105 protein-coding genes (2 of these 105 running past the window's edge) are annotated in these 114,647 nt (G+C 71.6%); 58 read left to right on the forward strand and 47 right to left on the reverse strand.

Annotated features, from left to right (window positions below; all coding sequences use genetic code 11):
- Together EIL87_RS00545 and EIL87_RS00550 are read left to right on the forward strand one after the other, a co-directional pair.
- A protein-coding gene (locus tag EIL87_RS00545) for a VOC family protein (RefSeq protein ID WP_125088125.1) crosses the window boundary here: on the forward strand, positions 1–67 show its final stretch. 311 nt of this gene lie to the left of the window's left edge; the window shows 67 of its 378 coding nt (coding positions 312–378); the start codon falls outside the window, past its left edge; the stop codon is at positions 65–67.
- 632 nt (positions 68–699) lie between these two features.
- Positions 700–1,494 carry an SDR family NAD(P)-dependent oxidoreductase gene (locus EIL87_RS00550; protein ID WP_125088126.1) on the forward strand — a complete coding sequence of 265 codons (795 nt, stop codon included), beginning with the start codon at positions 700–702 and terminating at the stop codon, positions 1,492–1,494.
- Positions 1,495–1,738: 244 nt separating this feature from the next.
- Here the strand turns inward: EIL87_RS00550 and EIL87_RS00555 are convergent, their stop codons facing one another.
- The 3 genes from EIL87_RS00555 to EIL87_RS00565 all read right to left on the reverse strand — a co-directional run bounded on the left by EIL87_RS00555 (position 1,739) and on the right by EIL87_RS00565 (position 4,353).
- Complete coding sequence (locus EIL87_RS00555) at positions 1,739–2,500, reverse strand: IclR family transcriptional regulator (protein WP_125088127.1); 762 nt, start codon at positions 2,498–2,500, stop codon at positions 1,739–1,741.
- Positions 2,500–3,732, reverse strand: coding sequence for a D-arabinono-1,4-lactone oxidase (locus EIL87_RS00560; RefSeq protein ID WP_125088128.1), 1,233 nt, complete (start codon positions 3,730–3,732; stop codon positions 2,500–2,502). Before EIL87_RS00560 ends, EIL87_RS00555 begins: the two co-directional genes overlap by 1 nt.
- 69 nt (positions 3,733–3,801) lie before the next feature.
- On the reverse strand, positions 3,802–4,353 hold the full coding sequence (locus EIL87_RS00565) for an NAD(P)H-dependent oxidoreductase (protein ID WP_125088129.1): 552 nt from the start codon (positions 4,351–4,353) through the stop codon (positions 3,802–3,804).
- 117 nt (positions 4,354–4,470) lie between these two features.
- Here EIL87_RS00565 and EIL87_RS00570 point away from each other — a divergent pair, with 117 nt between their 5' ends.
- From EIL87_RS00570 to EIL87_RS00585, 4 genes are all read left to right on the forward strand, one after another.
- Positions 4,471–5,127, forward strand: coding sequence for a TetR/AcrR family transcriptional regulator (locus tag EIL87_RS00570; protein ID WP_125088130.1), 657 nt, complete (start codon positions 4,471–4,473; stop codon positions 5,125–5,127).
- Positions 5,128–5,266: 139 nt separating this feature from the next.
- Entirely contained in the window at positions 5,267–6,274 is a 1,008-nt protein-coding gene (locus tag EIL87_RS00575; protein ID WP_125088131.1) for a TRAP transporter substrate-binding protein, read from the forward strand.
- Between the two features lie 9 nt (positions 6,275–6,283).
- A complete protein-coding gene (locus EIL87_RS00580; protein WP_125088132.1) occupies positions 6,284–6,817 on the forward strand; it encodes a TRAP transporter small permease in 534 nt (177 codons plus the stop codon).
- Complete coding sequence (locus tag EIL87_RS00585) at positions 6,814–8,124, forward strand: TRAP transporter large permease (protein ID WP_199740124.1); 1,311 nt, start codon at positions 6,814–6,816, stop codon at positions 8,122–8,124. Before EIL87_RS00580 ends, EIL87_RS00585 begins: the two co-directional genes overlap by 4 nt.
- A 520-nt stretch (positions 8,125–8,644) precedes the next feature.
- Here EIL87_RS00585 and EIL87_RS00590 read toward each other — a convergent pair.
- Together EIL87_RS00590 and EIL87_RS00595 are read right to left on the reverse strand one after the other, a co-directional pair.
- Positions 8,645–10,111: a CoA transferase gene (locus tag EIL87_RS00590; protein ID WP_125088133.1), complete on the reverse strand. Its 1,467-nt coding sequence runs from the start codon at positions 10,109–10,111 to the stop codon at positions 8,645–8,647.
- A 30-nt stretch (positions 10,112–10,141) separates the two neighbouring features.
- Entirely contained in the window at positions 10,142–10,762 is a 621-nt protein-coding gene (locus EIL87_RS00595; protein WP_125088134.1) for a TetR/AcrR family transcriptional regulator, read from the reverse strand.
- A 98-nt stretch (positions 10,763–10,860) separates the two neighbouring features.
- On the opposite strand from EIL87_RS00595, the gene EIL87_RS00600 reads away from it, so the two are divergent.
- Positions 10,861–11,685: an oxygenase MpaB family protein gene (locus EIL87_RS00600; protein WP_125088135.1), complete on the forward strand. Its 825-nt coding sequence runs from the start codon at positions 10,861–10,863 to the stop codon at positions 11,683–11,685.
- Positions 11,686–12,377: 692 nt separating this feature from the next.
- Here EIL87_RS00600 and EIL87_RS00605 read toward each other — a convergent pair.
- Positions 12,378–13,163, reverse strand: a complete 786-nt coding sequence (locus tag EIL87_RS00605; RefSeq protein WP_125088136.1) for a DUF1932 domain-containing protein — start codon at positions 13,161–13,163, stop codon at positions 12,378–12,380.
- 280 nt (positions 13,164–13,443) lie between these two features.
- Between EIL87_RS00605 and EIL87_RS00610 the strand changes: the two genes are divergently transcribed.
- The 7 genes from EIL87_RS00610 to EIL87_RS00640 all read left to right on the forward strand — a co-directional run bounded on the left by EIL87_RS00610 (position 13,444) and on the right by EIL87_RS00640 (position 19,702).
- A complete protein-coding gene (locus tag EIL87_RS00610) occupies positions 13,444–14,748 on the forward strand; it encodes an MFS transporter (protein WP_125088137.1) in 1,305 nt (434 codons plus the stop codon).
- A gap of 81 nt (positions 14,749–14,829) precedes the next feature.
- Complete coding sequence (locus EIL87_RS00615; RefSeq protein ID WP_233575901.1) at positions 14,830–16,344, forward strand: histidine kinase; 1,515 nt, start codon at positions 14,830–14,832, stop codon at positions 16,342–16,344.
- Between the two features lie 23 nt (positions 16,345–16,367).
- Positions 16,368–17,036, forward strand: a complete 669-nt coding sequence (locus EIL87_RS00620) for a response regulator (protein WP_125088139.1) — start codon at positions 16,368–16,370, stop codon at positions 17,034–17,036.
- A 147-nt stretch (positions 17,037–17,183) separates the two neighbouring features.
- Entirely contained in the window at positions 17,184–17,894 is a 711-nt protein-coding gene (locus EIL87_RS00625) for an alpha/beta hydrolase (RefSeq protein ID WP_125088140.1), read from the forward strand.
- Between the two features lie 314 nt (positions 17,895–18,208).
- Positions 18,209–18,490 (forward strand): muconolactone Delta-isomerase family protein, encoded by a 282-nt coding sequence (locus EIL87_RS00630; protein WP_125088141.1) that lies wholly within the window; start codon positions 18,209–18,211, stop codon positions 18,488–18,490.
- A complete protein-coding gene (ligA, locus tag EIL87_RS00635) occupies positions 18,487–18,837 on the forward strand; it encodes a protocatechuate 4,5-dioxygenase subunit alpha (RefSeq protein ID WP_125088142.1) in 351 nt (116 codons plus the stop codon). Before EIL87_RS00630 ends, ligA begins: the two co-directional genes overlap by 4 nt.
- A complete protein-coding gene (locus EIL87_RS00640; protein WP_125088143.1) occupies positions 18,830–19,702 on the forward strand; it encodes a class III extradiol dioxygenase subunit beta in 873 nt (290 codons plus the stop codon). Before ligA ends, EIL87_RS00640 begins: the two co-directional genes overlap by 8 nt.
- On the opposite strand, the gene EIL87_RS00645 is transcribed toward EIL87_RS00640, so the two are convergent.
- Complete coding sequence (locus tag EIL87_RS00645; protein ID WP_125088144.1) at positions 19,674–20,927, reverse strand: amidohydrolase; 1,254 nt, start codon at positions 20,925–20,927, stop codon at positions 19,674–19,676. The genes EIL87_RS00640 and EIL87_RS00645 overlap by 29 nt on opposite strands.
- Before the next feature lie 172 nt (positions 20,928–21,099).
- Here EIL87_RS00645 and EIL87_RS00650 point away from each other — a divergent pair, with 172 nt between their 5' ends.
- The gene (locus EIL87_RS00650) at positions 21,100–23,019 is read left to right on the forward strand and encodes a primary-amine oxidase (protein WP_125088145.1); all 1,920 of its coding nucleotides are present in this window, start codon (positions 21,100–21,102) and stop codon (positions 23,017–23,019) included.
- 10 nt (positions 23,020–23,029) lie between these two features.
- Here EIL87_RS00650 and EIL87_RS00655 read toward each other — a convergent pair whose 3' ends face one another.
- Positions 23,030–23,239: a DUF2277 domain-containing protein gene (locus EIL87_RS00655; protein WP_125088146.1), complete on the reverse strand. Its 210-nt coding sequence runs from the start codon at positions 23,237–23,239 to the stop codon at positions 23,030–23,032.
- 74 nt (positions 23,240–23,313) lie between these two features.
- Here EIL87_RS00655 and EIL87_RS00660 point away from each other — a divergent pair, with 74 nt between their 5' ends.
- Positions 23,314–24,105 carry an MBL fold metallo-hydrolase gene (locus tag EIL87_RS00660; protein ID WP_125088147.1) on the forward strand — a complete coding sequence of 264 codons (792 nt, stop codon included), beginning with the start codon at positions 23,314–23,316 and terminating at the stop codon, positions 24,103–24,105.
- A 52-nt stretch (positions 24,106–24,157) separates the two neighbouring features.
- Here EIL87_RS00660 and EIL87_RS00665 read toward each other — a convergent pair whose 3' ends face one another.
- From EIL87_RS00665 to EIL87_RS00710, 10 genes are all read right to left on the reverse strand, one after another.
- Positions 24,158–25,498 (reverse strand): MFS transporter, encoded by a 1,341-nt coding sequence (locus EIL87_RS00665; RefSeq protein ID WP_125088148.1) that lies wholly within the window; start codon positions 25,496–25,498, stop codon positions 24,158–24,160.
- A gap of 29 nt (positions 25,499–25,527) precedes the next feature.
- Positions 25,528–27,000 (reverse strand): mannitol dehydrogenase family protein, encoded by a 1,473-nt coding sequence (locus tag EIL87_RS00670; protein ID WP_125088149.1) that lies wholly within the window; start codon positions 26,998–27,000, stop codon positions 25,528–25,530.
- 22 nt (positions 27,001–27,022) lie between these two features.
- The gene (locus EIL87_RS00675) at positions 27,023–28,003 is read right to left on the reverse strand and encodes a LacI family DNA-binding transcriptional regulator (protein ID WP_125088150.1); all 981 of its coding nucleotides are present in this window, start codon (positions 28,001–28,003) and stop codon (positions 27,023–27,025) included.
- A 343-nt stretch (positions 28,004–28,346) separates the two neighbouring features.
- Entirely contained in the window at positions 28,347–29,642 is a 1,296-nt protein-coding gene (locus tag EIL87_RS00680; RefSeq protein WP_125088151.1) for a helix-turn-helix domain-containing protein, read from the reverse strand.
- A 395-nt stretch (positions 29,643–30,037) separates the two neighbouring features.
- On the reverse strand, positions 30,038–30,523 hold the full coding sequence (locus EIL87_RS00685; RefSeq protein WP_233575910.1) for a winged helix-turn-helix domain-containing protein: 486 nt from the start codon (positions 30,521–30,523) through the stop codon (positions 30,038–30,040).
- Positions 30,524–30,720: 197 nt separating this feature from the next.
- Positions 30,721–31,209: a DnaJ family domain-containing protein gene (locus tag EIL87_RS00690; protein ID WP_125088153.1), complete on the reverse strand. Its 489-nt coding sequence runs from the start codon at positions 31,207–31,209 to the stop codon at positions 30,721–30,723.
- A 39-nt stretch (positions 31,210–31,248) separates the two neighbouring features.
- Complete coding sequence (locus EIL87_RS00695; RefSeq protein WP_125088154.1) at positions 31,249–31,758, reverse strand: mycothiol transferase; 510 nt, start codon at positions 31,756–31,758, stop codon at positions 31,249–31,251.
- A gap of 97 nt (positions 31,759–31,855) precedes the next feature.
- Complete coding sequence (locus EIL87_RS00700) at positions 31,856–32,770, reverse strand: ribonuclease Z (RefSeq protein ID WP_125088155.1); 915 nt, start codon at positions 32,768–32,770, stop codon at positions 31,856–31,858.
- A gap of 43 nt (positions 32,771–32,813) precedes the next feature.
- Positions 32,814–34,457, reverse strand: a complete 1,644-nt coding sequence (qcrB, locus tag EIL87_RS00705) for a cytochrome bc1 complex cytochrome b subunit (RefSeq protein WP_125088156.1) — start codon at positions 34,455–34,457, stop codon at positions 32,814–32,816.
- A gap of 84 nt (positions 34,458–34,541) precedes the next feature.
- Positions 34,542–34,727 (reverse strand): hypothetical protein, encoded by a 186-nt coding sequence (locus tag EIL87_RS00710; protein ID WP_125088157.1) that lies wholly within the window; start codon positions 34,725–34,727, stop codon positions 34,542–34,544.
- Between the two features lie 187 nt (positions 34,728–34,914).
- On the opposite strand from EIL87_RS00710, the gene EIL87_RS00715 reads away from it, so the two are divergent.
- Positions 34,915–36,039: a VIT1/CCC1 transporter family protein gene (locus EIL87_RS00715; protein WP_125088158.1), complete on the forward strand. Its 1,125-nt coding sequence runs from the start codon at positions 34,915–34,917 to the stop codon at positions 36,037–36,039.
- Positions 36,040–36,176: 137 nt separating this feature from the next.
- On the opposite strand, the gene EIL87_RS00720 is transcribed toward EIL87_RS00715, so the two are convergent.
- Entirely contained in the window at positions 36,177–36,722 is a 546-nt protein-coding gene (locus EIL87_RS00720) for a hypothetical protein (RefSeq protein ID WP_125088159.1), read from the reverse strand.
- A 277-nt stretch (positions 36,723–36,999) separates the two neighbouring features.
- On the opposite strand from EIL87_RS00720, the gene EIL87_RS00725 reads away from it, so the two are divergent.
- Positions 37,000–38,289 carry a LuxR C-terminal-related transcriptional regulator gene (locus EIL87_RS00725; protein ID WP_158628555.1) on the forward strand — a complete coding sequence of 430 codons (1,290 nt, stop codon included), beginning with the start codon at positions 37,000–37,002 and terminating at the stop codon, positions 38,287–38,289.
- A 31-nt stretch (positions 38,290–38,320) separates the two neighbouring features.
- On the forward strand, positions 38,321–39,142 hold the full coding sequence (locus EIL87_RS00730) for a methyltransferase domain-containing protein (RefSeq protein WP_125088161.1): 822 nt from the start codon (positions 38,321–38,323) through the stop codon (positions 39,140–39,142).
- Between the two features lie 158 nt (positions 39,143–39,300).
- On the opposite strand, the gene EIL87_RS00735 is transcribed toward EIL87_RS00730, so the two are convergent.
- Both EIL87_RS00735 and EIL87_RS00740 read right to left on the reverse strand, forming a co-directional pair.
- Positions 39,301–40,278 carry an aldo/keto reductase gene (locus tag EIL87_RS00735; RefSeq protein WP_267898782.1) on the reverse strand — a complete coding sequence of 326 codons (978 nt, stop codon included), beginning with the start codon at positions 40,276–40,278 and terminating at the stop codon, positions 39,301–39,303.
- Between the two features lie 96 nt (positions 40,279–40,374).
- Complete coding sequence (locus tag EIL87_RS00740) at positions 40,375–40,686, reverse strand: GNAT family N-acetyltransferase (protein WP_125088162.1); 312 nt, start codon at positions 40,684–40,686, stop codon at positions 40,375–40,377.
- 136 nt (positions 40,687–40,822) lie between these two features.
- Between EIL87_RS00740 and EIL87_RS00745 the strand changes: the two genes are divergently transcribed.
- A complete protein-coding gene (locus EIL87_RS00745) occupies positions 40,823–41,815 on the forward strand; it encodes a pirin family protein (protein WP_125088163.1) in 993 nt (330 codons plus the stop codon).
- Between the two features lie 77 nt (positions 41,816–41,892).
- On the forward strand, positions 41,893–42,897 hold the full coding sequence (locus EIL87_RS00750; RefSeq protein ID WP_125088164.1) for an NADP-dependent oxidoreductase: 1,005 nt from the start codon (positions 41,893–41,895) through the stop codon (positions 42,895–42,897).
- Positions 42,898–42,902: 5 nt separating this feature from the next.
- Here EIL87_RS00750 and EIL87_RS00755 read toward each other — a convergent pair whose 3' ends face one another.
- Together EIL87_RS00755 and EIL87_RS00760 are read right to left on the reverse strand one after the other, a co-directional pair.
- On the reverse strand, positions 42,903–43,703 hold the full coding sequence (locus EIL87_RS00755) for an SDR family oxidoreductase (protein WP_125088165.1): 801 nt from the start codon (positions 43,701–43,703) through the stop codon (positions 42,903–42,905).
- Between the two features lie 57 nt (positions 43,704–43,760).
- Complete coding sequence (locus tag EIL87_RS00760; protein ID WP_125088166.1) at positions 43,761–44,354, reverse strand: hypothetical protein; 594 nt, start codon at positions 44,352–44,354, stop codon at positions 43,761–43,763.
- A gap of 297 nt (positions 44,355–44,651) precedes the next feature.
- Between EIL87_RS00760 and EIL87_RS00765 the strand changes: the two genes are divergently transcribed.
- A complete protein-coding gene (locus EIL87_RS00765; protein ID WP_125088167.1) occupies positions 44,652–45,818 on the forward strand; it encodes a fumarylacetoacetate hydrolase family protein in 1,167 nt (388 codons plus the stop codon).
- Between the two features lie 49 nt (positions 45,819–45,867).
- Here the strand turns inward: EIL87_RS00765 and EIL87_RS26680 are convergent, their stop codons facing one another.
- Positions 45,868–46,020 carry a hypothetical protein gene (locus tag EIL87_RS26680; protein ID WP_158628557.1) on the reverse strand — a complete coding sequence of 51 codons (153 nt, stop codon included), beginning with the start codon at positions 46,018–46,020 and terminating at the stop codon, positions 45,868–45,870.
- A gap of 214 nt (positions 46,021–46,234) precedes the next feature.
- Between EIL87_RS26680 and EIL87_RS00770 the strand changes: the two genes are divergently transcribed.
- The 5 genes from EIL87_RS00770 (at position 46,235) to EIL87_RS00790 (ending at position 51,542) form a co-directional block, all read left to right on the forward strand.
- On the forward strand, positions 46,235–46,639 hold the full coding sequence (locus tag EIL87_RS00770; protein ID WP_125088168.1) for a DUF5313 family protein: 405 nt from the start codon (positions 46,235–46,237) through the stop codon (positions 46,637–46,639).
- Positions 46,640–46,842: 203 nt separating this feature from the next.
- The gene (locus EIL87_RS00775; protein WP_125088169.1) at positions 46,843–47,685 is read left to right on the forward strand and encodes a nitrilase-related carbon-nitrogen hydrolase; all 843 of its coding nucleotides are present in this window, start codon (positions 46,843–46,845) and stop codon (positions 47,683–47,685) included.
- Positions 47,686–47,696: 11 nt separating this feature from the next.
- The gene (gene hydA / locus EIL87_RS00780) at positions 47,697–49,091 is read left to right on the forward strand and encodes a dihydropyrimidinase (RefSeq protein ID WP_125088170.1); all 1,395 of its coding nucleotides are present in this window, start codon (positions 47,697–47,699) and stop codon (positions 49,089–49,091) included.
- A 9-nt stretch (positions 49,092–49,100) separates the two neighbouring features.
- Entirely contained in the window at positions 49,101–50,099 is a 999-nt protein-coding gene (locus EIL87_RS00785) for a TIGR03842 family LLM class F420-dependent oxidoreductase (RefSeq protein ID WP_125088171.1), read from the forward strand.
- Between the two features lie 99 nt (positions 50,100–50,198).
- Complete coding sequence (locus tag EIL87_RS00790) at positions 50,199–51,542, forward strand: uracil-xanthine permease family protein (RefSeq protein ID WP_125088172.1); 1,344 nt, start codon at positions 50,199–50,201, stop codon at positions 51,540–51,542.
- Between the two features lie 183 nt (positions 51,543–51,725).
- On the opposite strand, the gene EIL87_RS00795 is transcribed toward EIL87_RS00790, so the two are convergent.
- Positions 51,726–52,385: a TetR/AcrR family transcriptional regulator gene (locus EIL87_RS00795; RefSeq protein ID WP_125088173.1), complete on the reverse strand. Its 660-nt coding sequence runs from the start codon at positions 52,383–52,385 to the stop codon at positions 51,726–51,728.
- A gap of 338 nt (positions 52,386–52,723) precedes the next feature.
- Between EIL87_RS00795 and EIL87_RS27630 the strand changes: the two genes are divergently transcribed.
- Both EIL87_RS27630 and EIL87_RS00800 read left to right on the forward strand, forming a co-directional pair.
- On the forward strand, positions 52,724–52,858 hold the full coding sequence (locus EIL87_RS27630) for a hypothetical protein (protein ID WP_267898783.1): 135 nt from the start codon (positions 52,724–52,726) through the stop codon (positions 52,856–52,858).
- Positions 52,859–53,222: 364 nt separating this feature from the next.
- Positions 53,223–53,816 (forward strand): class I SAM-dependent methyltransferase, encoded by a 594-nt coding sequence (locus EIL87_RS00800; protein WP_233575912.1) that lies wholly within the window; start codon positions 53,223–53,225, stop codon positions 53,814–53,816.
- Between the two features lie 462 nt (positions 53,817–54,278).
- Here EIL87_RS00800 and acnA read toward each other — a convergent pair whose 3' ends face one another.
- The 10 genes from acnA to EIL87_RS00850 form a co-directional block, all read right to left on the reverse strand.
- Positions 54,279–57,083 carry an aconitate hydratase AcnA gene (acnA, locus tag EIL87_RS00805; RefSeq protein WP_125088174.1) on the reverse strand — a complete coding sequence of 935 codons (2,805 nt, stop codon included), beginning with the start codon at positions 57,081–57,083 and terminating at the stop codon, positions 54,279–54,281.
- A gap of 461 nt (positions 57,084–57,544) precedes the next feature.
- Positions 57,545–61,927: a cation-translocating P-type ATPase gene (locus EIL87_RS00810; protein WP_233575914.1), complete on the reverse strand. Its 4,383-nt coding sequence runs from the start codon at positions 61,925–61,927 to the stop codon at positions 57,545–57,547.
- A 16-nt stretch (positions 61,928–61,943) separates the two neighbouring features.
- Positions 61,944–62,192: a hypothetical protein gene (locus EIL87_RS00815; RefSeq protein ID WP_233575915.1), complete on the reverse strand. Its 249-nt coding sequence runs from the start codon at positions 62,190–62,192 to the stop codon at positions 61,944–61,946.
- Positions 62,193–62,501: 309 nt separating this feature from the next.
- Entirely contained in the window at positions 62,502–63,191 is a 690-nt protein-coding gene (locus tag EIL87_RS00820) for a sirohydrochlorin chelatase (RefSeq protein WP_125088175.1), read from the reverse strand.
- Positions 63,170–64,312, reverse strand: coding sequence for a uroporphyrinogen-III synthase (locus tag EIL87_RS00825; protein ID WP_125088176.1), 1,143 nt, complete (start codon positions 64,310–64,312; stop codon positions 63,170–63,172). The genes EIL87_RS00820 and EIL87_RS00825 overlap by 22 nt, the downstream gene beginning before the upstream one ends.
- Positions 64,309–64,632, reverse strand: coding sequence for a nitrite reductase small subunit NirD (gene nirD / locus EIL87_RS00830; RefSeq protein ID WP_125088177.1), 324 nt, complete (start codon positions 64,630–64,632; stop codon positions 64,309–64,311). Before nirD ends, EIL87_RS00825 begins: the two co-directional genes overlap by 4 nt.
- Entirely contained in the window at positions 64,632–67,148 is a 2,517-nt protein-coding gene (gene nirB, locus EIL87_RS00835) for a nitrite reductase large subunit NirB (RefSeq protein WP_125088178.1), read from the reverse strand. Before nirB ends, nirD begins: the two co-directional genes overlap by 1 nt.
- On the reverse strand, positions 67,145–68,560 hold the full coding sequence (locus EIL87_RS00840; RefSeq protein ID WP_125088179.1) for an FAD-dependent oxidoreductase: 1,416 nt from the start codon (positions 68,558–68,560) through the stop codon (positions 67,145–67,147). The genes nirB and EIL87_RS00840 overlap by 4 nt, the downstream gene beginning before the upstream one ends.
- Complete coding sequence (locus tag EIL87_RS00845; protein ID WP_125088180.1) at positions 68,557–70,632, reverse strand: molybdopterin oxidoreductase family protein; 2,076 nt, start codon at positions 70,630–70,632, stop codon at positions 68,557–68,559. Before EIL87_RS00845 ends, EIL87_RS00840 begins: the two co-directional genes overlap by 4 nt.
- Positions 70,625–72,019: a nitrate/nitrite transporter gene (locus tag EIL87_RS00850; protein ID WP_125088181.1), complete on the reverse strand. Its 1,395-nt coding sequence runs from the start codon at positions 72,017–72,019 to the stop codon at positions 70,625–70,627. The genes EIL87_RS00845 and EIL87_RS00850 overlap by 8 nt, the downstream gene beginning before the upstream one ends.
- A gap of 187 nt (positions 72,020–72,206) precedes the next feature.
- Here EIL87_RS00850 and EIL87_RS00855 point away from each other — a divergent pair, with 187 nt between their 5' ends.
- The 8 genes from EIL87_RS00855 to EIL87_RS00890 all read left to right on the forward strand — a co-directional run bounded on the left by EIL87_RS00855 (position 72,207) and on the right by EIL87_RS00890 (position 79,830).
- Positions 72,207–73,049 (forward strand): SIR2 family NAD-dependent protein deacylase, encoded by an 843-nt coding sequence (locus EIL87_RS00855; protein WP_407690504.1) that lies wholly within the window; start codon positions 72,207–72,209, stop codon positions 73,047–73,049.
- Positions 73,050–73,189: 140 nt separating this feature from the next.
- Entirely contained in the window at positions 73,190–74,500 is a 1,311-nt protein-coding gene (locus EIL87_RS00860; RefSeq protein WP_125088182.1) for an NlpC/P60 family protein, read from the forward strand.
- A gap of 45 nt (positions 74,501–74,545) precedes the next feature.
- On the forward strand, positions 74,546–75,118 hold the full coding sequence (gene mobA / locus EIL87_RS00865; RefSeq protein WP_125088183.1) for a molybdenum cofactor guanylyltransferase: 573 nt from the start codon (positions 74,546–74,548) through the stop codon (positions 75,116–75,118).
- A gap of 261 nt (positions 75,119–75,379) precedes the next feature.
- A complete protein-coding gene (locus tag EIL87_RS00870; RefSeq protein WP_125088184.1) occupies positions 75,380–76,507 on the forward strand; it encodes an AAA family ATPase in 1,128 nt (375 codons plus the stop codon).
- Positions 76,508–76,590: 83 nt separating this feature from the next.
- The gene (locus EIL87_RS00875) at positions 76,591–77,475 is read left to right on the forward strand and encodes a DUF58 domain-containing protein (protein ID WP_125088446.1); all 885 of its coding nucleotides are present in this window, start codon (positions 76,591–76,593) and stop codon (positions 77,473–77,475) included.
- Between the two features lie 2 nt (positions 77,476–77,477).
- On the forward strand, positions 77,478–78,458 hold the full coding sequence (locus EIL87_RS00880; RefSeq protein WP_199740182.1) for a VWA domain-containing protein: 981 nt from the start codon (positions 77,478–77,480) through the stop codon (positions 78,456–78,458).
- 23 nt (positions 78,459–78,481) lie between these two features.
- Positions 78,482–79,072: a class I SAM-dependent methyltransferase gene (locus EIL87_RS00885; RefSeq protein ID WP_125088186.1), complete on the forward strand. Its 591-nt coding sequence runs from the start codon at positions 78,482–78,484 to the stop codon at positions 79,070–79,072.
- Between the two features lie 35 nt (positions 79,073–79,107).
- Positions 79,108–79,830, forward strand: coding sequence for an MgtC/SapB family protein (locus tag EIL87_RS00890; RefSeq protein ID WP_125088187.1), 723 nt, complete (start codon positions 79,108–79,110; stop codon positions 79,828–79,830).
- A 39-nt stretch (positions 79,831–79,869) separates the two neighbouring features.
- On the opposite strand, the gene trxA is transcribed toward EIL87_RS00890, so the two are convergent.
- Complete coding sequence (gene trxA / locus EIL87_RS00895; RefSeq protein ID WP_125088188.1) at positions 79,870–80,229, reverse strand: thioredoxin; 360 nt, start codon at positions 80,227–80,229, stop codon at positions 79,870–79,872.
- A 289-nt stretch (positions 80,230–80,518) separates the two neighbouring features.
- Between trxA and fabG the strand changes: the two genes are divergently transcribed.
- From fabG to EIL87_RS00910, 3 genes are all read left to right on the forward strand, one after another.
- Complete coding sequence (gene fabG / locus EIL87_RS00900) at positions 80,519–81,223, forward strand: beta-ketoacyl-ACP reductase (RefSeq protein WP_125088189.1); 705 nt, start codon at positions 80,519–80,521, stop codon at positions 81,221–81,223.
- A 91-nt stretch (positions 81,224–81,314) separates the two neighbouring features.
- Positions 81,315–82,082, forward strand: a complete 768-nt coding sequence (fabI, locus tag EIL87_RS00905) for an enoyl-ACP reductase FabI (protein ID WP_125088190.1) — start codon at positions 81,315–81,317, stop codon at positions 82,080–82,082.
- Positions 82,083–82,210: 128 nt separating this feature from the next.
- On the forward strand, positions 82,211–83,233 hold the full coding sequence (locus EIL87_RS00910) for a ferrochelatase (RefSeq protein ID WP_199740127.1): 1,023 nt from the start codon (positions 82,211–82,213) through the stop codon (positions 83,231–83,233).
- Between the two features lie 73 nt (positions 83,234–83,306).
- Here EIL87_RS00910 and EIL87_RS00915 read toward each other — a convergent pair whose 3' ends face one another.
- The gene (locus tag EIL87_RS00915) at positions 83,307–84,080 is read right to left on the reverse strand and encodes a hypothetical protein (RefSeq protein ID WP_233575917.1); all 774 of its coding nucleotides are present in this window, start codon (positions 84,078–84,080) and stop codon (positions 83,307–83,309) included.
- Positions 84,081–84,246: 166 nt separating this feature from the next.
- Between EIL87_RS00915 and EIL87_RS00920 the strand changes: the two genes are divergently transcribed.
- From EIL87_RS00920 to EIL87_RS00930, 3 genes are all read left to right on the forward strand, one after another.
- Positions 84,247–85,053 (forward strand): DUF3097 domain-containing protein, encoded by an 807-nt coding sequence (locus EIL87_RS00920; protein ID WP_125088192.1) that lies wholly within the window; start codon positions 84,247–84,249, stop codon positions 85,051–85,053.
- 72 nt (positions 85,054–85,125) lie between these two features.
- On the forward strand, positions 85,126–85,557 hold the full coding sequence (locus tag EIL87_RS00925) for an NfeD family protein (protein WP_125088193.1): 432 nt from the start codon (positions 85,126–85,128) through the stop codon (positions 85,555–85,557).
- A gap of 20 nt (positions 85,558–85,577) precedes the next feature.
- Positions 85,578–86,708 (forward strand): SPFH domain-containing protein, encoded by a 1,131-nt coding sequence (locus tag EIL87_RS00930; protein WP_125088194.1) that lies wholly within the window; start codon positions 85,578–85,580, stop codon positions 86,706–86,708.
- Positions 86,709–87,208: 500 nt separating this feature from the next.
- Here the strand turns inward: EIL87_RS00930 and EIL87_RS00935 are convergent, their stop codons facing one another.
- Both EIL87_RS00935 and EIL87_RS00940 read right to left on the reverse strand, forming a co-directional pair.
- The gene (locus EIL87_RS00935) at positions 87,209–87,622 is read right to left on the reverse strand and encodes a PAS domain-containing protein (RefSeq protein WP_125088195.1); all 414 of its coding nucleotides are present in this window, start codon (positions 87,620–87,622) and stop codon (positions 87,209–87,211) included.
- 142 nt (positions 87,623–87,764) lie between these two features.
- Positions 87,765–88,439, reverse strand: coding sequence for a GntR family transcriptional regulator (locus tag EIL87_RS00940; RefSeq protein ID WP_125088196.1), 675 nt, complete (start codon positions 88,437–88,439; stop codon positions 87,765–87,767).
- A 73-nt stretch (positions 88,440–88,512) separates the two neighbouring features.
- Between EIL87_RS00940 and EIL87_RS00945 the strand changes: the two genes are divergently transcribed.
- Both EIL87_RS00945 and EIL87_RS00950 read left to right on the forward strand, forming a co-directional pair.
- Positions 88,513–89,787 (forward strand): MFS transporter, encoded by a 1,275-nt coding sequence (locus EIL87_RS00945; protein WP_125088197.1) that lies wholly within the window; start codon positions 88,513–88,515, stop codon positions 89,785–89,787.
- A gap of 74 nt (positions 89,788–89,861) precedes the next feature.
- Positions 89,862–91,286, forward strand: a complete 1,425-nt coding sequence (locus tag EIL87_RS00950) for an aldehyde dehydrogenase family protein (RefSeq protein ID WP_125088448.1) — start codon at positions 89,862–89,864, stop codon at positions 91,284–91,286.
- Position 91,287: 1 nt separating this feature from the next.
- Here the strand turns inward: EIL87_RS00950 and EIL87_RS00955 are convergent, their stop codons facing one another.
- Complete coding sequence (locus EIL87_RS00955; RefSeq protein WP_125088198.1) at positions 91,288–92,688, reverse strand: amidase; 1,401 nt, start codon at positions 92,686–92,688, stop codon at positions 91,288–91,290.
- A 29-nt stretch (positions 92,689–92,717) separates the two neighbouring features.
- On the reverse strand, positions 92,718–93,686 hold the full coding sequence (locus tag EIL87_RS00960; protein WP_125088199.1) for a D-2-hydroxyacid dehydrogenase: 969 nt from the start codon (positions 93,684–93,686) through the stop codon (positions 92,718–92,720).
- A 209-nt stretch (positions 93,687–93,895) separates the two neighbouring features.
- On the opposite strand from EIL87_RS00960, the gene EIL87_RS00965 reads away from it, so the two are divergent.
- The 4 genes from EIL87_RS00965 (at position 93,896) to EIL87_RS00980 (ending at position 96,764) form a co-directional block, all read left to right on the forward strand.
- Positions 93,896–94,390 carry a DUF3830 family protein gene (locus EIL87_RS00965; protein WP_125088200.1) on the forward strand — a complete coding sequence of 165 codons (495 nt, stop codon included), beginning with the start codon at positions 93,896–93,898 and terminating at the stop codon, positions 94,388–94,390.
- A 12-nt stretch (positions 94,391–94,402) separates the two neighbouring features.
- Entirely contained in the window at positions 94,403–95,173 is a 771-nt protein-coding gene (locus EIL87_RS00970) for a maleate cis-trans isomerase family protein (protein ID WP_125088201.1), read from the forward strand.
- A 135-nt stretch (positions 95,174–95,308) separates the two neighbouring features.
- The gene (locus EIL87_RS00975) at positions 95,309–96,043 is read left to right on the forward strand and encodes a maleate cis-trans isomerase family protein (RefSeq protein ID WP_125088202.1); all 735 of its coding nucleotides are present in this window, start codon (positions 95,309–95,311) and stop codon (positions 96,041–96,043) included.
- Between the two features lie 28 nt (positions 96,044–96,071).
- Positions 96,072–96,764: a GntR family transcriptional regulator gene (locus tag EIL87_RS00980; RefSeq protein ID WP_233575959.1), complete on the forward strand. Its 693-nt coding sequence runs from the start codon at positions 96,072–96,074 to the stop codon at positions 96,762–96,764.
- A gap of 78 nt (positions 96,765–96,842) precedes the next feature.
- Here the strand turns inward: EIL87_RS00980 and EIL87_RS00985 are convergent, their stop codons facing one another.
- The gene (locus EIL87_RS00985; RefSeq protein WP_125088204.1) at positions 96,843–98,321 is read right to left on the reverse strand and encodes an NAD-dependent succinate-semialdehyde dehydrogenase; all 1,479 of its coding nucleotides are present in this window, start codon (positions 98,319–98,321) and stop codon (positions 96,843–96,845) included.
- 143 nt (positions 98,322–98,464) lie between these two features.
- On the opposite strand from EIL87_RS00985, the gene EIL87_RS00990 reads away from it, so the two are divergent.
- Entirely contained in the window at positions 98,465–99,721 is a 1,257-nt protein-coding gene (locus EIL87_RS00990) for an aspartate aminotransferase family protein (RefSeq protein ID WP_125088205.1), read from the forward strand.
- Positions 99,722–99,898: 177 nt separating this feature from the next.
- A complete protein-coding gene (locus EIL87_RS00995) occupies positions 99,899–101,032 on the forward strand; it encodes an LCP family protein (RefSeq protein WP_125088206.1) in 1,134 nt (377 codons plus the stop codon).
- 66 nt (positions 101,033–101,098) lie between these two features.
- Here the strand turns inward: EIL87_RS00995 and EIL87_RS01000 are convergent, their stop codons facing one another.
- Entirely contained in the window at positions 101,099–101,935 is an 837-nt protein-coding gene (locus EIL87_RS01000) for a lysozyme (protein WP_125088207.1), read from the reverse strand.
- A 270-nt stretch (positions 101,936–102,205) separates the two neighbouring features.
- Here EIL87_RS01000 and EIL87_RS01005 point away from each other — a divergent pair, with 270 nt between their 5' ends.
- The 7 genes from EIL87_RS01005 to EIL87_RS01035 all read left to right on the forward strand — a co-directional run bounded on the left by EIL87_RS01005 (position 102,206) and on the right by EIL87_RS01035 (position 111,476).
- On the forward strand, positions 102,206–103,969 hold the full coding sequence (locus tag EIL87_RS01005) for an ABC-ATPase domain-containing protein (protein WP_125088208.1): 1,764 nt from the start codon (positions 102,206–102,208) through the stop codon (positions 103,967–103,969).
- 77 nt (positions 103,970–104,046) lie between these two features.
- A complete protein-coding gene (locus tag EIL87_RS01010; RefSeq protein ID WP_199740184.1) occupies positions 104,047–104,712 on the forward strand; it encodes a phosphoribosyltransferase in 666 nt (221 codons plus the stop codon).
- A gap of 261 nt (positions 104,713–104,973) precedes the next feature.
- Positions 104,974–105,381, forward strand: a complete 408-nt coding sequence (locus EIL87_RS01015) for a hypothetical protein (protein WP_125088210.1) — start codon at positions 104,974–104,976, stop codon at positions 105,379–105,381.
- Positions 105,382–105,648: 267 nt separating this feature from the next.
- Positions 105,649–108,033, forward strand: a complete 2,385-nt coding sequence (locus tag EIL87_RS01020) for an ATP-dependent Clp protease ATP-binding subunit (RefSeq protein WP_233575919.1) — start codon at positions 105,649–105,651, stop codon at positions 108,031–108,033.
- A 644-nt stretch (positions 108,034–108,677) separates the two neighbouring features.
- On the forward strand, positions 108,678–109,016 hold the full coding sequence (locus EIL87_RS01025; protein ID WP_233575921.1) for an STAS domain-containing protein: 339 nt from the start codon (positions 108,678–108,680) through the stop codon (positions 109,014–109,016).
- A gap of 30 nt (positions 109,017–109,046) precedes the next feature.
- Positions 109,047–109,574: a DUF1697 domain-containing protein gene (locus EIL87_RS01030; RefSeq protein ID WP_125088213.1), complete on the forward strand. Its 528-nt coding sequence runs from the start codon at positions 109,047–109,049 to the stop codon at positions 109,572–109,574.
- A 288-nt stretch (positions 109,575–109,862) separates the two neighbouring features.
- Positions 109,863–111,476 carry an ABC-F family ATP-binding cassette domain-containing protein gene (locus EIL87_RS01035; protein WP_125088214.1) on the forward strand — a complete coding sequence of 538 codons (1,614 nt, stop codon included), beginning with the start codon at positions 109,863–109,865 and terminating at the stop codon, positions 111,474–111,476.
- Positions 111,477–111,657: 181 nt separating this feature from the next.
- On the opposite strand, the gene EIL87_RS01040 is transcribed toward EIL87_RS01035, so the two are convergent.
- The 4 genes in view from EIL87_RS01040 to EIL87_RS01055 are tightly spaced (at most 16 nt apart) and all read right to left on the reverse strand, a layout consistent with a single transcriptional unit that may run on beyond the window.
- Positions 111,658–112,431, reverse strand: a complete 774-nt coding sequence (locus tag EIL87_RS01040; RefSeq protein WP_125088215.1) for an enoyl-CoA hydratase/isomerase family protein — start codon at positions 112,429–112,431, stop codon at positions 111,658–111,660.
- A complete protein-coding gene (locus tag EIL87_RS01045) occupies positions 112,421–113,917 on the reverse strand; it encodes a tripartite tricarboxylate transporter permease (protein ID WP_233575923.1) in 1,497 nt (498 codons plus the stop codon). Before EIL87_RS01045 ends, EIL87_RS01040 begins: the two co-directional genes overlap by 11 nt.
- 16 nt (positions 113,918–113,933) lie before the next feature.
- A complete protein-coding gene (locus EIL87_RS01050) occupies positions 113,934–114,443 on the reverse strand; it encodes a tripartite tricarboxylate transporter TctB family protein (RefSeq protein ID WP_125088216.1) in 510 nt (169 codons plus the stop codon).
- Positions 114,440–114,647: the 3' end of a tripartite tricarboxylate transporter substrate binding protein gene (locus EIL87_RS01055; RefSeq protein ID WP_125088217.1), read on the reverse strand. 761 nt of this gene lie beyond the right edge of the window; 208 of the gene's 969 nt are visible here — the last part of the coding sequence; its start codon lies beyond the right edge, outside the window; the stop codon is at positions 114,440–114,442. The genes EIL87_RS01050 and EIL87_RS01055 overlap by 4 nt, the downstream gene beginning before the upstream one ends.

A 114,647-nucleotide genomic window follows, 5' to 3' on the forward strand; every position in this document is an offset into this window, starting at 1 on the left:
CGAACGGGCCTTCCAGGTCCGCGACCCCAACGGCGTCATCGTCCAACTCGTCGACTGGAAGGGCTGAAGCTCGGCGGCCGGAAGTCGGACCGACGTCGCACCGCGCGACGGCGATCCGGCCTCGGCCGCCCGCAACACCGAACCGAGCCCGTCCGGCCCGAAGTGCTCCCCTGCCCGGGGCACGGCTCAAGGGTCTCCGCCTAGTTCGGCATCTCGGGCCCGGAGTCCCGCTGCTCCGGACGCCCGGCACGCCCGCCCGGCGCTCGGTGCGGGTGCACCGCCAGGTCCTCGCAGGTCGGGCCGGTCCGCTGTGGACCGGGAAACGCTCGAGCACGCCGCGCCGCGGACTGTTCCAGGTCGCCCGCACCGCACGGGGAGCCCTCGGCGTTCTGGCGAAGTTCGAGGCCCGGAGCCCCTCGCTGAAGTTCTCGCGAGATTCGAGGCCTGGAGTCCCTGTCGGCGTTCTGGCGAAGTTCGAGGCTCGAAGCTCCCCGTCGAAGTTCTCGCGAAGTTTGAACGTGGGTGCAGCTCGCGCTGGTCGCACGTCCTTCAGCGGGTTGGGGGCGTACGCCGTGACGGTGCGTCGACGTGCGAGAGGTGGTGCGCGGGTCCAGTCCGCTCAGGTGCTGCTGCACGCTCCGCTGCGCGGAGGGCGAGAGCTGCGCGGCAGGGTGGTGGGTGGCGGCCTATCCTCGCGGCATGCAGCTTGATCTTTCCGGACGCACCGCGCTGATCACCGGGTCCACCCAGGGCATCGGGTACGCCATCGCCCAGGGGCTGGCCCGGGCCGGAGCGCGGGTGGCGATCAACGGCCGCACACCCGAACGGGTCGACGAGGCGGTGCGGCGGATCCAGCACGACGTGCCCGGTGCCGAGGCCGTCGCCGCGGCCGCCGACGTCACCACCGAGGCCGGGGCCGCCGGCCTGCTCGAGGCGTTGCCGCAGGTCGACGTGCTGATCAACAACCTCGGCATCTTCGGGGCCCAGCCCGCCCTGGAGATCACCGACGACGACTGGCGCCGCTACTTCGAGGTCAACGTGCTCGCCGCGGTGCGGCTGACGCGCTCCTACCTGCCGGGCATGGTCGAGCGCGGGTGGGGTCGCATCCAGTACATCGCCAGCGACTCGGCCGTGGTGATCCCCGCCGAGATGATCCACTACGGCGTGTCGAAGACCGCCCTGCTCGCCGCTTCCCGCGGGTTCGCCAAGGAAGCCGCCGGCACGGGCGTGACGGTCAACTCGGTGATCGCGGGCCCGACCCACACCGCCGGGGTCGAGGGGTTCGTCTACGTGCTGGTCGACCCGTCGGTGCCGTGGGACGAGGCGCAGCGGCGGTTCATGCGCGAGCACCGGCCGCAGTCGCTGCTGCAGCGGCTCATCGAGCCGGAGGAGATCGCCAACATGGTCGTGTACCTCAGCTCCCCGCTGGCCTCCGCGACGACCGGTGGTGCGGTGCGCGTCGACGGCGGCTACGTGGACTCCATCCTGCCCTGATCGTCCGAATGCGGGTGGGAGGCGAGCCAGTCCCACATCGGTGACGCCTCGGTGAAGTCGCGCGCGGCGCCGCAGCAGCAGGTGGCCCGCATCCCGCCGGGCGTCCACTCGACGCGGGGCGCGACGGTGTCGCGGGTCGGGCAGGTGGTGTCGATGGTGGGGCTCCCGTCAGCTCCGTCGCGATGACGCCGGTCCCCACACGGTATTGCTGTTGATCTTGACAGTAAAGGTGGTGCGGTGTGGATCAGGCCAGCGCACGCGAAATCGCGCGGGCCGCCGCGCGCACCAGCGGGCTCAGCGAGAGCGCGGTCGCGGTCCCGTGCCGCACCACCAGCGAGACCGCGGCGACGACCTCGTCCCGCTGGTCGAACACCGGCGCCGCCACCGACAGCGCATCGCAGGTGACCTGGCGGTCGCTGACCGCGAAACCGCAGGTGCGCACCTCGGCCAGCATCCGGCGCAGCGCCGCCGGATCGGTGATGGTCATGTCGGTGAAGCGCGGGATCTCCCCGTCGAGCACCTCGTTCTGCACCTCGGCGGGCGCGTGCGCCAGCAGCACCAGGCCGACCCCGGTGGCGGTCAAGGCGAACCGGCCGCCCACGCGCGTGCGCACCGGGACGGCTCCGCTGCCGGCGATGCGTTCCACGAACACGACCTCGGTGCCCTCGCGGACCGCCAGCTGCACGTTCTCCCTGGTCACGGCCGAGAGGTCCTCGAGCGTCGGCATCGCCAGCTCGCGCAGCCCGAGGCCGCGGGGTGCCAGCGAACCCAGTTCCCACAGCCGCAGTCCCACCCGGTAAGCGCCGTCTTCGCCGCGCTCGAGCGCGCCCCAGTCGACCAGGTCGCCGAGCATCCGGTAGGCGGTGGAGGTCGGCAGTCCCGTGTGGCGGGCCAGCTCGCTGAGCGTCATCGCGCTGCGCTCCGGCGAGAACGCGTCGAGCAGTTGCAGCGCGCGGCGCACCACGGGCCCGGTCGGACCGGTCGGCCGTCCACGCCGCTCGGCCATCACAACCCGATCGTGCGGGCCAGGAACTCGTTGGCGAACTTGCCCGCGGGGTCGAAACGCCGCGCCAGCGAGCGGAAGTCGGCGAGCTTGGGGTAGAGCAGGTCGAGGTCGGCCGGTTCGGTGGTGAACAGCTTGCCCCAGTGCGGCCGGCCGCCGAAGGGTTCCAGCGCGGCCTCGATGTCGGGCAGCAGCGCCTCGACCGAGGCTTGGGCGGGCTGCCAGGTGAAGTGGAAGGCCACCGAGTCCGAACCGTGCGCGGGGCTCAGCCACAGGTCGTCGGCCGCGATCGTGCGCACCTCGCTGACCCGCAGCAGCGGGGCCATCTTGTCGGCCAGCGGGCGCAGCGCCGCCAGCGCGGCCGCGCCGTGCTCGGCGGGCACGAAGTACTCGCTCTGCAGCTCGTCGCCGTTGCTGGGGGTGAAGCCGGCCTTGAAGTGCGGCAACCGCTCGTACCACGCCCCGGCGAGGCCCAACTGCTCGGTGAGGTTCTCGATGCCGGTGTCGCGCAGCATGTGCGTGGGGACCTCGGCCGGGCGGGCACCGGTGAACTCGGCGGGCACGTCCTCGCCGACGCGGGACTTCACCCACACCTGCACCAGCTCGTCGAAGTCGGTGAACACGCTGACGCTGTAGGCCGCGGCGGTGATCTTCTCGAACTCGCTGAGCAGGACGTCCCAGCTCGGCCCCAGGTGCACGGTCGTAGCGACGTCGAAGGAGGGCTGCACCCGCAGCCCGATGCGGGTCACGACGCCCAGTGTCCCGAGGTGCACCACGGCTCCGGCGAAGTCCGGGTCGTCCGGCCGCAACCGCACGAACTCGCCGTCTCCGCGCACGATGTCGAGTCCGGCCACCGCGGCGCTCAGCGAGGGGTTGCGCACGCCGGAGCCGTGCGTGCCGGTGGCGGTGGCCCCGACGACGCTGATGTGCGGCAGGGACGCCATGTTGTGCAGCGCGTGCCCGGAGGCCGCGAGCTTGGGCGCCAGTTCGCCGTAGCGCATGCCGCCGGGCACCCAGGCGATGTCACCGTCGATCTCGACGTCGTCGGGCAGGCCGTCGAGGCGGAGGTGGTCGGCGCTGGTGTCGGCGATGTCGTTGAAGCAGTGCCGCGAGCCCAGCACCTTGATCCGCTCCGACCCGGCGACCAGCCGCCGCACCTCGTCGACGCTGCTCGGGCGGTGCGTGCGCTGCGCCCGGTAGGTGAGGTTCCCCGCCCAGTTCGTTCCACCAGCCACGGAGGCAACGTTAACCCTGTGAACACCGGCGGCGGTATGGCCCTCTCCTCCACACCGCCGCCGGACGGATCACGCGGGGAGGTTGGCCTTGAGCTTGTCCAGGGCCGTGGTCAGCTGTTCGACGACCTCCGGGTCGTCGGCCGGGTGGGTCTCGGCGAAGCGGGTCATCGAGCCGGGGATGCTGAGCTTGACCTCGTCGACGATCGCGGCGCCGGCGATGCCGGCGGACTTGCGGGTCTCGTCCTGCGCCCACACCCCGCCGTACTGGCCGAAGGCGGTGCCGACCACCGCGGTGGGCTTGCCGGACAGGGCGCCCGCACCGAACGGGCGGGAGAGCCAGTCGATGGCGTTCTTGAGCACGGCCGGGATGGTGCCGTTGTACTCGGGCGCGAACAGCAGGAACGCGTCCGCGGCTCCGGCGGCCTCGCGCAGCCGGGTGGCGGCGGTGGGCACCTCGGCCTCGGTGTCGACGTCCTCGTTGTAGAAGGGCAGGTCGCCGAGACCGTCGAAGATCTCGATCTCGACGTCGCTGGGGGCGTGCGAGCGGGCCGCCTCGGCGAGCTGGCGGTTGTGCGAACCGGCGCGGAGGCTGCCGACGAGCGCGAGGACCTTGGCGGTCATGGGTATCTCTCCAGGTGAGGAGTAAGGTGGGAAGGCAAGCGGACCGTGGTCCGATTGCTTTCTACCACCGAAGCGGACTGTGGTCCAGTTCCTTGTGCGAGGCGTTACGCTGTGCGCATGAGTGGTGGCATGCCGCGGTTCGGACCGACCGCCGAGACCCTGTCCGGGCCCGTGGAGCTCGACATCACCGCCGCCGCGGAGGGGCGCAGGCCACGCGCCGACGCCGTCCGCAACCGCGCCAAGCTCCTCGACGCCGCCGCGCGCCTGGTGGCCGACTGCGGTGCCGCGAGCCTGACCATGGACGCCGTCGCGGCCGAGGCCGAGGTCGGCAAGGGCACCGTGTTCCGCCGGTTCGGCGACCGCAACGGTCTGCTGCTGGCCCTGCTCGACCACGTGGAGGAGCAGCTGCAGCAGGCCTTCCTCGAAGGTCCGCCGCCGCTCGGGCCCGGTGCGCCCGCCGTCGAGCGGCTGCGCGCCTTCGGGCCTGCGGTGATGCGGCACGAGCGGGACAACGTGGAGCTCTACCTCGCCGCCCAGCCGCCGGCCGAACGCCGGTGCCTGGTGCCCGCGCGCGCACTGCGCCGCAGCCACCTGGCGATCCTGCTGCGCCGGACCGACGCCGCCGCGGACGTCGAGCTCGCCGCCGAGACGCTGCTGGCCTCCATCGACACCGCGCTGGTGCACCACCTCGTCGAGCAGCGCGGCTTCCCGCTCGACCGCCTCGAAGCCGGTTGGCAGGACCTCGTCACGCGCTTCGCGACACCCCCGCGGTGAGCTTCCGCTGAGCGGGAAGATCTTGTTGGTCATCCTCCGTTCGTGGTGCGAACCTCCGGCGGCTCGTGCGTGAGAGGAGTTCGCCGGTGAACGACGCGGTTCCCGAAGTGCTGTCCCCGCGGCCTCCGGGAGGCGCGCGATGAACCCGGTGTCGCGGCGGAGCGTGCTCGCCGCGGCCGGACTGGGCGTCCTCGCCGGCGTCACGGGTTGCGCGCCCGGAGCGCGCCGGCCGGTGGCCGCCACCTACCTGACCACCTCCTACGACGACCTGTACCCGGGCGTCGAGATGTTCCTCGGGGAGGCCCGCGAACTCGGCGGTTTCGACTTCGACGTGTTCCCCTCCGGACAACTGCTCGGTGCCGAGGAGCTGGTGCCCGGCATGCTGCACGGCATCGCCGATGTCGTCGTGCAGACGAGCTCCTACGTCTCCTCCAGCTTCCCGATCCTGGGATCGCTGGAACTGCCGTTCACCACCGAGGACTTCGGCCGCTACCTGCGCGCCTGCGATCCGGGCAGCGATGTCTCACGGCTGATCAACCAGCGCTTGACCGGGCAGAACATGCGGATGCTCGGCGGCATGGCCACCGGTTTCGAGTACCTCTGGACCATCGACAAGCCGATCCGCAGCCCGGAGGACGTGCGCGGGCTGCGCCTGCGCGTGGCGGGTGAGATCGAGGGCGAGACGGTCAAAGCCCTCGGCGGCGCACCGGTCTTCCTCGGTTCCGCCGAGCTCTACCAGGCGCTCGAACGCGGCACGATCGACGGGATGATGAGCTACCTCGGCACGGTCGTCTCCCGCGACCTGCAGGAGATCCTGCGCTACGGCACCGCCGCCCACTTCGGTGCGTACACGGTGGACGCCTACTGCCGCGCCGACTGGTACGACTCGCTGCCGCCGCACCAGCAGCAGGCCCTCGACGAAGCCGGCCGGGTGCTCTTCCGCGACGGCACCGCCAACCTCGTCGACGTCCACGAGCACGACTACCTGCCCGCGGTGCGCGAGGCGGGCGTCGAGCTGGTCGAGCTCGACGAGGCCGGGCTGCGGCCGTTCCGCAACGCGGTCTCCGCCGTGCACGAACGCTGGCGCGCGCTGCTGGGCGACCCCGCCGCCGCGCAACGCGCGCTCGAGCTGATCCGCGACGCCTGAGGAGCGACGATGCTCAACCACCTCCGCCGCATCGTGCTGATCGGCACCAAGTCCCTGGCGCTGCTGGCGATGATCACCACCGGGCTGATGATGCTGTCCATCAGCTACGACGTCATCGCCCGCTACGCCTTCCGCGCGCCCACCGACTGGGCCTACCCGCTCAACACCAGCGCCGTGCTGGCCATGACCGTGCTCGCCGTGCCGCACCTCTACGCCACCGGCCACCACATCTCGATGGACCTCGTGCACCGCTCGCTGCCGCCACGGCTGAGACGGGCTGCCGACGGGATCACCGCCACCGCCGCCGCGCTGCTCGGACTCGTGCTGGCCGTCACCGGTTTCCAAGCCACCGCGCTGTCCTACGGCCACGGGCTCACCGGCTCCGGCACCTTCAGCGTTCCACTGTGGATACCGGACCTGCTCCTCGCCGTGTCCGGGACGTTCCTGCTGCTGGTGGCCGTGCTGTTCCCGCCGCACGCCGAACCCGAACTCGCCGCGACCGCCGCGGGCGCGGACGACGCACAGGACGGAGCCCACGCGTGATCCTCTCCCACGGCCTCATCGTGGTGCTGGCGGTGGTGCTGCTGCTGGTGCTCATCGTGGTGCGCACGCCGATCTTCATCGCCCTGGCGGTCTCGGGCATCAGCGGTCTGCTGTGCCTGTCCGGCTTCGGCGGCCTCAAACTGGTGCCGCTGGCGATGGGCGCGCAGCTGCAGGAGTACGCGCTGGTCGCCGCACCGCTCTACATCCTGCTCGGTGAAGCGCTCGCCGTCACCGGCCTCGGGCGCGACCTGTTCGCCGCCGCGCACCGCTGGTTCACCCGCGTGCCCGGCGGGCTGGGCGCCTCGGCCATCGCCTCCTCGACGCTGTTCGGCGCGATGTCCGGCGTGAGCATCTCCTCGGTGGCGCTGATCGGGCGGATGGCCGTGCCCGAGATGCTCTCGCGCGGCTACAAACCGGGTTTCGCCGCCGGTTCCGTCGCGGCCTCCGGCGCGCTGGCGATGCTCATCCCGCCGAGCCTGATGTTCATCCTCTACGCCTCGGTCACCGGTGAGAGCGTCGCTTCGCTGTTCGCCGGTGGGATCGTGCCCGGCCTGCTGCTCGCCGGGCTGATGATCGGCTACGTCGTGGTGCGCGCGAAGCTCAACCCCGCGAGCGCGCCTCGCGACGGCGAGCGCTTCAGCTGGCGGGAGCGCTGGGCCGCCATCGGCAAGATCACCCCGGCGTTGGTGCTCATCGCGCTGGTGCTCGGCTCGATCTACACCGGGTTCGCCACGCCCACCGAAGCCGCCGCGATCGGTGCGCTGCTGGCCGTGGCGATGACCGGGCTGGTGTACCGGAAGTTGGGGTGGGCCAACCTCAAGCTCATCTTCGCCTCCACCGCGACCGTCTCCGCGGCGATGCTGGCCATCGTCGGCTCGGCGTTCGTGTTCACCCAGATGCTCGTCGTGGCGCGGGTTCCGGAGAACCTCACCGACTTCGTGGTCGGCCTGGACGTGCACCCCTACGTCGTGCTGGTCGGCATCATGCTGGTGCTGGTCCTGCTCGGATGCCTGGTCGACGCGGCCTCGCTGATGCTGGTGGTGACCCCGATCCTGGTACCCGCCATCGAGGAGCTCGGCTTCGACCCGCTGTGGTTCGGGGTGCTGCTGGTGGTCAACCTCGAGATGGCGGTGATCACCCCGCCGGTCGGCCTGAACCTCTACACGATGAAATCGGTCGTCCCCGAACTCGACCTGGGCGCGGTGTTCAAGGGCATCGCGCCCTACCTCGCGATCGAGTTCGCGCTGATCCTGGTCATGATCGCCGTCCCCGAGACGGCCACCTACCTGCCCAGCGTCATCACCTAGGTCGCGGCGCCTCACGGCGTCGGTGGCAAGAACCCCGGAAGGGGAAGGGCAGCAGCTCCGCGGAGTCCCGAGAAAGGAGAGCACGGCGGCTCCGGGGAGACCGAGAAGAACACCGCGGCGCCGCGGACCCCGTGCGCCGCCCGTGATGCGCGCCGAACACGGCCACCTGAGCCACCGATCGGGCGAGGGGTGACATGTCGCGCGACATGTCACCCCTCGCCCGGTCAGGGTGAGGTACCTCGGTGCCCGTTGAGTCCCCGTTCGACCTTCGCGCGAAGTTCCGGGAACTTCGGGCTCGAAGTTCGCCCGGAGTTCGAACGCGATGCGACGCGACGGTACGCGAGGCGGGGGCCTGGAAGAGGGGCTCTGCCGCGCCTGTGAGGGTGCGTGGGGTGGTGGGTGCTCCGGGTCCGACCGCGCGTTGCGTCCGACGTGGGCACCACGGCGCGCCGCTGCACCGGGGCCACCGCGACCTGATGGTGCGATGGAGTACGGCTAGCTGGCTGGGAAGACGCGCGGCTCAGAGCCATTCGAGACGGTCGGCGCCTCTGGGGGACAGGACGTGGCGGTAGCGGCCCGGGGTGGCGGTCATCCGGACCTGGTCGGTGACGCCCAGGTAGTGGCCGAGCGGGGTGTCGGCGGTGAACGTCTCGGGGTCGAGGTAGCCGTGCTGCTCGCCGCGTCCCGCCACCTCGGTGGCGTAGGCCTGGTCGAACACGCCGAGGCTGAGGATCCACAGCGCCGCCCGGGTCAGCGAGACGTGCACCCGCCAGCTGCCGCCCTCGGTGGCCCGGCGGGTCAGTGCGGCGACGATCCCGGCGGTGAGCAACCACGACACGACGTAGTCGTTGACCACCAGGATCGGCGACAGACGCGGCCGGGTGCCGTCGCCCTCGAGGTGCATCATGCCGACGAGACTGCCTGCGGTCTGGTCGAACCCGACCCGGTCGGCCCACGGCCCGTGCTCCCCGTTGAGGGTCGTCGTCGCGTGCACGATGCCGGGGCGCAGCTCGGCAGCCTCGGCGGGGGACAGGCCGATCTCGGCGAGGTGGCCGGGACGCCGGTTGGCGTAGAAGACGTCCGCGCCCGCCAGCAGCCGGGTGACCTGCTGCCGGTGTGCGCGCGGGTCCACCGTCGCCGAGCGCACGCCCACGTTGGCGCTGATGTAGGCGCCCTCGTGCTCGAACTCGCCCGGCCGCCAGAGGTTGAGCACGTCGGCGCCGTGCAACGCCAGCGCGCGTCCGGCTCCGGCGCCGGCGATGACGTGCCCCATGCCCAGCGCCCGCACCCCCGACAGCGGTTGTTCGGCGCCCTCCGGCAGGGGTTGTGGCTCGGCGTCGCCGATGCGCTCGACCTCCACCAGCGGCATCGTCGCGAAGTGGTCGCGGTACTGCGGTTCATCGAGGATCTCCTCGGCCGTGCGCAGCATCGGCATCACCACACCGGCTTCCGCGCCGGCCTCCTCGAGCTCTCGAGCGTCCCACCCGGCGATGGCCGCTGCCACCGCCTCCGAGTCCTCGGGCACGCCGAGCAGCCGCTGCGCCCCGGCCCTGATCTTCGGGTAGGGGTTGAGCGGCATCATCCAGCGCTCGTCGGCGGTGGGGTAGAAGCGGAAGCCCAACGCCTGGTTGGACTGCCCGGCACCGGGATAGCCGTTGAGCAGCTCCCACTTGCGGTCGTAGAAGGGGCACAGCCGGTGCGGTGCCGACCGCAGGTCGGCCTCGATGTCCTGGCCCTCGCCGCCGCGCAACCGCCACAGCCGCGCGATCGCCGCCGACTTCGCCGCCAGGGTGATCGCCGCCGCTCCGCCCAGCCGCAGGGTGCTCGGCGCGACCGGATCAGCGCCCAGGAACCGCACCTGCCCGCCGGTGTCGGACGGACTCATCCCGATCCCGTCCAGCACCTCGGCGAACTCGGCGTGGGCGTCGAACTCGTCGTCGGTGCGCGGCTTGGCGACGGCCCTGGTGATCCGGTCGGTCAACGTCACGGTTCGCTCCCGTCCTGGTGAAGTGCGGCGTTACTGCGGGAACCCGGAGGTGGCGAGGAAGATCTCGCTGCACCACTCGACGACCTCGCTCTCCGAGGCCTGCAGGTCACCGTCGAGCCACGAGGTGAGCGTTTGTGCGAGACCGCCCACCAGGAAGCTCGACAGCAACTCCAGCCGCACCCCGACCTGCACGCGGTAGACCTGCCGGGCCTGGGTGCCGAGCAGTTGGGTGAACAGCCGCGTCGACTCGGTCCGCCGGTGCGCCAGCGGCGTCCCGGCCAGGAACGGGGAGAACAGCAGTCGTCCCCGGCGGGGGTCCTCGGCGATGAGCCGCACGATCGTGGCCAGTCCGGTCCTGACCTTCAGCTCGGGGTCCTCGACCGCGACCACCGCGTCGAGGGCCGTGGTGGCGATCTCGTCGACCACGTGGTCGTAGACGGCCGTGGCCAGCTCGTCGCGGTCGCGGAAGTTCTCGTAGAAGTAGCGGTTGGCCAGCCCGGCCTGGCGGCACACACCGCGCACGGTCAGGTTCGGCTCGCCCTCGGGGGCGCCGAGCAGCTCCAGTCCGGCCTCGATGAACACGGCGCGGCGTCCGGCCTGGCGGTCGGAACCGGTCACGCCGCCGTAGACGCGCAGGGGAGTGGTGGCCACCGGGACATCTTGACATCTCTCGCGGCTGCTCGTCTCATGTATTTGAAAACAACTGTTGTCAGATCAGCGCGTCGGCGCGGAGCCAGGAGGTCGTGCCCATGCAGGGACGTGCGGCAGAGCGCACCCAGGTCGACGACTCGGTGCTCGGCGTCGGCGTGCTGGCCGGGGCGGCCAACGTGATCATGCAGCTCAGCCACCCCGGAGTGGGGTACGGAGTGGTGGAGAGCCGCGTCGACAGCGGCAACCTCTTCAAGCGCCCGGTCAAGCGCACCCGCACCACGATCACCTACCTCGCCGTCGCGATGCTCGGCAACGACGAGGAGCGCAAGGCCTTCCGGCGCGCGGTCAACAAGCAGCACGCGCAGGTCCGCTCCACGGAGCAGAGCCCGGTGCGCTACAACGCTTTCGACCCCGAGCTGCAGCTGTGGGTGGCCGCGTGCCTGTACAAGGGCGTCGAGGACATCTACCGGCTCTTCGGCGACCTCGCTGACCCCGACGAGCTCGACGAGGTCTACCGCTCCTCCGCCGCCCTGGGCACCACGCTGCAGGTGCGGGAGGACATGTGGCCGCCGACCCGCGCCGAGTTCGACCGCTACTGGGACGAGCAGCTCGAGAAGGTCCGCGTCGACGACACCGTCCGCGACTTCCTGCACGACGTGGCCGCGCTGAAGTTCCTGCCGGCACCCCTGAGCACCGCGTTCGGACCGCTCAACGTCTTCATGACCACCGGGTTCCTGCCACCGGAGTTCCGCGATCAGATGCGGCTGCCCTGGACGGAAGCCGACCAGGCCCGCTTCGACCGGATCATCGCGACCATCGCCGGGGCGCTGAAGTACGTCCCCCGCCCGCTGCGACGGTTTCCGTACAACCTGGCCCTGTGGGACCTGCGCGCCCGACTCCGCTTTGGTCTTCCATTGGCTTAGGCGGTCGCTCTGCGTGGCGGTGCGGGTGGCAGGTCCTGAGCGGCTCCGCGGTCTCCGCGCGCCGCTCCTTGAACAGTTGTCGTGCACGGCGTCTCGGCGTACTCGCCACGAAACCGCTCAGGGCCTGCCGCGGTGCAAGGGGGTCCCGCATGTGAAGAAGCGGCTGGCAGGCTGCGCCTGGCCCGGTGTGTCGTGGAGGACGGGTGGGGCAGGGCGGCACGGCGTTGGGTTTCGGAGTCGTAGGGGTGGTCGTGGGCCCGTTCGTCGAGCAGGGTGCGGTTGTCAACACGATCTACAAGATCTTCAACCGGTGGCCGGAGCGGGTGATGAGACCGCCCGCAACTACCACGCCGGGCTCTGCCTCGCCGCAACGCTTCAGTGGGGTGAAACCTCGCGCACCTCGCACAGCGTGGTTGCGCAGCGTCAAGTGAGCGGCGGCAGCCGCATCTCCCGGTGCAGAACACGACCGGCACCACCGCCAGACCCAGGCGGCTTGCGGCGGCGGTCTCGGTCAACGGGGCATTACGGTGACACACGAGGAACCTCCTGCGTGTTCGGCGTGTGATGTGGTGGTCCACACCGACCCGGAGGGGCTCACTCATTCCAAGATCATCCACCCCCGTGTCCCGTGCACCACCTCCCGAAGCACTACACCCAGGCCTGACCAGCTGCTTCCGTCGTGGTCCTCCCACTCAGGCCTGTTCTTCGGTGAGGCGGGCGTGGAGGTCTCTGCTGGCCGTGGCGATGGCGGGGGAGACGCCGAGGTCGGTGAGCATCTCGGCGGCTGCGGCCATCTCGTCGGTGCGGCGCCGCGAGTGCTGGTGGGTGCCCGAGATGATCCGCTCCACAGTGGACTGCCCGGCAGCGGTGAAGTCGGCGATGATGTTCTCGCGCAGCAGGTCCTCGAAGCCTGCTGCCCTCGCTGCTTCCAACGCCTCCACGATCGAGGCCGCCATGCCCTTGAAGTACACGCTGCGCAGCAGCTTCCGCGTTGCCGCCAGGCCCGCCGGCCCGTCGAGCACCTCGACGTTCGCTCCGAAGCGCCGCAGCAGCTCCGCCGCGCGCTCGGCGCCCGTGCCGCTGACCAGCATCGGCACGCGCAACCGCGGTCCGGGGACCGGAGCCATGATCGCCACGTCGGCGAAGGCAGCGCCGTGCTGCTCGGCGATCTCTGCCAGCCGCCGCTTCGTCGCCGGTGACGCCGTGTTGAGGTCGGCCCACACCGAACCCTCTGGCAGCGCGCCGATCCCGGCCTCCATCGCCGCCACGGCGGTGGCCGAGCGGTTCACGCTGAGCACCAGGTCGGCGCCGTCGGCGGCGTCGGCCTCGCTGCTCGCCGCGACGAGCTCCGGCCCCGCTGTCACCGCCGGGTCGTAACCGCGCACGACCGCGCCCGCCGCAGCCAGGTCGGTGCTAAAGGCGCCACCCGCCTCGCCCAAGCCCAGCACACCGACCACGGTCCGCTCCGACTGCTCCATCCGGTGCCACCTCCGCTGCCCCGTCGTGTCCGCACCGACGGTAGCGGCTCGGACGTCGACCGCCGGCGATCGTGCTCCACCGCACCGCCCGGGAGGTCCGCAACGGGCGGTCTGCCCGCACAAGCGACATTCGTCCCGTTCGCGCTGCGACAGCAGGCGCGGGCCGGAGGCGACGCCGGACTCGCGCACGGTGGGGCCGCACCCACTTGGATGGCGGTGGCAGCCCGCCGCCGTTCGCGCCGGACGGCATCGGTCCCTCCGTCCGAAGGAGTCCGCAGCCGTGGCAGCACCCGACACGAGACCCGGTCCGTCGAAGCGGACGATCCTCACCGCCAGCCTCGTCGGCACCTCCATCGAGTGGTACGACTACTACATCTTCGGCACCGCGGCCGCGCTGGTCTTCGGCACGCTGTTCTACCCGCAGTTCTCACCCGCCGCTGGCACCATCGCCGCGTTCGGCACCTTCGCCATGGGTTTCATCGCGCGACCGCTCGGCGGGGCGCTGTTCGGGCACTTCGGCGATCGGATCGGCCGCAAGTCCATGCTCGTCGTGACCCTCGTCATCACCGGTGGCGCCACGTTCTGCATCGGACTGCTGCCCACCTACGCCGCCATCGGGCTCGGCGCACCGCTGCTGCTCGTGGGCCTGCGGCTGTTGCAAGGCCTGGCGGTCGGCGGCGAGTGGGGTGGAGCGGTGCTCATCGCCACCGAGCACGCCCAACCCCGCCAGCGAGCGTTCTACGGCAGCTTCGCCCAGTTCGGCGTCCCGATCGGCGTGCTCACCTCGAACCTCGCCTTCCTCGCCGTGTCCGGCCTGCCCGACAGCAGCTTCACCTCCTGGGGCTGGCGCGTGCCGTTCCTGCTCAGCATCGTGCTGGTGGTGGTCGGCACCCTGGTGCGCGCCCGGCTGCAGGACACCCACGACTTCGCCGAGGTCAAGCAACGGCAAGGCGTGAGCACGATGCCCTTCGGCGAACTCGTCCGCTCCGAACCGCGCAACCTCGTGCTGGCCTGCTTGGCCTCGATCGCCCCGCCCGCCACCGGCTACATGGTGATCGTCTACATGCTCACCTACGGCACGAAGGTCGCCGGTTTCTCGCGCCCCACCCTGCTCACGCTGATCCTGCTGTCGACGCTGGTGTGGATCGCGGCGATCGTGGTCGCGGCCCTGGCGGCGGACCGCTACGGCGCGAAGAAGGTCTACGTGCTGGGCGCGTTGACCGCGGTCATCTGGCCCTTCCCGATGTTCGCGCTGGTCAACACCGGGAACTGGGCGGCCGCCGGGCTCGGGTTCTTCGTCGCCGCCATCGTGCAGGGCATCATGTCCGGCGCCCAAGGCGGTCTGTTCACCGAGCTCTTCGACACGCGCTTCCGCTACAGCGGCATCTCCATCGCCTACCAGGTGGGCGGCATGATCGGCGGCGCGCTGACCCCCATCGTCGCCACCTCCCTGTACGCCGCGACGCGGTCCTCGAACCCGCTCGCGCTCTACCTGACGGCGCTGTGCGCGGTCACCCTCGTCACCGTCCTCGGCCTGCGCACCCGCACCGCGGTCACCGCGCCGAAACCCGCGGCGGCGGAGTGAACCAGCTTTCCGCCGCCTGGACGCGTGGTTGATCCCGCCTGTTCGATGCGCCTTAGATGCAGGGGGCGGCGAGGAGGCTGGATGCGACCACGGGAGTGCGCGACCTCGGCGGGCGGCACCGCCGACCCGGTGCTGCGCGCGCTGGTCGACGTCTCCGCCGACGGGCTGGCCGTGCTCGCCGAGGACGGCCGGTTCGGCCAGGTCAACGCCTCCGGCCAGCGCATCCTCGGACTCGACGAGCACGCGTTGCGCGGACGGGTCTCGCCGTTCGAAGCCGGTCGCCGCCAGCCCCTCTCGGACGTCCGCAGGTCGACCGAGTGGCGCGGTGGCGACGGGCGCCGGCAACACCTGGAGTACCGGGTCTCGGCGATGCCCGACGGCCGGTGCGCCGTGTGGTTCACCGACATCACCGAAACCCTGCGCGAGCGGGAACGGCTCTCGGCGATCACCAGCGCCGCCGCCAGCGTCGCCGACTCCGGTGCGCTCAGCGCCACGCTCGACGCGATGGCCCGGGAGGTCTGGAAGACCTCGAACATCGCCGCCGTGCAGATCATGACCATCGACAACCCGCACGACGAGCTGCGGGTGCTGGGCATGGCCGGCTTCGGCGACACCACCGGGTTCACCGAGCGGCTCAGCGAATGCCGCAGGCTGGGCGCCGACGTCCGCTTCACCGACGCCCTCCGCCAGCAGCGGCCCGTCGTGGTGCCGCACCGCAAACCGGCGATCATGGCCGACCCGCACTGGTCCCCGCTCAAGGAGATCATGAGCGAGCCGGACTGGGACAGCTTCGTGTCCATGCCGCTGAAGGTGCGGGGCCGGGTGCTCGGCGTCCTCAACGCCTACTACGTGCCCGGTGACGACCCGGGCCCCAGCTCGCTGGCGTTCCTGTCGGCCATCGCCGACCACGCGGCCGTGGCCGTGGAAACCGCGTCGCTGCTGGACCAGACCCGCTCCCGCGCGCAGATGGAGGAACGCCGCAAGCTCGCCCGCGACCTGCACGATTCCGTGGTGCAGCAATTGTTCTCGATGGGCATGCAGGCCAGGGCGCTGCGCACGCTGCTGGACCGCAACGGCGAAGGTCGTGCCGACGTGCGCGACGGCGTCGAGGAGATGGTGGGCCTCGCGCGCAACGCGCTGGCCGACCTGCGCGGGCTGGTGTTCGAGCTGCACCCGCTCGACCTCGCCGACCGGGGCCTGGTCGACGCCGTGCGGACCTACGCCGCCGGGGTCGAAGCCCGCCACGGCCTGGTCGTCGACGTGCGCGCACCCGAGGAGCTGGAGCTGGACCTCGGTGTCGACGTGGAGGAGGACCTCTACCGGATCGTCCAGGAAGCTCTGCACAACGTCGTCAAGCACGCCCGCGCCACCCACGTCGAGATCGCCTTCGCCCGCAGCGGCCGCGACGACCACGAGGTGACCGTGCGCATCACCGACGACGGCGTCGGCGCGACCACGCCCTCCGGCGGGTCCAACCTCGGCCTGGTGTCGATGCGGGAACGCGCCGAGCGCTGGCGCGGCGGACTCGTCGCCGGCGCCGAACCCGGTGGGGGGTGGGCCGTCGAGGTCGCCCTGCCCGTCACCGCGAGCCGCTGAACGCGGAGGAAGGAGTGCTCCAGATGAGGGCGACCGACGTGGTGGGAGTGCTCGTGGTCGACGACCACGCGATCGTGCGCCGGGGCCTGCGCGCTTACCTCGACTCCGAGCCTGCGCTGAAGTTGCTCGGCGAGGCCGTCGACGGGCAGGACGCCGTGGAACGGCTGCAGCAGTGGCGCGTCACCGGCGCCCGCATGCCGGACGTGGTCCTGATGGACCTGCAACTGCCCAAGATGGACGGCATCGAAGCGACCCGGGTCGTCGTCCGCGACCACCCCGAGGTCAAGGTGGTGGTGCTGACCAGCTTCGGCGAGGCCGAGCGGGTGCACGCCGCCCTGGCCGCCGGTGCCGCTGGCTACGTCCTCAAGGACGCCGACCCCGACGAGGTGGCCACCGCCATCCGCGCCGCCGCCACCGGCGAGGTCCACCTCGACTCGGCCGTGGCCCGCCAGCTCGCCCGCCGGATGGCCGCACCTCGGACCGGGTTGAGCTCGCTGACCACCCGCGAGCGCGAAATCCTCGTCCTGGTGGCGCAAGGGCTGTGCAACCGCGAGATCGCCGAGCACCTCGTCATCAGCGAACGCACCGCCCGCACCCACGTCTCCAACCTGCTCGGCAAGCTCCAACTGTCGTCGCGGACCCAAGCGGCCCTGCTCGCCATCCGGGAAGGCCTCGTCGCCCCGCCCACCTGACCGCGGCGGCGGAAGCGACGGATGACGTAGCCGGGGCCGCCGCAACGGCGGTGGGTGTGGCGACAGCCGTCGGATCTCCGGCGGGGGGCGGGTTCGTAGGTTCGTCGCCAGGACGACGTTCCCGACCGGACAGGGAGATCCACGGGCATGGACGAGACCTTCGTGCTGGTGCACGGGGCCTGGCACGGCGGTTGGTGCTGGGACCGGGTCGCCCCGCTGCTGCGCGAGGCCGGCCACGAGGTGCACGCGCCGACGCTGACCGGCCTCTCCGAGCGGTCCCACCTGATCTCCCCGCAGGTCGGCCTCGACACCCACACCGAGGACGTCGTGCGCCACATCGACGTGCTCGGGCTGCGCGACGTCGTCCTGGTCGGCCACAGCTACGCGGGCCAGCTGGTCACCGCCGTCGCCGACCGGCGCCCGGAAGCGCTGTCCCGCCGGGTCTACCTCGACGCGTTCGTCGGCGCCGACGGCGAAGCCGCCTGCGACCTGCTGCCGGAGCAGGTCCGCCACCACTGGGCCGAATCGGCCCTCACCGACGGGTTCGGCTGGATGGTGCCGCCGCGTTCCCTGGCAGTGCTGGGAGTCAGCAAGACCGAGGACGTCGACTGGCTCACCCCGAAGCTCACCCCGCACCCGTGGAAGACCTACACCGACCCGCTGCGGCTCACCGGAGCCGGGGCCGAGGTGCCCGCGGTGTTCGTCGAGTGCGTCGACTGGATGCGGGTCTTCCGCGCCCACGCCGCCCGCGCGCACGCCCGGGGCTGGCCGGTGCACGAGCTCAAGACCGGCCACGAAGCCATGGTCACCGCCCCGAGCGAACTGGCCGACACCCTGCTCGACATCGTCCGGACCTAGTTCCTCGTGGGGAGGAACGGTGCTGCCGAACCAGGCCCGCGCACCCCGCGGCCACCTCAGAATTCGCGCGAAGCTCGTACCGGAGCGCCCCGCCGAAGTTCTCGCGGAGTTCGAGGCCCGAAGTTCCGCGTCGAACTCGTCGCGAAGTTCGACACCGGGAGCTCCCCGTCGAACTTCTCGCGGAGTTCGAGGCCCGAAGTTCCCCCTCGAAGCTCTCGCGAAGTTCGACGGGGTCCCAGGCGGCGCCACCGCCCCCGGGCTGCTGGTACCCGCTGGGCACAGCAACCCCTCTACGAACACCGAGGAGGAGTGACGTGGAGTTCTTGGTCCGGTCGGAGAACCGGTTGCCGCCCGACACGCCGGAGGAGGAGCGGGCTGCGCTGAAGAGCGCCGAACGCGCTCGGGCCGTGGAGCTGCGGGAAGCCGGGGTGCTCAAGCGGCTCTGGCGGGTGCCCGGCCGCAACGCCACCGTCGGCCTCTACGAGGCCGACGACCCGGCGCAGCTGCACGAGGCGCTCATGTCGCTGCCGATGGCGCCGTGGCTCGACGTCATCGTCGAGGTCCTCGCCACCCACCCCCAGGAGGCGCAGACATGACCGGCGACGACGTCCCCGCGACCTACGTCTTCGACGGACGTGCCGGACGCCGCGGCTACCGGCTCAACAAGATGCTCATGACCTTCCGCGACCCGGCGGCCCGGCAGCGCTTCCTCGACGACGAAGCGGCCTACTGCGACGAGTTCGGGCTCACCGACTCGCAGCGCACCGCCGTGCTGGTCCGTGACTGGCGCGCGCTGTGCGACGAAGGCGGCAGCATCTTCCACGTCTTCAAGCTCGCGATGGTCGACGGCAGGTCGATGCAACACCTCGGCGCCGCCTTCACCGGCATGACCGAGGACGAGTTCGTGGCGATGATGCGCGCAGGCGGGAGGACCGATGGCTGAAGTGATCTGGGGACTGGCGACGTCCCACGTCCCGTCGATCGGCGCCGCCATGGACGGCGGCAAGACCCAGGACCCGTACTGGAAACCGCTGTTCGACGGCTACCGCCCGGCGCGCGAGTGGATGGCCGAGCACATCCCGGACGTGGCGCTGGTGGTCTACAACGACCACGCCAACGCCCTGGACGTCGACGTGGTGCCGACCTTCGCCCTCGGCACCGCCGAGCGCTACCCGGTCGCCGACGAGGGTTTCGGCCCACGCCCGGTGCCCGACCTGCTCGGTGCCCCCGACCTCTCGCTGCACCTGCTGGAGCGCCTCGTCGACGACGGTTTCGACATGACCGTGCTGCAGCACCTCGAGGTCGACCACGGATGCACCGTCCCGCTGTCGGTGTACTGCCCCGAACCCGGCGACGCCTGGCCGTGCGCGGTGATCCCGCTGCTGGTCAACGTCATCCAGCACCCGCAGCCCACCGCCGCCCGCTGCTACGCCCTCGGCAAGGCCATCGGACGCGCCCTGCGCGAGGACCCCGGCGACACCACGGTCGCGATCTTCGGCACCGGCGGGATGTCGCACCAGCTGGCCGGATCCCGCGCGGGGTTCATCAACCCCGAGTTCGACCGGATGTTCCTGGACAAGATCGAAACCGACCCGGAGCACCTGGCCGGTCTGTCCCGCGCCGACTACGTCGCCCAGGCGGGCTCCGAGGGTTTCGAGCTGGTCATGTGGCTGATCATGCGCGGCGCGCTCTCCGAGCAGATCACGCGGGTGCACGACGTCTACCACGTCCCGGCCTCCAACACGGCCGCCGGGCTGGCGCTGTTCGACAACTCCGGCGTCAGCGCAACCACAACGCGGCAGCCGTGACCAGCGCCGCCGAGGCGCGCAGCAGGGTCGGCTCCAGGCCGGTGGGCACGAACTCGGGGGAGTGGTTGCCCGGCGCCTTCCCCGCCGCCACCGCCGAGTTCGGCTTCGCCGGGTCCGGGTAGAGCGCCGGGTCGAAACCGCCGAAGTTCCAGAAGACCGACGGCACCTCGGCCGCGGCACCGAACACGCCGAAGTCCTCGCTGCCCGCCTTCGCCGGGGGTTCGTGCACGAACTCGGCGCCGAACTGCTCGGTGAAGGCGTCCGCGATGCGCAGGGCGGCCTCGGAGTCGTTGACCAGCAACGGGAACCCGTTGATGGGCTCGATGTCGGGCTCGCGCGGTGCCCCGGCTGCGGCGGCCTCGTGCCGCACGATGCGCCGGATGCAGTCGAGCACGCGCTCGCGCACGTCAGGGTCGAAGGTGCGCACGTTGAGCGTGAGCTCGGCGGTGGTGGGGATGACGTTCTCCTTGCCGCCCGCGTGCACCGCGGCCACCGTCACCACCGCGACGTCGTCCGGTGAGATCTCCCGGGCCACGACGGTCTGCAACCGCAGCACGGTGGAGGAGGCGATCACGATCGGATCGACGGTGGCCTGCGGTTGCGCGCCGTGCCCACCCCGGCCGTGCACGGTGACCCGCAGGCTGTCGGCGGCGGCCATGAACACCCCGGGACGCACGTACAGGTGCCGGCTGGGTGCGGAGGCGATGTGCTGGCCCAGCGCCACGTCGAAAGCCGGGAAGCGCTCCAGGAAACCGTCGTCGATCATCGCCTGCGCGCCCCCGCCGCCCTCCTCGGCCGGCTGGCACACCGCCAGCAGGGTGCCGGACCAGGAATCCCGGTGGGCGGCGAGCTGTTCGGCGGCGCCGATCAACGCCGCCATGTGCGTGTCGTGGCCGCACGCGTGCATCACCGGCTGCTCGGTGCCGTCGGCGGCCACCCCTGTCGCGGTGCTGCGGTAGGGGACGGCCTCGACCTCCTGGATCGGCAGCGCGTCCATGTCCGCGCGCAGCAGCACCCCGGGCCCCGGGCCGTTGCGCAGCACCCCGACCACGCCGGTTCCGCCGACACCGGTGGTCACCTCGTAGCCGGCCGCCCGCAGCCGCTGCGCCAGCACCCCGGCGGTGCGCACCTCCTGGAACGACAGCTCGGGGTGGCGGTGCAGGTCCTCGCAGAGCTCGCGGACCCCCGTGATGCGCTCGTCCAACCCGGCCAGCAGACCCGACATGATCGCTCCCTCCCGCGCTCGTGCGGGATCAGCCTCGCACCCCGCACGTCCTCGGGCGAGACCGGCTTGCGAGGCCTCTCTTCGGGCGACCGGCCTCGCCAGACCGAGGCCTCAGCGCCATGCTGGGGTGGATCTCACCGCCCGCGGGCGGCCGTCCTGGGGGAGGGAACGCATGACCATCACCGAGAGGCCCGCGACCACGACCGCGCACCCGCTGGACCCGATGACCGCCGAGGAGGTGAACGCGGTGCGCGCGGCGCTCGAGCAGGCGGGGTTGCTCGGCGAGCACGTCCGGTTCACCTTCGTGGCGCTGGAAGAACCGGACAAGGACTCGGTGCTGGCCCACGAGCCGGGCCAAGCTGTCGACCGCAGGTTCCGGGCGGTGCTGCTGGACCTGGCCACCGGCGTCTCGCACGACACCGTCGTGTCCGCCACGCGCTCCACTGTGGACTCCATGCGCCGGCTCGACCCCGCCGTCGACGGCCAGCCACCGATCATCGACACCGAGTTCGAACTTGTCGAGCAGATCGTCAACGCCGACGAGCGCTGGACCGGTGCGCTGCGCAGGCGCGGCATCGACCCGGCCACCGTGCGGGCCGCGCCGCTGTCGGCCGGGGTGTACGACGAGCCGGGCGAGCGGGGCAGGCGCATCATCCGCTCGCTGGGCTTCCAGCAGTTCCACGACGCCGACCACCCCTGGGCACACCCGGTCGACGGGCTGTGCGCCCACATCGACCTGACCCGTCGCGAGGTCCTGCGCGTCGTCGACCACCGGGAGTTCCCGGTGCCGCAGGAGCCCGGCAACTTCGACGACCCCGAGGTCACCGGTCCGCCCCGCACCAGCCTGAAGCCCATCGAGATCACCCAGCCCGAGGGCCCGAGCTTCACCGTTGACGGCCACCGGGTGCGCTGGGAGAACTGGGACCTGAGGATCGGCTTCAACGAGCGCGAAGGCCTCACGCTGCACCAGGTGTCCTTCCACGAGCGCCCGGTGCTGCACCGCGCGTCGATCGCCGAGATGGTGGTGCCCTACGCCGACCCGTCCCCGGTGCGGTTCTGGCAGAACTACTTCGACTGCGGCGAGTACATGTTCGCCCGCTACACCAACTCGCTGGAGCTGGGCTGCGACTGCCTCGGCGAGATCCACTACTTCGACACCGTGGTCGCCGACGACTTCGGCCGTCCCCGCACGATCCGCAACGGCATCTGCATGCACGAAGAGGACTACGGGGTGTTGTGGAAGCACACCGACGTGTTCACCGGGTCGAGGGAGACGCGACGGCAGCGCAGGCTGGTGATCTCGTTCTTCACCACGGTCGGCAACTACGACTACGGCTTCTACTGGTACTTCTCCCTCGACGGCACGATCCAGCTGGAGTGCAAGGCCACTGGCATCACCTTCACCAGCGCCTACCCCGAGGAGGGGCACAAGCACGCCTCGCAGGTCGCTCCGGGCCTGGGCGCGCCGTTCCACCAGCACCTGTTCTGCGCCCGCCTGGACGTCGCGGTCGACGGCCGGCACAACGCCGTGGAGGAGGTCGAGGCCGAACGCGTGCCGGTCAGCGACGGCAACCCGCACGGGAACGCCTTCCGCGCCAAGCGGACCCGGTTGCGGACCGAAGCCGAGGCGGCCCGCCTGGCCGACAACGCCAAGGCCCGGACCTGGCACATCGTCAACACGGAGAGCCGGAACCGCTACGGCGACAACGTGGCCTACGTCCTGCGCCCCGAAGGCCAACCGGTGATGCTCGCCGACGATGCGGCCTCGGTGCACGCCCGGGGCACCTTCGCCACGAAGCACCTGTGGGTCACCCCGTACCACCCCGAACAGCGCTACCCGGCGGGCGACCTCGTCAACCAGCACCCCGGTGGGGCCGGACTGCCGTCCTGGACCCGGGCCGATCGCGACGTCGACGGCCAGGACATCGTCGTCTGGCACACCTTCGGGCTCACGCACTTCCCGCGCCCGGAGGACTGGCCGGTCATGCCCGTGGACCGGGCCGGGTTCACGCTCACCCCGCAGGGCTTCTTCGACCGCAACCCCACGCTGGACGTCCCGCCCTCGTCGAACGGCCACTGCCACCCGAGCTGAGGGGCCGGCGTCAGCGGCCCCTGACCTGGAGGCTGCTCAGCAGCGTGGCGGTGGCCCGCTCGACCTCGTCCACCGCCTGTTCGAAGCTCTCGGCGTTGTGGGACGCCGGAGCGCGGAAGCCCGAGACCTTGCGGACGTACTGCAGGGCGGCCGCGTGGATGTCGGCGTCGGTGACCTGCTCGGAGTAGGGCGGGCGCAGCGTCTTGATGCTTCGGCACATACCCGCATCATCCACCTGCTCCCCGACGGTGACCAGCGGTAACGTGGACCGGTCGCCGACACCAGGGAGGAACGATGGGGTGGCCGATCTGCGCGACGTGCGGGATGCAGTACGCGGAGACCCGCGACGTCTGCCCGATCTGCGAGGACGAACGCCAGTGGGTTCCCCGCGAGGGCCAGCAGTGGACCGACCTGGACACCCTGCGCGCCGAGCACGAGGCCGTTCTGCGCGAGGAAGGGGGCGTGCTGGGCATCGGCTGCGAACCGAAGTTCGCCATCGGCCAGCGCGCTCTGCTGGTGCGCACCGAGGCCGGCAACGTGCTCTGGGACTGCACCGCCTACCTCGACGACGAGATCATCTCCACGATCAACGACCTGGGCGGGCTGATCGGCATCGCGATCAGCCACCCGCACTACTACACGACGATGGTCGAATGGGCCCGCGCCTTCGCCGTGCCCATCCACCTGCACGAGTCCGACAGCCCGTGGGTCGGGCGACCGGACCCGGCGATCCACCACTGGCGTGGTACCACGTACGAGATCGCGCCCGGGTTGACGCTGATCAACCTGGGCGTGCACTTCGCGGGCGGCACCGTCCTGCACCACGCTTCCGGCGCGGGCTCGCTGTTCAGCGGCGACATCGTGCAGGTGATCCCGGACCGCACCCACGTCGGGTTCATGTACAGCTACCCGAACCTCATCCCGGAACGGCCCTCGGTGGTGCGCCGGGCGGCCGAGATCCTCGACGGCTGGGAGTTCGACTCCCTCTACGGTGCGTGGTGGGACACGGTGATCCCGACCGGGGCGCACGAGGTCGTGCAGCGCTCGGCGGCCCGCTACCTCAAGTTCGTCCTCGAGGAGGACTGAACGACGAAGCGGGCACCGGCGAGGTTGCCGGTGCCCGCTCCCGGGTCGACCGTCAGGCCGCGTCCTGGGGGACGTTGAGGTCGCGGTCCTTGGTCTCCGGAGCGATCAGCGAGGCGCCGAAGCTGATCGCCATGACCACCATCATGTAGACCGCCACCGGGACCCACGAGCCACCGAAGGCGGCCATCAGCCCGGCGCAGATCAGCGGTGCCACACCGCCGCCCACGACCGCGGAGAACTCCCGGCTCAACGCCACGCCCGCGTAGCGGTAGCGGTTGCCGAACAGCTCAGGGAAGTAGCTCATCTGCACGCCGACCGACCCGTGGCAGGCCAGCACGAAGCCGATGACGATCGCCACCGTGATCGCGATCGGCGAGCCCGTGTTGAGCGCGATGAAGGTCGGCACCGGCAACAGCACCAGCGCGCCCATGATGGTGGAGTAGACGCTCTTGCGACCGACCACATCGGACAGCGCGCCGAAGCCGAACGCCGCGATGCCACCGCAGATCGCGCCCAGCAGCAGCACCTTCGGCACGAACGCCTTGTCGACTCCCACCGACGAGACCAGGTAGGACGCCATGAACACCTGGTAGGTGTAGGACTGGGCGTTGGAGCCCACGTTGAGGAAGAAGGCCAGCAGCAGCGGCTTGCGGCCCTTGCGGAAGGTTTCGGCGACCGGCGCCTTGGTCTCGCCGACCTGCTCCTTGAGCTCCTGGAACACCGGGCTCTCGTTGAGCTTGCGCCGGATGATCAGCGCGGCGATCGTCACCAGCAGGCTGCTGCCGAACACCAGCCGCCAGCCCCAGCTCATCAGCGCGTCCTCAGGCAGCGACTGCGCGAGGATCCACGCCACAGCGCCCAGCGCGGTGCCCAGCGCCGCACCGGTCATCACCAGCGAGGCCAGCGTGCCGCGCTTGCCCCTCCCGGCTGTTTCGGTGAGCAGGGTCGCGCCGCCTGCTTGTTCCGCGCCGGCGCCCATGCCCTGGAAGAACCGGCACGCCACCAGCAGCACCGGGGCCAGCAAGCCCACCTGCGAGTACGTCGGCAGCAGACCGATGGCCAGGGTGGAACCGCCCATCAGCAGCAGCGTGGCCACCAGGACCCACTTGCGGCCCAGCCGGTCACCGAAGCGGGAGAAGATCAGCCCACCCAGCGGTCGCGCGGCAAAACCCACCGCGTAGGCGCTGAACGAGGCCAGGATGCCGGCGACCGGCGAGATGTTCGGGAAGAACAGCTTGCTGAAGATCAGCGCCGAGGCGGTGCCGTAGATGACGAAGTCGTACTGCTCCAGCGTCGTGCCGATCAGGCCGGCCCAGGCCGCCCTCCGCACGGCCTTGCGGTCCGGTGGGGCCTCTGTCGCGGTGTCCGCAGTGGAACTTCTTTGTTCGGTCATCGGGTCCACGCAATCTGGTCGTGCTGCTGTTATCTCTGGGCTTGCAAGGCTTCCTGGGAAGCCGCGGCGACCCCGTGGGCGGTGAGCACGTCGACGAGCTCGGCCACCCGTTCCTGGAACTGCTGGTGCTCGGCGAGCTCGTCGCCCAGCAAGCCACCGCGCAGGGCGGCGGAGACGAAATCGGCGGTGCCGGTGGACTCGGCGTGCTTCGCGCGCAGCGCTTCGGCGGCCGGGTCGACCAGCGCAGCGGTGTGCGGCGTGGTCCCGGGCGCCGTCGTGGCGCGCAGGTAGGCGGCCACGCACAGCGCGAGGTGGTGCGGCATCCGGCCGGACTGGAGGTGCATCGCCGCAGGTTCCGGCACGCGCTGGGCGAGCTTGTTCGACCCGTCGGACCCGACCTGTCGGGTCCGGTGGCCCAGCGAGGTGTTGCTCCACCGCGTGAACAGCTGCGCGGAGTAGTCGTGGAAGTCGACGTCGGCGGGCATCGTCAGCGTCGGCAGGTAGTCGCTGCGCATCAGCTGCCGCGCGGCCTCGGCGATGTGCGGCCGGGCGGTGGCCTCCGCGATGAGGTCGCAGCCGTCCAGTGCACCCAGGTAGGCGATCAGCGAGTGCGTGCCGTTGAGCAGTCGCAGCTTCATCAGCTCGTAGGGCTCGACGTCGTCGGTGAAGGTCACCCCGCCGTGCTCCCACGCCGGCCGCCCGGCGGCGAAGCGGTCTTCCAGGACCCACATGCTGAACGGCTCGGCAGGCACGGGAACCTCGTCGCGCAGCCCGAGCCGGTCGGCCACGGCCGCGCGGTAGGTGTCGGTGGTGGCGGGCACGATCCGGTCCACCATCCCGTTCGGGAAGCTCACCGAGGTGTCCAGGTAGGACAGCAGGTCCTCGCGCTCTGCGGCCGGCAGCGCTGCGGCGAACTCGCGCACCAGGCGTCCGGTGAGGTCACCGTTGCCGGTGAGGTTGTCGCAGCTGAGGATCGTCACCGGAGCGGCGTGCGTGGCGGTGCGGCGCTGCAGCGCGCGGGCCAACCGGCCGATCGTGGTGCGCGGGAGACCTCCGGCCAGATCGGTGCGCACGTCGGGGTTGTCGAGGTCCAGGTTCTTGGTGCGCGGTGAGTAGGTGTAGCCCTTCTCCGTGATCGTCAACGTCACGATCCGCGTCTCCTGGGCCGCCAGCGCGTCCAGCACGGCCTGCGGTTGCTGCGCGGCCACGAGCACGTCGCTGTGCACGGCAGGCACGACCACCTCGGTGCGCTCGGGCGAGATCTCCACGACTCCGTAGCGCAGGTCCTGTTCACGCATCACCTCGGCGACGGTGGCCGAGGAGTGGGCCACGCCGATGATCGCCCACGGCCCGTCGGCGTGCTCCAGCGCGCGTGCGGTGTGCACGGCCTGGTGCGCGCGGTGGAAGTTGCCCAGTCCGAGGTGGACGATGCCGGGCGCGCCCAGCGCGCGGTGGTGCTGCAGCGCCGAGGCCGGCGTGGTGGACGCGGTGAGTCGTTGCATGGTGAACCAATCGGTGGACGGGTCAGCGGGAAGCAGGTGCGGTGGAGTCGCGCACGACCAGCTGCGCGGGCAGCAGGTGCTTGCGCGGCGGCGGGCGGTGCCCGCCCAGGATCGGACCGAGCAGTTCCACGCTGAGCGCCCCTGCCTTCGACCACGGGATGGAGATGCTGGTCAGCGAAGGGCGGGAGACCTCGGTGAGGGCCACGTCGTCGATGCCGATGACGCTGAGCCCGTCGGGGACCTCGACGCCGAGGGCACGGGCGCCCTTGATCACCCCGAGGGCCACCAGGTCGTTGTGCGTGATCACGGCGGAGGCGCCGGTGGCCAGGACGCTGGCGGCGACCGCGGTTCCGGCGGCGACCGTCTCGGCTTGCCAGGCCAGCACGTCCAGTTCGATGCCGGCCGCAGCGGTGATCTCCTCGACCAGCTGCACGCGGCGAGGGCTGGACCAGGAGTGGGTGGAGCCGGAGACGAACGCGATGCGCGCGTGGCCGAGCGCGGCGAGGTAGTCGACGGCTTGCCGCAGACCGTCACCCGCGTCGGCGAGCACGCAGTCGACCTCGTCGTGCTCCTGGTTGATCAGCACCGACGGCGTCGACCCGCACAGCTCGACGAGCTCGTCGGCGGGCAGCCGCGACGAGCACAGCACGATCGCCGCGACCTGGCTGCGCAGGTGGGAGATGGCTTCGCGCTCCCGGTCCGGGTCGCGGTCGGTGTCGTGCAGCACGAGGGTCTGCCTGCGCCGGCGCCCCTCGCCCTGGGCGGCTTTGACGAGCGTGCCGTAGACGGGGTTGGCGATGTCCGGGACGACCATCGCCACCGTGGACCCGGCGACCTGGTCGTCACCGCCCTTGGCGGCGGCGTGGTAGCCCAGCTCTTGGGCGGCGGAGAGGACCTTGCGCAACGTTTGCGGACCGAGCCGCTGCGGGTCGCTGAACGCGCGCGAGGCGGTGGACAGGGCGACGTCGGCTCGTTTCGCCACGTCGGTCAAGGTCGGCGCCATCGCCCCTCCGCTCTCTCACAGCCCGGCGGAGCACCGGGCAGAGCAGATCTTGACCAACCTTGCACAAGCTTGTCAACTCCCTTGCAGGGGGAGCGGGTAAGAGCGGTTGCTGTGCTCAGCGGTGCGGGTGGCAGGACCTGAGCGGCTTCGTGGACTCCGTGCGCCGCTCCTCGAGCATTCGATCCGTGTCGTCACGGCGTACTCGCCACGAAGCCGCTACGAACGGCGGCGGTGCCGGCTGACTCCCACACCTGACGAAACGGTTGCCGTCGCGGGCCGCCTCGAGTGGCGGTGCCGGTCGAGTCCGCACCTGACGGGTGGCTCCGCCGCATGGTGGAGCTCCTCAGTCGCAGGTGGGGTCTGGGGGGCTGAGGGCGTTGCCGAGGCGTAGGCGGTAGAGGCGGGTGGGGCGGCCGCGGCGGGTGGGCTGCGCGCTGCCCTCGGCGGTGACCAGCTCGGCGGTGCTGAGCTTGCGGATCAACCGCCTGCCGCTGGGATCGGTGATGCCCAGCAGCGTCGCCAGCTCGCTGGGCGTGACCGCGCGGCCGTGCAGCTCGCGCTCCACCGATTCCAACCGGGACAACGTCGCCGGGCTCAACCCCACCTCGTGGGCCAGCCGTTCGACCTCCGCGCCGTGGTCGCGGTAGGAGAACTCGGCACGGCGGCCGTTGCCCCCGATCGGGCCGATGATCACGCCGCTGTCCTGGATGACGAACCCGCACGAGTACGGCTCGGCCTCGGCCCGCACCGCCGCGCGATCGGCGAGCGCAATGCCCGCCCGCACCGACGCCCCCAAGCCGAACCCGGCGGCGATCCGCACGTCCATGCTGCCCCCGGCCTTGTGCAGCGCCGGCACCACCTGCCAGTCGGCCGTGGCGCGCTGCAGCAGCGCCTGGTGCGCGAAGACCAGGACTCCGCGCGTGCCGCGGTCCTCCACCCAGGCGCCGGCCAGCTGCGGGTCCTGGAGCAGGACTTCGCGCAACCCGTCCCGCGCTCCTTCCACGTCCGCACCGTCCCGGACCTGGAAGACGCCCACGGCGAAGCGGTGTTCCTCGGCCCGAGCGGTGCGCGCCCGCAGCGCGAGGTCCTGCAGCGCGCTGCGCACCGACGCCGCGAGCAGCTCGACCTCGACCACCGGCGCCTCCGCGCGCAGTGCTTCGGCCACTTCCCGGAGCGGGGTGATGACGACGCCACCGTGGTGCAAGGCCTGCCGGTGGTGGGCGATGACCTCCTCCACCGGTTGTCCCGGCGGGTGCGGCAGGGCGGAGTGGCGCACCCCGAGCGTGGTGGCGACCTCCTGGAGCACGTGCTGGTCGAAGGTGTCGATGCTGGCCCGGCGGTGTTCGGGGTGGTCGGCGCGCATCCGCGCGACCGCCAGCGCCAGCTCGAGCGCTCCCGGGCGCACCACGGCCACCGCCAGCTCGGCCGGGAGCTGGTCGTGCAGGGCCTCGTGGGCGCGCGGACCGAGCAGCAGACCGTCCACACCGGGCGCGGCCACCAGCTCCCGCAGCCGGTCACCGGCTTCCTCCGGTTCACGGTGGACGGCCCAGCGCAGGGTGGCGCCGGTGGTGGTGCTCGCGCCCTGGCGGAAGACGTCCTGGTGCCGCACGTGCACCAGCACGCCGATCACCACGCTCATGTCGCCACCCGGGTTCGGCTCGCCGACGAAACTTCACCAGGATTGCGCGAACACCGCACGCGGTCAACGACCCGGACCCAGAGCCACCCAGAGCCCGCACCCAGCCGCCCCCTACCGGCCGCTCCGGAAAACGGCCAGGTCCACTTCAGAACCGCGGCGAAAGCCCCCTGTTCCAGCTGCGGGCCCCACGTGCCCGCCGCCCCAGGCGGCCCGGCGGCAGCCGCTTCTCCAGGTGTGGGACTCACCTTGCACCGCCGCAGGTTCTGAGCGGTTTCGTGGCGAGTACGCCGTGACGACGCGTGTTCGAAAGCTCGAGGAGCGGCGCACGGAGACCACGAAGCCGCTCAAGCCCTGCCACCCGCACCGCTGAGCAAACCGGTTCCCTCGACAAAGCGCTAATCCTTGATGATGTGGAGGCGGTCTGGTTGGTCCAACCGATACCCCACCCCCCGGACCGTCGTGATCAGGTCCAGCTCGGGGCCCAGCTTGTTGCGGATCCGCCGCACGTGCACGTCCACCGTGCGGGTGCGGGGTTCGCTGGAGAAGTCCCAGACCGCTGCCAGCAGCGTGTTGCGGTGGTGCACCCGGCCGGGATTGCGGGCCAGGAACAGGAGGAGGTCGAACTCCAGCCGCGTGAGGCGCACGTGAGTCCCGTCCGGACTGACGATCTGCCTGGCGGCCACCAGGATTCGCAGGTGCGGCGTCATCGGCGCACCGTCCATCGTGGACTGCGCGGGGATGGTCTCGCGCAGCTCGGCGTTGCGGGTCAGCACGCGTTCCAGCAGGGCCAGGTCTTCGCGGTTGACCACGAACCGGGCGGTGACTTCGACGAGACCGGCGTCTTCGGGGACGAAGTCCGCTGCTGCGGGTTCCAGCGTCATGGCACGTTCCTCCATCGCTGCGAGTGGTGAACGGGCGGGAGCAGAGGAGCTCAACCGCGCGGACACGCAGCGGAAGCGACCCACAGCAGGTCGATGTGCGCACGCTGCACCAGCAGCGGTCCCGATGCCATGCCACCAGATCGAAGCAGCACGGGACGCGCCGGTCAAAGACCGCCCGCACAGTGGGAAAGCGCAGTTCAGCGGCGGAACCAGCGGCTGAACCAGCCGCGCCGGCGAGTCCGGGGGCGGTGCGCCGCCGGCGCCGGGGCCAACGGCGGGGGAGTGGCCCGCTGCGCCCGCCACTGCTCGACGAGGGCGTCCACGTCCACCGGCGCCACCGCCACCCGCGGGCCCTCCGGGAACCGCAGGTGGTCCACGATGCGGCGGTTGAGCTCGGCGGCGGCGTCGCGCACCGCCTGCTCGGTGCTCAGCTCGGACACGGTCACCGGCAGCCGCTCGACCTCGCGGCGCAGCCGCAGCGAGGTGGGCAGCAGCGCGTCACCGGAGATGCCTTCGCGGCGGATCTGCTCCTTGATCCACCACTGCTCGTCCAGCGGCGCACCGGCGCCGGGCAGCGGTTTCCCCGCACCGGGCAGGTCGTCGAACTCGCCCCGTTCCTGCGCGGTGCGGATCTGGCGTTCCACCCACGACTCGAACGTGACCCCAGGAGGCTTGCGTTCGCTCATGCCGCGATTGTCCTGCACCAGCGGTCCGGGCCGCCAGCGTCAGCTGGTGCGGGTCAGGAACCCCTTGAGCAGGGCGGCCTGCCCGGCGTGCTGCAGGTCGTCGGCGATCACGCTCACCAGACGCACGCCGAGGGTGACCGGCGGCGACCAGCTGGTGTCGATGACCTCGTCCAGGTCGGCGTCGCTGAGGCCGGTGACGAACCGCAGCGTCTGCTCGTGCACTGCGTCGTAGTAGCCGGTCAGCAGCTCGCCGGAGGCGCGCACCGACTCCACCTGCTCGGGGTCGTGGCCGAAGCCGGTGTCCTCCTCGTCGAGCGGCAGCGCGAAGCGCGCGGCCCAGTTCTGCACCAGCCACACCTGCTCGGTCTCGGCGACGTCGGCGATGTGGTCGTCCTGGACCCGCGCGAGGTGCCACACCAACCAGGCGATCGAGTTGGTCTCGGGGTCGATGCGGTGCGCCAGCTGCTCCTCGTCGAGGCCGGCGACCGCCTCGTGCACCACTCCCTGAACCCGGCTGAACGCATCGACAAGCACATCGGCGCTGGTCATCCGGTCCTGCTCCTCACATCCGGTGGCAATCGCTCACGGGCACACGGTACGGCGCACGGGTGCTCACGGCATGGATCACCGGCGGCGCGTTCGTGTTTCACCGGCGCGGCGGCACCGGGACGCGGTCGAGGTCGGCGGCCACCACGACCTGCCCGTCGAACGCCGCCGCGGCCTCCTCCTGGAAGCGCCGCGGATCGGCGTAGCGCTGCGAGAAGTGGGTGAGCACCAGGCAGCGGACTCCGCACGCGGCCGCGACCCGACCGGCCTGGGCGGCGGTGAGGTGCCGGTAGCGCTCGGCGAGCGTCGCGTCCTGGTCCAGGAAGGTCGATTCGATGACCAGCATGTCCGCGCCGTCGGCGAGCTCGAACACCCCGTCGCAGAGCCGGGTGTCCATCACGAAGGCGAAGCGCTGACCGGGCCGCGGCCGGCTGACCTGCGCCAGCTCCACCGTCCGGTCGCCGACCACGACCGACCCCTCGCGCTGCAACCGGCCGATGTCCGGTCCGCGCACGCCCGTCCGGGCCAGCTCCTCCGGCAGCATGCGGTGGCCGTCGGGTTCCTCCAGCCGGTAGCCGAAGGTGTCGATCCGGTGCTCCAGCCGCACCGCTCGCAGCGTCCCGGCCGCCTCGTGCGCGATCACGCCGTCGCGGGTGATCGGGTGCTCCTCCAGCCGCACCGAGTCGTCGTAGGCCGAGGCGTAGCGCAGGTGGTGGAAGAACGTCGCCCCCGAGGCCGGGTAGTGCGCGTGCACCGCGCCCCGCACCCGGTCGGTCGTCATCCGGTGGAGCACGCCGGGCACGCCCAGGCAGTGGTCGCCGTGGAAGTGCGTGAGGCACAGGTGGTCGACGTCGTTGGCGCTGACCCCGGCGAAGGTCATCTGCCGCTGGGTGCCCTCGCCCGGGTCGAACAGCAGCCCCAGCCCGTCCCAGCGCAGCAGGTAGCCGTTGTGGTTGCGGGTTCGGGTCGGCGCCTGGCTGGCCGTGCCGAGCACGACGAGTTCCCGGTTGGACACGGCGGCAACCCTATGCGCCCGACCGGCCTGCGCGGGGCCGGCCTCAGTCCTCGGGCGGGCGCGGTCGACCGGAGCCCACCTCGGTCTGCTCGTGCTCCTCGCGCTCGAGCGCGGCGTCCAGCTCGCGGGTCTCCTCCGGCGGGTCGGGACGCAGCAGGCTGCCCGGGACCGAGCGTCCGGCGGCACCGAGCTGGTTCATCTTCTTCGGCACCGGCGCGCCCTGGTAGTCCAGCGGCACCGGGTGGCCGTGCTCGTCGACCGGGCCCAGCGGCTGGTGGACCTCGATGAACTCGCCGTGCGGCAGCCGCTTGACCACGCCGGTCTCGACACCGTGGTCGAGCACCTCGCGGTCGCCGCGCTGCAGGCCCAGGCAGAGCCGGTAGGTGACGTAGTAGGCGAGCGGCGGCAGCACCAGCACCCCGACGCGACCGGCCCAGGTCATCATGTCCAGCGACAACCCGAACACGAAGGCGACGATGTCGTTCATCCCGGAGATCAGCACGATGACGAAGAAGGTGATCGCCATCGCGCCCAGCGAGGTGCGCACCGGGCAGTCTCGGGGTCGCTGCAGCAGGTTGTGGTGGGCGTCGTCGCCGCTGAGCTTGCGCTCCAGCATCGGGTACATGGCGGCGATGGTGAACACCAGGCCCATGCCGAGGATCAGCGGGAAGAACGGCGCGGGCACGGTGAACGGTCCCAGGTAGAGCTCCCACGGCGGCCACAACCGGCCCATCCCGTCGGTCCACATCATGTACCAGTCGGGCTGGGAGGCCGCCGAGACCTGCGCCGCCAGGTAGGGGCCGAAGTTCCAGATCGCGTTGATCTGGAAGATCCCGCTCATGATCGCCAGCACCCCGGTGACGATGAGGAAGAAACCGGTGGACTTCACCGCGAACACCGGCATGATCCGCACGCCGACCACGTTCTGCTCGGTCCGCTTGGGCCCCGGGAACTGGGTGTGCTTCTGGTACCAGACGATCGCCAGGTGGGCCGCCACCAGCGCCAGGATGAGGCCCGGCAGCACGAACACGTGGAACAGGTAGAACCGCGGGATGATCACGGTGCCGGGGAACTCGGCGCCGAACAGCAACCACTGCAGCCAGGTGCCGATGATCGGGATGGACAGCACGATGCCGGAGGCGATCCGCAACCCGGTTCCGGAGAGCAGGTCGTCGGGCAGCGAGTAGCCGACGAAGCCCTCGAACATGCCGAGCACGAACAGCGAGACGCCGATGAGCCAGTTCGTCTCGCGCGGGCGGCGGAACGCGCCGGTGAAGAAGATGCGGAACATGTGCGCGGTGAGCCCGCACATGAAGATCAACGCGGACCAGTGGTGCAGTTGCCGCGCGAACATCCCGCCGCGGACTTCGAAGGAGATGTCGAGGGTGCTCTCGAACGCCCGGGACATCTCGACACCGCGCAGGTTGGTGAAGGCCCCGTTGTAGGTCACCTCGGCCATCGACGGGTCGAAGAAGTACGCGAGGTAGGTCCCGGTGATCAGCAGGATGATGAAGCTGTAGAGAGCGATCTCGCCCAGCAGGAAGCTCCAGTTGGTGGGGAAGACCTTGTTCAGCTGCCGTCTCATCCCCGGAGCCGCCCGGAAGCGCTTGTCCAGCTCGTCGGCGCCTTCGGCGACCGACCGGGACAACCTGCTCTCCGGCTTCGTCGGCTGCGTCAGCTTGCTCATGTCGACTCCAGGCATCGCCGGAATTCACGACATTGCCGACCCAGATTACTCCGCCCTGTGCCGGTGAGCAGCCGAAACCGTGTGCTACTTGCCGTGGAACAGCGCCTGGAAGAAGGTCGTCAGCGAGCTCACCACGGTGGTCAGCGCCTCCACGATGGTGGTGACGGCGTTGCGCACGGCTTCGGCGGCCGACACGGGGTCGCGCACCAGCAACGATCCGCAGACCAGCACCACGACAACGACGATCACGGTCACGGCTTTGCGGTTCATGCGATCAGCCTCCGTCGGTCCGCCCGGCGTGCCGCAGGAACCCTACCTCCCACACCCGCCTCGTCCGTCACGCGACGGGGTCACGCGTGTCACTCCGGCCCCGCGGGTGCCGCCGGCCGGGGGAAGACCGCCGAGGAACCGCCCGCGTCGACTGGTGGTGGCGCTGGGGCGCTGGGAAGCTGCACGCGTGCAGGACAAGATCACCGACAGCCGGTCGATCCGCCGCTGGCGGCGCCGGCTCGCCGACGAGCGCGAGGAAGCCCGCGTCTACCGGAGCCTGGCCGCCCGCCGCAGCGGTGAGGAGCGCGAGATCCTGCTGGGGCTGGCCGAAGCCGAGGAGCGCCACGCCCGCTTCTGGGAGGGCCTGCTCGGCGACGAGATCGGACCGCACCGGCGCGGCCAGTTCCGGATGCGCATCCTCGTCGCCCTCGCCCGCCGCTTCGGCTCGGTGTTCGTCCTGGCCCTGGCCCAGCGGGCAGAGAGCCGCTCGCCGTACCGCTACGACCAGGACGTCCCCGCCTCGATGGCCGCCGACGAACGCATCCACGAGGAGGTCGTCCGCGCCCTGGCAGCCCGCGGCCGGGCCCGCGTGTCGGGCTCGTTCCGCGCAGCGGTCTTCGGCGCCAACGACGGCCTGGTCAGCAACCTGGCCCTGGTGCTGGGCGTGATCGGCGGGAACGTCCCCTCCGACGTCGTCCTGCTCACCGGACTGGCAGGACTGCTGGCCGGGGCGCTGTCCATGGGCGCCGGCGAGTACATCTCCGTGCGCTCCCAGCGCGAGCTGCTCTCCGCCGCGCGCCCGGACCCCCGGGCCCGAGCCGTGGTCGCCGACCTCGACTTCGACGCCAACGAACTGGCCCTGGTCTACCGCGCCCGAGGCATGGACGAGGAGGAAGCCCACCGCCGCGCCGACGCCCTGCTGAGCAAGATCCAGCTCAACCTGCCCGCCCGGCACGAAGGGGCGGAGCCCACCGCGGAGGACGCCCACGGTGGGCAGGACAGGTCGAGCGAGACCACCGACGGCCACGAGGTGGTCGGCACGGCCATGCGAGCGGCGTTGTCGAGCTTCGTGTTCTTCGCCTCCGGCGCCCTCGTCCCCGTCCTGCCCTTCGCCGCCGGCCTCACCGGCGTCCTGGCCGTCGTGCTCGCGGTCGTCCTGGTCGGCATCGCGCTGATGCTCACCGGAGCCACCGTCGGCGTCCTGTCCGGCGCCGCCCCGCTGCCCAGGGCCGTCCGCCAGCTCGCCATCGGACTCGGAGCCGCCGCGGTCACCTACCTGCTCGGGGTCCTCTTCGGCGCGACGGTCGGTTGACCTCCGGCTTTCCCGGCGCGAGGGTGGGAGCGACTCTGGGGGTGGTCGCGATCGAGCGGGGACGTGTGCCGGTGCCACTGACCCGGTTCTTCGGGCGCACCGCGGAAGTCGAGCAGGTCACCGGCTTGCTCCGGGAATCACGCCTGGTCACGCTGGTGGGTGCGCCGGGAGCGGGGAAGACCCGCCTCGCCGGCGAGATCGTCGGCGACGGGTGGTTCGTGCCCCTGGCACCGATCACCGACCCCGACACCGTCCCGGGCGCGGCGGCCTCCGCGCTGCACGTCGCCCAGAAGACCGGGTCGACGGAGACCGAGGCTCTCGTCGAGGCGTTCGCGGACACCGACGCGGTGCTCGTCTTCGACAACTGCGAACACCTCGCCCCCGCCGTCGCCGCGTTGGTGCACCAGCTGCTGCTCGGCTGCCCGGGACTGCGGGTCCTGGCCACCAGCAGGATCGCGCTGGGCATCACCGGGGAACGCACCTTCCGGGTGCCGCCCCTGGACGAGGAGTCCGCGCTCGCGTTGTTCACCGACCGCGCCCGGCTCGTGAGCCCGGGCTTCGAGCCGGGCGCGGTCGAACACCGCGAGGCGCGGCGGATCTGCCGCCGGCTGGACAGCCTTCCGCTGGCCATCGAACTCGTGGCCGCCTGGAACCGGGTGCTCACCCCGACCCAGGTCCTGCACCGCCTCGACACCATCCTGCCGATGCTGACCAGCACCGACGGGACGGTCGCCGACGAGCGGCAGCGCACGATGGAGGCGACCGTGGCGTGGAGCCACAGGCTGCTCAGCCCCGCCCAGCAGGAGCTGTTCGAGCTGCTGTCGGTCTTCGCCGGTGGGTTCGACCTCGAGGCCGCCGAAGCCGTGGTCGGGTCCGAGGCGCTGCTCGCGGACCTGACCGCGCTGGTGGACCACTCGCTGGTGCTGGCCGACCCGGTCGGGCCCCGCGATGCGCTACCGCATGCTCGAACCCGTCCGCGAGTACGGCCTCGCCGCCCTGGCCCGGCGGGCCGACCAGCAGCAGCGGACCCGCGCTGGCCACGCCGAGCACTACGCAGGACTGGCGCAGCGGTGCGACGTCGGGCTCCGCCGCGAGGACCGCAGCCGTCACCTGCTCACGATGTGCCGCGAGGAGGACAACCTGCTGGCGGCGTTGGCCTGGGCGCGCGAGCACGACCGCGACCTGGCCCTGCGGCTGGCGACCGCGCTGGCCTACTTCTGCGAACTGCACGGGCTGGTCAACGACGGGCGCGCGTGGCTGAGCGGACTGCTCGACAGCGGAGCGGGCGACGAGCGGACCCGGGGCGAAGCCTCCGCCCGCCTCGGCCGGCTCGCCTGGCGGCAAGGGGACAACGACGGCGCGCGGAGGTACTTCGGTGACGGCCTCTCCCTCGCGCGCTCTCTCGGCGACCGCCTGCGGATCGCCACCGGACTGCGCAACCTCGCGCTCGTGGAGTGCTCGGCCGGCAACGGTGAGCGGGCCCTGGAGCTCAGCGAGCGCAGCGTGAAGCTGCACGCCGAGCTGGACGACGTGGGCCGGGGGTGGGCGTGGACGGTGCTGGCGCTGGCCAAGGCCACCACGGCCCAGTGGGCCGACTGCGACCGGGCCTCCCGAGAAGCTTTGGCGGCCAACCGGGTCCAGCGCAGCACCGCGCTGGAGGCGACCGCCCGGATCGGGATCGCCTTCGCCGCGGCCAACACCGGGGACACGGCGACGCACCGCGCGCACCTGCGTGTCCTGCTGGCCGACATCGGTGAGGCCGGCGAGCTCGTCGACGACTCCGACTGGTTGTGGTCCGCCAGCGGATTGGCCTGCAACGAGGGGCGGTTCCGCGCGTCGCTGCGGCTCGCGGGCGCAGCCCGCGCCGTGAGCGAGCGAGGCTGCACCATGCCCCTGACGACGATGCCCTTCACCGAGTCCTGCCTCGAACGCGCGCGGCAGCAGCTCGGGAGGCGGAGCGCGGACCGGCTGATGCGCCAAGGCACCGCGATGACGACCGAGCAGTTGATCGCCGAAGCACTGCAGCAGCCCACCGCCGGTGACCGCCCGCTGTCGCCGCGGGAGCGCGAGGTCGCCGAACTGGTCGGCGACGGCAAGACCAACGAGCAGATCGCCGCCGCCCTCGTCCTCTCCCGGCGCACCGTCGAATCCCACGTCGAGAGCCTCAAGACCAAGCCCGCCCTGGGCGGCAGGAACGAGCTCATGGCATGGGTCCTCGCGCGGCGGTTCGATTGCGTCCCACCGCGCTGACTGAGCCGCCGAAGAATCCGTGCGTTTACGGATGCCGCGAGTCAGCTCTTCTCGGGAGCCTGGACGGCATGACGGCACAGCACTACATGTTCAACACCGCCGAGGAGTCGAGCACGAACGTCTGCGCGCCCAGGCGCAGGTGTGGGACCGGTTGACCTTCCGCAGGCTGGCGGAGTGCGGCGTCACCGAGGGCTGGGACTGCCTGGACGTCGGGGCCGGATCGGGAACCGTGGTGCAGTGGCTCTCCGGCAGGGTCGGCGACAGCGGCCAGGTCGTGGCCACAGACCTGGAGACGACCTGGTTGCAGCGGCTCAAGGCGGCCAACCTCGAAGTCCTCCGGCACGACGTGAGCGTCGACCCGTTCGGCGAATCCGTGTTCGACCTGATCACCCTGCGGCTGGTGCTGGTTCACCAGCGAGACCAGCGAGCCGTGCTCGACAAGCTCGTCGCGGCGCTCAAGCCCGGCGGCACACTGCTCGTGGAGGAGTGCGACTTCGGCACGCTGCCGATGTCGGACCCGCCGGACAGCACCTGGAGCACGGTCGCCGCCGCACCCGCGGCCCTGGTGGAACTGCTCGGCGCGGACCCGCACCTGGGGGACCGGTTGCCGCGCATGCTGCGCGAATCGGGACTCACCGACGTGGACGCCGAAGCGGTCGCCTTCCCGCGGCGGATGCCCGACATCCCCAGCTGGCAGAAGAACTTCCAAGAACTGCGGGACCGGATGATCGAGGCCGGCCTGGTGGAGCAGGCTCAGGTCGACGAGGTCATCGCCACCTTCGACGACCCCTCGTGCGAGCTCGTCGTGCGCGGGCCGACGATGGTGTCGGTGCGGGGGCGCAAAGCGGCGTGAGGAGTCGCGTCGTCGGCTCTGGGGGCTTCACGCCGAGCGCGTCCCGGTGCGGCGCCGCAGCAGCGGTTCCCGCGGAGGAGCCGCTGCTCGGCGCCCACGCCGTGCGCAGGGGTGAGGTCGCGCAGGCGCCGAACAGCGGCCGGTCCCGGCACCGGCGGTCAGCGGTCCAACCTGGACATGCCGTCGGGGTGGTACCGCTCGCCCGCGGCGGCACCGGGCGGGAACCGGTCGGAGAGCTCGGCGACCAGGTCCGGGCTCAGGGTGGTCGTGGCGGCCTGGATGTTGGCCTCGACGCGGTCGAGGCGGCGGCTTCCCGGGATCGGCAGGACGTCCTCGCCCTGGGCCAGCAACCACGCCAGCGCCAGCTGCGCCGGGGTCAGGCCGAGCTCCTCGGCGCGCTCGCGCAGCGGCCGGGTCAGCTCGATGTTGCGCTGCAGGCTCTCCTCCTCGAAGCGCGGGTACCGCTTCGCGCGAGCCTCGAGGTTCTCCACGTCGGAGACGCTGGTGAACGTGAGCACCCCGCGACCCAGCGGGGAGTAGGCCACCAGGCTCACGCCCAGCTCCCGGGTCGCCGGCAGCAGTTCGGACTCGGGATCGCGGGTGAACAGCGAGTACTCCTGCTGCACCGCCGTGATCGGGTGCACCTGGTGCGCGCGGCGCAGCGTGGCGGCGCTGATCTCCGACAAGCCGATGTGCTTGATCTTGCCGGTCTCGACGAGCTCGGCCATCGCGCCGACGGTTTCCTCGATCGGCGTGGTCTTGTCCAGCCGGTGCAGGTAGTAGAGGTCGATGTGGTCGGTGCCCAACCGCGACAGGCTCGCGTCCACGGCCTGCCGCACGTAGTCCGGCTTGCCGCCGCCGGTCTCCTTGTTCGCGCCGAACTTGGTGGCCAGGACGACCTCGTCGCGCCGCTGGGCCAGCAGGCCGCTGATGAGCCTCTCGTTGTGCCCGTCGCCGTAGACGTCGGCGGTGTCGAGGAAGTTCACCCCGAGGTCGAGCAACTGGTCGAGCAGCCGCGCCGATTCGGCGTCGTCAGCGGTGCCGTAGACGCCGGACAGGCCCATCGCGCCGTAACCGAGGGCGCTGACCTCCGGACCGTGGCGTCCGAGCCTGCGACGTGGGGGGGTGTCGGACACGAGAGGGACTCCTGATCATGCGACGGTGGACGGCACCAGCGTAGTTCCTGTCGGAGGATCCGCCTCGCGAGGCGGCCGTGCGCACGGGGTTCGGCTTCAGAGTTCGAACTCGGGGCGGCGGTCGGCGGGCACCAGGTCGACGTGGTCGGGGTGCTTGGCGATCCAGCCGCGCACGAACGGGCAGAAGGGCAGGACCGCCAGCTCGCGTCGGCGGGCCTCGTCGAGCGCGCCGCGCACCAGCGCGCCGGCGACGCCCTGGCCGCTGAACTGCTCGCCAACCTCGGTGTGCAGCAAGGAGATCTGGCCGTCCCGCAGCTTGTACTCGGCGAATCCGGCGAGCTCACCGCCCACGCGGACCTCGAACCGGTTCGCAGCGGGGTTGTCCTCGATCACGGGCTCGGTGCTCACGACGTGCTCCCGTCGGTAGACGACCCGACGAGCCTAACGCGCGGGCAGGCCGAGGTGTCCGATCACGACGGGCGGGTCCGGGGACGTCCGGCGGGGTGGTGTGCGTCCCGGCCGCCCGCGGAGGAGGCTGGGGTGCGTGAGCAACGTCGAGAGCCGACCGGACGAACTGCGCTGCGGAGGCGTGGCCACCGCCGCGCCCGGACCGGAGCTGCTGCGGCCGCGCGAGGTCCCGCTGGGCGGTCCTCGGGCCATGCTGGTCGGCCGCACCCTGCCCAACCGTCACCGCCGCATGGTCGGAGCCTGGTGCTTCGCCGACTTCTACGGGCCGGCCGACATCACCGGGCAGCCCGGCATGCAGGTCCCGCCGCACCCGCACACCGGCCTGCAGACCGTGAGCTGGCTGCTCGACGGGCAGGTGCTGCACTGCGACAGCGTCGGCAGCACGCAGCTCGTCGAACCGGGCCGGCTGAGCCTGATGACCGCGGGCCGCGGCATCGCGCACTCCGAGGAGTCCCCGGCCGACCACTCCGCAGTCCTGCACGGCGTGCAGCTGTGGATCGCGCTGCCGGGCGAGGAACGCGGTGTCGCCCCGCACTTCGAGCACCACGCCGACCTGCCGGTGATCAGCACTCCGGAGGGCACGGCGACGGTGCTGGTGGGCTCGCTGCTCGGCGGCACCTCGCCCGCGACTACCTACTCAGCGTTGGTGGGCGCCGAGCTCAGCGTGCACCCGGGCACGACGATGGTGATCCCGGTCGAGGCCCACTTCGAGCACGCCGTGCTGGCGCTGTGGGACATCACCGTCGACGGGCACGAGGTGAGCACCGGCGACATGCTCTACGTGGGCAGCGGTCGTGACGCGGTGACGATCACCGCCGCCGGGCGGGGCAGGGCGATGTTGCTCGGCGGAGTGCCGTTCGAGGAGCAGATCGTCATGTGGTGGAACTTCGTGGGACGCAGCCACGAGGAGGTCGCCGAAGCCCGCGCGGAGTGGGAGCGGAATCGCCGGGCGCTCGACGAGCCGGGGCGCTTCGGCGTCGTGCACGGCCACCACGCCCCGCCGTTGCCCGCGCCCGCCCTGCCCAACGCCGCGCTGCGCGCTCGGGGCCGCACCCGTGACCGGCCATGATCAAGGCCTCGTGGTCGGCCCGCGGACGGCGACGTAGAGTCCGGAGAAGGAAAATGTTCCGATGAAAGGATCAGTTCATGAGCAAGGGTCTGGAGATCCGCCTCGCGTCCCGGCCGCAGGGGCTGCCGACGATGGACAACTTCGAGTTCGTCGAGGTGGAGGCTCCGCAGCCGGGCGAGGGGCAGCTGCTGGTGCGCAACCTGGTCATGAGCGTCGACCCCTACATGCGCGGCCGGATGAACGAGGGCAAGTCCTACGTGCCCCCGTTCGAGGTCGGCAAGGCGCTCGACGGCGGCGCCGTAGGTGAGGTCGTCAGCAGCAACGCCGAGGGCTTCCAGTCCGGTGACCTGGTGCTGCACCAGCTGGGCTGGCGCGACTACGCCGTGGTCCCGGCCGAGCACGCGACCAAGGTCGACCCGAACATCGCGCCGCCCAGCGCCTACCTCTCCGTGCTCGGCATGCCTGGCATGACCGCCTACGCGGGCCTCGTCGACGTCGCCGAGCAGAAGGAGGGCGACGTCGTGTTCGTCTCCGGTGCTGCGGGTGCCGTGGGTTCGCTGGCGGGCCAGATCGCCAAGCTGCGCGGGGCCAAGAAGGTCATCGGCAGCGCGGGCTCGGCGGAGAAGGTCAAGTACCTGCTCGACGAGGTCGGCTTCGACGCCGCCTTCAACTACCACGACGGTCCGGTCCGCGAGCAGCTCGCGCACGCCGCGCCCGAGGGCATCGACGTCTACTTCGACAACGTCGGCGGTGAGCACCTCGAAGCCGCGATCTTCTGCTTCAACGACTACGGCCGCGCCGCCGAGTGCGGCATGATCTCGCAGTACAACAACGAGAAGCCGGAGCCCGGCCCGCGCAACATGATGATGATCGTGCAGAAGCGCCTGAAGGTGCGCGGCTTCATCGTCATGGACCACGCCCACCTCAAGGACCAGTTCTTCAAGGAGGTCGGCGGCTGGCTGTCCGAGGGCAAGATCAGCTACCGGGAGACCGTCGTGGAGGGGCTGCGCAACGCCCCCGACGCGTTCCTCGGGCTGATGCGCGGCGACAACACCGGGAAGATGCTGGTCAAGATCGCCTGATCAGCTCACTGGGCGGGGTGGTCGCGCAGCCACTCCGCCCAGGTCCGCCGCCCGTGCCGGTCGTGCGGGCAAGTCCAGTCGGAGGCGATGCGCCGCAAGCGCTTCGGCGCGGGAACGGTGATCACGCGCGCACGGCCGCCGCGCACCTCCTGCCAGGTCTGCACCGCCTCGCCCAGCGTGAGCACCTCGGGGCCACCGAAGTCCGGGCGCCGTCCGGCCGGTCCTTCGGTCACGCAGGTCGCGAGGTAGGCGGCGAAGTCTGCCTCGTCGACCGGTTGCGTCGGCAGCGATGCCGGCAAGGGCAGCACCGGAAGCCGGGCGGCCCGTCCGAACATCCGGTCCAGCAACCAGTGGAACTGGGTGGCGCGCACGATCGACCACGGCACTTCGGCGACGCTGACCAGCTCCTCCGCGGTGTGCTTGAGCCGCAGGTAGGGCAGCGCGGGGCGGTCCACGCCGACGATCGACACGTAGGTGAAGTGCTCGACGCCCGCGGCCGCGGAGGCCTCGAGCAGCCGCGAGGTGCCGTCGACGTCGACGTCCGGTGGGCTGCGCCAGAAGTCCGCCGGATGCGGCAGACCGCGCTGCGCCATCGGTGACCACGTCGCCGCGTGCACCACGGTGCGAGCGCCGGTGACGAGCTCTTCCACGCCCTCGCCGGTCGCCAGATCGCCCGCCACCCACTGGACTTCGGCGTCCGTGCCCGGGTGGCGGGTGAGCACCCGCGTGCGGTGCGTCGGTTTGAGCGAGCGCACCAAGTGGCGTCCCACGTGGCCGGTGCCACCGGTGATCGCGACCGTGTCCATGGGCCGGCACCTCCTGGGATCAACGATCCCACCGGTGCGCGGGTCCCGCGAGCGGCGTCAGCGCCCCAGCAGCGGATCGGTGAGGCCCTCGACCACACCACCGACCAGCGGGAGCAGGCCCGGCTTCGGCTCGGAGGGCTGGGTGGGCTCCGGGGTCTCGCCGGGCTCGGACGGCTGGGAGGGTTCCGAGGTCTGCGTCGGCTCCGAGGTCTGCGTCGGCTGGGAGGTCTGCGTCGGCTGGGAGGTCTCCGGCGGCGGAGCCGGCTGGGAGGTCCGCGTCGGCTCGCTGGTCGGCTCCGGGGTGCTGGTGGCCGACGGGGTGCTCGTCCGCGAGGCCGAGGTCGACGTCGGCGAGCGGCGCTTCGCCGTGGTCTCCGGGGCCGCGCGCTCCGTGGAGGTGGTCACGGCCGGAGGCGGTGAGGCCTGGGCCGAGGAAGTCGGTGCGGGCGGGGCGATCGGCACGACCGGCGGAGCGGTCCCGGTGCCGCCCGGCTGCAGCTGCGGCAAGTACTGCCGGGTCGGCGCGGAGGCCTGCGCACGCGCCGCGTTGGCCGGGTCCGGCGTCGCGGCCTGCTCGGCGCGCGTCTGCGAGTAGTGCGCGCTGGTGACGGCGATGACGGCCAGCACCGCCGCGGTGGTGTAACCGAGCACCGGTGCGGTGTACCGCCACGCGATGCCACGCCGGTGGCGCCCTCGTGCGGTCCGCGCCAACGACGACCTGCCCACTACAACTCACCCCACTGCTGAATGATCCATTCCGACCAAGATCCATCACCCGAATGAGTGAAGGAAGGCAGGTCGAACCCTACGTCACCGCCGCGCGATCTCGCCAGCACCGTCGGGGAGCGGGTCGGATCTCCGCCCGCGGCGGGACCACCCGCTCGAGAAGGGGGTGGAGCGCGGTGTTCGGAGCGCTATGTTCCCGGCGAGCCGAACGAGAGGTGAGAAGTGAATCTGCTCGACGATGCCCGTGACCTGCTGCCCACCGATCACGACGTGGCCGTGCTGGTCGGTCGACTGCACGACCCGGACGAGGGCGGGCCTGCCGTGGTCGCCGTGCGCGGCGACGAGCTGATCGACCTCACCGACACCGCACCGACCCTGACCGACCTGCTCGAGCACCGCGATCCCGTGGCGCTCGCCCGCACGGCCGCGCCCCGCAAGAGCTGGTCGTTGCTCGACGTGCTGGCCGAAACCCTGCGCGACAAACCGGGTCCGAAGCTGCTGGCACCGGCCGACCTGCAGGTCCTCAAGGCGGCCGGAGTCACCTTCGTGCAGAGCATGCTCGAGCGCGTCATCGAGGAGCGCGCCGCCGGCGACGTGACCCGCTCGGCCGAGATCCGCGAGCAGGTCGAATCCGCCATCGGCGGCACCCTCGCGGCGGTGCGGCCCGGCTCGGCCGAGGCGCGCGCGGTCAAGGACGTGCTGGTGCGCGACGGCCTCTGGTCGCAGTACCTGGAGGTCGGGCTCGGGCCCGACCCGGAGATCTTCACCAAGGCACCGCTGCTGTCCGCGGTCGGCGCGGGCGCGCAGATCGGCATCGCCGAGGGCTCGGACTGGAACAACCCCGAGCCCGAAGTGGCCCTGGCGATCCGCAGCGACGGCACCATCGTGGGCGCCACCCTGGGCAACGACGTCAACCTGCGCGACGTCGAGGGCCGCAGCGCGCTGCTGCTGCCCAAGGCCAAGGACAACAACGCCTCGGCATCGCTGGGGCCCTTCCTGCGCCTGTTCGACGACGGGTTCGGCCTCGACGACGTCCGGCAGCTCGACGTGCGGCTGGAGGTGCGCGGGCGGGACGGCTTCGTCCTCGACGGGCTCAGCTCGATGCGCGAGATCAGCCGCGACCCGGAAGAGCTGGCCGCCGCCGCGCTGGGCGCGCACCACCAGTACCCGGACGGGCTGGTCCTCTACACCGGAACCCTCTTCGCCCCCACCGAGGACCGCGGTGCGCCCGGCAAGGGCTTCACCCACGAGGTCGGTGACGTGGTGCGGATCTCCACCGCGAAGCTGGGCACCCTCGCCAACCGGGTCAACCGCAGCGAGCAGTGCCCGCGGTGGGACTTCGGCGTGCGCTCCCTCATCACGAACCTGACCCACCGCGGACTGCTCTGACAACCCCCTGCGACGGCACCGGCCCGCCTGACGGCGGGCCGGTGCTCGCTCATCCGCCCAAGCGGACGCTGCGCTTGACCTGAGCCACGATCTCCTTGAGCCCCCGCCGGGTGCTCATGGACCCGGTGCCGTCCAGCGCGTCGGTGAACATCACGAACCCCAGAACCAGAACCAACAGCATTGCCACGACGACGACGAACACGTTTCCTCCCCTGTCTGCCTGCGATATCGAGCTCTCGCGAAGCCCCGTTACTCGAGGGACGCGTTACCCCCGTCAGGGTGGCGCAAAACCACCCGAATGTGACGCACATCGCTCTCCGTGGCCGCGTCATGTCGTTCAGCAACGCGTCGTACGATGCGCAGCGGCCGCCGAACGGACGGCCGCGCAGCACTTCGACGAGGACTAGCCTGGACCCATGGCGACCACCCCGCCCGCGCCGACGTCACGCCCCAACCCGGCGCAGTGGGTGTGGTACGCCTTCGGCGGCAAGCTGCCGGACCGGTGCGCCGAGTGGGTGCTCCACGACGTCACCTGCCGCACGTGGGTGTGGAGGCACCTCGCCCGCGCCCTGACCCAGCTCGCCCCGTTCTGCGTCGTGGTCCTCCTGGTGCCCGGTCCGATGTGGATCCGGCTGAGCGCGCTGGCGCTCGGCGTGCTGGTCGGCCTCTTCTACTCGCTGTGCTACATGGGCGAAACCGGCGAGCACCGCGCCATCAAGCACGGCTTCCCGCCCGGCGTGGCCCGCGACACCCGCACCATGCGGCGAGACCTCGACCGCGCCAACAAGCACGGCGTCGGCTACCGCCCCTGGTGGGAGTAGCCCGACACACCGGCGCGTGAGCCGGTCGAGCGAATTCCCCCGCGGCCCTGGACCGCGTCCTCCCTCGCAGCGCCCTCGCGCACGGCCGAACCGTCACCGGGAGTGCCTGATCGGTGATTGCGGGTGCACGACGGCGGGCCTACGTTCGGTGACACCCCGCCCGAAGTCCGGCGGGAGGTCCCGAGCGAGGAGGTGGCCCGCTGATGGCCAACGTCGTCCGCGCTGCTCTCGTGCAGGCCAAGTGGACCGGTGACACCGCGAGCACGGTCGACGCGCACGAGCAGCACGCCCGAGCCGCCGCCGCGCGAGGTGCGCGGATCATCGGGTTCCAAGAGGTCTTCAACGCGCCCTACTTCTGCCAGGTCCAGGACGACGAGCACCACCGCTGGGCCGAAGCGGTCCCGGACGGCCCGACCGTGCAGCGCATGTGCGCGCTCGCGCGCGAGCTGTCGATGGTCGTCGTCGTGCCCGTCTTCGAGGTCGACGGCCCGGGTTTCCACTACAACACCGCGGCGGTCATCGACGCCGACGGCTCCTACCTCGGCAAGTACCGCAAGCACCACCTGCCGCACCTGCCGGGCTTCTGGGAGAAGTACTACTTCCGTCCGGGCAACCTCGGCTGGCCGGTCTTCGACACCGCAGCCGGCCGGGTGGGCGTCTACATCTGCTACGACCGGCACTTCCCGGAGGGCTGGCGCGCGCTCGGGCTGGCTGGAGCGCAGATCGTCTACAACCCCTCGGCCACCAGCAGAGGCCTGTCGTCCTACCTGTGGAAGCTCGAGCAGCCGGCCGCCGCCGTGGCCAACGAGTACTTCATCGCCGCCATCAACCGCGTCGGCGTCGAGGAGTACGGCGACAACGACTTCTACGGCACCAGCTACTTCGTCGACCCCTACGGCCAGTTCGTCGGCGAACCCGCCAGCGACACCGAGGAAGAGCTGCTGGTGCGCGACCTCGACCTGGACCTCGTCGACGAGGTCCGCCGCAAGTGGGCCTTCTACCGCGACCGCCGGCCCGACGCCTACGACCCGCTGACCCGGCCCTGAAGGAGTCCGCGATGAGCAGGACCGCCATCCGCGGTGGGCTGGTGATCACCGCGACCGAGGAGACCGAGGCCGACGTCCTCGTCGAAGACGGCACGATCGCCGCCATCGCCACCCCGGCGCTCGCCCAGGAGTGGAACGCCGACACCGTCCTCGACGCCACCGGGCTCTACGTGATCCCGGGCGGCGTCGACGCGCACACCCACATGGAGATGCCCTTCGGCGGCACCTTCGCCGCCGACACCTTCGAGACCGGCACCCGCGCCGCCGCCTGGGGCGGCACCACCACGATCATCGACTTCGCCATCCAACCCGTCGGCCGCTCGCTGCGCGAAGGCGTCGAGGCCTGGCACGCCAAGGCCGACGACCAGTGCGCCATCGACTACGCCTTCCACGGCATCCTCTCCGACGTCGGCGACGGTGTGCTCAAGGAGATGGACGCCCTGGTGGGGGAGGGCATCACCAGCTTCAAGATGTTCATGGCCTACCCGGGCGTCTTCTACAGCGACGACGGGCAGGTCCTGCGGGCCATGCAGCAGGCCGGCGACAACGGCGCGCTGATCATGATGCACGCCGAGAACGGCATCGCCATCGACGTCCTGGTCCGCCAGGCGCTCGACGCCGGGCTCACCGGTCCGGAGAACCACGGCCGCGTCCGCCACCCGCTGCTGGAGGCCGAAGCGACCCACCGCGCGATCCAGCTGTCCAAAGTGGCCGGATCACCGCTGTACGTCGTGCACGTGTCGGCCACCGAGGCCGTCGCCGAGATCACCCGAGCCCGCAGCGACGGCTTCAACGTCTTCGGCGAGACCTGCCCGCAGTACCTCTTCCTGACCGTCGACGAGCTCGCCGGGCCCGGTTTCGAAGGCGCGAAGTACGTCTGCTCCACACCGCTGCGCCCGGCCGAGCACCAGGCCTCGCTGTGGCGGGCGCTGCGCACCGACGACCTGTCGGTGGTCTCCACCGACCACTGCCCGTTCTGCTTCACCGGGCAGAAGGAGCTCGGGCGCGACGACTTCTCCAAGATCCCCAACGGCATCCCGGGAGTGGAGAACCGGCTGGACCTGCTGCACGACGCCGTGGTCGCCGGGCGCATCAGCCGTCGCCGCTGGGTGGAGATGGCCAGCACCACCCCGGCGCGGATGTTCGGCCTTCACCCGCGCAAGGGCACCCTCGCACCCGGTGCCGACGCCGACGTCGTGCTCTACGACCCCGCTGCCGAGCAGGTGCTGTCGGCCGAGACGCACCACATGAACGTGGACTACAACGCCTACGAGGGCAGGCGCATCACCGGCAGGGTCCGCACCGTGCTCTCCCGCGGCGAGGTGGTCGTGCACGACGGTGACTACCGCGGACGCCCGGGCCGGGGGCGGTTCCTGCGCCGCGAGCCCTGCGGCTACCTGAGCTGAGGAGCGGAGATGGACTTCGGAGTGGTGCTGCAGACCGACCCGCCCGCCTCGTTGCTCGTGGAGCGGATGCGGCGCGCGGAGGAGCTGGGCTTCACCCACGGGTGGACGTTCGACTCCTGCGTGCTGTGGCAGGAACCGTTCGTCATCTACAGCCGCGTTCTGGACGCCACCCGGAACCTGCGCGTCGGTCCGATGGTGACCAACCCCAGCACGCGGGACTGGACGGTGACCGCGTCGCTGTTCGCCACCCTCAACGACATGTACGGGCCGCGCACCGTCTGCGGCATCGGACGCGGCGACTCGGCCGTGCGCGTCACCGGCGGCACACCGGCGACGCTGGCCCGGCTCGGCGAGGCCATGGCGGTGGTCAAGGCGCTCGCCGAAGGGCGCGAGGCCGATGTGCGCGGCACTCCCGTCCGGTTGCCGTGGGTCCGCGACGGCCGGCTGCCGATCTGGATGGGCGCCTACGGGCCCAAGGCGCTGGAGCTGGCAGGGCGGCAGGCCGACGGGTTCATCCTGCAGCTGGCCGACCCGTACCTGACCCGGTGGATGGTCGAGCACGTCCGCGACGCCGCGCGCAACGCCGGACGCGATCCCGCGGAGGTCACCGTGTGCGTGGCCGCACCCGCTTACGTCGGCACCGACCTCGCGCACGCCCGCGAGCAGTGCCGCTGGTTCGGCGGCATGGTCGGCAACCACGTCGCCGACCTCGTCGCCCGCTACGGCGACTCCGGCGGTGTGGTCCCGTCCGCGCTCACCGACTACGTCAAAGGCCGCGAGGGCTACGACTACTCGCACCACGGGCGCGCGGGCAACGCCAGCACCGAGTTCGTGCCCGACGAGATCGTGGAGCGGTTCTGCCTGCTCGGCCCCGCTGCCGCGCACGTGGAGCGGCTCGCCGAACTCCGCGACATCGGCGTCGACCAGTTCGCCGTCTACGCGATGCACGACGCCATCGACGACACGCTGCAGGCCTACGGCGAGACGGTCATCCCTGCGCTTCGCTGATCGAGCGCGGGCTGCGGTGCCGATCACAGGGGAGGTGGTCCGTAGAGTTCCGCCTCGATCCGGCGGTCCCGCGCTGCGGGCGGAACAGGGAGGTGTGCCATGCGGCGGGGAGTGGGTGCCCGGCTCGGCATCGGGTGGACGTTGCACGGGGACGGCGGAACCCCGCGGCCCGGTGAGGCCGTGGCCCCGGACGAACGCCTCTCCTGGGGCCGCACCATCGGGCTCGGCGCCCAGCACGTGGTGGCGATGTTCGGCGCCACCTTCGTCTTCCCGGTCCTGATGGGACTGGACCCGAACCTGGCGATCATGGTCTCGGGCGTGGCGACCATCCTGTTCCTGCTCATCGTGCAGGGCAAGATCCCCAGCTACCTCGGCTCCAGCGCGTCGTTCGTGGGCGCGGTGACCGTCATCCGCGCCGGGGGCGGCGACAGCTCCACGGTGACCGGGGCGGTCTTGGTCTGCGCCCTGGTGCTCGGCGCGGTCGGCCTGGTCGTGCACTTCGTCGGAGCCGGCGCGGTGCACCGGGTGCTGCCGCCCGCGGTCTCCGGTGCCGTGGTGATGCTGATCGGCTTCAACCTCGCACCGGTGGTCGCCGAGACCTACTGGCCGCAGGACCAGTGGATCGCGTTGATCACCATGGTCGTCGTGCTGACCGCCAGCGTGCTGCTGCGCGGTTTCTGGGGCCGCATCGCGGTGTTCCTCGGGCTGGCCGCAGGGTACGCGCTGTCGTGGGTGTTCGACCTGGCCTTCGGGCCGATCACCGCGCCCGACGCGGACGGCAACGTCAGCACCCACCCGCGGCTGGACCTCGGCGGCGTCGCCGACGCTCCGTGGTTCGGACTGCCGCAGCTGCACGGCCCGTCGTTCGACCTGGCCGCGATCGTGGTGGTGCTGCCCGCGGTGATCGCGCTGATCGCCGAGAACACCGGGCACGTCAAGGCGGTCGAGCAGATGACCGGCAGCAAGCTCGACGGGAGCCTGGGCCGCGCGATCTTCGCCGACGGCCTCGCCAGCGCCCTGTCCAGCGCGGTGGGCGGCCCGCCGACCACCACCTACGCGGAGAACATCGGCGTCATGGCCGCCACCCGCGTGTACTCCACCGCCGCCTACTGGGTGGCCGCGGTGGTGGCGATCGCCTTCGGCCTGTGCCCGAAGTTCGGCGCGGTCATCGCCGCGACCCCGGGCGGCGTGCTCGGCGGCATCACGGTCGTGCTCTACGGCATGATCGGTCTGCTGGGCGCCAAGATCTGGGTGGAGAGCCGGGTCGACTTCGCCGACCCCGTCAACCTGCTGCCACTGGCGGCCGGTCTGGTCGCCGGCATCGGCGGGGTCTCCCTCCAGATCACCCCGTCGTTCGAGTTCAGCGGCATCGCCCTCGGCACGCTGGTGACGCTCATCGGCTACCACGTGCTGCGGGCGAGCGTGGCCCGCGTGAACCGGTAGCGGTCGGGGACCGCTCCGCTCCGGCGGTGCGGAGGGGACCTGAGCGGCTCCGCGGAGTCCGTGCACCGCTGCGGGCGCACGGCATCCGGTGGACTCACCGCGAAGCTGCTCAGAACCTCCGGCGGTGCAGGCTGAGCCCCCACCTCGGAAGCAGCGGCGGTGCCGCCGCTGTCCTGACCGGGCTCAGACCTCCACCTCGGGGGTGCGGACCACGACCTCCTCGGCGGAGATCGGCCTGCCGGGCAGCGGCCGCGGGTTGTCCGCGCGCAGGCCGTCGAGCAGCACCGCGATGTAGCGCGCCGGGGCGAGGCTGCGCAGCTGCTCGGGAAGCGCCTGCACGCCCTGCAGCGCCAGCGAGCTCAACACGGCGATGTCGCCGGTGCTGACGTCGTTGCGCAACGTGCCGTCGGCCTGGGCGCGCTTGACCAGGGCGTCGACCATCCCGAAGAACTCGTTGTGCACCGCGTCGGTGTTGGGGTCGGAGTTGATGATCGCCCGGGCCCGCGAGGACAGGACGGTCAAGCGGACCACGGTGCGCAGCGCCATGCCGCGGTGCATGATCTGGCTCAACGCGCGCCACGCGTCGGGCTCCTGCTCGATGGTCGCGCGGGTGTCTTCCAGCACCGTGGTGAACGCGTCCTGGGCAACGGCGCGGATCAGCGAGTCGCGGTCGGGGAAACGGCGGTAGAGGGTGCCGACCCCGACTCCGGCGGAGCGGGCGACCTCCTCCATCGGCACCTCGGTGCCCCGTTCGGTGAACACGGCCTGAGCGGCGGTGATGATCCGGTCCCGGTTTCGGCGAGCGTCTGCGCGCAGGCGCGGCGTCGTGTCGGTGGTGGTCATGATCCTCGTTTCAGCCCTCGTGTGCTTGGGGCGGATTGTCGCACGGCGGGTGCTCCATCAAGGGGATGATCAGCCTCCGATTTGCCCAACGGGGAGCTGTGGTTCCGCGACCAGCGACGTTCCCTCGGTAGAGTGAGATGGCGAGATCCCATGATGATGCGCCGACCGGGTGTCGTGCAAATAACAAGCGTCCTGTTTGGGAACTCGCGAAACGTGGCCCTAGGATTGGTACGTACCGGGTTATCACCCAAACCTTCTTCCGATCGACCTGCCCAGGCGGGTGTGTGTGCGTGCGCGCGTTCGGAAGGTGGGGCGGACATGTGGAGAGGAGGCAAGAAGTGGCAACGGTGTGGGTGGCCCTGACGGCCGAGGCAGTAGTGCTCCTGGCTGCAGCTGGGGCGCTGACCAGCTGGGTCCGGCGTTCCGACGAGAGGCCGGAGCAGGTCGTGGAGCCCACCGGGCAGATCGCCTGACGTTAGCGCGCGCACGGGCTTGCTCCCACGACGGGATCAAGCCCGTGAAGCCTTCCAATCGTTCTTGGAACGCACTTCGTTACAGGGTTTCGAAGCAATTTTTCTCTCATTCTCGCAGCCGGTCGAGCAGCTCCCGGCGAATTGCGGGAATCCTGATCTCGAATTCGCAGACCTCCGTCACCCCCCGTGGTGTGCGGTACTGGTGTGCGCCCGGTCGCAGATCGCCCGATAGGCTGTGCGCACCAACGACCGGCCACACCGATCGGGAAGGGCATCCGTGACCTCACCACACACGTCCAGCAACCCGAAGAGCTCGCCGACGCAGTCTGCGGAGGCACCAGGGAACGGGCGCGGCGGTGGCTCGGTGCTGCAGCACTACCGGACCTTCCTGCAGCGCGCGGTGAGCAAACCGGGTCAGGTCGGTGCGGTGGCCCCCAGCTCGCCCCACCTCGCTCGGGAGATCGCCTCGGTCGTGCCGCGGACCGGTTCTCCGGTGGTCGTCGAGCTCGGCCCCGGCACGGGTGCCTTGAGCTCCGGCATCGCCAACAGGCTGCCGGCTGGTGGCCGGCACGTGGCCATCGAGCTCGACTCGGGCATGGTCGAGCACCTCAACCGCGAGCTGCCGTGGCTGGAGGTCGTGCAGGGTGATGCGTCGCAGCTGGGGTCGCTGCTGTCGGACGCGGGCATCGACCGGGTCGACGCGGTGGTCAGCGGCTTGCCGTGGTCGATCTTCCCGGCCAGGCTCCAGCACGACATCCTGCAGCAGGTCGGTTCAGTGCTGGCCCCGGGCGGGGCGTTCACGACCTTCGCCTACCTGCACGCGCTGGGCATGTCCGGCGCCCGCCAGTTCCGCCGCCGTCTCGACGTGTGCTTCGACGAGGTCGTCACCACCCGCACGGTCTGGCGCAACGTCCCCCCGGCCCGGACCTACGTCTGCAGGCGCCCCCACCTCCTCTGAACCACCGGGGAAGCTCGACGCTCGACGGACGAGCGCTCGAGTTCGACGTCTCCCGACTCATCGCGCCAAGGGGGAGTACCCCCTTGGGGACATCGTCGCGAGGGCCTCGGCCGAACTGAGCTGCCGGAGAAGGCGGCGGGAGCGACCACGCCCGTGCGGCGCTGCGCATCACGGATCGACCACCACACGCGGGGGACCCGCCACTCATCCGGAGGTCGGCCCAGGCTTCGCGCTCCAGCAGCGTGAGAGTTGTGCAACAACCCAGCTGATCACCCGCCACCGCCGCACGCCGGGGACGCCGGGAGCAGTGCGCGAGGAGCGGTGCGCGGAGCCGCTCAGGTGCTGGCACCGCTGGTCAGGAGGACAACGGAGCCTTGCACGAGAGGAAGAACGGGCCCGGCGGGAGCTTGTGACTCCCACCGGGCCCGTTCTTGAAGATCCTGCCCGGGTGCAGGCAGGGGATCAGGAGCGGATCATCTTGCGCAGGACGTACTGCAGGATGCCGCCGTTGCGGTAGTAGTCCGCCTCACCAGGGGTGTCGATGCGGACCGTGGCGTCGAACTCCACCTTCGAGCCGTCGGCCTTGGTGGCGGTGACCTTCACGGTCTCCGGGGTCTCACCCTGGTTGAGCGTGGTGATGCCGGAGAGGTCGTAGGTCTCGGTGCCGTCCAGGCCCCGCGACTTAGCCGAGGAGCCCTCCGGGAACTGCAGCGGGATGACGCCCATGCCGATGAGGTTCGAGCGGTGGATGCGCTCGAAGGACTCGGCGATGACGGCGCGCACGCCCAGCAGGCGGGTGCCCTTGGCCGCCCAGTCGCGGGAGGACCCGGAGCCGTACTCCTTGCCGCCCAGCACGACCAGCGGGATGTCCTGGGCGGCGTAGTTCTGCGCGGCGTCGTAGATGAACGCCTGCGGCCCGCCGTCCTGGGTGAAGTCGCGGGTGTAACCGCCCTGCACGTCGTCGAGCAGCAGGTTGCGCAGCCGGATGTTGGCGAAGGTGCCGCGGATCATCACCTCGTGGTTCCCTCGGCGGGAACCGTAGGAGTTGAAGTCCTTGCGGTCGATGCCGTGCTCCGACAGGTACTTGCCCGCGGGGGAGTCCGGCTTGATGGCACCGGCCGGGGAGATGTGGTCGGTGGTGACCGAGTCGCCCAGCAGCGCCAGCACGCGGGCACCGGAGATGTCGGTGACCTGGGCCGGCTCCATGTTCATGCCCTCGAAGTACGGGGGCTTGCGCACGTAGGTGCTCTGCGGGTCCCACTCGAAGGTCTCGCCCTCCGGGGTGGGCAGGGAGCGCCAGCGCTCGTCACCCTTGAACACGTCCTCGTAGGAGGAGGTGAACATCTCGTTGGTGATCGCCGAGTCGATGGTCTGCTGGACCTCCTGCGGCGACGGCCAGATGTCGCGCAGGTAGACCGGGTTGCCCTCGGTGTCGGTGCCCAGCGGGTCGTTCTCGAAGTCGAAGTCCATCGAGCCCGCGAGGGCGTAGGCGATGACCAGCGGCGGCGAGGCCAGGTAGTTCATCTTGACGTCGGGGTTGATCCGGCCCTCGAAGTTCCGGTTGCCCGACAGCACCGAGGTGACGGTGAGGTCGTTCTGCTGCACGGCCTCGGAGATCTCCTCCGGCAGCGGGCCGGAGTTGCCGATGCAGGTGGTGCAGCCGTAACCGACCAGGTGGAAGCCCAGCTTCTCCAGGTACGGCCACAGACCGGCCTTGTCGTAGTAGTCGGTGACGACTTGCGAGCCGGGGGCCATCGAGGTCTTCACCCACGGCTTGCGGGTGAGTCCCTTGTCGACGGCGTTGCGGGCCAGCAGCGCCGCACCCAGCATCACCGACGGGTTCGAGGTGTTGGTGCAGGAGGTGATCGAAGCGATCACCACGGCACCGTGGTCGAGCTCGAACTCGCCCAGCTCGTCGGAGGAGACCTTGACCGGCTTGGAGATCCGGCCCTCGGAGCCGTTGGCGGCCGAGATGACTTGCGGCGGGGCCTCGCTGTGGGTCACCGCGGGAGCGTCACTGGCCGGGAAGGACTCCATGCCGGCCTCGTCGAGCGCGCTGTCGTCGGCGTTCTCGACCGTCGCGTAGTCGGTCAGCGCGGTGCGGAACGCCTTCTTGGCCTTCGAGACCTCGATGCGGTCCTGCGGGCGCTTGGGGCCGGCGATCGAGGGGACGACGGTGGACAGGTCGAGCTCGAGGTACTCGGAGTACTCCGGCTCGTGGCCCGGGTCGTGCCACAGGCCCTGCTCCTTGGCGTAGGCCTCGACGAGGGCGACCTGCTCGGCCGAGCGGCCGGTGAGCTTGAGGTAGCGCACGGTCTCGTCGTCGATCGGGAAGATCGCCGCCGTGGAGCCGAACTCCGGGCTCATGTTGCCGATGGTGGCGCGGTTGGCCAGCGGCACGGAGGCCACACCGGAGCCGTAGAACTCGACGAACTTGCCGACGACGCCGTGCTTGCGCAGCATCTCGGTGATCGTGAGCACCACGTCGGTGGCGGTGGCTCCGGGCGGGATCTCACCGGTGAGCTTGAAGCCGACGACCTTCGGGATGAGCATCGACACCGGCTGGCCGAGCATCGCGGCCTCGGCTTCGATGCCGCCGACGCCCCAGCCCAGCACGCCCAGGCCGTTGACCATGGTGGTGTGCGAGTCGGTGCCCACGCAGGTGTCCGGGTAGGCCTGGCCGTTGCGGGACATCACGGTGCGGGCCAGGTGCTCGATGTTGACCTGGTGGACGATGCCGGTGCCCGGGGGGACGACCTTGAACTCGTCGAAGGCGCCCTGGCCCCAGCGCAGGAACTGGTAGCGCTCCTTGTTGCGGCCGTACTCGAACTCGACGTTGCGCTCGAAGGCGTCGGGCTTGCCGAACACGTCGATGATCACCGAGTGGTCGATGACCAGCTCGGCCGGGGCCAGCGGGTTGACCTTGGAGGTCTCGCCGCCGAGTTCGGCGACGGCCTCACGCATGGTGGCGAGGTCGACGACGCAGGGCACACCGGTGAAGTCCTGCATGATCACCCGCGCAGGGGTGAACTGGATCTCGGTGGCGGGCTCGGCCTTGGAGTCCCAGCCGGCCAGCGCGCGCACGTGGTCGGCGGTGATGTTGGCACCGTCTTCGGTGCGCAGCAGGTTCTCCAGGAGGATCTTGAGGCTGTAGGGCAGCCGCTGGGCTCCGTCGACGGCGCTGAGCCGGAACACCTCGTAAGAGGCGTCACCGACGTTCAGCGTTCCGCGGGCGCCGAAGCTGTCCTTGCTCGCAGGTGCAGTCACGTTCAACTCCATCTCGCGACGGGCGCAAGTTCGGGAACGATCGCAAGTCTCGCGCACGTCAGCTGAGCGTGCGCGGGGACTCGCGCTCTTCACCGCTAACAGTACGCGCGTCCTATAAAGCCGCTCAACAAAGGGTGACCTGACCTTCGAACGCTTCTGCTGTTTTCGTCAAAAAAGCCGAGTGTTTCCGGTTCGCCAACACCGGGTTCCCGCGTCGGCAACCCCGCCGGTGTCGATGTTGCCCGCACCGGGAGCAGCGGCAGGGGTGGTGGGCCGTTCGGCGGTGTCGCGGGGGCAGCCGGTCAGGCCGTGCGGAACGCCGACTTGACCACGTGCACGACCAGCTTCTCGATCAGCGCGATGGCCACGCCGGTGATGATGGTGTTCAGCAGAGCAGGCATCGGTAGCGCCCTCGTTCCTCTCCTCGGTGCAACGACGCCTCCGACTGTCCGGGCCACGGGTTAGCCCGGCGCGGTGCCCAGGTTGCCTGCGGGTGAACCGGGGTCCAATTCCGCAGGTCGACCGGGAACCGATCGCCCCAGGGGCCACGCCTGCCACACCCGCACCGCCACGGCGACCGCCACCGAGACGCCCAGCGCGATGGCCCACTGGTGCGGCAGCAGCGGGCTGGAGCCGAAGAACTGGCTGACCCCGGGCAGCTGCACCAGCGCGGCCAGCACCAGCAGCGAGCCGACCGCCGCGAGCACCACCAGTGGCGTGCGCCCGCGCGAGGTGACCGTCTGCGCCAGCTGGGCCGACACCAGCGCGACCAGTCCGGCGGTGCGCGCCTGGGCGGCGGTGGCCAGCGGGCGGGTGAGCACCCAGGCAAGCCCGGCCGCCGCCCCGGTGGCCACCGCCCGTTCACCGACCGCGCGGGCCAGCGCGCCGCCCAGCGAGGCTTCCGGGCCCTCGGCGAGCAGCGCCTCCGGGGTGCGGTCGGCCGGTGGACGCACCGCGATGGCGATGGTGGGCAGCACGTCGGTGAGCATGTTGACCACCAGCAGCTGCCGGGCGTTGAGCGCCGCGGACGGGCTGATCAGCCCGGTGCCCAGCGCGTAGCCGATCTCGCCGAGGTTGCCGCCGAGCAGCACGGCCAGCGCCTCCCGCACCGAGGTCCACATGCCGCGGCCTTCGACGATGCCGTCGGTGAGCGTTTCGATGCGGTCGTCGGCGACCACCAGGTCGGCGGCGTCGCGCGCCGCGGTGGTGGCGCGGGAGCCGAAGGCGATGCCCACGTGCGCCAGGTTGATCGCGGGCACGTCGTTGGCGCCGTCGCCGGTCATCGCCACCACCCGCCCGGCGTCCCGCAGGCAGCGCACGATGCGCGCCTTCTGCGCGGGGGAGACCCGGGCGTAGACGGAGATCTTGGGGACCTCGCCGGCCAGCTGGGCGTCATCGAGCTCGTCGAGCTCGGCGCCGGTGAGCACCCGCTTGCCGCCGAGCATCCCCAGGTCGGCGGCGATGGCCTCGGCGGTGCTGGGGTGGTCACCGGTGATCATGATGACGTCCACACCGGACCGCTCCAGCTGCGCCACGGCGGCCGCAGCTGTCTCGTGCACCGGGTCGGACAGGCCCAGCAACCCGACGAACTCCAGCTCGTCCACATCGGACTCGTCGAGCCCGGCGCCGCGGCCCACCCGCTTCTCGGCGACGGCGAGCAGCCTCAGCCCGTGCAGCGCCAGCCGCTCGACCTCCGACTCGACCTCGGCGCGCGCTTCGGCGTCGAAGGCCCGCGAGGAGCCGTTGCGCTTCCAGCGCGCGCACCGGCCCAGCACGACCTCGGGCGCACCCTTGACCGACAGCAGCCCGTCGGTGCGCACCGCGTGGAACCCCCGCGAGGGTTCGAAGGGCAGCTCGTCGAGCACCGCGCCGTCGGGGTTCAGCCCGATCGCGGCGGCTCCTTCGAGCACCGCGCGGTCGGTCGGGTGCGGCAGCGGCCGGTCGTCCTGCTCGCGCGGAGTGGCCCGCAGGGCGGCGGCCACGACCTCCCGGTGCAGGCTTTGCAGATCGTGCACCCGGCGCGAGCCGCGGCCGTCGGAGACCTCGCTCAGCGCGATCCGGCCCTGGGTGAGCGTGCCGGTCTTGTCGAAGCACAGCGCGTCGACCCGGCCCAGCGCCTCGATGGTGGCGGGACTGCGCACCAGCACGCCGCGCCGGGACATCCGGCGCGCGGCCGCGAGCTCGGCCAGCGTCGCCACGAACGGCAGGCCCTCCGGCACCGCGGCCACCGCCAACCCGACCGAGCGCGCCACGGTGCGGCCCAGCGGCACGCCGCGCAGCACGTCGGAGGTGAACAGCAGCGCACCGGCGCCGACGGAGATCGGCAGCACCTTCTTGGTCAGGTCGGCCAGCCGCGCCTCCACGCCGGTGTCGTCGTCGGTGCCGGGGACCTGCGCGGCGGTGCGGCCCAGCTCGGTGTGCGACCCGACCGCGACCGCCACCGCCACGGCGCTGCCGCTGGCGATGACCGTGCCCTGGTAGAGCATGCAGGTGCGGTCGGCGACGGTCGCCGCCGTCGTGGGAGCGGCGGTCTTGGTGACCAGGTGGGATTCGCCGGTGAGCCCGGATTCGTCCACCTCGAGGGAATCCACCGACAGCAGCCGGCAGTCCGCGGGGACGCCGTCTCCGGCGCGCAGCTCGACGACGTCGCCCGGCACCAGCTCGTCGGCGGAGACGACCTCGGTGCCCGCTTGGCCCCGCCGCCGCGCGGGCGTGCGCCCGGTGGCCAGCAGCTTGCCCAGCTCGCGTTCGGTGGCCGCGCGCTGGAAACCGTCGACAAGGGCGCTGGCCAGCAGCACACCGCAGATCAGCACCGCGTCGACCACCGACCCCAGGCCCGCGGAGATCACCGCCCCGGCGCCGAGCACCGGCGTGATCGGCGTGATCAGCGCCTCGACCGAGGCCGCGAGCACGCCCACCGGTGCGTGCCCGTCGTCGCGGGGACGGCGCCGTTGCGCCGCCAAGGACTCGTCGAGCCCGCGCTCGGAGCTGTCCAGGGTGGACAGCACGGCGTTGGCGGGCATCGCGTGCCACGGCGTGCGTTCCCGGGGCAGCGGTGGGGGTCTGCGGGTGAAGCGGGAGGCGAGCCAGGTGCCGGTGGCGAAGGCGGCGAGGGTGGCGGCGTGCACCGGCATCGACGCCCGCGACGGAGCGCCGGAGGCCGTGCCGAACGCGGCGAGCAGCGAACCCAGCACCGCACCGGCCACCGAGAGCCCCGCGGCGCACCGGCTCGCCGCTCGGGCGTCGGCGGCCGCGGCCAGCAGCCCGTCGAGCACCGCGGCGCTCGGGCAGAGGAGGTCAGCGGCCCAGCACGACGGATCCGATGTGGACAGACCGATGCCCAGGTCCGCAGCGGCGAGACCGCGGTCGTGGTGGTGCGAGACGACCGCCGCGACCGCGCCGTCCTCCTGCAACGCGCGCACCGAACCGGCCAGCTCGGCTCCGCCGGGCACCGATCCGTCCAGCGCGAGCCTGCGGTCCAACCCGGCGCCCGCGACGAGCACGGTGGTGGCGACCTCGCGCGCGGTGTCGACCAGGGCTTCGGCGAGCGGGTCGAGCTCGTCGACCACCACCACCAACGCCACCGTCCGTCCACTGCGGACGAGTTCGAGGATGGTCGCGCCGCACTGCGTCCCGGCCTCGGCGGCGCCGCGCGCTGCGGCAGGCAACCTGCGGGAGGAGTTCCAGGGGGTGACCGACCAGGCGCCGCTGCTGCTCGACCCGGCCGGACCGGTCGGGTCGACCAGCTCGCTGGCGCGGGCGAACAGCTCCGCGGACTCCGCGTCGTCCTCCAGCGGGATCACCGAGTCCACCACGCGGCGCCCGGACAGCAGTGCGGGGGCGTCGAAGACGACGGTGTCGAGCCGGTCCAGCAGCCGCAGCGCGTCCGGTTCGACCACCAGCGCGCCGCGCGCCGCCAGCGAGGTGCTCAACGTGGAGGCGAACGCTTCCCGCCCGCCCGCGGCGGGTTTGGGCACCGCGGCCAGCAGCGCGGCCACCGCGCGCTGCGGCGCGCGGGACAGGGCGAACGCGGTCACCGCGCCGCCCAGGGCGGCTCCGCCGGAGACGTTGGCGACCCGCTCCACGGGGCCGTCGGGCACGGGGCACGGACGCGGTCCCTGCGGCACGGCGTCGCAGGCGTGCGGCAGCACCCCTTCCCAGTGCTGCCAGGCCTGGTGGCGGGCGATCGCCTCCCGCGCGGTGCCGAAGCGCCCGCACAGGTCGGTCAGCGCACCCAGCGGCGAGCCGGTCAGGCCCGGACCGGCCGCGCCGCCCAGCGCCAGCACCAGCTCCAACGGCCCCTGCCCGAGGACCCGCTGCGCGCTGCGGTGCAGCCACGGCACCGTGTCCACCAGCGACGTCGCGGCCGGCACGAGCGGTGAGACCACGCGCGCGGGCAGCAACGCACTCAGCCCGGCGTAGCCGAACCCCACCACGCTGACCGCGAGGGCGCCGGCATCGCGCAGCAGCGCCTCGGAGTTGGCCGGATGCCGCTCGCCGTGCGGTGCCACGTCCTCGTCACCGAGTCCGAACTCGGCCTCGACGTCGCTGAGGACACGCGCGGGTTCGGTGAGGTCGGTCAGGTCGGGGGCGTGGCGGATCACCACGCGGCCCAGCGCGCCGTTGAGCTCCGCGTGCGTGATGCCCGGCAGCTCGCGCAGGCGCCGCTGCGCCTCCTGCGCCGCGTCGGTGTGGCCGGGCAGGTGCGCGCCGCGCATCTCGAGGTGGCTGCGCTCGCGTCCGCGCCAGACCCGGCGGCCTCCGGGGGAGGAGGTGACCGCGCGGGCTGCCTGCAACACCGGTGCGGCGACGTCGGCGGCCTGCGACAGCAGCCAGCGCAGCATCGACACCCCTTCGCGCTCAGGCCTGGCCGTTGCCCCGGGAGGCCGTGCGCTGCACCACGGCCGTGCCGATGCCGATGGCGGCCGCGACCGGCCACTCGATCACGCTCAACGCCGCCGCGGCGGTCAGCCCGCTGTAGAACAGCAGCTGCTCGCGGGAGGGGAGTGCCCCGCGGACCGCGGAGACCGTCGAGGCGACCTCGTCGCGTCCGGGGATCTGCGGGAGCGGGACCTGGGTGGTGTGCCACTGCGCCGTCACGTACGGCACGGGGATCGACGCGCCCGAGGGCTGCTGGGAAGTCGACCCCGACGAGGTCGACCGCCTGGTCGTGGACCGCCCGGACGTCGAACGGGATTGCGTGGAGGCCCTGCTCGTCGTGGTCGACGCCGAGGTCGAACGGCTCTGCTTCGACGCGGACCGCCGCTGGCTTCGCTGCGCGGACCCCGTGGTGGTGCTGGCCATGGCGACGACCTCCAAGTGGCGGAAGCGAGAACCTGTCCAGAATACGACGATCGGAGCATTGACGACAGGCGAACGCTCCCCGGTCCGCCGTGGAGGTCGATCAGCGCGCGAAGATCAGGCGGCGGAGACGCCGTCGCGCACCGCGCACCGGTACCGCTGCACGACCACGTCGACCACGGCGGGGTGCGCCCCCAGCGGTTCGGCGACACCGGCCGCCGGCAGCTCGCCCAGCCTGCGGTGGAACAGGCCCGGCGCCAACAGGTACGGCGCGAGGAAGTCGCCCGGTGCGCAGACGTCTTCGGTGGCCGGGCTCGCGGTGGTGATGTAGCTGGGGGAGAGCCACTGCCCGCAACGCCGGCCCAGCTGGCGGGCCGCTGCCGCCACGTCGGCCAGCGCGCTGCGGTCGGAGGATCCCGCCGCCGCGAACAGCACCCGGTCACCGCGACGCCACCCGGCTTCGCACAACCGGTCCAGCAGCGCCTCGGTGATCCGCGGATCCGGGCCGAGCGGCTCGGTGAACGTCACGTCCCCGCGTCCGGTGGAGGCCACCTGTTCGGGCAGGTCTGTGCGCACGTGGTAGCCGGCGGCCAGGAACGCCGGCAGCGCCACCACCGGTCCCGGCACCGACTCCACGACCTCAGCCGCGGTCGGCCCGATGACGTCGACGTAGCCCACGCGCACCGGCACGCCGAGCCGCGCGCCGGCGGCCCCGGCCAGCTGTTCGACCACCCGCGGTCCCGCAGGATCGCGGGTTCCGTGGGCGACCAGCAGCAACGGCGGGTTCACAGCACGGGAACGGCGCATCGCGGGGAGTCCTCCATCGGTTCCAGCGGAAGTCGGTATCCGCGCTTGATCACGGTCTGCACCAGCTGCGGCGCGCCCAGCGACGACCGCAGCCGCGCCACCGCCTGCTCGACGGCGTGCTCGTCGGCGGCACCCCCGGCGCAGTGCAGCGCCTCGGCCAGGGCCCGCCTCGACACCACTCTGCCTGGCCGCTCGGCCAGTGCCCGCAACAAAGTTCTTCCTTGCGGGGAGAGCTGTTTCACCGCACCGTCCACGATGGCCGCGTGCCCGCGCACCTGGAGGCTGCGTCCGGCCACCGGCAACGTCGGCGACCGCCTCGGCAGCGCCTCGCACAGCGACCGCACCAGCGCACCGAGGCGGTACCGCTCCGGCACCACCGCAGGCACGCCCTGGTCGGCCAGCGGCGCGTGCGTCACCGGCCCCACGCAGGCCGCCAGCACCGGACCGCGCAACGCCGCCAGCAACTCCTCCCGCCAGCCGCGCTCGGCGGCCAGCGACAGCAGGCTCGCCGCCGCTGGGGCGCTGGTGAAGGTCACCGCGTCCACCTGCTGCGCGCACACCGCTGACAGCAGGTTCTCCAGCGCGGTGATGTCGGCCGGAGCCGTCCACCGGTACACCGGGACTTCGATGACCTCCGCCCCCGCGCACCGCAACGCCTCGACGAAGTCCGGCAGCGGCTGACCGTGCAGCTGCACGGCGATCCGCATCCCCTCCAGGGGCTCGCCGAGCAGGTGCTCGAGCAGTTCCGCGGACGACTCCGATCCCGGCGACCACGCGTCGGGCAGACCCGCCGCACGCACCGCGCCGCGCGCCTTCGGCCCTCGGGCCAGCAACCGAGCCTGGCCCAAGGCCTCGAGCAGCTCGGCACCCGCACCCCAGCCGTCGGCCGCCTCGACCCACCCCCGGAAGCCGATGCCGGTGGTGGCGACCACCGCATCGGGCGGCTGCGCGAGGCACTGCTCGGTCGCCCGGCGCAGCTCGGTGTCGTCGGCGAGCGGCAGGATCCGCAGCGCCGGGCCGTGCAGGACCCGGGCGCCGCGGCGTTCGAGCAGCGAGCCCAGCTCTTCGGCCCGCCTGGCCGCCGTCACGGCGACGGTGTAGCCGGTCAGTTCCTCGCTCAAGGGAGCGCGACCTCCACCGACGAACCGCGCCGCCGCACCGGGAACACCGGCAGCCGCGCGTCGGGGACGTCCAGGCACTCACCGGTGCGCAGCGAGAACACCTGCTTGAGCATCGGGGAGGCCACGGTCGGCTCCCCGCCCCGGTCGCCGACGATGCCGCGGCTGATCACCCCGGCCCCGCAGAGCGGGTCGACGTTGCCCACCGCGAACAGCTCGTCGTCGTGGGTGCGGAAGACCGCCACCGGGTGCCCGTCCACGAGCGCCGGAACACCGCACTCGGGCTGGAGCAGGGCGAGGTCGCAGATCGGTCGCCAACTCATCAGTGCACCTCCTGGGTCTGGGACGCCGGCACCGGCATCGGCAGCGAGACCGGTCCCGGCCGGATCTGGCCGCGCTCCTCGATGAAGCGGATCGTCGGGTCGGGCGCGTCGGGGGCGTTGACGAAGGAGACGAACCGCGACAGCTTGGCCGGGTCGGCCAGCACCCCTGCCCACTCGTCGGAGTAGTGGTCGACGTGGCGCTGCATCGCGGCCTCGAGCTCCTCGGCGATGCCCAGCGAGTCCTCCACCAGCACCTCCTTGAGGTGCTCCAGACCGCCGTCGAGCGACTCCACCCACGCCGAGGTGCGCTGCAAGCGGTCGGCGGTGCGCACGTAGAACATCAGGAACCGGTCGATGAGCTTGACCAGCTGCTCGTCGTCGAGGTCGGCGGCCAGCAGTTCGGCGTGCCGCGGGGTGAACCCGCCGTTGCCGCCGACGTAGAGGTTCCAGCCCTTGTCGGTGGCGATCACGCCGAAGTCCTTGCCGCGCGCCTCGGCGCACTCGCGGGCGCACCCCGACACCGCCGACTTGAGCTTGTGCGGCGAGCGCAGGCCCCGGTAGCGCAGCTCCAGCCGGATGGCCATGCTCACCGAGTCCTGCACCCCGTAGCGGCACCAGTCGTTGCCCACGCAGGACTTGACCGTGCGCAGCGCCTTGCCGTAGGCGTGCCCGGACTCGAAGCCGGCCTCCACCAGTTTCTTCCAGACCTGCGGGAGCTGTTCAACGCGCGCGCCGAAGAGGTCGATGCGCTGCCCGCCGGTGATCTTGGTGTAGAGCCCGAACTCCTTGGCCACCTCGCCGAGCACGATGAGCTTCTCCGGCGTGATCTCTCCGCCGGGAACCCGGGGCACCACCGAGTACGTGCCGTTGCGCTGCAGGTTGGCCAGGAACCGGTCGTTGGTGTCCTGCAACGCCGCCTGCTCTCCCTCGAGGATGTGGCCGTTGCCGAGGCTCGCGAGGATCGAGGCCACCGCCGGTTTGCAGAGGTCGCAGCCGCGGCCGGTCCCGTGCTTGGCGATCAGCTCCGAGAACGAGCCGACACCGGTGGCCTGCACGATCTCGAACAGCTCGGCACGCGACTGGGTGAAGTGCTCGCACAGCGCCTGGGAGGTCTCCACCCCGCACTCGCCCAGCAGCGTCGTGATCATCGGCACGCACGAACCGCAGCTGGTGCCGGCCTTGGTGCAGGACTTCACGCCCGCGACGGCGTCGAGGCCGTGCTCGGCGATCGCATCGGTGATCTGTCCCTTGGAGACGTTGTTGCACGAGCACACCACCGCGTCGTCGGGCAGCGCGGCCGAGTCCACACCGGACCCGGCGGGCAGCAGCAACTGCTCCGGCGGAGCGGGCAGCTCGCGGTCGACCAGTGGCCGCAGCACGCCGTAGGCGCTCGCATCGCCGACCAGGACCCCGCCCAGCAGCACCCGCGCGTCGTCGGAGAGCACGAGCTTGGCGTAGGTGCCCGCCGCGTTGTTGGCGTAGACGACCTCCAGCGCGCCCTCTGTCGTGGCGTGGGCGTCACCGAAGCTGGCCACGTCGACGCCGAGCAGCTTGAGCTTCGTCGACAGGTCGGCACCGGGGAAGGTGCCCTCGCCCTGCTCCAGCAGCTGCTCGGCGACCCCCTCGGCCATGGCGTAACCGGGCGCCACCAGCCCGTAGCAGCGACCCTCGACCGCCGCGCACTCGCCGATGGCCCACACGCCCGCCACACCGGTGCGGCACGCCTCGTCGACCAGGAAACCGCCCCGCTCACCGCGCGCCAGACCGGCCACCTCGGCGAGCTCGTCGCGCGGGCGCACCCCGGCGGAGAACACGACCAGGTCGGTGTCGATGACGGTGTCGTCGGCCAGCGTCACGCCCGTGACGTGCTCCTCGCCGTCGACCGACCGGGTCGCCGCTCCGGTGTGGACGGTCAGCCCCAGCTGCTCGACCAGGCCGCGCAGCACCGCGCCGCCGCCCTCGTCGACCTGCAGCGGCATCAGCCGCGGCGCCATCTCCACCACGTGCGGGCGCATGCCCAGCAGCCGCAGCGCGTTCGCCGCTTCCAAGCCCAGCAGACCACCGCCGATGACCACGCCCTGCCGCCCTTCGGTGGCGGCCTCGCGGATCGCGTCGAGGTCCTCGATGGTGCGGTAGACGAAGGTGCCGGGCAGCTGGCGACCGGGCACCGGCGGCACGAACGGCTTCGAGCCCGTGGCCAGCACCAGCGCGTCGTAGCTCAGCGACTCGCCGCCGGCCAGCGCCACCGTGCGGGCGGCGGTGTCCACACCGGTCACCGCCGCGCCCAGCCGCAGCTCGACCACCGGGTCGTCGAGGAGGTCCTGACCGGTCAGGCCGAGGTCCTCGGCGGTCTTGCCGTCCAAGTAGGACGACAACCCCACCCGGTCGTAGGCCGCGCGCGGTTCTTCACCGAGGACGACGATCCGCCAGGTACCGAACTCATCGCGTTCGCGCAGTACCTCGACGAGCCGGTGGCCGACCATCCCGTGGCCGACGACGACGAGCGTGCGGGTCATGCCGCGCCCTCCTTCTCTGGTTCGATGCGGTCCGCCAACGCACTGCACAACCGGCCGACGTCGTCGGCGCAGCCACCGCAGCCGGTGGTGGCCCGCGTTGCCCTGGCCAGTTCGGCGACCGAGCGGGCGCCGCCGTGCCAGGCGTGGATCAGGGACTTCCGGGTGACGGTGTTGCAGCGGCACAGCACCGCGTCCTCCGGCGGCTCCACCGGCGCGCCCGGCACCGCCGCCGGGGTGCCCAGCAGCACCGACAGCCGGTCGGCGGGCATCGGCAGGTCGCGGTCGTGCAGCTGGCTGACGGTGGCGATCGCGGCCGGGAACCCCAGCAGCACCGCGCCGCTGATCCGCCCGGCGTGCAGCGCGAGCTTGGCGTAGCGGGACCGCGCCGGGTCCGAGAGCGTGACGATCTCGGCGTCACCGGCGAACGAGTCCCGCACCGAACCGATCGACACCAGGTCGACCTCCCGCGCCCGCAGCCGCGCCACCACGCGGGTGCCCGGGTAGTCCGCGCCGCTGCCGGTCAGCTGCGCGGCCAGCGCGTCGGCCTGCTCCCACGCCGAGGCCGCCGAACCCGGTGTGGCGCCCCGGTGTTCGGCGCAGTCACCGATGGCGTGGACGTGCGGGTCGCTGGTGCGCAGCCGGTCGTCGACGACGACACCGCGGTTGACCGACACCCCGGCGCGCTGCGCCACGGTCACCTCCGGCCACACACCGGTGCAGGCCACCACGAGTTCGGCGGGCACCTCCGCACCGTCACCGAGCCGCAGCGTCCCCGGGCGGTAGGAGGTGGCCTTCACCCCGAGCCGGACGTCCACGCCGAGCTCGGTCAACCGCTCGGCCAGCATCCGGCCGCCGACCTCGTCGACCTGGCGCTCCACGAGGTGCTCCTCGCGGTGCACCAGCACCACCCGGTGCCCGCGCGCCAACAACGCGCGCGCCACCTCCACACCGAGCAGCCCGCCGCCGAGCACCGCCACCGGACCGGTGGCGGCGGTGACGCGGGCGCAGTCGGCGAGCGTGCGCAGCGCGGTGAACCGCTCGGAGTCCAGACCCACGACCTCGGGGACCAGCGGCCGCGCACCGGTGGCCAGCACGAGCACGTCGTAACCGAACTCGCGGCCGTCCTCGGTGCGCACCGCGCGCCGGGCGCGGTCGATGCCGGTCACCGCGCACCCCTGGTGCACCTCGGCGTCCAGGGCCGGCAACGACACCGCGGACGGCGGCAGCGACCCGTCGAGCACCGAACCCAGCAGGACCCGGTTGTAGGCCGGGTGCGCCTCGGCTCCGAGCACGGTGATCGGCCCGTCGTGGCCTCGGGTGCGCAGCCGCTCGACGAACCGGTGCGCGGCCGGGCCGGCTCCCACCACGACCACGCGCCCCGCGAGGCGGTTGAGGGGGAGGGCGGTGCTCATGACGCCACCGCCGTCCGGTGGGGCTCGATGCGCACCGCGCTGACCTTGAACTCCGGCATCCGGCTGCGCGGGTCCAGCGCGTCCCCGGTGAGCAGGTTCGCCCGCCCCTCGCCCGGGAAGTGGAACGGCAGGAAGACCGTGTCGGTGCGCATGGTCGGCACGAGCCGGACCTCGGCGATCGTGCTGCCGCGCGCCGAGGTGATCCGCGCCGGCGCCCCGTCGGTGAGACCGGCGCGGGCGGCGGTGTCGGGGTGGACCTCCACGAACGCCCCGGGACTGGCCTCGTTGAGCTCCGCGACCCGGCGGGTCTGCGCCCCGGACTGGTACTGGGCCAGCACCCGCCCGGTGGTGGCGGTCAGCGGGAACACCTCGTCCGGCACGTCACCGGCCTCGCGGTGCTCGACCGGCGCGAACCGCGCGCGGCCGTCGGGGTGGGCGAAACCGTCCAGGAACAGCCGCGGGGTGCCGGGGTGGTGACCGTTCGGGCACGGCCAATGCAGCGCCTCGCCGGCGTCCAAGCGCTCGTAGCTGATGCCCGAGTAGTCGGCCCTGCCACCGGCCGAGGCCCGGCGCAGCTCCTCGAAGACCTCGCGCGGCCGGGTGGGGTAGCGCTCACCCGGCTCGCCCAGCCGCGTGGCGATGCCGTGCAGCACCTCCAAGTCGCTGCGCGCGTCTCCCGGAGGCGCCTGCAACCGGCGGCGCCGCAGGACGCGGCCCTCGAGGTTGGTCATGGTGCCCTCCTCCTCGGCCCACTGGGTCACCGGCAGCACCACGTCGGCCAGCTCGGTGGTCTCCGACGGCACGAAGTCGGCCACCACCAGCAGGTCCAGGGACCGCAACCGCCGCACGACGTGCTCGGCGTGCGGGGCCGAGACCGCCGGGTTGGAGCCGAACACCAGCAAAGCGCCGGGGCCGTCCTCGGTGCCCAGCGCGTCGAGCAGCTCGTAGGCCGAGCGGCCCGGGCCGGGCAGCACCTCCGGCAGCACGCCCCAGACCTCGGCGACGTGCTCGCGGGCGGTCTGGTCGGTGATCGTCCGGTAGCCGGGCAGCTGGTCGGCCTTCTGCCCGTGCTCCCGGCCGCCTTGGCCGTTGCCCTGCCCGGTCAAGCAGCCGTAGCCGCGACCCGGCCGGCCCGGAAGCCCCAGTGCCAGTGCGAGGTTGATGAACCCGGAGACGGTGTCGACGCCCTTGCTGTGCTGCTCGGCGCCCCGGCCCGTGAGCACGTAGGCGCTGGTGGCCTCGGCGAGCATCCGCACCGCCTGGCGCTGCTCGGCGACCGCGACACCGGTGACCCGCTCGACCCGCTCCGGCCACCAGGACATCGCTCGCTGCCACGCGGCCTCGAAGCCCTCGGTGCGTTCGCGGACGTAGCCGGCGTCGGTGTGGCCGTCGACCACCGCGATGTGCAGCAACCCCAACGCCAGCGCCAGGTCGGTGCCCGGCAGCGGTCGCAGGTGCAGCGCCGCCTGCTCGGCGGTGGCCGTTCCGCGCGGGTCGATGACGACCAGCTGCGCCGAACGCAGGTGCTGCATCAGCGGCGGCATCGTCTCCGCCGGGTTCGCCCCCGCCAGCAGCACCACATCGGCACCCGCGAGGTCGGTCACCGGGAACGGCAGACCCCGGTCCAGCCCGAACGCGGCGGTGCCCGCCGCGGCCGCCGAGGACATGCAGAAACGCCCGTTGTAGTCGATCTGGCTCGTCCGCAACGCCAGCCGCGCGAACTTGCCCAGCAGGTAGGCCTTCTCGTTGGTCAGCCCACCGCCCCCGAACACCCCGATCGCGTCCGGCCCGCGTTCGGCGCGGAGGCGGTCGAGGCCGGTGGCGACGGTGTCGAGCGCGGTGTCCCAGGAGACCGGGACGAGCTCGCCGTCGCGGCGCAGCTGCGGGTGGCGCAGCCGGTCCGGAACGCCCAACAAGGACGGTGCGGTCCAGCCCTTCTGGCACAGCCCGCCCTGGTTGACCGGGAAGTCCGCGGGTCGCACCGACACCCCGTCCCGCTCGCGCGTGAGCCGGGTGCCGCACTGCAGGGCGCAGTAGGGGCAGTGGGTGGCCACGGTCCGCGGATCAGGCACGGCCGGCCTCCGCGGTCCGCTCCTCCAGCGGCGCAGCCGGAGCCGGGCTCGGCTTGAGCGGTCCCCGCAGGTACACCGAGTAGGTCACCAGCACGCACACCAGGTAGTAGGCGAGGAACACCACCAGGGCCGCGTCACCGCTGGCGGCCGCGCCGCCGTAGGAGGAGCGGAACGCCAGGTTGATGCCCACGCCGCCCAGCGCGCCGATCGCGCCGGAGATGCCGATGACCGCGCCGGACAGGCGCCGCGCCTTGGCGAAGGCCGCGATCGCCTCACCACCGGAGGTGACCTCCACCTCGGCCTCCTCGGCGTGGACCGCGGGGATCATCTTGTAGGTCGAGCCGTTGCCCAAGCCGGTCAGCAGGAACAGCGCGATGAACGCCGTCACGTACAGCCCGAACGAGCCCTGCGCGGAGGCCACCAGCAGCACCGCGACCCCTGCGGCCATCAGGGCGAAGTTCCACAGCGTCACCCGCGCTCCGCCGGCCCGGTCGGCCAGCCAGCCGCCCAGCGGCCGGGACAGCGATCCCACCAGCGGGCCGAGGAAGGTCCAGCTCGCCGCCTGCAGCGGGGTGAAGTCGAACTCGGTCTGCAGCACCAGCCCGAAGGCGAAGCTGTAGCCGATGAACGAGCCGAAGGTGCCGACGTAGAGCAGCGAGATCCACCAGGTGTGCTTGCTGCCGCAGGCCTCCAGCAACGCGCCCGGCTTGGCCTTGATGGCGTCGACGTTGTCCATGAACAGCGCCGCGCACACCGCGGAGACGGCGACCAGCGGCAGGTAGATCGCCGCCACGTAGGACGGGTGTGTGCCGCCGGCGAAGGCGATCACCAGCAGGCCCACCACCTGGATGGTGGCCACGCCGATGTTGCCGCCACCGGCGTTGAGCCCCAGCGCCCAGCCCTGCAGCCGCTGCGGGAAGAAGATCGTGATGTTGGTCATCGAGGAGGCGAAGTTGCCGCCGCCGAGACCCGCCGTGGCACCGATGAGCAGGAACACCCACAGCGGTGTGCCCGGCTGCTGCACGAAGTGGAACGCCAGGCCGGTGGGCACCAGCAGCACCACAGCGCTGAAGATCGTCCAGTTGCGCCCGCCGAAGCGGGTCACCGCCGCGGCGTAGGGCAGCCGCAGCACCGCGCCGACCAGGTTCGGAACGACCACCAGCAGGAACTTCTCGGAGGCGGTGAAGGGCAGTCCGATGTCCGGACCTGTGAACAGCACCAGGACCGACCAGATGCTCCACACGGAGAAACCGATGTGCTCGGAGAGGATCGAGAAGATCAGGTTCCGGCGCGCGACGTGCTTGCCGGTCGACTCCCACAGGGCTTCGTCCTCGGGGTCCCACCCCTCGATCCAGCGGCCTCTCGCGGCCGGTGCGCTCGTGCTCAACGCGGCTCCTTCCCACGGGTTGCCCCGAAGGTAGGAACCCCCTGTTTCCCTCGTGCTCGCCTCGAGTTACCGCGAAGCAAAACGGGCTTCACATGATCGGCGCGCGGCCGGTCAGGACCGCCGTGACCAGCGGCACACGCGGGCCCCGGTGTGCCGCCGACCACCGGTTCCGTGGCACCGTGGAGGTGTGACGCAACGAGGTTCGGGTCCCGACGACAGCGCCGACCGGCAGCGCGCCCGCCACCTGTTCGGCGCCGCCCGGCGCATCACCGCGCTGACCGGAGCGGGCGTCTCCACCGCCTCCGGCATCCCCGACTTCCGGGGCCCCAACGGGGTCTGGACCCGCGATCCGCGCGCGGCCCGGCTCAGCGACATCGACAGCTACCTCGCCGACGAGGACGTCCGCGTGCACGCCTGGCGCGCCCGCGCCGAGAACCCCGCGTGGCACGCCGAACCCAACGCCGCGCACCAGGCCTTCGTCGACCTCGACGCCGCGGGCCGGCTGGGTGCGGTGCTGACCCAGAACATCGACGAGCTGCACCAGCGGGCGGGCCTCGCGCGCGACCGCGTGCTGGAGCTGCACGGCACGATGCGCCGCACGGTGTGCGTGCACTGCGGTGGCACCGGCGCCATGACCGACGCCTTGCGGCGCGTCGCCGAGGGCGAGCAGGACCCGGATTGCCGGGCGTGCGGCGGGATCCTCAAGTCCGCGACGGTGTACTTCGGCCAGGCGCTGGACCCCGACGTGCTGCGCGAGGCCCGGCGCGCGTCGCTGGACTGCGACCTGTTCCTGGCGGCGGGCACCTCGCTGACGGTCCACCCCGCGGCGGCGTTCGTGGAGCTGGCGGCGAAGGCCGGCGCGAAGCTGGTCATCTGCAACGCCGAGCCCACGCCCTACGACGAGATCGCCGACGCGGTCCTGCGCGGCCCCCTGGACGAGGTGCTGCCCGACCTGGCCCGCGCCCCGGTGGTCGAGCTGGGTGAACGGCTGCGGACGTGGGGAGATCCCAGCACCTGGGATCACATGTGACACGTGTGGTTGATGTTGCAAACGATACGTCCGATTCGCGTGGTGCGTCCGGGACGGTGATGTCACACTCCGGCTGATCATGACTCCGTTCGGATTAAAGACCGACTCCGAACGGGTGCATCCGCTGGAGGTGACGGGCGTTGTCCACTAGTCGAGTCGGGCGCAGGATCGGTGCGCTGGCGCTGCTGAGCGCAGTGGGTCTGGCCTCCACCGGAACCGGCGTGGCGGTCCCGCCGCCTCCGCCCAACCCCAGCGACGCCGAGATCCAGTCGGGTGAGGCCGACGCGGAGCGCACTGCCGGTCGAGCCGGCGAACTCGCCAACCGCCTCGCCGATGCCGAGTCGCGCCTGGTCGGCCTGCAGTCGCAGGTCGAGGTGAAGATGGAGGACGCGAACAAGGCTCGCGTCGACCTCCAGCGCGCCGAAACCGCCTACGGCCGGGCCCGTCTCGCCGCCGACGCCGCAGCCGCCGAAGCCCGTGCCGCGGCCCAGCAGATCGAGGCGCAGCGCAGCCGGCTCGACCAGTTCGCCGCCAGCAGCTACCGCCAGGGCAGCAGGCTCGGGTCCATCACCGCCTACGTCGGAGCCCGCAACCCGCAGGAGGTGCTCGAGCGCGCCTCCCTGCTCGACGCCCTCAGCGACTCCCAGCTCGACGTCCTCGACGACCTCGAACGGGCCCGCATCGAGAAGGTCAACAAGGACTCGCTGACCCGCGCGGCCCTGCAGGAGGCCGAAGCCAGGCGCCGTGCCGCCGACGAGGCCCGCGCGACCGCCGAAGCGGCCCAACAGGCGGCGGTCCAGGCCCGGGCGCAGCAAGCGGTCCAGGCCCAGAGCCTGCAAGCCGATCGCGACGCCGTGCAGGCCGAGCTGGACGCCGCGCGCTCCCGCGTTTCCGGGCTGCAGACCCAGCGCGAGGACTACCAGGAGTGGGTGCAGGACAAGGCCCGCGAGGAGCAGGCCGCGGCGGCGGCTGCCGCGAAGCCGTCCCAGAACCACAGCGGCGGCAGCGGCCAGTCCTCCGCCTCGTCGTCCGGGGACGTCGAGGCCGTCATCTCGCGGGCGCTGTCGCAGCTGGGCATGCCCTACGCCTGGGGCGGCGGCAACTCGCGCGGCCCGACGCGCGGCATCCGCGACGGGGGAGTGGCCGACTCCTACGGCGACTACGCCAAGATCGGCTTCGACTGCTCCGGGCTGATGATCTACGCCTTCGCCGCCGGGGGTGTCTCGCTGGACCACTACAGCGGCTACCAGGCGCAGTCCGGCAAGCGCGTCCCGCTGTCGCAGATGCGCCGCGGCGACATGCTCTTCTGGAACGACGGCGGGCGGATCCACCACGTCGCCCTGTACCTGGGCGGCGGGAAGATGGTCGAGGCCCCGTACTCCGGTTCCCGCGTCCGCGTCACCTCGGTCCGCTACAGCGGCATCGCCCCGTACGCGGTGCGCGTGCTCTGACCGCCTGGCGGGGGCGCGAGCCGCACGGCCTGGGAGCATGGGTGCGTGGCGGATTTCGCGGCGGTGGTGCTGGCCGGCGGTCGAGCGCGTCGGCTCGGTGGCGTGGACAAGGTGATGCTGCCGGTGCAAGGCCGCACCCTGCTGGACCGCACGCTCGACGCCGTGCCCGACGCCGATCCCGTGGTGGTCGTCGGCCCGCAGCGACCCACCACCTCGGCGGTGCGCTGGACCACCGAGGACCCGGCTGGGGGAGGGCCGCTCGCAGCCGTGGAGGCGGGGCTCCGCCTGGTCGAGGGCGATGACGGCGTGGTGGCGGTCCTCGCCGCCGACCACCCGCACCTGACCGCCGGCACGCTCGACCGGCTTCGCGAAGTCCTGTCGAGCGACCCGCGGGCCAGGGGAGCGGTGCTGGCGGAGCCCGGCGACCGCGCGCAGTGGCTGGTCGGCGTCTGGCGCCTGGCGGCGCTGCGGAGGGCGATGCCCGAGGCGGTCGAGAACCGCCCGGTGCGGGACCTCTTCGCGCCGTTGGAGCCGCACCACGTCCCGGCCACCACAGCTGAGGTGTCCGACGTGGACACCCCGGCGGACCTCAGCCGAGCCCGGACCCGAAGCCCCTGAGGCGCCGCGGCGCTCTCGGGTGGGGGAGCGGCACGACTCCCAGGCTCAACAACGTCTATCGTTTCAGTGTCGACTGAAATCAACGCTCCACGTGGCCGCGAGAGCCCGGCTCGGACGGAGGAGGGCCTTCGCTTCACAGCGGTCATACCGGCCATGAGGTTGGGTGGGGGTTCGATGCGCCCCCTCGTGCACCAGGGGTGAGGGGCGTGCCAGGATCTTGATCGGCCCGCAACGGCCGCATCGACGAGGAGGCTGGGAGAAGTGACCGAGGCCGGCAACGGTGAGAGCGGAGCCGCTGCGGCGCGTCCAGCAGGTCAGGCGGGGCCGTCGAGCACCCCGGCGCGCGACGCGCAGCTGCTCGAACGCACCGTCTTCGAGGTCAAGCGCGTCATCGTCGGGCAAGACCGCCTGGTCGAGCGGATGCTGACCGGTCTGCTGGCCAAGGGGCACATCCTGCTCGAAGGCGTGCCCGGCGTCGCCAAGACCCTCGCGGTGGAGACCTTCGCCCGCGTCGTCGGCGGTTCGTTCTCCCGCCTGCAGTTCACCCCCGACCTGGTGCCCGCCGACATCCTCGGCACCCGCATCTACCGGCAGGGCAGCGAGCGCTTCGACGTCGAGCTCGGCCCGGTGCTGGCCAACTTCGTGCTCGCCGACGAGATCAACCGCGCGCCCGCCAAGGTGCAGTCGGCGCTGCTGGAGGTCATGGCCGAGCGGCACGTGTCCATCGGCGGCGAGAGCTTCCCGATGCCCGCGCCGTTCCTGGTGCTGGCCACCCAGAACCCCATCGAGAACGAAGGTGTCTACCCGCTCCCGGAGGCGCAGCGCGACCGCTTCCTGTTCAAGCTCCCGGTCGAGTACCCGACCGCGGAGGAGGAGCGCGAGATCATCTACCGGATGGGCGTCACCCCGCCCGAACCCCACGGCGTGCTCGACCCCGAGGAGCTGATCCGGCTGCAGGGCGTCGCCGCCGGGGTCTTCGTGCACCACGCGCTCGTCGACTACGTGGTGCGCCTGGTGGTGGCCACCCGCATGCCCAACGACCACGGGCTCTCCGACATCGCCGGCTGGGTCTCCTACGGAGCCTCGCCCCGCGCCAGCCTCGGGGTCATCGCCGCCGCCCGCGCCCTCGCGCTGGTGCGCGGCCGCGACTACGTGCTGCCGCAGGACGTGGTGGACGTGGTGCCCGACGTGCTGCGGCACCGCCTGGTGCTGTCCTACGACGCGCTCGCCGACGGGATCCCCGTCGAGCACATCGTCAGCCGGGTGCTGCAGACCGTGCCGCTGCCGCAGGTCTCCGCGCGCCCGCAAGGCGGAGCGCAACAGCCCGCCCCGGTCGGCCCGACCGGCCAGCACGGTTACGGCCACCCGCCGATGCCACCGCACCAGTGAGGGGAGGGGCAGACGTGGCGGTACCCGGGCACTCCGGCGGCGACCGCCCGGCCTGGGCGCCGCCGGCGCTGGACACCGGGCGCATGGAGGTCGCGCTGCGCGCCCTGGAACTGAGCGTGCGGGGCAGGCTCGACGGGCTGCTGCAGGGCAACCACCTCGGCCTGGTGCCCGGACCGGGCAGCGAGCCGGGCGAAGCGCGCAGCTACCAGCCCGGGGACGACGTGCGGCGGATGGACTGGGCGGTCACCGCCCGCACGGCCGAGCCGCACATCCGGCAGACCATCGCCGACCGCGAGCTGGAGACGTGGGTGGGCGTGGACCTCTCGGCCAGCCTCGACTTCGGCACGGCGGCCTGCGACAAGCGCGAGCTGGCGGTCGCCGCGCTGGCCGCGGTCATGTTCCTGACCAGCGGCGGCGGCAACCGCATCGGTGCCGTGGTGGACAACGGCACCGGGCAGCACCGGTTGCCCGCTCGCGGCGGCGCGGCCCACGCGCGGGCGCTGCTGAAGAAGGTCGCCGAAACCCCGCGCGCCCCGGAAGGCACGCGCGGCGACCTGGCCTCGCTGCTGGAGTCGTTGCGGCGTCCGCCGCGTCGGCGCGGGCTGGCCGTGGTGATCTCCGACTTCCTCGGCCCGACCGACTGGCAGCGGGCGCTGCGCGGTCTCGGTGCCCGGCACTCGCTGCTGGCCATCGAGGTGATCGACCCGCGCGACGTGGAGCTGCCCGACGTGGGCACCGTGCTGCTGTCCGACCCGGAGTCGGGCAAGCGGCGCGAGGTGCACACGACTCCGGTGCTGCGCAAGGAGTTCGCCGCTGCGGCGGCCGCGCACCGGGAGGACGTCGCCGCAGTGCTGCGGCGGGCCGGGTGCGCTCACTTGGTGTTGCGAACAGATTCCGACTGGATCGCCGACGTGGTGCGGTTCGTGATGGCGCGCAAGCGCGGCTGGTCCGGCGGAGGAGCGGGGTGATGTTGAGTCTGACCGGGTTCACCGCGCCGTGGTGGTTCCTGCTGCTGTTCGTGGTCGCCGGGCTGGTGGTCGGCTACGTCTGGGCGATGCGCCGCAGGCAGCGGGACGCGTTGAAGTTCTCGAACCTGGCGGTGCTGGACCGGGTCGCCACCGGCTCGCAGGGGTGGTGGAAGCACGTCCCACCGGCGCTGCTGGGTGTGGCGTTGATCTTCCTGACCGTGGCGCTGGCGGGCCCGACCGCCGAGCAGCGGATCCCGCGCAACCGGGCGACCGTGATGCTCACGATCGACGTGTCGCTGTCGATGAAGGCCACCGACGTGGAGCCGAACCGGTTGGAGGCGGCCAAGGTCGCGGCCAAGGAGTTCGCCGACAAGCTGACCCCGGGCATCAACCTCGGGCTGGTCTCCTTCGCCGGGACGGCGACGGTGCTGGTCATGCCGACCACAGACCGCTCGAGCGTCAAGCAGGCCATCGACACCCTCAAGCTGGCCGAGGCCACCGCCACCGGGGACGGCATCAACGCGTCGATGCAGGCGATCGACTCGTTCGGGAAGATGGTCGGCGGTCCGGCGGGTGCTCCGCCGGCGCGGATCGTGCTCATGGCCGACGGCGGTCAGACGATCCCGCGGGAGATGGACGCGCCACGCGGCGCCTACACCAAGGCCGGTGAGGCGAAGAAGGCCAACATCCCGATCTCGACCATCTCCTTCGGCACCAAGCACGGCTCGATCGAGATCGAGGGCGAGCAGGAGTGGGTCGAGGTCGACGACGAGGCGATGCAGGAGATCGCCCGCCTGTCGGGCGGGGAGTTCCACAAGGCCGCCAGCGCCGAGCAGCTGCGCGAGGTCTACGAGACGCTCGGTGAGCAGATCGGCTACGAGACCAAGCACACAGACGCCAGCAAGCCGTGGCTCGTGCTGGGTACGCTCTGCGCGATCATCGCGGCCGGGATCTCGTTGTTCGCCGGTCGCAGACTGCCCTGACCGACGACGGGAGCTTCGTCGCTGTGAACACGGCAGCGCGTTTCGCGTGGGAGTTCGTCAAGTCGCCGACCACGACGGCCGCCGTGGGCCCGAGTTCGCGGGCGCTGGCCGAGCAGATGGTGGCCCCGATCCCGCTGACCGGTGATCCGCTCGTGCTGGAGCTGGGCCCGGGCACGGGCGCCTTCACCGAAGTCGTCCAGGAACGCCTGGGCGGGCGGGGCAAGCACCTGGCCGTGGAGCTCAACGCCGGCTGGGCCGCGGAGCTCGGACGCCGGTTCCCGGGCGTGGAGTCGGTGTGCGACAGCGCCCGGCGGGTGCCGGAACTGCTGGCCGAGCGCGGTCTGGGCGAGGTCGACGTGGTGGTCAGCGGGTTGCCGTGGGCCGCTCACGCCCCGGTCGGCGGGGTGAGCCTGGTGGAGCTGTTGGCCGGGGTGTTGGCTCCGGACGCGGCGATGACGCAGTTCGCCTACACCTGGACCCGGTGGGCGCCGCCGGCGCGCAGGCTGCACGCCGACCTGGAGGCGAAGTTCGAGGAGGTCGTGGTGAGCCGCGCGGTGTGGCGCAACCTGCCCCCCGCGGTGGTCCACCTGGCTCGCAGGCCGCGCTCGCTGTAGCCGCACGCCGCCGGTGGCGGTGCTAGGTTCGTGGGATGCCTGATGATGCGGTGGTGTCTGGGCTGGATGAGTTACCGCTGCTGGTGGAGCTGGGCACGGCGCTGCTGTTCTCCAGCCTCATCGGGCTCGAGCGGGAGATCCGGGCCAAGAGCGCGGGACTGCGCACGCACGCGCTGGTCGGCGTGGGCGCGGCGCTGTTCATGCTGGTGTCCAAGTACGCCTTCGGCGACCTGCTGCCGTGGGAGCGGGTGTCGCTGGACCCGTCGCGCGTGGCGGCCCAGATCGTCTCCGGCATCGGCTTCATCGGCGGCGGCCTGATCTTCGTGCGCCGCGATGCTGTGCGCGGCCTGACCACGGCGGCCTCGGTGTGGCTGGTCGCGGCGGTGGGGATGGCCTGCGGCGGGGGACTGGTGGTGCTGGCCGCGGCGACGACCGCCGTGCACTTCCTGGTGGCGATCGGGTTCCCGTACCTGCTGCGGGTGGGGCGTCCGGCGCTGCGGGAGCCGCAGGTCGTGCGGGTGGGCTACCTGGACGGCTACGGGGTCCTGCGCAGCGTGCTGACGATGTGCACCAGCCGCGGGTGGGCGCTGCTGGACCTGCAGGTGGAGCGAGAGGACTCTGACGAGGAGCAGCGCACTGCGGTGGTGGCGCTGCGGTTGCGCGGCAAAGTTCGAGTGGCGTCGCTGGTCGAGGAGATCAGCGCGCTACCAGGAGTGCTGCACGCCGCGGCCGGCGAATCGGCCGAGGCGGGGTTCTGAGGTGGTGCCGGGCCCGTTCCGGGACCCGGCACCGGCGGATCACTGCTGCTGTTCCGCGTCCTTCTTGATCTGCTCCATGTCGAGTTCGCGGGCCTGGCCCACGAGGTCCTCGAAGACGTTCTCGGGCAGGGCGCCGGGCTGCTGGAAGACCAGGACCTTGTCGCGGATGATCGCCAGCGTCGGGATCGACTGGACGTCGAAGGCGGCGGCGAGCTCGGGCTGGTCCTCGGTGTCGACCTTGGCGAAGACGATGTCGTCGTGGGTCTCCGAACCCTTCTCGAAGACTGGGGCGAATTGCTTGCACGGGCCGCACCAGGAAGCCCAGAAGTCGATGATGACGAACTTGTCGTCGCCGACGACCTCGTCGAAGTTGTCCTTGGTCAGTTCGACCGTGGCCATTGGAATTCCTCTTCCCGTGGTGGGGCAGTACTCGGGCAACGCCGGCGACGGGACCGCGCATTCCCCCGCGTTCGTGTCTTGTGCACCACGCTCGTGGTGATCACCGCGAGCGTGGTGCGCCACCGTACTGGTCCTGGTGGCCGTCTGTCGTGCACGGGGTTGTCGCGTGTGTAGGCACGCCACCAGATCGGGGGCCTTTTTATGTGCGGTGTCGATGAGCGGTGGCGCTCGCTGAGCGGATAATGTCGCGTCTGAAACGAATCTTGGCGCGTTCGATGGGAGATCCACAGTGGCACGGTCCGTACTGGTGACCGGCGGTAACCGCGGCATCGGCCTGGCCATCGCGAGGGCGTTCGAGGCGGCCGGGGACAAGGTCGCGGTCACGCACCGCGGATCGGGCGCTCCCGAGGGCCTGATGGGCGTGCAGTGCGACGTCACCGACCCGGACCAGGTCGCGGCGGCCTTCGACGAGGTGGAGGACGCCCACGGGCGGGTCGAGGTGCTGGTGGCCAACGCGGGCATCACCGACGACTCGTTGCTGCTGCGGATGAGCGAGGAGCAGTTCGGGCGCGTGATCGACGCGAACCTGGCCGGCTCCTACCGGGTGGCCAAGCGGGCCGCGAGCAGCATGCTGCGCAACCGCTTCGGGCGGATCATCTTCATCTCCTCGGTGGTGGGCCTCTCCGGTGGCCCCGGCCAGGTCAACTACGCGGCGAGCAAGGCCGGTCTGGTCGGCATGGCGCGGTCGATCGCGCGGGAGCTGGGTTCGCGCAGCATCACCGCGAACGTCGTGGCGCCGGGCTACGTCAAGACCGACATGACCGAGGAGCTGCCGGACGAGCGCAAGCAGCAGATCCTCGGCCAGGTGCCGCTGGCGCGGATGGCCGACCCGGAGGAGGTCGCGGGTGCGGTGCGCTGGCTGGCTTCGGACGAGGCCGGGTACGTGACCGGTGCGGTCATCCCGGTGGACGGCGGCCTCGGCATGGGGCACTGACGACCTCGATCGGCTTCCGGCGCTTTCGCGGGTGCCGGCTGCGGCGGGTGCGGGGCACCGGCGGCAGGTGAATACTCGGAAGGACTTTCTCGTGAGCGGATTGCTCGAAGGCAAGCGAATCTTGATCACCGGCGTGATCACCGACGCGTCGATCGCGTTCCACGCCGCGCGGGTGGCCCAGGAGCAGGGCGCCGAGGTGGTGCTGACCGGTTTCGGCCGGTTGAGCCTGGTGGAGCGGATCGCCAACCGGCTGCCCAAGCCGGCTCCGGTGCTCGAGCTGGACGTCACCAACACCGAGCACCTGGAGACCCTGCCGGAGCGGGTGCGCCAGCACGCCGGCGGCCTGGACGGGGTGCTGCACTCGATCGGCTACGCGCCGCCGTCGTGCTTGGGCGAGCCGTTCCTGGACGCGCCGTGGGAGGACGTCTCCCAGGGCTTGGAGGTCTCGGCGTACTCGTTGAAGTCGTTGAGCGCCGCGACGCTGCCGCTGCTGAGCGAGGGCTCGTCGATCGTGGGCATGGACTTCGACGCGCGCGTGGCGTGGCCGGCCTACAACTGGATGGGCGTGGCCAAGGCGGCGTTGGAGTCGACGTCGCGGTACCTGGCGCGGGAGCTGGGGCCCAAGGGCGTGCGGGTGAACCTGGTGTCGGCCGGCCCGGTGCGCACGATGGCGGCCAAGTCGATCCCGGGCTTCTCAGAGCTGGAAGCGGGCTGGGGCGACCGGGCTCCGCTGGGCTGGGACGTCAACGACCCGACCCCGGTGGCCAAGTCGATCTGCGCGGTGCTGTCGGACTGGCTGCCCGCCACCACCGGTTCGATGATCATGGTCGACGGCGGGGTGCATGCCCTCGGCATCTGAGCTGCTACCACGAGCGGGGTGCGGTGTTCCTGGAGGAACACCGCACCCCGTTGCTGTGGGCATCTCGTGGTTCACATCGGGTGTGCCCCGGTTGCGCGCCGGTGGCCGGGCGGCGCGATGATGTGCCGGTGAGCTTTGACGCGTTGCTGTTCTTGTCGTTCGGCGGGCCGGAGGGTCCGGAGGAAGTGCGGCCGTTCCTGGAGAACGTGACCCGGGGCAGGGGAGTGCCGCCGGAGCGCCTCGACGAGGTGGCCCAGCACTACCTGCACTTCGGCGGTGTCTCGCCGATCAACCGGTTGAACAAGGACGTCATGGCCGCGTTGCGGTCCGAACTGGACGCTCAGGGCCGGGAGCTGCCGGTGTACTTCGGCAACCGGAACTGGCACCCCATGGTGGAGGACACCGTCGCGCAGATGGCCGATGACGGCGTGCGGCGGGCGCTGGTGTTCGCCACCTCGGCGTGGGGTGGCTACTCGGGCTGCAAGCAGTACCACGAGGACATCGCGCGTGCCCGCGAGTCGGTCGGGGGCAGGGCGCCGGACCTGGTGAAGCTGCGGCAGTTCTTCGACCACCCGTTGTTCGTCGCGGCCAACGCCGATGCCGTGCGCGCGGCCTACGCCGAGCTGGGGGAGCGGGCCGACCAGGCGCGGCTGGTGTTCACCGCGCACTCCATCCCGTTGAGCGCCGACGAGCGGCCGGGGGCCGACGGGCGTCCGCGGTGGTACTCGCGGCAGGTCGCCGAGGCGGCTCGGCTGGTGGCCGAGGAGGCGGGGGTGCAGACCTACGACGTGGTGTGGCAGTCGCGGTCGGGGCCGCCGCAGGTGCCGTGGTTGGAGCCCGACATCTGCGACCACCTCGAGGACCTGCACGCCAAGGGCGTGGGTTCGGTGGTGGTCAGTCCGATCGGGTTCGTCTCCGACCACCTGGAGGTGGTCTGGGACCTGGACAACGAGGCCGAGGAGACCGCCCGGGAGCGGGGGATGGGCTTCGCCCGGGCCGCCACGGCGGGCACCGACCCGCGGTTCGCGAAGATGATCGTGGAGCTCATCGCCGAGCACACCGATGACGCGCCGATGTGCAAGCTCTCGCAGCTGCGGGCGGCGGGCTCGACGACCAACGGGGCGCTGTGCGCTCCCGGCGGCTGCTGCTGAATCGCACCCGACGCACGACGACAGCGGGGCGTCCTCCTCACCGGGAGGGCGCCCCGCTGTCGTCGTGCGTGGGTCAGGAGCGGGTGGCCTGGTCGGCCAGGACGCGGACCATCTCGGCGACCGAGGCGCGGCGGGCGGCGCGCACGGCGTCGAACAACGGGCGCAGCGCGTCGGTCCGGGCGCGGATGGCCGAGGCCGAGAGGGCGCCGCCGGGGGAGTCGTCGGTGGCCACCCACAGGATGGCTTCGACCTCGGTGGCGCGCTGCAGGATGCGCAAGGTCCGCTGGGGGATGTCCTCGGGCCAGTCCGGTGCGGGCTTGGCGGCGATGAACTCGGCGATCTCCTCGCGCACGCCGGGACGCTGCTTGGCCACGCCGAGGTCGATCAGGGCAGTGGCGGCTTCGCGCATGGCCGAGGCCATGCCGTGCTCGGCCTCGCCGATGGGCAGGTGCTCGGCGGGCGGGAGCTCGCCGGTTTCGAACACCGTCCAGCGCCGGATGCCCTCGGCGATGCGCTCGGGGACCAGGCCGAGGCCGGCTTCGGGCAGCACGGCGGCTTCGCGGACGCGCATCGCGAGCTTGGAGAACGGGCTGGCACCGCCCAGTCCGCGCGCGTCGCCGGGCACGGGCAGCGCCAGTTCGCCGGTGGAGGCACCGGCCTTGCGCAGCGCGGCCAGCAGCAGGGCGGGACCGGCCGGTGTTTCCTCGGGGCCGGGCAGGTCGAGCCGTGCCGCGAGCTCGTCGTCGGCAGCGCGGAACTCCTGCACCTCACCCCAGGTCTGCAGGGCATCGAGCACGTCGTCCGAGGCCGCCGCTCCGTGCAGCCAGGCGGAGGACCAGACAACCAATGTGGCGCTTGGGCATGGCACGTCGCTAGAGGGTACGGATCGAAAACCCTTGCTGCGTCCCGGGGGAGGGCCGGTGTGACGCCAACCATGAGGGGCCTCCGGAAGTGATTTCCCGCCCGGCGTGGCGCCGCCACTCAGCGACACGATCGGATTACCGTGTTCGCTCGTGCGGTCGGTTGAGTACGGACGGGACGTCCTCTCGGGTTCGCGGCGCAAGAAGGTGCCGGAGGTCCCCGCGGAACCAGGTCTGGTGGTCGAGGACGCGGCCAGCGGGTTCTGCGGCGCGGTGCTGCGGGTGGAGAAGGGCAACGTGGTGCTGGAGGACCGGCACGGCAAGCAGCGCCTGTTCCCGATGCGCCCGGCGGCGTTCTTGTTCGAGGGCAAGCCCGCCACGCTCGTCGAGGTGCGCGAGGCGGCCCCCGCGAGCCCGGCGCGCTCGGCCTCGGGCTCGGTGAAGGTGGAGGGCCTGCGGGCCCGCACCGCGCGGGGCAGCCGCATCTGGGTCGAGGGCGTGCACGACGCCGAGCTGGTCGAGCGCATCTGGGGACACGACCTGCGGGTGGAGGGCGTGGTCGTCGAACCGCTGCACGGCGTGGACGAGCTGCCGGGCCTGCTGGCCGAGTTCGGTCCCGGGCCGGGCCGCCGGGTGGGGGTGCTGGTGGACCACCTGGTCGCGGGCAGCAAGGAGTCCCGGCTCGTCGAGGGCATCACCGACGAGCACGTCATGATCACCGGCCACCCCTACGTCGACATCTGGCAGGCCGTGAAGCCCGCCGCGCTCGGCATCCGGGAATGGCCGCAGGTCCCGCGCGGCGAGGACTGGAAGCGCGGCGTGTGCTCGCGCCTGGGCTGGGGCGAGCCGGCCGCGGGATGGCGCCGGGTGTTGTCCGCGGTTTCCGAGTTCCGCGACGTCGAGACCCCGCTGCTGGGCGCGGTGGAGCGGTTGATCGACTTCGTCACCGCTGACGGATGAGCGCGGATCACACCTTGATCACACGCGGGCATAGGCGAGTGCGTTGACGGGCCCGCGTGCCACGATGGATCTATGACTCCTGCGCTGCTGTGGCTGATCGCCGGGGTGCTGCTGGTCGGCGCTGAGGCCCTCTCCGGGGACTTCGTGCTGGTCATGATCGGTGCCGCGGCTCTGGGGGCTGCCGGTAGTTCGGCGCTGGGCATGCCGTTGGGCGTGGACGTGGCGGTGTTCGCGGTGCTGGCCCTGGGTCTGGTGCTGCTGGCCCGGCCGGCGCTCAAGAAGCGGATGGACGTGCAGCGGGAGCTCAAGACCAACGTGGACGCCCTGGTCGGCAAGCACGCCGTGGTGGAGTCCACAGTGGATGCGCAAGGTGGTCGGGTCCGCATCGACGGCCAGTTGTGGTCGGCACGGGCGCTGGACGAGCCCCAGGTTATCGAGGCCGGCCGCACGGTCACCGTCATGGAGATCGCGGGCGCCACCGCCGTGGTGTGGGCCGAGCCGTGAGGAGATGAGGCTTCGTGGGGATGGCCGAACTGATCGTGCTGGTGGTCGTGGTGCTGCTGGTGCTCATCGTCGTGGTCAAGGCCGTGATGGTGGTGCCGCAAGCGCAGTCGGCGGTGATCGAGCGGCTGGGCCGCTTCCGCACCGTCGCGCAACCGGGGCTGAACCTGCTGGTGCCGTTCTTCGACCGGGTGCGGGCGCGCATCGACCTGCGCGAGCAGGTCGTGTCGTTCCCGCCGCAGCCGGTGATCACCCAGGACAACTTGACCGTCTCGATCGACACGGTGGTCTACTTCCAGGTCACCGACGCGCGGGCCGCGGTCTACGAGATCTCCGACTACATCGTGGCGGTGGAGCAGCTGACCACCACGACGCTGCGCAACGTGGTCGGCGCGATGAGCCTGGAGGAGACGCTGACCTCCCGGGACGCGATCAACACCCAGCTGCGCGGGGTGCTCGACACCGAGACCGGCCGGTGGGGCATCCGGGTCGCCCGCGTCGAGCTCAAGGCGATCGACCCGCCGCCGTCGATCAAGGACTCGATGGAGAAGCAGATGCGCGCCGACCGGGAGAAGCGCGCGATGATCCTCAACGCCGAGGGCACCCGGGAATCGGCGATCAAGACCGCTGAGGGTCAGAAGCAGTCGGCCATCTTGGCGGCCGAAGGTGAGAAGCAGGCGGCGATCCTGGCCGCTGAGGCCGACCGGCAGTCCAGCATCCTGCGGGCGCAGGGTGAGCGGGCCAGCCAGTACCTGCAGTCGCAGGGCCAGGCCAAGGCGATCGAGAAGGTCTTCGCGGCGGTCAAGCGCTCCAAGCCCACCCCGGAGCTGCTGGCCTACCAGTACCTGCAGACGCTGCCGCAGATGGCCCAAGGCGACGCCAACAAGGTGTGGGTCGTTCCCAGCGACTTCGGCAAGTCCCTGGAGGGCTTCGCCCGCATGCTCGGCGAACAGGGCGAGGACGGCGTCTTCCGCTACGAGCCGCCGGAGGAGACCCCCGACGCCCCGCCGGCCGAGGCCGTGGAGGAGTCGGTGCAGTCCTGGTTCGACACCTCCACCAACCCGGAGGTGGCCGAGGCGGTGCGCGCCGCGGAGGCGGTGGCTCGCAAGGAGGTCCCGCCGGCCAACGTCTCCCAGCCGCCCGAACAGCTCTGATCGGACCTCCCGGACCGCCCTGGACGGCGGTGCGGGTGGCTAGCACGAACACGACGTGAGCAGGCGAGGGGCCGGACATCCCGTGAGATGTCCGGCCCCTCGCCCTCGCAAGGGCGACACGGCCCACCCACGAGCGACGTGTCCCGGTCTGCCGCAACGGCGCGAACACCGCCCGCCGCAAGGCCTCCGGCCACGACTACGCCCCTCCCACGGCTGACCCGAGGCACCCGGAGGCCGCCTGCCTTCGAACTTCTCGCGAAGTTCGACCCGGGACTTCGAGGGTCGAACTTCGCGAGAAGTGGGAATCGTCGCCACCCGGAGCGGCGCTCTGAGCTGTGGGAACGGGTGTTCCTCGGGTCCGTCGGTCGTCCGTTGGGGGTGGTGGTGTCCCTCCCCGTGGGAGGCTTCAGCCTTGGGGGAGGGACGTGTCCCGGTGGCGGTGCCGGGTGGTCCGGCGGCTCCGGTAGGCGGTGATCAGCTCCGCTGGGTCGCGATGTCCGTCATCCGGCGCCGGGGCCCACTCGTTGCGCAGGGGCCGGTTCGGTGGCCACGGGGGTGAACGGCTCCGCGTCGTCGCGTGCGGGGGCGTACGTGGCCACCGCGCCCAGGGCGTGGCCGTAGGGGTCGCGCAGCACGCTGAACACGCCGGGGAAGACCCGGATCTGGCCGTCGCGGCAGGTCACCGGCAGGTGCAGGGGTGTGCCGTCGAGGTCGGCGTGGGCCGCGTCCATGGCGCGGTAGTAGCCGGCCCAGTGCGCCTGCTGGAAGTCCGGGGGCACGATCAGGTCGAGCGAGGCGCCGACGGCCTCGCCGGCGGGGTGGCCGAACAACAGCTCGGCGTCGGCGTTGAAGTGCTGGATCGTGCCGCTGGGGTCGGCGATCACCACGGCCGACCGGTCGTCGAAGTCGTTCATGGTCGATATGGTGGAGGTCCTCTGATGATCTCGCCCTCTGGAGAACACTTTCCAGTGTTTTAGTACCTCTATCTCTTCAGTGTCAGCTGAAATCGATGCTCCGCATCGCACTCCCCCGCGACCGTGACAGTCGAAGACCGCTTCAGGCGACGGTGGGGTTCAGGTAGGAGCCTCCGGCGATGCCGAGGGCGTGGACGGTGCCCAGCAGGTGTTCGCGCAGCTGCTTCTTGGCCTGCTCGGCGTCGCCGTCGGAGAGGGTCTCGGCGAGCTGGGAGTGCTGGCGGGTGATGCGTTCGCGGGCCGAGTGGGTGCGGGCGGTGGAGGTGATGCGCATCTGCTTGTCGCGCAGCGTGTTGTAGAGGTCGGTGACCACCGGGTTGCCCGCGGCGCTGACCAGCGTGGCGTGGAAGCCGCGGTCGGCGACGTGCATCTCGGCGTCGGTGAGGTCGGCGCCGTCGCAGGCGGGGTGCGCGGCCAGTTCCCGTCCGACGGCGGCCATCGCCTCGGTGCCGTCGATGGCGAGCTTGTCGATGGCGAAGCTCTCCAGGGCCAGGCGGGCTTCGATCACGGCGCGGGCCTCGTCCGCGCTGACCGGTACGACGAGGGCGCCGCGCTTGGGGTAGAGCTTGAGGAAGCCCTCCGACTGCAGCCGCAGGAACGCCTCGCGGACGGGAGTGCGCGACATCTGCAGGGCGCCGGCCACTTCTCCTTCGCTGAGCAGTTCCCCGTCGGGGAAGCTGCCATCGAGGAGTCCGGTCTTGACGTGGTGGTACGCGCGGTCGGCTGCCGGCGTTTCGGGTGCTGTTGCGCTCGACACGTGAGCATCGTACTTCCACCCCTCTTGTATCTAAGATAGATACAAGTTCTTCCATCACGGGGAGGGGGCGCACGTGTCCACAGCAGTCGAAGCCGCGCCACCGGAGCACTCCGGTCAGCGGCAACGGAGCGCCGGCCGCACGGCCTGGCTGGTCTGGGGAGTGGGGGCGCTGTGCTACTGCGCGGCGCTGTTCCACCGCGCCGGGCTGGGCGTGGCCGCTCCGGGTGCCGTGGAGCGCTTCGACGCAGGTCCGGGCGTGCTGGCCCTGTTCTCAGCGCTGCAGCTCGGCGTCTACCTGGTGCTGCAGATCCCGGCGGGACTGCTGGCCGATCGGCTCGGCCCGCGCAAGGTCATCACCGGCGGCATGGTCGCCCTCGCGCTGGGTTCGGCGGTGTTCGCGTTGAGCGGGTCGATCGTCGGCGGCCTCACCGGGCGCATGCTCATCGGGTTCGGTGACGCGTTCATGTTCACCAACGTGCTGCGGCTTGCCGCGCACTGGTTTCCGCCGCAGCGCTACGGCAAGGTCGCCGCGCTGACCGGTCTGGCCGGTGGTCTGGGTCAGGTCATCGCGACGCTGCCGCTGAGCCTGTCGCTGCACTCGCTGGGCTGGGTGCCGACCTTCCTCGGCGCTGGGGCGCTGACGGCCGCGCTCTGCCTGGCGGCCGCGCTGGTCATCCGCGACCGGACTCCCGCCGCGCGGCAGGAGCAGGCCGAGCCGGTGAGCGAGCGGGTGCGCCAGAGCCTGCGGGTGGTGGTCGCCCAGCGGGGGACGAAGCACTCCTTCTGGACGCACTTCGTGCTGATGGCGCAGTTCGTTGCGGTCACCACGCTGTGGGGTGGCCCGTGGCTGAGCTCGGCGCAGGGGCACGGTCAGTCGGAGATCGGGTCGCTGCTGCTGGTCAGCGTGCTCGGGTTCATCGCGGGTTCGTGGTTCGCCGGGCAGTACGTTTCGGGGCGTGCGCGTCGCCGTGAGCGCTACACCTTCGGGTTGTCCGTGGTCGTCGTGGTCGTGTGGGCGGTCCTGGTCGGGTGGCCGGGTGTGCTGCCGCTGCCGGTGCTGGCGGTGGCCTTGGCCACGGTCGGTGTGGCCGGGGGTGCGGCGATGCTGGCCTTCGACGGTGCGCGGTTGGCCAACGCCGAGCACCGCTCGGGCACTGCCACGGGTGTGGTGAACATGGGTGGTTTCAGCGCGGCGGTGCTGATCCAGTTGCTGGTCGGTGCGGTGCTGGAGCTGGTGTCGGGGATGGATCCGGTGGTGGCGTACCGGTGGGCGTTCGCGCCGGTCGTGGCGCTGGTGGTGGTCGGCACGGCTGCGCAGTGGTGGCTGCGGGACCGCGCCCTGTGGTGAGCGCGCGGGGTTAGCCTCGGGTTCGGTGGCGGGCCAACGGCGGCCGGCCCGGGCTCGGAGGTCGTGCTGTGACGGTGTGGGAACTGCGCAACCTGGTGGGCGGCAAGTCGGTGTCCACGGTGGCGGGTGGGACGTTGCCGCTGGTGGATCCCAGCACCGGTGAGGAGTTCGGAACGGCGCCGCTGACGCGGTGGAGCGATGTCGATGCGGTGATGCCGGTGGCGGCCGCGGCCTTCGAGTTGTGGTCGCAGACCACGCCGCGGGAGCGGCAGGAGGCGTTGCTGGGGCTGGCCGATGCGGTGGCCGAGCGTGTTGAGGAGCTGGTGCGGGCGGAGTGCCGGTGCACGGGCAAGCCGTTCGAGGTGGTGCGTGGCAGGGAGTTGCCGATGGCGGTGGACCTGCTGCGCTTCTACGCCGGTGCGGCGCGGGCGGAGGGGGCCACGGCGGGTGGTGAGTACCTGCCGGGGCACACCTCGTTCGCGCGGCGTGAGCCGATCGGGGTGTGCGCGGCGGTGACGTCGTGGACGCATCCGTTGTTGCAGGCGGCGGCGAAGATCGCTCCGGCGTTGGCGGCGGGCAACACGGTGGTGTTGAAGCCGGCGGAGACGACGCCGATCAGCGCGGTGCTGGTGGGTGAGTTGGCGGGGGAGTTCGTGCCACCGGGTGTGCTCAACGTGGTGTGCGGTGATCGCGACAGCGGTCGGGCGATGGTGGCTCACGGCGTGCCGGGGATGTTCTCGATCACCGGGACGGTGCGGTCGGGGATGGAGGTGGCGGGGTCGGCGGCTGCGGACTTGAAGCGGGCGCACTTGCAGTTGGGGGGCAAGGCGCCGGCGGTGGTGTTCGCGGATGCGGATCTGGAGCGTGCGGCTGAGGGGATCGCGGCGGCGGCGTTCGGGAACGCGGGGCAGAGTTGCACGGCGGCCAGCCGGGTGCTGGTGGCTGCGGAGGTGCACGAGGAGTTGGTGGGCCGGTTGGTGGAGTGGGCCGGTCGGTTGCGGCCGGGGCCGCCGCAGGACGCGGATGCGGCGTTCGGTCCGCTCAACAGCTTGGGGCAGTTGGAGCTGGTGCTGGAGCGGTTGGAGCGGTTGCCGTCGCACGCGCGGGTCGTGGCGGGGGGTCGGCGGCGGGGTGAGCGTGGGTTCTTCTTGGAGGCCACGGTAGTCGACGGTGCGCTGCAGGACGACGAGTTGGTGCAGCACGAGGTCTTGGGTCCGTTGGTGTCGGTGCAGTCCTTCGGGGGTGAGGACGAGGCGGTGGCGTTGGCCAACGGTGTGCGCTACGGGTTGACCGCGAGCGTGTGGACGCGTGATCACGGTCGGGCGATGCGGATGTCGCGGCGGTTGCAGGCGGGGACGGTGTGGATCAACACCCACGATTGCCTGGTGGCCGAGATGCCGCATTCGGGGTTCAAGCATTCGGCGTCGGCGCGGGATTTCGGTGATGACGGGTTGGCCGATTACACCCGCGTCAAGCACGTGATGTCGGCGTGGGAGTAGGTCAGCGGGGTGTGGTGGCGCGGGGCCAGGGGTGTGCTTGTTCGTAGGCGTGGGCGGCGCGGAGGATGGTGGCGTCGGCGTGGCGGGGGGCGATGATCTGCAGGCCGATGGGAAGGCCGTCGTCGGTGTGGCCGCAGGGGATGCTGGCGGCGGGTTGCTGGGTCATGTTGAAGGGGTAGGTGAACGGGGTCCAGCTGGTCCAGCGGTGGCCGTCGGTGGGTGATTCGCGGCCGGCTTCGAAGGCGGCGATGGGGACGGTGGGCGTCAGCAGCAGGTCGTAGGTCTGGTGGAAGGCGCCGGTGCGTTGGCCGAGCTTCATGCGGGTGTTGGTGGCTTCGAGGTAGTCCTGGGCGGAGTAGGTGAGGCCTTGGCGGCAGATCTCGGCGAGGCCGGGGTCGAGGAGTGCGCGTTGGTCGTCGGTGAGGTGTTCGGTGGCTTTGGCGGCGCCGGCGGCCCACAGGACGTGGAAGTCGTCGACGGGGTCGGTGATGCCGGGGTCGGCGTGTTCGACGTGGGCGCCGAGGTCGGCGAAGGTGCGGGCGGCGTGCTCGAGGGCGCGGCTGACCTGGGGGTCGACGGGGGTGCCGAACCCGAGGTCGCTGCTGACGGCGATGCGCATGCCGGCGACGCCGCCGCCGAGGTGGTCGAGGAAGGAGTCGGGTGGTGGTGCCAGCACTGACCAGTCGCGCACGTCGGGGCGGGCGAGCACGTCGAGCATGAGGGCGGTGTCGGTGACGGTGGTGGCCATCGGCCCGGCGTGGGAGAGGGTGCCGAAGGGGCTGGCCGGGTAGAGGGGGATGCGGCCGTAGGTGGGTTTGATGGTGGCGATGCCGCAGAAGGAGGCGGGGATGCGCACGGATCCGCCGCCGTCGGAGCCCAGGGCCAGTGGGCCCATGCCGGCGGCCACGGCTGCGGCGGCGCCGCCGGAGGAGCCGCCTGCGGTGCGGGTGGGGTTGTGCGGGTTTCGGGTGGTGCCGTGGCGGGGGCTGTCGGTGACGCCCTTCCAGGCGAGTTCGGGTGTGGTGGTTTTTCCTACCAGCACGGCGTTTTCGGCGCGCAGGTGGGCGACGGCGGGGGCGTCTTCGGACCAGGGCTGGTCGGGGTCGGTGGTGCGGGAGCCGCGCAGGGTGGGCCAGCCGCGGGTGAGGAAGAGGTCCTTGATGGAGGTGGGCACGCCGTCGAGGCGGCCGGCGGGTTGGCCGCGGTGCCAACGGTCTTCCGAGGCGCGGGCGGCGTGCAGGGCGGCGTCGGGGTCGAGCAGGCAGTAGGCGTTGAGGGTTGTGTCGTGGTCGTCGATGCGTTTCAGGACGGCTTGGGTCGCCTCGACCGGGGAGAGGGTTCCGGCGGCGTAGGCGGCCAGCAGTTCGGTGGCGGGCAGCTCGGCGGGCTCGGTGGTGGCCATGGCGTCTCCGTGGTGTGGCGAACTGCGGGTCAGCTGCTGGGGTAGCCGCGGTGCTTGTCGACGAGGTTGTGCAGGTCGGTTCCTCCGGTGAAGGCGCGCAGGTTTCTCAGGAACAGCGCGACGAGTTCGTCGGTCCAGCCGACGGTGTCGCCGGACATGTGGGGGGAGATGAGGACGTGGGGCATCTCCCAGAGGGGTGAGTCGGTGGGCAGGGGTTCGGTGTCGAAGACGTCGAGGGCGGCGCCGGCGATCTGGTGCTGTCGCAGGGCTTCGACGAGGGCGGGTTGGTCGACGTGTTCGCCGCGGCCGACGTTGATCAGGCGTGCGGTGGGGCGCATCGCGGTGAGGACGTCGGTGTTGATGAGTCCGTGGGTTTGGGGGGTCAGGGGTGCGGCGACGACGAGGTAGTCGTAGTCGCCTGCGATGCGGGCGAGGTCGTCGGAGGCGTGGATGTCGCCGAAGTCGGGATCGCCGGTGCGGGCGGTGCGGCCGGCGCCGGCGACGTCGAGTCCGGCGGCGGTGAGCTGGCGGGCGATGGCGCGGCCGATGGGTCCGGTTCCCACGACGAGGGCGGTCCTGCCGGTGAGGCGTTCGGTGACGCGGTGCTTCCACTGCTTGGCGTCTTGCAGCCGCAGGGTGGTGTGCATGTCCTTGGCGAAGGTGAGCACGGTTCCGAGGACGTATTCGGCGATGGGTTGGTCGAACACGCCGCGGGAGTTGGTCAGGGCGACGTCGGAGTCGCGCAGTTCGGGGAACAGCAGGCGGTCCACTCCGGCGCTGGCGGCGTGGATCCAGCGGAGCTTGTCGGCGTGCGGCCAGGCGTCGGCGATGGCTTGGGAGCGGAAGGCCCACACGAACAGCGCGTCGGCGCCGGGCAGGGCTTGGGGGAGTTGCTCGCCGGTCGCGTAGCGCAGGTCGGCGTGGTCGGCGATGCGGGCCATCTCGTCGGGTGCGTCGCCGTCGTGGAGGACGACGACGGTGGGGCGGGAGTGGATCATGTGGATGACCTTAGGGCCGGAGGTGGTGCGGGCGTAGGTCTCCCACGCCGGTAACAAGTGTGTTTCCCCAGTCCTGGGCGAGAAAACGACCCTCGGTGGAAGCATTGACACGCTAAGAAGCGTTCGTAGGATTGTCAACAATCCACGAGCGACGGGCAGGGCCGGTCAGCGGGGAGATCACCCAACACCACTGCGAGGAATGGATCACGATGCCCAGGTACCTGTCGATCACGCTGGAGAAGCGCGGTGTGTCGTGCGTGGCGGAGCTGCTGGAGAAGGACGCTCCCCGCACCTGCGAGGCGGTGTGGAACGCGCTGCCGCAGGTCGGGCCGGTGCACCACGCCAAGTACGCCCGCAACGAGGTCTACACGATGGTGCCGCGGTTCGCCGTGGACGAGCCGGGCCAGGAGAACCCGACGGTCACTCCCATTCCGGGTGATGTCGTGTACTTCTCCTTCCCGGGCGGGATGTTGGACCGGGATTTCAAGCAGGACAAGGGGATTGAGGACCTGCCGGGGGTGATCGACCTGGCGATCTTCTACGGCCGCAACAACCTGCTGCTCAACGGCGACGTGGGCTGGGTTCCCGGCAACGTCTACGCCACGATCGTGGAGGGCTTGGCCGAGATGGCCGAGGCCTGCAACGACGTGTGGCGTTCCGGCAGCGTGGGCGAAACGCTGCGCTACGACCGCATCGAGCGTTAGGCGAGGCCGCCGATGGCACCTGAAGACTTCCTCGGCGCGGTGCCCGGGCCCCGGCCGCAGCGCGGGATCGGGGTGATCGCCCCGTTCGACCTGGCGCTGGATCGTGAGCTGTGGCGGTGGGCTCCGGCTGAGGTCTCGCTGTACCTGACGCGCACGGCGTTCGTGCCGGTGCCGGTCAGCGTGGAGCAGGCCAACCGGGTCTCCGACGAGGCCTCCGTGCACGCGGCGACCCGTGACCTGCTGGTGCCCGAGCCGGAGGTGGTGGCTTACGCGTGCACCTCGGGCAGTTTCGTCGACGGTGCCGGTGGGCAGCGGCGGCTGGTGGAGGTCATGCGCGAGGCCGGTGCGCCGGCGGCGGTGACGACCTCGGGGGCGCTGGTGTCGGCGCTGGAGGTGCTCGGGGTGGGCAGCGTGGCGATCGCGACGCCCTACGTCGTGAGCATCACCGACCGGTTGGTGTCGTACCTGGGCGAGCACGGCATCGCGGTGGTCTCCAGCGTCGGTCTGGGGCTGGAGGGCCAGATCTGGAAGACCTGCTACGCCGATGTGGTGGAGATCGTGCGCGCGGCTGATCGCCCGGAGGCCGAGGCGATGTTCATCTCGTGCACGAACCTGCCCACCTACGACTTGATCGGCCCGCTGGAGCAGGAGTTGGGCAAGCCGGTGCTCACGGCCAACCAGGTGACCATCTGGGCTGCGTTGCGCGAGATGGGCCTGTCGGCGGTGGGTGCCGAGCAGCGGTTGATGCAGGCGGTGGACGTGCCGGCTGCGTGCGCCCGCTGACGTAAAGATGACATCACGGACGTTCTGGTCGCCGTGCACCCTGCGGTAACATTGTCGACAATCCGACACCCACGGTGGTGGGGTTGCCCAGGGTCGTGGCCGCTGGACGTGACAAGCACAGGATGGAGCTCCCCGGTGCCGCACACCGCAGGAATTCTGTATCCCGGCCACAGCGCCGAAGACGACTACCCGGTCCTGGAGAACCTGCTCGGCGAGGACGTGCGCCTGCCGCTGGTGCACACGTTGATGCGCGAGGACGCCCACCGGGTGGACGCGCTGCTGGACGTGGGCTCGGAGCAGGTGCTGGCCGAGGGCGCTCGCGCGCTGGGCGCGGTGGACTCGGTGATCTGGGCGTGCACCTCCGGCAGTTTCGTGTTCGGCCAGGCCGGGGCGCGCGAGCAGGTCGAGAAGCTGCAGGCGGTGACCGGCGTGCCCACCTCGAGCACCTCGTTCGCGTTCGTGCACGCCGCGGCGCGGCTGGGGTTGCGGCGGGTCGCGGTGGCCGCGACCTACCCGGCCGATGTGGCTGAGCGCTTCGTGGAGTTCCTGCAGGGGTATGACCTGGAGGTGGTGCGGTTGTCCAGCCGGGGCATCGTCACCGCCGCCGAGGTCGGCACGCTCGGTCGGGAGGCGGTGCTGGAGTTCGCCGCGGCCAACGACGACGAGCGGGCCGAGGCGGTGCTGATGCCCGACACGGCCCTGCACACCGCCGCGTGGTTGGAGGAGCTCGAACAGCGGGTGGGCAAACCGGTGCTCACCGCCAACCAGGTCAGCGCCTGGGAGGCGCTGCGGCTGGCCGGTGCCGACCGGCCGCGTGCGGGGTTGGGAACGCTGTTCGCGGACCAGAACGGGCCGGTCACCTCGGGGTGACCGCCAGGACGAGGAGATGGTGAGCGCAGTGCTCGGGACCGAGGAGCAGGACCAGCAGCCCGGTGAGTTGGAGCCGGTGCAGCGGAAGTCGACTGCAGCGATCGTGGCCGATCAGTTGCGCGCGGCGATCATGTACGGGTCGCTTCCTCCGGGCTCACAGCTGGGGGAGGCGGAGTTGGCGGCCCGGCTGGGGGTCAGCCGGGGGCCGTTGCGGGAGGCGATGCAGCGGCTGGTGGCCGAGGGGTTGTTGCGCAGTGAGCCGCACCGCGGGTTGTTCGTGATGGATCTGGACACCGAGGACGTCGCCGACATCTACTTGGCGCGGTTGGCGGTGGAGCGGGCTGCCTGCGAGCAGATCGTGCGTCACCACCGGGTGGAGGCGGTGGCGGAGTTGACCGCGGCGCAGTCGCGGATGGTGGCCGCGGCCGGCAAGGGTGATGGCATCGAGCTGGCTGATGCCGATCAGGAGTTCCACGAGACGCTGGTGCGCGTCTCCGGTAGCGCGCGGTTGCAGCGCATGGCGCAGACGTTGCTGGTGGAGAAGCGGATGTGCTTGACGGCGTTGCAGGACAAGTACCACGCCGACGTGCAGGCCCTGGTCGATGAGCACAAGGGGCTGGTCGATGCGATCGAGGCCGGGGATGAGGCGTTGTTGCTCTCGCGGCTGGAGGCGCACATGAACGACGCGATGGAGCGGCTCAACGGCTCGATGGCCCAGTAGCGCCCCTGGGTGGGTGAAGAAAGAAGCAGCGGGGTGCCGGTCGAGGACCGGCACCCCGCTGCTCGTGCGGTGGGTGGCTCAGACGCCGCCGATGGAGACGTACTTGGTCTCCAGGAACTCGTCGATGCCCAGCTTGCCGCCTTCGCGGCCCAGCCCGGAGGCCTTGACCCCGCCGAAGGGGGCGGCCGGGTTGGACACGATGCCCTGGTTGAGCCCGACCATGCCGGTCTCGAGGGCTTCGCTGACGCGCAGTCCGCGCTGGAGGTTCTGCGTGAACAGGTAGCTGACCAGGCCGTACTCGGTGTTGTTGGCCTTGGCGATGGCTTCGCGTTCGTCGGTGAAGGTGGTGATCGGGGCGACCGGCCCGAAGATCTCCTCGGCGGTCATGCGCGCCTGCTCGGGCACGCCGGTGAGCACGGTGGGGGTGTAGAAGTAGCCGTCGCTGCCGTGGCGGTCGCCGCCGGTGACGACCTGCGCGCCTTGGGCGACCGCGTCGGAGACCAGGTCGGTGACCTTGCCCAGCTGCTTGCCGTCGATGAGCGGACCGACCTGGATCTCGTCGGAGACGCCGCGGCCGATGGTCAGCGAGGACATGCGGTCGGCGAGCTTGTCGGCGAAGGCCTGGGCGATGTCGGCGTGGACGTAGAAGCGGTTGGCGGCGGTGCAGGCTTCGCCGATGTTGCGCATCTTGGCCTGCATGGCGCCGTCGACCGCCGCGTCGAGGTCGGCATCGTCGAAGACCAGGAACGGGGCGTTGCCGCCGAGTTCGAGGGAGACCTTGAGGACCTGCTCGGCGGATTGTTCGATGAGCTTGCGGCCCACGGCGGTGGAGCCGGTGAACGACAGCTTGCGGGCGCGCGGGTCGCGGATCATCGGTTCCATCACCGCACCGGCATCGGCGGCGGTGACGACGTTGACCACCCCGTCGGGCAGGCCGGCTTCGCGCAGGATGTCGGCCAGCGCCAGCATCGACAGCGGTGTCTGGTGGGCGGGTTTGATCACCGAGGTGCAGCCGGCGGCGATGGCGGGGCCGATCTTGCGGGTGCCCATCGCCATGGGGAAGTTCCACGGGGTGATCAGCAGTGCCGGGCCCACGGGCTGGCGGGTGATCAGGAAGCGTCCGGAGCCGTTGGGCGGCACGGCGTAGTCGCCGCTGATGCGCACGGCTTCTTCGGCGAACCAGCGGAAGAACTCCGCGGCGTAGGTGACTTCGCCGCGTGCCTCGGGCAGGGGTTTGCCCATCTCCAGGGTCATCAGCAGCGCGAGGTCTTCGCGGCGTTCGACGATGATCTCGTAGGCGCGGCGCAAGACCTCGCCGCGTTCGCGCGGCGGGTGGGTGGCCCAGTCGGTTTGGGCGTCGTGGGCGGCGGCCAGCGCGGCCCGGGCGTCGTCGGGGGTGGCGTCGGCGACCTGGCACAGGGTGGTGCCGGTGGCGGGGTCTTCGACGGCGAAGGTGCGTTCGCCGGTGGCGTCGCGCCACTTGCCCGCGATGAGCAGTTGTTTGGGGGCGGCCTCGACGACGGTCGCCTCGCGGGGGTGCGTTGGGGTGGTGGTCATCGCTGCGCGAACCCTCCTGGGTGTCGTCGGTTCTGCTGAATACCAACCTAGACCGCTTCGGTGGTGGACACCGGGCGCTGCTGATGGTTGCATGACTGCCTAGATTGTCAACAATCCTACATTCCGCACGCTTGGAGTCGATCATGACGGAGCTCTCCCCGGCGCTCAAGCAGGCGACCCCGGTGCTGGCCGCTCGCGGCGAAGGGGTCTACCTCTACGACGAAGACGACCGGCGCTACCTGGACTTCACCGCCGGCATCGGCGTCACCAGCACCGGGCACTGCCACCCCCGCGTGGTCGAGGCCGCCCAGCGGCAGGTGGGCACGCTCATCCACGGCCAGTACACGACGGTCATGCACAAGCCGTTGCTGCAGCTGACCGAACGTCTCGGCGACGTGCTGCCCTCCGGGCTCGACCGCGTCTTCTACGTCAACTCTGGTAGTGAAGCGGTCGAAGCGTCCGTGCGGTTGGCGCGACACGCAACCGGACGGCCCAACATCATCGCCCTGGAGGGTGGTTTCCACGGCCGCACCATGGGCGCGGCCGCTCTGACCACCTCCGGGGTGAAGGTGCGCGCCGGGATCGGGCCGATGATGGGCGGGGTCGTCTTCACGCCCTTCCCCGAGCCCTACCGCTGGCAGTGCTCCACCGAGCAAGCCGTGCAGCGGGCACTGGCGGAGTTCGACCAGCTGCTGCTAACCCAGTCCTCGCCGCGCGACACCGCCGCGATCATCGTCGAGCCCGTGCTCGGCGAAGGCGGCTACATCCCCGCGCCCCCGCAGTTCCTGGCCGGGCTGCGCGAACGCGCCGATGCCCACGGCTTCCTGCTCATCGTTGACGAGGTGCAGACCGGCGTGGGGCGCACCGGCAGGTTCTGGGGCCACGACCACGCCGGCATCCGCCCCGACGTCCTCATCACCGCCAAGGGCCTGGCCAGCGGCTTCCCCCTCTCGGCCATCGCCGCGAGCGAGGAGCTGATGAGCAAGGCCTGGCCGGGATCGCAAGGCGGCACCTACGGCGGCAACGCCGTGGCCGCCGCCGCGGCCTTGGCCACCCTCGACGTGGTCGAGCAGGAGGGCCTGGTGGCCAACGCCGCAGAGCAGGGCGCGCGGCTGGCCGAAGGGCTGCGCAAGGTCGCCGCCGACCACCCCGTCATCGGCGACGTGCGCGGCCTGGGCCTGATGCTGGGCAACGAGTTCACCACCCCGGAGGGCACCCCGGACGCGGCCACCGCCGCCCGGGCCCACGCGGCCGCGGCCGAGGCCGGGCTGCTGCTGCTGACCTGCGGGCCGGCGGGCAACGTGGTGCGCATGATCCCGCCGCTGATCGTCACCACCGAGCAGGTCGACGCCGCGATCGAACTGTGGGCCACCGCGGTGCGCTCGGCCGTGGCAAGCTAGAGCGCGCGCCCTGGTGGTGGGTGTGAGATCTCGCTCGCGCCCACCACCAGCACAAATCCGCCTTCGCGGATTACTGTTCGATAGCGGCGGCCACCTGCGCGACGTGCTTCTGCAATGCTGCACGCCACACAGCGGCGCGTGCGGGACGCGCCGTCACCAACCGACGCAGGTGTGAGCATGAGCGACTGGTCGGCGGGCGGACCGCCGAGGCGAAGGCAGCAACACGGCGGCCAGCGGTACGACTACTACCGGGGCGCCCAACCCCCGCAGGGGCGACGCCCCGCGCCGCCGCCACCACCCCCACCGGGACGCCCGCCGGGCGAGCGCGGCCACCCACCGCCGCCGCCGCGGCGACGCCGCCCCCGCTGGGGCAAGCGCATCGGCATCGCGCTGCTGGTGGTCGCGGCACTGCTGGCCGGGCTGGTGTTCTACTTCGACAGCATGCTGCAGCGCACCGCCGCCCTGGACTTCGCAGGCCAGGCCGGTGACTCGGCGGGCACCAACTGGCTGCTGGTGGGCTCGGACTCCCGCGAAGGGCTCGACGACGCCCAGCGCGAAGAGCTCTCCGCCGGTGATGCCGGTGGGCGCCGCACCGACTCGATGATGCTGGTGCACATCCCCGCCGGCGGCGGACAACCGGCGCTGATCAGCCTGCCGCGCGACTCCTACGTGGCCATCCCCGGGCACGGCAAGACCAAGCTGAACTCGGCGTTCGCCTTCGGCGGCCCGCAGCTGCTGGCCCAGACCGTGGAGCAGAACACCGGGGTGCACATCGACCACTACGCCGAGATCGGCTTCGGCGGGTTCGCCGACCTCGTCGACGCCGTGGGCGGGGTCGACATGTGCCTGGACAAGCCCATGGACGACGAGAAGGCCAACGTCCACCTGCCCGCGGGCTGCCAGGAGCTCGACGGACCGCAGGCCCTCGGGTTCGTGCGTGCCCGCTACTCGCTGGACGGCGGCGACCTCGAACGCGCCCAGAACCAGCGCAAGCTGCTGGGTGCGCTGGTGGACAAGGGCACCAGCCCGGCGACGCTGATCAACCCGTTCCGGCTGTTCCCGCTGGCTTCCGGGGCTAGCAAGACGTTCCTGGTCAACGACTCCGACCACATCTGGCACCTGATGTCGCTGGCGATGGCCATGGGTGATGTCAGCAGCGGTCAGGGCGTGACCACCCAGGCGCCGTTCGGGCGCTTCGGCAAGGACGGCGACGGAGCCTCGGTCATCGTCTGGGACAAGGAGGAGGCCGCCCAGATGTTCGACGCGATCCGCCAGGACCAGCCGATCCCTCCCGAGCTGCTGGGCCCCTGAGGCCACGAGGAAGAGAAGGGGGCACCCCAGGTGGGGTGCCCCCTTTCCTTCTCGCGTTCGCGGGGGTCAGCCGGCGAAGCGGTGCAGCTGGTCCATGTTGCCGTTGAACACGTCCTGACCACCTGGGAACGGGCCGTTGTCGTTGTGCTGCCAGAACGAGTGGAACCCCCAGCCCGCGGGCAACGCCCCGATCTGCGGCGCGTAGCGGGCGATCCACAGCGGGTTGTTCGGCGCGAAGTCGGGGTTGCCGCCGGTGCAGCGGTTCCACCACGAGGTCGTGGTGTAGATGACCGGGGGACGACCGGTGCGGGCGTGGTAGGTGCCGGAGAAGTCAGCGATCCAGCGCGACATCCCCGCCGGGTCCAGTCCGTAGCAGGTCTCGCCGTAGGGGTTGTGCTCGATGTCGAGCACCCCGGGCAGCGTGCCCGACCCGGGCGCCCAGCCGCCGCCGTTGTCGACGAAGAAGTGCGCCTGCTCGGCGCCGGGGGAGCGGTCGGGCAAGGCGAAGTGGTAGGCCCCGCGCACCATGCCCGCCCCCGCCGAACCGCGGTACTGCCCGTCGAAGCTCGAGGAGCGGAACCCGGTGCCTTCGGTGGCCTTGACGTAGGCGAAGCGCGCGCCGTCGGCGTGGGCCCGGGCCCAGTCGACCCGCGGCTGGTGGCCGCTGACGTCCATGCCGGCCACCGAACCCTTCGGCAGCGGGACGCCTGAGCGCTGCCCGGTGCGTTCGGCGCTGTAGCCCATCCACGCCCCGTGGGGATCGTGCGGGTCCAAGCGGGGCGCGGCGGCGTGCGCGGGCGACGCGGCGCTGGCCAGCGCAGCCACGACGGCCAGCGCCACCACCGTGCCGCTGCGGCGTGCCGCTGCCGCGCGGCGCCGAACGCGACCGGGCAGGTTGAACATGGCAGGCCTCCTCACTGGACACCGCGCAACCCGGTGGTGGGCGGGCGGTGCGAGAGCCGGACAGGACGGGGTGAAAGATTTTCGGGAAGCTGATCTTGCGCGCGCGGACCGAGGGTAACCCGGGCTGTGCGGGCCCGCCGGTTATCGACGCGCGAGTGTTTCGCATTTGACCCGTTCCGCGGCAGCACTTCCGTCGTCCACTGTGTGTCCACTGTGGCCTGTGTCATCGTGGAGTGGAGATTCCGCCCCGGCTGGGGTAGCCCTGTGGGCATGGCACAGCGACACAGCGGCCGGGGCGGTCCCCGGCGCAGCGGCCCCCGCACCAGCGGCACCCCCCAGCCCCGCGACCCCGCCGCCGAACGCGGCGACGCCGCACGGCTGCGGCAGGAACTGCGCGGCATGCACGGCTCCGGCTACGGCCGCTACAAGTCGCTGACCGGCGCCTGGCGCTTCGACGAGTTCACCCTGCAGGTCCAGCGCGTCCAACCCGACCCCTACGCCCCGGCCAGCCGCGTGCAGGTCACCGTCGACCCTGAAGTGGCCGACCTGCCCCCCGACCTGCACAGCAGCACGGTGCGTTCCCGCGCCCTGGCCGGCTACCTCGTGCGCGCCCTGCACCGCGAGCTGTCCGGAAGCCGGCTGCGCGTCGACGCCGGCGGCCAGCAGGTCCTCGACCGCAGCTCCTGCCAGATCCGCCCCGATGGCGCGGTGCAAGTGCGGATGGGCATCGACCTGCCCGCCCGCGGTCGCAGCATCGACGGCCACGGCGCCGCGCACACCCTGTGCGAGGAACTGCCCGAGGTCGTCGACGCCGCCCTGCGCTGGGCCGTGGCCGACCAGCGGGCCGCCCGCGAGTTCGTCGACTCCCTCGAGGACACCGACGCCCTGCGCGCCGCCCTGCCTGAACGCGGGCTGGTCGCCTTCGTCGCCGACGGGGCGATCCTGCCGCGCCGCAGCGGCATCGACGAACGTCCCCTGCGCGAGGCGGTGCCGTTCTCCTCACCAGAGTCGATGCGGGTGCGCATCAAGCTGCCCAACCGCGGCGAGATCACCGGCATGGGCGTGCCCGAAGGCATCACGCTGATCGTCGGCGGCGGCTTCCACGGCAAGTCCACCCTGCTGCGCGCCCTGGAGCACGGCGTCTACGACCACGTGCCCGGCGACGGCCGCGAACTGGTCGTGGCCCGCACCGATGCGGTCAAGGTGCGCGCCGAGGACGGCCGGCGCGTGCACCGGGTGGACGTCAGCCCGTTCGTCTCCCACCTGCCCACCGGCGCCGACACCCGCGACTTCTCCACCGACAACGCCTCCGGCTCGACCTCGCAGGCGGCCTCGATCACCGAAGCGGTTGAAGCCGGGGCCGGGGTGCTGCTGGTCGACGAGGACACCGCCGCGACCAACCTGATGATCCGCGACGCCCGCATGCAAGCCCTGGTGGCCAAGGACGCCGAACCCCTGACGCCCTTCGTCGACCTCATCCGGCCCCTGCACACCACCCACGGGGTCTCCACCGTGCTGGTCATGGGCGGCTCGGGCGACTACATGGACGTCGCCGACCACGTGCTGATGATGGACGCCTACCGGGCCCGCGACGTCACCGCCCAGGCCCGCGAACTCGCCGAAGCCCGCCCCACCGGGCGGCACACCGAAGCCGAGGGCTACCCGCCGATGCGCCACCGGGTGGTCGACCCGGCCTGCATCGGCACCGATCGCCCCAAGATCCGCGCCCGCGGCACCGACGCGCTGAGCCTGGGCGAGTCGACCATCGAGCTGCGCGGCGTGGAGCAGATCGTCGACTCCTCCCAAGTCACCGGTATCGGGCTCGCCCTGGTCGGCATGGCGCGCCGCGGGCTGCTCGACGGGCGCCGCACCCTGCGCGAAGCGCTGGAGGTCCTCGGTGCCGACATCGCCGAACGCGGCGTGCACGCGGTGGACGAGAAGTTCGTGGGCGATTTCGCCGTGCCCCGGCCGCTGGAGGTCGCCGCGGCGCTCAACCGGCTGCGCGTGCTGCGCATCGGCGACACCCGCACCTGAGCAGGCGTTTGCCCGCGCCGCCCGGCAGGGCACCCTCGGACTGCCCCCGATGTGGTGGGAGGCCGCTGATGCCTCAGATGCGATCCCGGTTACCCCGCTCGACCGGCTACACCGATCGGACCCACGCCGGTCAGGTGCTGGCCGGGCACCTGCGCGGCCTGGAGCTGTCGGACCCGGTGGTGTTCGGGCTGGCCCGCGGAGGAGTGCCGGTGGCCGCCGAAGTCGCCCGCGCCCTGGGCGCGCCGCTGCGGGTGTGCGTGGCCCGCAAGATCGGCGCCCCCGGCCAGCCCGAACTGGCCCTGGGCGCGGTCACCGCCCACGGGCCGCCCAGCTACGACCACGACCTGGTGCGCTCCTTCGGGCTCAGCACCGAGGACCTCGCGCAGGCCTGCGAGCGGGAACGCGCCGAAGCCGCCCGCCGCGAGGAGCTCTACCACGGCCACCCGGTGCAGCTTCCCGGCCGCGATGCGGTGCTGGTCGACGACGGGCTGGCCACCGGCGCCACCGCCCGCGCCGCGCTGCGGATGCTCGCCGGAGCAGGACCGCGCCGCCTGGTGCTGGCCGTGCCGGTGGGCTCACCGGAGTCGGTGCGGGCGCTGCGCTCGGAGGCCGATGCGGTGGTGTGCGTGCTGCAGCCGGTGGGCTTCGCCGCGGTCGGGCAGTGGTACCGCAACTTCGCCGCCACCACCGACGAGGAGATCAACACGCTGCTCGAAGAGCTCGGCGAGCCCGACCAGAGCTGATCACCCCGGGCGCGGTGATCGTGGCGGAAGGTGATCTGCGCAGGTGGTGTCCGCTCGCGCCTCCGGTGATCACCGCCGCTGCGCGCCCGCCCGGTGCCGAGCTTGCGCATCGGCCTCACCACGATCGCGTGGGACGCGCTAACCTCTCCGCACCTACTCCTGTGCTGCGACAAGCCCGCGATCCGGACAACCCGGGCCGGATCGGTGCGGTGCGTGGCGGTCGGGGTGGAGTTGGTACTGGATTCGGTTGATTGGTTCGCTATGACTGCCGCTGGACATTCCGATGACTCGTCGACCCAGGCGGGCAAGCACGGGCCGCCTTCGCGCCGCTCGGGCAGGCGCGGTGAGGACGCCGGAGGCGAGTCGGGCTACTCCTCGGAGGTTGCCCGGCAGGTCGGCGAGGCGACCGTGGCGCTGGGCGAGCGCCTGCGCGACCCGGGCGTGGCCCACTCGGTCGAGGAGATCGAGAAGGTCATGCGTGGCTTCTCGCTGACCGTGGAGGGCATGTCCGGTGGCCTGTCCGGGGTCACCGAGTGGTTGCGCGCAGCCGGTCACGTCGGCCCGCTGTCCGGGCACGCCAGCGTCATGTCCGAACGCCTGTCGCACATCGGCAAGGAACTCTCCCGGCTGGCCGACGCCATAGAGCAGGCACAACAGCAAGCCAGCTGAGCACACCGCAACCCCGGGCCGGGCGGGACCGGCCGTCGTGCCACAATGATCACGCGCGGCCCAGCCCGGTCCCGGGGTGCCAGATCAGGCCGTGCGCAGGGGTTTTCGCGGACGGCACGGAAGCGTCCGGAGGCATCCCGGAGCGCTGCGGGGCGCACCGGTCGAGCCACCGGCGCGGCAGGGGGCCGAGGCTGGTCCGCTCGAAGCCCGGGAGACCACCGGCCGTGCCGTGTTCGGCCGGTGCTTGTCGGCGTGGCGCGTGTGGAGGTGGCCCGGTTGGATCGCGGCGGTGCCGAAGACTCTTCCAGCGCCTTCGACTCGCTGTTCCACGACGTGCTGGCCGGCTCGGGTGATGCCGCCACCCAGTCCTCGGCGTTGTCGACCCTGCTCGACGAGCAAGCCCACGAAGTCGTCTCCAAAGCCGTTCGGGCCACAGTGGAGTGGGGCTCGCGGGAACTGGACAGCACCCACCTGCTGTGGGCGGTCACCCGCGTGCACGCCACCGCTGAACTGCTGACCTCCTCCGGGGTGCGGGTGGGGGAGCTGGCCGAAGCGGTGCGCTCAGCGGTCATCGCCGTGCAAGAACCCCTGCTGCAAGGCCAGCCGGTGCTCTCACCCGCAGCCCGGCGCGCCCTGCTGGGCGCCTACCGGCAAGCCCTCTCCGAGGGGGCTGATGTCGTCGGCGCCCGGCACGTGGTGCTCGGGCTGGCCGCTGACGCCGACTCGGTGGCCGGGCGGGCGCTGGCGCGAGCCATCGAGCTCGGCGAAGGCGGCGACGGGCGCGGGGTGCTGAGCCTGACACCCCGGCTCGACGAGTTCGGCATGGACCTCACCGAACTGGCCCGGGCCGGCAAGCTGGACCCGGTGGTGGGCCGCGACGAGGAGATCGAGCAGGCCATCGAAGTGCTGGGGCGCCGCTCGAAGAACAACCCGGTGTTCATCGGCGACCCCGGAGTTGGCAAAACCGCCATCGTGGAAGGCCTGGCGCGGCGCATCGTGGCCGGTGAGGTCCCGTGGTCGCTGGCCGACCTGCGCGTGGTCTCGCTGGACTTGGCCGGGATGATCGCCGGAGCCAAGTACCGCGGCGAGTTCGAGTCCCGCTTCCGCGACGTGCTCACCGAGATCCGCACGCACCGCGACAGCGTGCTGGTGTTCATCGACGAGCTGCACAGCATCGTCGGCGCCGGGGCCGGCGAGGGCTCCATGGACGCCGGCACCATGCTCAAACCCGCCCTCGCCCGCGGCGACGTGCGGCTGTTGGGCGCCACCACGGTCGAGGAGTACCGCAAGCACATCGAGAAGGACCCCGCCCTGGAGCGGCGCTTCGCCCCCATCACCGTCGAGGAACCCAGCGTCGAGGACACCGTGACCGTGCTGCGCGGCCTGCAGGAGCGCTACCAGCGCCACCACCGCGTGCGCATCGACACCGGCGCGCTGCAGGCCGCCGCCGAGCTCTCCCAGCGCTACATCACCGACCGGTTCCTGCCCGACAAAGCCGTCGACCTGCTCGACCAGGCCTGCAGCCGGGTGCGGCTGCGCCGCGGCGGCCAAGTCCGCGCCAACGCGGTGTTCGAACCCACGGTGATGCCCGACGACGTCGCCGACGTCGTCGCCGGCCGCACCGGCATCCCCGTGGCCGACCTCAGCGCCGAGGACGCCACCCGGCTGCTGGAGCTCGAGGAACAACTGCGCGCCAAGGTCGTGGGCCAGGACGCCGCGGTGGCCGCGGTCGCCGAAGCCGTGCGGCGAGCCCGAGTGGGCCTGGCCGACCCGGAACGACCCATCGGCAGCTTCCTGTTCCTCGGCCCCACCGGCGTCGGCAAGACCGAACTGGCACGCGCCCTGGCCCACGCGCTGTTCGGCGACGCCGGCCGGCTGCTGCGCCTGGACATGGGCGAATACCAGGAGAAGCACACCATCTCCCGGCTCATCGGCGCCCCACCCGGCTACGTCGGTTACGGCGAAGCCGGCCAGCTCACCGACCGGGTGCGCCGCCAGCCCTACTCGGTGGTGCTGCTCGACGAAGTCGAAAAAGCCCACCCCGACGTGTTCAACACCCTGCTGCAGGTCCTCGACGCCGGACGCCTGACCGACGCGCAAGGCCGGCTGGTCGACTTCCGCAACGTCGTGATCATCATGACCTCCAACCTCGGCGCCGACCGCATCCTCGACGCCGGCGCCGAGACCGGTGATGCCGCGCTGGTCGTGCTCGAGGAGCTGCGGGCCTTCTTCCGGCCGGAGTTCATCAACCGCATCGACGACGTGGTCCTGTTCCGGCCACTGGGCCTCGAACACCTGCGCACCATCGGCCGGCTGCTGCTGGAACGCACCCGCACCCAGCTCGAAGACAAAGGCATGCGGCTGTCGGTGACCGACGCCGGGCTGGACTGGCTGGTCGAACGCGGCCACCAACCCCAGTTCGGCGCGCGACCGCTGCGTCGGGTGATCTCACGGGAGCTGGACAACCGCCTGGCCCAGCTCGTGCTCGCCGGCAAGGCCACGGCAGGCGACGAGATCACCGTCGAGGCGATCGGCGACCAGCTGCAGCTGTCGGTGGGGCAGGTGTGGCGCCCGGTCGCCGGAGGCCGCCACGCCGCCGGCGGCGGCGAGAACTCCCCGCTGCCCGCCCAGAGGTCCAGCGCCTTCGGATGACCCCGGGCACCAGCGGCGGGCGAGCACGCCCGACGCCACCGCAGATGTGGTGAGCTGCACCGTGACCTGGACTTCTCCAGGGGCGATCGGGAGGTGGTGGTCGCCGCGCACACCCAGTCGGTCGCTCGGGCCGGTCTGGCACGGCAACGTCGGGTCTGCAGTAGGAGTGTCGGCGGGGATCAGCGCGGGATCCAGCGGGGGACGAGCACGTCGACGAGACCGGCGCCCACCGTTCGGGGGTCTCATCCGCCCGGGGGTCCCGCCACGGGTGAACCGACGACAGCGCGGTCGGCACACCACCGCTCCCGGTTCGACACCCACCCCACCCGGGTTCACACGAAAGTGTTGCTGCTTGTTGTGGGATGCCGGGGACTCCTACGGTGGTGAGTGGATTCCTCGAACGGGCCGTCACCGCACGCTCCCCGTCGCGCCTGCTCACAGGCGCACGACGGAACTTCCAGTCCGCGGGCGGGTTTTCACGGCACCGTCGATACGCCTACCACGAGGGGGGTAGCGTGATCGTCTCCAGGTCCATGCCCACCAGCTCCACGCCCAGCGACACCGCCCCAGGCGGCGGCATCATCGCCCCCCGCACACCCACAGACACTCCAGCCGGACCCCGCCGGGCCGGACAAGCGTTGACGGTGCGCGTGCAGTGGCCCGAACCCGGCGTCGTCGTGGTGCGCATCGGCGGTGAGATCGACACCGCCACCCTCCCCCGCATCACCGAGATCATCCGCCAACGCCTGACCGCCGCGCACCTGCACACCACGATCCTGGACCTCACCGACGTCGGCTACGCCAACAGCGCCGCCCTGGACCTGCTCATGCTGGCCTACAACGCCGCCGGACGACGCGAAGCGCGACTGCTCGTGGTGCCCGGTACCGGGCAGGTGCGCCGCCTGCTGGAACTGACCGGTCTGTCCGCGCTGTTCGACCAGGCCTCCGACGTCGAGGAAGCCCTCACCCGCGCCCACCTGTGAACGACGGTGCCCGGTGGCAGGATCCCCGGCGTGCCCACCTACGTCGCGTTGCTGCGCGCGGTCAACCTCGGACCGCACGCCCGGGTGTCGATGGCCCGGCTGCGGGAACTGATCACCGCCCAAGGCTGGGGGCACGCGCGCACCCACCTGGCCAGCGGCAACGCCGTGTTCACCAGTGAGCTCACCGAACCCGCCCCGGTGGCCCGGCGACTGCGCGACGCCCTCGCCGCCAACGGGCTGGACACCGAGGTCATGGTCCGCACCGGCCACCACTTCGTCCAGCTCGCCGAGGCCGGTCACCCGCTGGCGGTGCCGGGTGCAGCGCACACCACGCTGCAGGTCGCCTTCCCCCTCACCCCGGTCACCACCGACCAGGTCCAGGCCATGCCGATCCCCGGCGAGGAGTCCGCGGTCGCCGGCGCGGGCGAGGTGTTCCTGCACTACCCGCACGGGGTGGGCCGCTCGAAGCTGACCACCGCGCACCTGCAACGCCACCTGGGCACCCCGGTGACCTGCCGCAACTGGAAGACCGTGACCACCCTGGCCGGGTGGTGCTGAAAATTCCCGCGCGCCGGCGGCCGCGGTCCCGGTAACATCCGGCCTTGTCCTGCTGTCGGCCGCAGAGGTGCCCGTTGCTCATCTGAGGTTCGCGACCACCGCGCGATCACCCCACCCCACCACCCCGATGAAGGGCAGTGGTGGGCCTGGTGCGGTGCGTGGATGCGACCTCGGTGACCGCTAGCCCCGCCGACACGCGTGCGCGGGCAGGACACCCTTCCACCGCGTGGTGCTCGCCCCCTTTTTTTCGCGTCCCCCTGCCGGATCCTTGGCGAAGGCGAGAACACCATGCCCGCACCGCACACGCTGTCCTGCACCGACCTGCACTTCACCTGGCCCGACGGCACCACCGTGTTCAGCGGCCTCACCGCCGCGTTCCCGGCCGGTGTCACCGGCCTCATCGGCGGCAACGGCAGCGGCAAGACCACACTGCTGCAGCTGATGACCGGACACCTCGTCCCCACCGGCGGCCACCTCAGCCTGCCCGCCGCACCGGCCCACCTGCCGCAAACCCTCACCTCCCGCGTCAACGTGCGCGTCGACGAGGCCCTGGGCATCACCGCGAAGCTGCGGGCGCTGCACGCCGTGGAAGCCGGTGAGGTTACCCAAGCCCACCTCGACACCATCGGAACCGACTGGGACGTCGAACAACGCGCCCACGCCCTGCTGGCCGACCTCGGCCTCGAACACCTCGACCTGCACCGCCGCGTCGGTGAGCTCTCCGGTGGGCAGGCGGTGCTGCTGCACCTGGCCGCGCTGCTGCTGGCACGTCCCGAAGTGCTGCTGCTGGACGAACCCACCAACAACCTCGACCGCCACGCCCGCCAACGGCTGCGCCACGCCCTGGCCGCATGGCGTCACGGGGTGTCCCTCGTCGTCTCCCACGACCGCGAACTGCTCGAGGACGTCGACCGCGTCGCCGAGCTGCGCGACGGGCAGATCACCCTGCACGGCGGCGGCTACAGCAGCTACGAGCAGGCCGTGGCCACCCAGCAGGCCGCCGCGCAGCAAGCCTTGCGCACCGCCGAGGCCCAGGAACGGCGCCAAGAACGGGAATGGGTCGAAACCCAGACGAAGGTGGCGCGCCGCGCCCGCCAAGGCGCCAAAGCCGCCGAGAGCCTGCCCAAGATCCTCGCCGGTGCCCGCAAACGCGCCGCCCAGCACTCCGCCGGCAAGCTCACCGGTGTCCAGCAGCAGCGCCTGGACGCCGCCCGCCAAGCGCGGCAGAACGCCGAAGACGCCGTGCGCAGCGAGCAACAGCTGCGCGTGGACGTGCCGGCCACCCGGGTGCCCGGCGGACGCGGCGTCGCGCAGCTGCGGCAGGCGGTGCTGCCGCACACCGGCGCGAGCGTGGACCTCGACATCAGCGGCCCCGAGCGCATCGCCCTGGTGGGCGCCAACGGCACCGGCAAGACCACGCTGCTGCGACTGCTGGCCGGCCACCTCGATCCCGAGCGGGGCAGCGCGCAGGTGTCGGTCCCGGCCCGGCTGCTGCCCCAACGCCTGGACCTCCTCGACCCGGCGTTGAGCGTGGCCGACAACCTCGCCGCCGCCGCACCGGGACTGAGCGACAACCAGGTGCGCGCGCAGCTGGCCCGGCTGCTGTTCACCGGTGCACGCGCTGAACAACCCGCCGGCACGCTCTCGGGCGGGGAGGTGCTGCGCGCCAGCCTGGCGGTGGTGTTGCTGGCCGAGCCGGCACCGCAGCTGCTGATGCTCGACGAACCCACCAACAACCTCGACCTGGACTCCAGCAAGCAGCTGGCGGCCGCGCTGCGCGGCTTTCCCGGGGCGCTGGTCGTGGCCGGCCACGACGCGGCGTTCCTGCGCGAGATCAACCCCACCCGCTGGCTCCAGCTGACCGACACCCTCACCGAACTCGACCCCGAAAGCGGGACCTAGAAAACCCTCCCCAGGAACCAGCGGCAGCCACTCGCCGCAGGTCAAGGAACCAACCCGACACCACCGCACCTCACCCGTGCGGGTGGTGGTGAACACTTCGCGCGAAATGTCAGCCACCACCCGCACGAGTGACCCGGGACGCCGTGCGCCGGCGTGCCTCGGTGGTGGCGGAGGTCGAGGGTCAGCGGCCGGTCCAGGTGTGGGGGGTCTTGTCGAGGAAGGCCCGCACGCCGTTGCGGAAGTCCTGGCTGCCGAACACCGTGCGCACGAGGTCGTCGCCGTCGGGCATGGTGGCCAGCCGCAACCGCCGCACCGCCTCCTTGGCCGCCCACATCGTCAGCGGCGCGTGGGTGACCAGGCGATCGGTCACCGACTCCACGGTGGAGTCCAGTTCGTCGGGTTCGCACAGCTCGGTGAGGAACCCGGCGTCGTGGGCTTCGGTGGCGGTGAACATCCGCGCGCGCAGCAACATGTCCTTGGCGCGGGACGGGCCGAGGTGGAACACCAGCATGGAGTAGGTGTTCATCGCCAAGCAGTTGCCCAACGTGCGCGCCACCGGCACCCCGAAGCGCCCGGTGGTGGTCGAGATCCGCAGGTCGCAGGCCGCGGCCAGCGCGATCCCGGCCCCGACGCAGTAGCCGGAGATCGCCGCGACCGTGGGCACGGTGGCCGCCTCCAGGCGCCCGAAGACCTCTTCCATGCGCTGCTCGTAGACCACGCCGTCCTCGCCGCTGGTGAAATCGGCGAACTGGGCGATGTCGGTGCCGGCGACGAAGGCTTCCTGCCCGGCACCGCGCAACACCACCACCCTGATCTCCGGGTCGGATTCGGCGCGCTCGAGCGCAGCCACCATCCCGTCGTACATCGCCCAGCTCATGGCGTTGCGCTGCGCGGGCCGGTTGAACGTCACGTGCAGCACCGGGCCCTCGGCGCTCACCAGCAGTTCATCGGACATCGGCGTGTTCCTTCCTGCCCGCGCGGCGGCGGGCCAGCAGTGGGGTGGCGAGCATGGCCGCGGCCAGCAGCAGGAGGACCACGGCGATCGGCTGGGCCGCCAGCAGCCGCATGTCACCGTCGAAGATCGCTGAGGACTGCACCAGCGCCTTCTCCAGCATTCCGCCGATGACCACCCCGACCACCAGCGGCGCCATGGGCAGCTCGAGGCGTTTCATCCCGTAGCCGACGAACCCGAAGATCAGCACGAGGAGCACGGAGAAGAAGTTGTTGTCGATGGCGAAGGCGCCGGTGAAGCTGGTCAGCAGGATCAGCGGGTAGAGGTAGCCGTAGGGCACGCGCAGCAGCTGGGCGAACACCGGCGCCAGGGGGAGGTTGAGCACCAGCAGGATGACGTTGCCGATGAAGAACGACACCAGCAGACCCCACACCAGGTCGGGTTGCTCGGTGAACAGCAGCGGCCCGGGCTGGATCCCGTAGACCGTCAGCGCCCCCAGCAGCACCGCGGTGGTCGCCCCGCCGGGGATCCCGAGTGTCAGGGTGGGGATGAAGTTGGCGTTGGCGGCGGCGTTGTTGGCGCTCTCCGGTGCCGCCACACCCTGGATGGCGCCGTGCCCAAAACGCGCCTTGTGGCCCGAAACGCGTTTTTCCAGCCCGTAGGCCAGGAACGACGCCAACGTCGACCCGGCACCGGGCAGGGTGCCCAGGGCGAAGCCGATGAGGCTGCCGCGCCCGATCGCCCCCGCCGACTCCCGCACATCAGCGCGGCGGATGACCAGGTCCCGGAAGCCGGCGCGGATCGGCCGGGCCCCGCCCACGCGGATCTGGTGCAAGACCTCCCCGACGGCGAAGAGCCCGATCACGACCTCCACGTAGGGGATGCCGGAGAGCAGGTTGATGCTGCCGAAGGTGTAGCGGGCCTGCCCGGTGCCGGCGTCGATGCCCACGCAGGCGATGAGCACCCCCACGCAAGCCATCGCCGCGGCACGCAACGTCGAGCCGGTGGACAGCACCACCATGCTCACCAGCGCCAGCACCATCACCGCCAGGTTCTCCGGGGGCCCGAAGCGCAGCGCCACCTGCGCGATCGGCGGTGCCAGCGCCGCAAGCAGCACCAGCGAGATGATCGCGGCCACGAACGACCCGATCGCCGCGATCGCCAGCGCCGCACCGGCACGCCCTTGGCGGGCCATCTGGTAGCCGTCCAAGGTGGTCACCACGCTGGCGGCCTCACCCGGGGTGGACAGCAGCACCGAGGTGATCGTGCCGCCGTACTGGGCGCCGTAGTAGATGCCGGCCAGCATGATCAACGCCGTGACCGGCTCCACGGTCAGCGTCAACGGGATCAGGATCGCCACACCGGTGGCCGACCCCATCCCCGGCAGCAGCCCGATCACCGTGCCCAGCACGACCCCGGCCAAGCACCACAGCAGGTTCGTCGGCGTCAACGCCGTCGACGCACCCAGCAGCAGGTTCTCCCACACCACGACCACCCCCTTCCCGCTAGAACCCGAAGATCCCGGTCGGCAACGGCACCGCCAGCACCACCGCGAAGATCACCTGCACCACCCCGGCCGCGGCCACCGAGAACCCGACCGCCGGCAACAGGCTGCGCCCTTCCAGCCAGGTGGAGATCACCAGCACCAGCGCCCCGAACGCGCACACCAGACCCACCACCGGCACCGCCGCCACGGTCACCGGCAGCAGCACGAACACCCGCCGCAGGATCCACGCGCGCTGCTGCGGAGTGCGCCCGAAGTCATCCACCCCCGCCTGCGACTCGCCCCCCGCCCGCGGCTCGTCCGAGGGCTCTGGTAGGCGTGTGCGCAGCTGCTGGTGCAGCAGCACCGCCGCCAGCACCGCCAGCAGGCCCCCGGTGGTCAGCGGCACGAAACCCGGCCCGATGCGGCCCTGCTCACCGAAGACCCCGTACACCGGGGCCGAGACCGCGAAACCCGCGCCCAGCAGCACCAGGCCGGCCATCAACCACACCTGCGCGCGATCGGTGCTCATCTGCTCACCACCTGCTCCACCTCGCCTTGCGCGTGGGCCAGGTAGGCCCCGAACTCGGGCCCGAACGCGGGCCGGGCCTGCAGGAACTCCGAGGCCACGTAGTCGCGGTAGGCCGGGGAGTCGACGAAGCGCCGCGCCGCCTCGACCCAGTACTGCTCGGCCTGCGGGTGCAGCCCGCCCGGTGCGATCACCCCGCGGAACTGC

It is taken from the genome of Saccharopolyspora rhizosphaerae (genome assembly GCF_003931915.1).
GTDB classification, from domain to species: domain Bacteria; phylum Actinomycetota; class Actinomycetes; order Mycobacteriales; family Pseudonocardiaceae; genus Saccharopolyspora; species Saccharopolyspora rhizosphaerae.

Excerpts from the sequence above, each read along its gene's own strand:
- EIL87_RS00550 (WP_125088126.1), top strand. The coding sequence starts at position 700 with ATGCAGCTTGATCTTTCCGGACGCACCGCGCTGATCACCGGGTCCACC.
- EIL87_RS00555 (WP_125088127.1), bottom strand. The coding sequence starts at position 2,500 with ATGGCCGAGCGGCGTGGACGGCCGACCGGTCCGACCGGGCCCGTGGTG.
- EIL87_RS00565 (WP_125088129.1), bottom strand. The coding sequence starts at position 4,353 with ATGACCGCCAAGGTCCTCGCGCTCGTCGGCAGCCTCCGCGCCGGTTCG.
- EIL87_RS00570 (WP_125088130.1), top strand. The coding sequence starts at position 4,471 with ATGAGTGGTGGCATGCCGCGGTTCGGACCGACCGCCGAGACCCTGTCC.
- EIL87_RS00575 (WP_125088131.1), top strand. The coding sequence starts at position 5,267 with ATGAACCCGGTGTCGCGGCGGAGCGTGCTCGCCGCGGCCGGACTGGGC.
- EIL87_RS00580 (WP_125088132.1), top strand. The coding sequence starts at position 6,284 with ATGCTCAACCACCTCCGCCGCATCGTGCTGATCGGCACCAAGTCCCTG.
- EIL87_RS00600 (WP_125088135.1), top strand. The coding sequence starts at position 10,861 with ATGCAGGGACGTGCGGCAGAGCGCACCCAGGTCGACGACTCGGTGCTC.
- EIL87_RS00605 (WP_125088136.1), bottom strand. The coding sequence starts at position 13,163 with ATGGAGCAGTCGGAGCGGACCGTGGTCGGTGTGCTGGGCTTGGGCGAG.
- EIL87_RS00615 (WP_233575901.1), top strand. The coding sequence starts at position 14,830 with ATGCGACCACGGGAGTGCGCGACCTCGGCGGGCGGCACCGCCGACCCG.
- EIL87_RS00620 (WP_125088139.1), top strand. The coding sequence starts at position 16,368 with ATGAGGGCGACCGACGTGGTGGGAGTGCTCGTGGTCGACGACCACGCG.
- EIL87_RS00625 (WP_125088140.1), top strand. The coding sequence starts at position 17,184 with ATGGACGAGACCTTCGTGCTGGTGCACGGGGCCTGGCACGGCGGTTGG.
- ligA (WP_125088142.1), top strand. The coding sequence starts at position 18,487 with ATGACCGGCGACGACGTCCCCGCGACCTACGTCTTCGACGGACGTGCC.
- EIL87_RS00640 (WP_125088143.1), top strand. The coding sequence starts at position 18,830 with ATGGCTGAAGTGATCTGGGGACTGGCGACGTCCCACGTCCCGTCGATC.
- EIL87_RS00645 (WP_125088144.1), bottom strand. The coding sequence starts at position 20,927 with ATGTCGGGTCTGCTGGCCGGGTTGGACGAGCGCATCACGGGGGTCCGC.
- EIL87_RS00650 (WP_125088145.1), top strand. The coding sequence starts at position 21,100 with ATGACCATCACCGAGAGGCCCGCGACCACGACCGCGCACCCGCTGGAC.
- EIL87_RS00655 (WP_125088146.1), bottom strand. The coding sequence starts at position 23,239 with ATGTGCCGAAGCATCAAGACGCTGCGCCCGCCCTACTCCGAGCAGGTC.
- EIL87_RS00660 (WP_125088147.1), top strand. The coding sequence starts at position 23,314 with ATGGGGTGGCCGATCTGCGCGACGTGCGGGATGCAGTACGCGGAGACC.
- EIL87_RS00665 (WP_125088148.1), bottom strand. The coding sequence starts at position 25,498 with ATGACCGAACAAAGAAGTTCCACTGCGGACACCGCGACAGAGGCCCCA.
- EIL87_RS00670 (WP_125088149.1), bottom strand. The coding sequence starts at position 27,000 with ATGCAACGACTCACCGCGTCCACCACGCCGGCCTCGGCGCTGCAGCAC.
- EIL87_RS00675 (WP_125088150.1), bottom strand. The coding sequence starts at position 28,003 with ATGGCGCCGACCTTGACCGACGTGGCGAAACGAGCCGACGTCGCCCTG.
- EIL87_RS00680 (WP_125088151.1), bottom strand. The coding sequence starts at position 29,642 with ATGAGCGTGGTGATCGGCGTGCTGGTGCACGTGCGGCACCAGGACGTC.
- EIL87_RS00685 (WP_233575910.1), bottom strand. The coding sequence starts at position 30,523 with ATGACGCTGGAACCCGCAGCAGCGGACTTCGTCCCCGAAGACGCCGGT.
- EIL87_RS00690 (WP_125088153.1), bottom strand. The coding sequence starts at position 31,209 with ATGAGCGAACGCAAGCCTCCTGGGGTCACGTTCGAGTCGTGGGTGGAA.
- EIL87_RS00695 (WP_125088154.1), bottom strand. The coding sequence starts at position 31,758 with ATGACCAGCGCCGATGTGCTTGTCGATGCGTTCAGCCGGGTTCAGGGA.
- qcrB (WP_125088156.1), bottom strand. The coding sequence starts at position 34,457 with ATGAGCAAGCTGACGCAGCCGACGAAGCCGGAGAGCAGGTTGTCCCGG.
- EIL87_RS00710 (WP_125088157.1), bottom strand. The coding sequence starts at position 34,727 with ATGAACCGCAAAGCCGTGACCGTGATCGTCGTTGTCGTGGTGCTGGTC.
- EIL87_RS00725 (WP_158628555.1), top strand. The coding sequence starts at position 37,000 with ATGCTCGAACCCGTCCGCGAGTACGGCCTCGCCGCCCTGGCCCGGCGG.
- EIL87_RS00730 (WP_125088161.1), top strand. The coding sequence starts at position 38,321 with ATGCCGCGAGTCAGCTCTTCTCGGGAGCCTGGACGGCATGACGGCACA.
- EIL87_RS00750 (WP_125088164.1), top strand. The coding sequence starts at position 41,893 with ATGAGCAAGGGTCTGGAGATCCGCCTCGCGTCCCGGCCGCAGGGGCTG.
- EIL87_RS00755 (WP_125088165.1), bottom strand. The coding sequence starts at position 43,703 with ATGGACACGGTCGCGATCACCGGTGGCACCGGCCACGTGGGACGCCAC.
- EIL87_RS00770 (WP_125088168.1), top strand. The coding sequence starts at position 46,235 with ATGGCGACCACCCCGCCCGCGCCGACGTCACGCCCCAACCCGGCGCAG.
- EIL87_RS00775 (WP_125088169.1), top strand. The coding sequence starts at position 46,843 with ATGGCCAACGTCGTCCGCGCTGCTCTCGTGCAGGCCAAGTGGACCGGT.
- hydA (WP_125088170.1), top strand. The coding sequence starts at position 47,697 with ATGAGCAGGACCGCCATCCGCGGTGGGCTGGTGATCACCGCGACCGAG.
- EIL87_RS00785 (WP_125088171.1), top strand. The coding sequence starts at position 49,101 with ATGGACTTCGGAGTGGTGCTGCAGACCGACCCGCCCGCCTCGTTGCTC.
- EIL87_RS00790 (WP_125088172.1), top strand. The coding sequence starts at position 50,199 with ATGCGGCGGGGAGTGGGTGCCCGGCTCGGCATCGGGTGGACGTTGCAC.
- EIL87_RS00795 (WP_125088173.1), bottom strand. The coding sequence starts at position 52,385 with ATGACCACCACCGACACGACGCCGCGCCTGCGCGCAGACGCTCGCCGA.
- EIL87_RS00810 (WP_233575914.1), bottom strand. The coding sequence starts at position 61,927 with ATGCTGCGCTGGCTGCTGTCGCAGGCCGCCGACGTCGCCGCACCGGTG.
- EIL87_RS00820 (WP_125088175.1), bottom strand. The coding sequence starts at position 63,191 with ATGCGCCGTTCCCGTGCTGTGAACCCGCCGTTGCTGCTGGTCGCCCAC.
- nirD (WP_125088177.1), bottom strand. The coding sequence starts at position 64,632 with ATGAGTTGGCGACCGATCTGCGACCTCGCCCTGCTCCAGCCCGAGTGC.
- nirB (WP_125088178.1), bottom strand. The coding sequence starts at position 67,148 with ATGACCCGCACGCTCGTCGTCGTCGGCCACGGGATGGTCGGCCACCGG.
- EIL87_RS00840 (WP_125088179.1), bottom strand. The coding sequence starts at position 68,560 with ATGAGCACCGCCCTCCCCCTCAACCGCCTCGCGGGGCGCGTGGTCGTG.
- EIL87_RS00875 (WP_125088446.1), top strand. The coding sequence starts at position 76,591 with ATGGAGGTCGCGCTGCGCGCCCTGGAACTGAGCGTGCGGGGCAGGCTC.
- EIL87_RS00890 (WP_125088187.1), top strand. The coding sequence starts at position 79,108 with ATGCCTGATGATGCGGTGGTGTCTGGGCTGGATGAGTTACCGCTGCTG.
- trxA (WP_125088188.1), bottom strand. The coding sequence starts at position 80,229 with ATGGCCACGGTCGAACTGACCAAGGACAACTTCGACGAGGTCGTCGGC.
- EIL87_RS00925 (WP_125088193.1), top strand. The coding sequence starts at position 85,126 with ATGACTCCTGCGCTGCTGTGGCTGATCGCCGGGGTGCTGCTGGTCGGC.
- EIL87_RS00930 (WP_125088194.1), top strand. The coding sequence starts at position 85,578 with ATGGCCGAACTGATCGTGCTGGTGGTCGTGGTGCTGCTGGTGCTCATC.
- EIL87_RS00935 (WP_125088195.1), bottom strand. The coding sequence starts at position 87,622 with ATGAACGACTTCGACGACCGGTCGGCCGTGGTGATCGCCGACCCCAGC.
- EIL87_RS00955 (WP_125088198.1), bottom strand. The coding sequence starts at position 92,688 with ATGGCCACCACCGAGCCCGCCGAGCTGCCCGCCACCGAACTGCTGGCC.
- EIL87_RS00960 (WP_125088199.1), bottom strand. The coding sequence starts at position 93,686 with ATGATCCACTCCCGCCCCACCGTCGTCGTCCTCCACGACGGCGACGCA.
- EIL87_RS00965 (WP_125088200.1), top strand. The coding sequence starts at position 93,896 with ATGCCCAGGTACCTGTCGATCACGCTGGAGAAGCGCGGTGTGTCGTGC.
- EIL87_RS00970 (WP_125088201.1), top strand. The coding sequence starts at position 94,403 with ATGGCACCTGAAGACTTCCTCGGCGCGGTGCCCGGGCCCCGGCCGCAG.
- EIL87_RS00985 (WP_125088204.1), bottom strand. The coding sequence starts at position 98,321 with ATGACCACCACCCCAACGCACCCCCGCGAGGCGACCGTCGTCGAGGCC.
- EIL87_RS00990 (WP_125088205.1), top strand. The coding sequence starts at position 98,465 with ATGACGGAGCTCTCCCCGGCGCTCAAGCAGGCGACCCCGGTGCTGGCC.
- EIL87_RS00995 (WP_125088206.1), top strand. The coding sequence starts at position 99,899 with ATGAGCGACTGGTCGGCGGGCGGACCGCCGAGGCGAAGGCAGCAACAC.
- EIL87_RS01000 (WP_125088207.1), bottom strand. The coding sequence starts at position 101,935 with ATGTTCAACCTGCCCGGTCGCGTTCGGCGCCGCGCGGCAGCGGCACGC.
- EIL87_RS01005 (WP_125088208.1), top strand. The coding sequence starts at position 102,206 with ATGGCACAGCGACACAGCGGCCGGGGCGGTCCCCGGCGCAGCGGCCCC.
- EIL87_RS01010 (WP_199740184.1), top strand. The coding sequence starts at position 104,047 with ATGCGATCCCGGTTACCCCGCTCGACCGGCTACACCGATCGGACCCAC.
- EIL87_RS01015 (WP_125088210.1), top strand. The coding sequence starts at position 104,974 with ATGACTGCCGCTGGACATTCCGATGACTCGTCGACCCAGGCGGGCAAG.
- EIL87_RS01035 (WP_125088214.1), top strand. The coding sequence starts at position 109,863 with ATGCCCGCACCGCACACGCTGTCCTGCACCGACCTGCACTTCACCTGG.
- EIL87_RS01040 (WP_125088215.1), bottom strand. The coding sequence starts at position 112,431 with ATGTCCGATGAACTGCTGGTGAGCGCCGAGGGCCCGGTGCTGCACGTG.
- EIL87_RS01050 (WP_125088216.1), bottom strand. The coding sequence starts at position 114,443 with ATGAGCACCGATCGCGCGCAGGTGTGGTTGATGGCCGGCCTGGTGCTG.